82 protein-coding genes and 1 pseudogene are annotated in these 90,261 nt (G+C 66.2%); 41 read left to right on the plus strand and 42 right to left on the minus strand.

Annotated elements, in window-relative coordinates; translation table 11 throughout:
• Window positions 1–177: 177 nt before the first annotated feature.
• Complete coding sequence (locus CHB74_RS13350) at window positions 178–825, minus strand: TetR family transcriptional regulator (RefSeq protein ID WP_179220841.1); 648 nt, start codon at window positions 823–825, stop codon at window positions 178–180.
• 113 nt (window positions 826–938) lie between these two features.
• On the opposite strand from CHB74_RS13350, the gene CHB74_RS13355 reads away from it, so the two are divergent.
• Both CHB74_RS13355 and CHB74_RS13360 read left to right on the plus strand, forming a co-directional pair.
• On the plus strand, window positions 939–3,023 hold the full coding sequence (locus tag CHB74_RS13355; protein ID WP_089220199.1) for a 3-hydroxyacyl-CoA dehydrogenase NAD-binding domain-containing protein: 2,085 nt from the start codon (window positions 939–941) through the stop codon (window positions 3,021–3,023).
• Window positions 3,024–3,036: 13 nt separating this feature from the next.
• Window positions 3,037–4,236 (plus strand): acyl-CoA dehydrogenase family protein, encoded by a 1,200-nt coding sequence (locus tag CHB74_RS13360; RefSeq protein ID WP_089220132.1) that lies wholly within the window; start codon window positions 3,037–3,039, stop codon window positions 4,234–4,236.
• 33 nt (window positions 4,237–4,269) lie between these two features.
• Here the strand turns inward: CHB74_RS13360 and CHB74_RS13365 are convergent, their stop codons facing one another.
• The 5 genes from CHB74_RS13365 to CHB74_RS13385 form a co-directional block, all read right to left on the minus strand.
• A complete protein-coding gene (locus tag CHB74_RS13365; RefSeq protein ID WP_089220133.1) occupies window positions 4,270–5,793 on the minus strand; it encodes a M20/M25/M40 family metallo-hydrolase in 1,524 nt (507 codons plus the stop codon).
• Window positions 5,794–5,882: 89 nt separating this feature from the next.
• Window positions 5,883–7,319 (minus strand): L,D-transpeptidase family protein, encoded by a 1,437-nt coding sequence (locus CHB74_RS13370; protein WP_245842904.1) that lies wholly within the window; start codon window positions 7,317–7,319, stop codon window positions 5,883–5,885.
• A 182-nt stretch (window positions 7,320–7,501) separates the two neighbouring features.
• Window positions 7,502–7,726 (minus strand): hypothetical protein, encoded by a 225-nt coding sequence (locus CHB74_RS13375; protein WP_245842905.1) that lies wholly within the window; start codon window positions 7,724–7,726, stop codon window positions 7,502–7,504.
• A gap of 200 nt (window positions 7,727–7,926) precedes the next feature.
• The gene (locus CHB74_RS13380) at window positions 7,927–8,529 is read right to left on the minus strand and encodes a murein L,D-transpeptidase catalytic domain family protein (protein ID WP_089220136.1); all 603 of its coding nucleotides are present in this window, start codon (window positions 8,527–8,529) and stop codon (window positions 7,927–7,929) included.
• Window positions 8,530–8,751: 222 nt separating this feature from the next.
• Complete coding sequence (locus CHB74_RS13385) at window positions 8,752–8,949, minus strand: hypothetical protein (protein WP_089220137.1); 198 nt, start codon at window positions 8,947–8,949, stop codon at window positions 8,752–8,754.
• A 228-nt stretch (window positions 8,950–9,177) separates the two neighbouring features.
• Between CHB74_RS13385 and CHB74_RS13390 the strand changes: the two genes are divergently transcribed.
• The 7 genes and pseudogenes from CHB74_RS13390 to CHB74_RS22870 all read left to right on the plus strand — a co-directional run.
• Complete coding sequence (locus CHB74_RS13390; RefSeq protein WP_089220138.1) at window positions 9,178–10,995, plus strand: DUF885 domain-containing protein; 1,818 nt, start codon at window positions 9,178–9,180, stop codon at window positions 10,993–10,995.
• A gap of 231 nt (window positions 10,996–11,226) precedes the next feature.
• Entirely contained in the window at window positions 11,227–12,084 is an 858-nt protein-coding gene (locus CHB74_RS13395; RefSeq protein WP_089220139.1) for a cytochrome c oxidase subunit II, read from the plus strand.
• Window positions 12,084–13,829, plus strand: a complete 1,746-nt coding sequence (locus CHB74_RS13400; protein WP_089220140.1) for a cytochrome c oxidase subunit I — start codon at window positions 12,084–12,086, stop codon at window positions 13,827–13,829. Before CHB74_RS13395 ends, CHB74_RS13400 begins: the two co-directional genes overlap by 1 nt.
• Entirely contained in the window at window positions 13,826–14,536 is a 711-nt protein-coding gene (locus CHB74_RS13405; protein ID WP_089220141.1) for a cytochrome c oxidase subunit 3 family protein, read from the plus strand. Before CHB74_RS13400 ends, CHB74_RS13405 begins: the two co-directional genes overlap by 4 nt.
• Before the next feature lie 18 nt (window positions 14,537–14,554).
• A complete protein-coding gene (locus CHB74_RS13410) occupies window positions 14,555–15,247 on the plus strand; it encodes a heme-copper oxidase subunit III family protein (RefSeq protein ID WP_089220142.1) in 693 nt (230 codons plus the stop codon).
• A gap of 14 nt (window positions 15,248–15,261) precedes the next feature.
• Complete coding sequence (locus tag CHB74_RS13415) at window positions 15,262–15,630, plus strand: cytochrome C oxidase subunit IV family protein (protein ID WP_089220200.1); 369 nt, start codon at window positions 15,262–15,264, stop codon at window positions 15,628–15,630.
• A gap of 422 nt (window positions 15,631–16,052) precedes the next feature.
• A pseudogene (locus CHB74_RS22870) lies at window positions 16,053–16,349 on the plus strand (hypothetical protein); the annotation flags it as partial.
• On the opposite strand, the gene cobA reads toward CHB74_RS22870, so the two are convergent.
• The 6 genes from cobA to CHB74_RS13450 all read right to left on the minus strand — a co-directional run bounded on the left by cobA (window position 16,322) and on the right by CHB74_RS13450 (window position 25,301).
• Window positions 16,322–17,110 (minus strand): uroporphyrinogen-III C-methyltransferase, encoded by a 789-nt coding sequence (gene cobA / locus CHB74_RS13425; RefSeq protein WP_089220144.1) that lies wholly within the window; start codon window positions 17,108–17,110, stop codon window positions 16,322–16,324. The pseudogene CHB74_RS22870 and the gene cobA overlap by 28 nt on opposite strands.
• A complete protein-coding gene (locus CHB74_RS13430; RefSeq protein ID WP_089220145.1) occupies window positions 17,097–19,682 on the minus strand; it encodes a nitrate reductase in 2,586 nt (861 codons plus the stop codon). Before CHB74_RS13430 ends, cobA begins: the two co-directional genes overlap by 14 nt.
• The gene (gene nirD, locus CHB74_RS13435) at window positions 19,682–20,023 is read right to left on the minus strand and encodes a nitrite reductase small subunit NirD (RefSeq protein WP_089220146.1); all 342 of its coding nucleotides are present in this window, start codon (window positions 20,021–20,023) and stop codon (window positions 19,682–19,684) included. Before nirD ends, CHB74_RS13430 begins: the two co-directional genes overlap by 1 nt.
• A gap of 6 nt (window positions 20,024–20,029) precedes the next feature.
• Window positions 20,030–22,546 carry a nitrite reductase large subunit NirB gene (gene nirB / locus CHB74_RS13440; RefSeq protein WP_425442281.1) on the minus strand — a complete coding sequence of 839 codons (2,517 nt, stop codon included), beginning with the start codon at window positions 22,544–22,546 and terminating at the stop codon, window positions 20,030–20,032.
• Between the two features lie 244 nt (window positions 22,547–22,790).
• A complete protein-coding gene (locus CHB74_RS13445) occupies window positions 22,791–24,011 on the minus strand; it encodes an alginate export family protein (RefSeq protein WP_425442282.1) in 1,221 nt (406 codons plus the stop codon).
• Between the two features lie 81 nt (window positions 24,012–24,092).
• Window positions 24,093–25,301 carry a nitrate/nitrite transporter gene (locus tag CHB74_RS13450; RefSeq protein WP_089220147.1) on the minus strand — a complete coding sequence of 403 codons (1,209 nt, stop codon included), beginning with the start codon at window positions 25,299–25,301 and terminating at the stop codon, window positions 24,093–24,095.
• A gap of 83 nt (window positions 25,302–25,384) precedes the next feature.
• Between CHB74_RS13450 and CHB74_RS13455 the strand changes: the two genes are divergently transcribed.
• Window positions 25,385–27,079: a bifunctional protein-serine/threonine kinase/phosphatase gene (locus CHB74_RS13455; RefSeq protein WP_089220148.1), complete on the plus strand. Its 1,695-nt coding sequence runs from the start codon at window positions 25,385–25,387 to the stop codon at window positions 27,077–27,079.
• Window positions 27,080–27,321: 242 nt separating this feature from the next.
• Here the strand turns inward: CHB74_RS13455 and CHB74_RS13460 are convergent, their stop codons facing one another.
• The 5 genes from CHB74_RS13460 to CHB74_RS13480 are packed head-to-tail and all read right to left on the minus strand — an operon-like array spanning window position 27,322 to window position 32,624.
• Window positions 27,322–28,533 carry a CmpA/NrtA family ABC transporter substrate-binding protein gene (locus CHB74_RS13460; protein ID WP_089220149.1) on the minus strand — a complete coding sequence of 404 codons (1,212 nt, stop codon included), beginning with the start codon at window positions 28,531–28,533 and terminating at the stop codon, window positions 27,322–27,324.
• Window positions 28,530–29,111, minus strand: a complete 582-nt coding sequence (locus tag CHB74_RS13465) for an ANTAR domain-containing response regulator (RefSeq protein WP_089220150.1) — start codon at window positions 29,109–29,111, stop codon at window positions 28,530–28,532. Before CHB74_RS13465 ends, CHB74_RS13460 begins: the two co-directional genes overlap by 4 nt.
• A gap of 51 nt (window positions 29,112–29,162) precedes the next feature.
• On the minus strand, window positions 29,163–29,621 hold the full coding sequence (locus CHB74_RS13470) for a YaiI/YqxD family protein (RefSeq protein ID WP_089220203.1): 459 nt from the start codon (window positions 29,619–29,621) through the stop codon (window positions 29,163–29,165).
• 5 nt (window positions 29,622–29,626) lie between these two features.
• Window positions 29,627–31,348 (minus strand): DEAD/DEAH box helicase, encoded by a 1,722-nt coding sequence (locus CHB74_RS13475; protein WP_089220151.1) that lies wholly within the window; start codon window positions 31,346–31,348, stop codon window positions 29,627–29,629.
• Between the two features lie 43 nt (window positions 31,349–31,391).
• Window positions 31,392–32,624: a BaiN/RdsA family NAD(P)/FAD-dependent oxidoreductase gene (locus CHB74_RS13480; protein WP_089220152.1), complete on the minus strand. Its 1,233-nt coding sequence runs from the start codon at window positions 32,622–32,624 to the stop codon at window positions 31,392–31,394.
• An 80-nt stretch (window positions 32,625–32,704) separates the two neighbouring features.
• Between CHB74_RS13480 and adhP the strand changes: the two genes are divergently transcribed.
• Entirely contained in the window at window positions 32,705–33,748 is a 1,044-nt protein-coding gene (gene adhP, locus CHB74_RS13485; RefSeq protein ID WP_089220153.1) for an alcohol dehydrogenase AdhP, read from the plus strand.
• A gap of 17 nt (window positions 33,749–33,765) precedes the next feature.
• On the opposite strand, the gene CHB74_RS13490 is transcribed toward adhP, so the two are convergent.
• From CHB74_RS13490 to CHB74_RS13505, 4 genes are all read right to left on the minus strand, one after another.
• On the minus strand, window positions 33,766–34,437 hold the full coding sequence (locus tag CHB74_RS13490) for an ABC transporter ATP-binding protein (RefSeq protein WP_089220154.1): 672 nt from the start codon (window positions 34,435–34,437) through the stop codon (window positions 33,766–33,768).
• Entirely contained in the window at window positions 34,430–35,680 is a 1,251-nt protein-coding gene (locus CHB74_RS13495; RefSeq protein WP_089220155.1) for a lipoprotein-releasing ABC transporter permease subunit, read from the minus strand. The genes CHB74_RS13490 and CHB74_RS13495 overlap by 8 nt, the downstream gene beginning before the upstream one ends.
• Before the next feature lie 121 nt (window positions 35,681–35,801).
• Window positions 35,802–37,118, minus strand: coding sequence for a proline--tRNA ligase (gene proS, locus CHB74_RS13500; protein ID WP_089220156.1), 1,317 nt, complete (start codon window positions 37,116–37,118; stop codon window positions 35,802–35,804).
• A 555-nt stretch (window positions 37,119–37,673) separates the two neighbouring features.
• A complete protein-coding gene (locus CHB74_RS13505; protein WP_342746599.1) occupies window positions 37,674–37,892 on the minus strand; it encodes a DUF4169 family protein in 219 nt (72 codons plus the stop codon).
• 33 nt (window positions 37,893–37,925) lie between these two features.
• Here CHB74_RS13505 and rnc point away from each other — a divergent pair, with 33 nt between their 5' ends.
• Complete coding sequence (gene rnc / locus CHB74_RS13510) at window positions 37,926–38,600, plus strand: ribonuclease III (protein ID WP_089220157.1); 675 nt, start codon at window positions 37,926–37,928, stop codon at window positions 38,598–38,600.
• Window positions 38,597–39,517 carry a GTPase Era gene (gene era, locus CHB74_RS13515; protein ID WP_089220158.1) on the plus strand — a complete coding sequence of 307 codons (921 nt, stop codon included), beginning with the start codon at window positions 38,597–38,599 and terminating at the stop codon, window positions 39,515–39,517. Before rnc ends, era begins: the two co-directional genes overlap by 4 nt.
• 22 nt (window positions 39,518–39,539) lie before the next feature.
• Here the strand turns inward: era and CHB74_RS13520 are convergent, their stop codons facing one another.
• The 6 genes from CHB74_RS13520 to CHB74_RS13545 all read right to left on the minus strand — a co-directional run bounded on the left by CHB74_RS13520 (window position 39,540) and on the right by CHB74_RS13545 (window position 46,230).
• Entirely contained in the window at window positions 39,540–40,298 is a 759-nt protein-coding gene (locus tag CHB74_RS13520) for a hypothetical protein (RefSeq protein WP_089220159.1), read from the minus strand.
• Between the two features lie 101 nt (window positions 40,299–40,399).
• Window positions 40,400–41,599, minus strand: coding sequence for a class I SAM-dependent RNA methyltransferase (locus CHB74_RS13525; protein ID WP_089220160.1), 1,200 nt, complete (start codon window positions 41,597–41,599; stop codon window positions 40,400–40,402).
• Window positions 41,596–42,996 carry an NAD(P)H-hydrate dehydratase gene (locus CHB74_RS13530; RefSeq protein WP_089220161.1) on the minus strand — a complete coding sequence of 467 codons (1,401 nt, stop codon included), beginning with the start codon at window positions 42,994–42,996 and terminating at the stop codon, window positions 41,596–41,598. The genes CHB74_RS13525 and CHB74_RS13530 overlap by 4 nt, the downstream gene beginning before the upstream one ends.
• On the minus strand, window positions 42,977–44,698 hold the full coding sequence (gene ilvD / locus CHB74_RS13535; RefSeq protein ID WP_089220162.1) for a dihydroxy-acid dehydratase: 1,722 nt from the start codon (window positions 44,696–44,698) through the stop codon (window positions 42,977–42,979). The genes CHB74_RS13530 and ilvD overlap by 20 nt, the downstream gene beginning before the upstream one ends.
• Before the next feature lie 36 nt (window positions 44,699–44,734).
• Window positions 44,735–45,481 carry an N-formylglutamate amidohydrolase gene (locus CHB74_RS13540; protein WP_089220163.1) on the minus strand — a complete coding sequence of 249 codons (747 nt, stop codon included), beginning with the start codon at window positions 45,479–45,481 and terminating at the stop codon, window positions 44,735–44,737.
• Window positions 45,478–46,230, minus strand: a complete 753-nt coding sequence (locus tag CHB74_RS13545) for an enoyl-CoA hydratase/isomerase family protein (RefSeq protein ID WP_089220164.1) — start codon at window positions 46,228–46,230, stop codon at window positions 45,478–45,480. The genes CHB74_RS13540 and CHB74_RS13545 overlap by 4 nt, the downstream gene beginning before the upstream one ends.
• Window positions 46,231–46,290: 60 nt before the next feature.
• Here CHB74_RS13545 and CHB74_RS13550 point away from each other — a divergent pair, with 60 nt between their 5' ends.
• Window positions 46,291–48,153 carry a DUF885 domain-containing protein gene (locus tag CHB74_RS13550; RefSeq protein WP_089220165.1) on the plus strand — a complete coding sequence of 621 codons (1,863 nt, stop codon included), beginning with the start codon at window positions 46,291–46,293 and terminating at the stop codon, window positions 48,151–48,153.
• 240 nt (window positions 48,154–48,393) lie between these two features.
• Here the strand turns inward: CHB74_RS13550 and CHB74_RS13555 are convergent, their stop codons facing one another.
• The 3 genes from CHB74_RS13555 to CHB74_RS13565 form a co-directional block, all read right to left on the minus strand.
• On the minus strand, window positions 48,394–49,242 hold the full coding sequence (locus CHB74_RS13555; protein WP_245842920.1) for a 4-(cytidine 5'-diphospho)-2-C-methyl-D-erythritol kinase: 849 nt from the start codon (window positions 49,240–49,242) through the stop codon (window positions 48,394–48,396).
• A complete protein-coding gene (locus CHB74_RS13560) occupies window positions 49,239–50,927 on the minus strand; it encodes a tetratricopeptide repeat protein (RefSeq protein WP_089220166.1) in 1,689 nt (562 codons plus the stop codon). Before CHB74_RS13560 ends, CHB74_RS13555 begins: the two co-directional genes overlap by 4 nt.
• Before the next feature lie 68 nt (window positions 50,928–50,995).
• On the minus strand, window positions 50,996–52,066 hold the full coding sequence (locus CHB74_RS13565) for a PA0069 family radical SAM protein (protein ID WP_089220167.1): 1,071 nt from the start codon (window positions 52,064–52,066) through the stop codon (window positions 50,996–50,998).
• A gap of 102 nt (window positions 52,067–52,168) precedes the next feature.
• Here CHB74_RS13565 and CHB74_RS13570 point away from each other — a divergent pair, with 102 nt between their 5' ends.
• Entirely contained in the window at window positions 52,169–52,756 is a 588-nt protein-coding gene (locus tag CHB74_RS13570; RefSeq protein WP_089220168.1) for a YbjN domain-containing protein, read from the plus strand.
• 3 nt (window positions 52,757–52,759) lie between these two features.
• Here the strand turns inward: CHB74_RS13570 and CHB74_RS13575 are convergent, their stop codons facing one another.
• Window positions 52,760–53,224: a DUF1465 family protein gene (locus CHB74_RS13575; protein ID WP_089220169.1), complete on the minus strand. Its 465-nt coding sequence runs from the start codon at window positions 53,222–53,224 to the stop codon at window positions 52,760–52,762.
• 216 nt (window positions 53,225–53,440) lie between these two features.
• On the opposite strand from CHB74_RS13575, the gene CHB74_RS13580 reads away from it, so the two are divergent.
• The gene (locus CHB74_RS13580) at window positions 53,441–53,905 is read left to right on the plus strand and encodes an Hsp20 family protein (RefSeq protein ID WP_089220170.1); all 465 of its coding nucleotides are present in this window, start codon (window positions 53,441–53,443) and stop codon (window positions 53,903–53,905) included.
• A gap of 85 nt (window positions 53,906–53,990) precedes the next feature.
• Here CHB74_RS13580 and CHB74_RS13585 read toward each other — a convergent pair whose 3' ends face one another.
• Window positions 53,991–54,188: a YdcH family protein gene (locus CHB74_RS13585; protein ID WP_089220171.1), complete on the minus strand. Its 198-nt coding sequence runs from the start codon at window positions 54,186–54,188 to the stop codon at window positions 53,991–53,993.
• A 199-nt stretch (window positions 54,189–54,387) separates the two neighbouring features.
• On the opposite strand from CHB74_RS13585, the gene CHB74_RS13590 reads away from it, so the two are divergent.
• The gene (locus CHB74_RS13590; protein ID WP_089220172.1) at window positions 54,388–54,543 is read left to right on the plus strand and encodes a DUF465 domain-containing protein; all 156 of its coding nucleotides are present in this window, start codon (window positions 54,388–54,390) and stop codon (window positions 54,541–54,543) included.
• Between the two features lie 94 nt (window positions 54,544–54,637).
• Here the strand turns inward: CHB74_RS13590 and CHB74_RS13595 are convergent, their stop codons facing one another.
• The 4 genes from CHB74_RS13595 to CHB74_RS13610 all read right to left on the minus strand — a co-directional run bounded on the left by CHB74_RS13595 (window position 54,638) and on the right by CHB74_RS13610 (window position 57,064).
• Entirely contained in the window at window positions 54,638–55,036 is a 399-nt protein-coding gene (locus CHB74_RS13595; RefSeq protein WP_089220173.1) for a PilZ domain-containing protein, read from the minus strand.
• 109 nt (window positions 55,037–55,145) lie between these two features.
• Window positions 55,146–55,610 (minus strand): RNA polymerase-binding protein DksA, encoded by a 465-nt coding sequence (dksA, locus tag CHB74_RS13600; protein ID WP_089220174.1) that lies wholly within the window; start codon window positions 55,608–55,610, stop codon window positions 55,146–55,148.
• A 337-nt stretch (window positions 55,611–55,947) separates the two neighbouring features.
• Window positions 55,948–56,511, minus strand: coding sequence for a hypothetical protein (locus tag CHB74_RS13605; protein WP_245842907.1), 564 nt, complete (start codon window positions 56,509–56,511; stop codon window positions 55,948–55,950).
• Window positions 56,512–56,620: 109 nt separating this feature from the next.
• Complete coding sequence (locus tag CHB74_RS13610) at window positions 56,621–57,064, minus strand: host attachment family protein (RefSeq protein ID WP_089220176.1); 444 nt, start codon at window positions 57,062–57,064, stop codon at window positions 56,621–56,623.
• A 106-nt stretch (window positions 57,065–57,170) separates the two neighbouring features.
• Between CHB74_RS13610 and serS the strand changes: the two genes are divergently transcribed.
• The 4 genes from serS to CHB74_RS13630 are packed head-to-tail and all read left to right on the plus strand — an operon-like array spanning window position 57,171 to window position 61,437.
• Window positions 57,171–58,451: a serine--tRNA ligase gene (gene serS, locus CHB74_RS13615; RefSeq protein WP_089220177.1), complete on the plus strand. Its 1,281-nt coding sequence runs from the start codon at window positions 57,171–57,173 to the stop codon at window positions 58,449–58,451.
• A 56-nt stretch (window positions 58,452–58,507) separates the two neighbouring features.
• A complete protein-coding gene (gene surE, locus CHB74_RS13620; protein ID WP_089220178.1) occupies window positions 58,508–59,278 on the plus strand; it encodes a 5'/3'-nucleotidase SurE in 771 nt (256 codons plus the stop codon).
• A 48-nt stretch (window positions 59,279–59,326) separates the two neighbouring features.
• Complete coding sequence (locus CHB74_RS13625) at window positions 59,327–60,394, plus strand: M23 family metallopeptidase (RefSeq protein ID WP_089220179.1); 1,068 nt, start codon at window positions 59,327–59,329, stop codon at window positions 60,392–60,394.
• Window positions 60,391–61,437: a potassium channel family protein gene (locus CHB74_RS13630; RefSeq protein ID WP_245842909.1), complete on the plus strand. Its 1,047-nt coding sequence runs from the start codon at window positions 60,391–60,393 to the stop codon at window positions 61,435–61,437. The genes CHB74_RS13625 and CHB74_RS13630 overlap by 4 nt, the downstream gene beginning before the upstream one ends.
• Window positions 61,438–61,473: 36 nt before the next feature.
• Here CHB74_RS13630 and CHB74_RS22040 read toward each other — a convergent pair whose 3' ends face one another.
• Window positions 61,474–61,635 carry a hypothetical protein gene (locus tag CHB74_RS22040; RefSeq protein ID WP_179220842.1) on the minus strand — a complete coding sequence of 54 codons (162 nt, stop codon included), beginning with the start codon at window positions 61,633–61,635 and terminating at the stop codon, window positions 61,474–61,476.
• Between the two features lie 213 nt (window positions 61,636–61,848).
• Here CHB74_RS22040 and rimO point away from each other — a divergent pair, with 213 nt between their 5' ends.
• The 6 genes from rimO (at window position 61,849) to CHB74_RS13660 (ending at window position 69,401) form a co-directional block, all read left to right on the plus strand.
• A complete protein-coding gene (rimO, locus tag CHB74_RS13635) occupies window positions 61,849–63,186 on the plus strand; it encodes a 30S ribosomal protein S12 methylthiotransferase RimO (protein ID WP_089220207.1) in 1,338 nt (445 codons plus the stop codon).
• Window positions 63,187–63,306: 120 nt separating this feature from the next.
• The gene (locus CHB74_RS13640; protein ID WP_089220180.1) at window positions 63,307–64,692 is read left to right on the plus strand and encodes a leucyl aminopeptidase family protein; all 1,386 of its coding nucleotides are present in this window, start codon (window positions 63,307–63,309) and stop codon (window positions 64,690–64,692) included.
• 142 nt (window positions 64,693–64,834) lie between these two features.
• Entirely contained in the window at window positions 64,835–65,167 is a 333-nt protein-coding gene (locus tag CHB74_RS13645; RefSeq protein WP_089220208.1) for a MarR family transcriptional regulator, read from the plus strand.
• A 25-nt stretch (window positions 65,168–65,192) separates the two neighbouring features.
• Entirely contained in the window at window positions 65,193–66,026 is an 834-nt protein-coding gene (locus CHB74_RS13650; RefSeq protein WP_089220181.1) for a C40 family peptidase, read from the plus strand.
• The gene (gene argC / locus CHB74_RS13655; RefSeq protein ID WP_089220182.1) at window positions 66,023–66,958 is read left to right on the plus strand and encodes an N-acetyl-gamma-glutamyl-phosphate reductase; all 936 of its coding nucleotides are present in this window, start codon (window positions 66,023–66,025) and stop codon (window positions 66,956–66,958) included. The genes CHB74_RS13650 and argC overlap by 4 nt, the downstream gene beginning before the upstream one ends.
• A 220-nt stretch (window positions 66,959–67,178) precedes the next feature.
• The gene (locus CHB74_RS13660; protein WP_089220183.1) at window positions 67,179–69,401 is read left to right on the plus strand and encodes a putative bifunctional diguanylate cyclase/phosphodiesterase; all 2,223 of its coding nucleotides are present in this window, start codon (window positions 67,179–67,181) and stop codon (window positions 69,399–69,401) included.
• 35 nt (window positions 69,402–69,436) lie between these two features.
• Here CHB74_RS13660 and CHB74_RS13665 read toward each other — a convergent pair whose 3' ends face one another.
• Complete coding sequence (locus tag CHB74_RS13665; RefSeq protein WP_089220184.1) at window positions 69,437–70,951, minus strand: replicative DNA helicase; 1,515 nt, start codon at window positions 70,949–70,951, stop codon at window positions 69,437–69,439.
• A 141-nt stretch (window positions 70,952–71,092) separates the two neighbouring features.
• On the opposite strand from CHB74_RS13665, the gene CHB74_RS13670 reads away from it, so the two are divergent.
• The 5 genes from CHB74_RS13670 to dcd are packed head-to-tail and all read left to right on the plus strand — an operon-like array spanning window position 71,093 to window position 74,146.
• Window positions 71,093–71,542: a MarR family winged helix-turn-helix transcriptional regulator gene (locus CHB74_RS13670; RefSeq protein ID WP_089220185.1), complete on the plus strand. Its 450-nt coding sequence runs from the start codon at window positions 71,093–71,095 to the stop codon at window positions 71,540–71,542.
• Window positions 71,539–72,582, plus strand: a complete 1,044-nt coding sequence (locus CHB74_RS13675; RefSeq protein ID WP_089220186.1) for an HlyD family secretion protein — start codon at window positions 71,539–71,541, stop codon at window positions 72,580–72,582. The genes CHB74_RS13670 and CHB74_RS13675 overlap by 4 nt, the downstream gene beginning before the upstream one ends.
• Before the next feature lie 54 nt (window positions 72,583–72,636).
• Window positions 72,637–73,119, plus strand: a complete 483-nt coding sequence (locus CHB74_RS13680) for a UPF0262 family protein (protein ID WP_089220187.1) — start codon at window positions 72,637–72,639, stop codon at window positions 73,117–73,119.
• Window positions 73,120–73,127: 8 nt separating this feature from the next.
• Window positions 73,128–73,592 carry a cytidine deaminase gene (locus tag CHB74_RS13685; protein WP_089220188.1) on the plus strand — a complete coding sequence of 155 codons (465 nt, stop codon included), beginning with the start codon at window positions 73,128–73,130 and terminating at the stop codon, window positions 73,590–73,592.
• Window positions 73,592–74,146 (plus strand): dCTP deaminase, encoded by a 555-nt coding sequence (dcd, locus tag CHB74_RS13690; protein ID WP_089220189.1) that lies wholly within the window; start codon window positions 73,592–73,594, stop codon window positions 74,144–74,146. Before CHB74_RS13685 ends, dcd begins: the two co-directional genes overlap by 1 nt.
• Here dcd and CHB74_RS13695 read toward each other — a convergent pair.
• The gene (locus CHB74_RS13695; protein ID WP_245842910.1) at window positions 74,127–75,092 is read right to left on the minus strand and encodes a retroviral-like aspartic protease family protein; all 966 of its coding nucleotides are present in this window, start codon (window positions 75,090–75,092) and stop codon (window positions 74,127–74,129) included. The two genes, dcd and CHB74_RS13695, sit on opposite strands and share 20 nt — an antisense overlap.
• Window positions 75,093–75,248: 156 nt before the next feature.
• On the opposite strand from CHB74_RS13695, the gene CHB74_RS13700 reads away from it, so the two are divergent.
• The 3 genes from CHB74_RS13700 to CHB74_RS13710 all read left to right on the plus strand — a co-directional run bounded on the left by CHB74_RS13700 (window position 75,249) and on the right by CHB74_RS13710 (window position 77,390).
• Window positions 75,249–75,680: a YbaY family lipoprotein gene (locus tag CHB74_RS13700; RefSeq protein ID WP_089220191.1), complete on the plus strand. Its 432-nt coding sequence runs from the start codon at window positions 75,249–75,251 to the stop codon at window positions 75,678–75,680.
• A 72-nt stretch (window positions 75,681–75,752) separates the two neighbouring features.
• Window positions 75,753–76,613 (plus strand): alpha/beta fold hydrolase, encoded by an 861-nt coding sequence (locus tag CHB74_RS13705; RefSeq protein WP_245842911.1) that lies wholly within the window; start codon window positions 75,753–75,755, stop codon window positions 76,611–76,613.
• Between the two features lie 150 nt (window positions 76,614–76,763).
• Window positions 76,764–77,390 carry a PEPxxWA-CTERM sorting domain-containing protein gene (locus tag CHB74_RS13710; RefSeq protein WP_245842912.1) on the plus strand — a complete coding sequence of 209 codons (627 nt, stop codon included), beginning with the start codon at window positions 76,764–76,766 and terminating at the stop codon, window positions 77,388–77,390.
• A gap of 78 nt (window positions 77,391–77,468) precedes the next feature.
• On the opposite strand, the gene CHB74_RS13715 is transcribed toward CHB74_RS13710, so the two are convergent.
• Window positions 77,469–79,718: a ribonuclease R family protein gene (locus CHB74_RS13715; protein ID WP_089220194.1), complete on the minus strand. Its 2,250-nt coding sequence runs from the start codon at window positions 79,716–79,718 to the stop codon at window positions 77,469–77,471.
• A gap of 104 nt (window positions 79,719–79,822) precedes the next feature.
• Between CHB74_RS13715 and CHB74_RS13720 the strand changes: the two genes are divergently transcribed.
• From CHB74_RS13720 to CHB74_RS13740, 5 genes are all read left to right on the plus strand, one after another.
• Entirely contained in the window at window positions 79,823–80,269 is a 447-nt protein-coding gene (locus CHB74_RS13720; protein ID WP_089220195.1) for an acetyltransferase, read from the plus strand.
• A gap of 134 nt (window positions 80,270–80,403) precedes the next feature.
• Window positions 80,404–81,012: an NADPH-dependent FMN reductase gene (locus CHB74_RS13725; protein ID WP_089220210.1), complete on the plus strand. Its 609-nt coding sequence runs from the start codon at window positions 80,404–80,406 to the stop codon at window positions 81,010–81,012.
• Window positions 81,009–81,431, plus strand: a complete 423-nt coding sequence (locus CHB74_RS13730; RefSeq protein ID WP_245842913.1) for an FKBP-type peptidyl-prolyl cis-trans isomerase — start codon at window positions 81,009–81,011, stop codon at window positions 81,429–81,431. The genes CHB74_RS13725 and CHB74_RS13730 overlap by 4 nt, the downstream gene beginning before the upstream one ends.
• Window positions 81,432–81,454: 23 nt before the next feature.
• Window positions 81,455–81,748, plus strand: a complete 294-nt coding sequence (locus CHB74_RS13735) for a putative quinol monooxygenase (RefSeq protein ID WP_089220196.1) — start codon at window positions 81,455–81,457, stop codon at window positions 81,746–81,748.
• Between the two features lie 274 nt (window positions 81,749–82,022).
• Complete coding sequence (locus tag CHB74_RS13740; RefSeq protein ID WP_089220197.1) at window positions 82,023–83,570, plus strand: 2-isopropylmalate synthase; 1,548 nt, start codon at window positions 82,023–82,025, stop codon at window positions 83,568–83,570.
• A 54-nt stretch (window positions 83,571–83,624) separates the two neighbouring features.
• Here CHB74_RS13740 and CHB74_RS13745 read toward each other — a convergent pair whose 3' ends face one another.
• Window positions 83,625–85,208, minus strand: coding sequence for a hypothetical protein (locus CHB74_RS13745; protein ID WP_245842914.1), 1,584 nt, complete (start codon window positions 85,206–85,208; stop codon window positions 83,625–83,627).
• A gap of 128 nt (window positions 85,209–85,336) precedes the next feature.
• Entirely contained in the window at window positions 85,337–85,891 is a 555-nt protein-coding gene (locus CHB74_RS13750; RefSeq protein WP_218821440.1) for a serine O-acetyltransferase, read from the minus strand.
• Window positions 85,892–86,324: 433 nt separating this feature from the next.
• On the opposite strand from CHB74_RS13750, the gene rpoB reads away from it, so the two are divergent.
• Window positions 86,325–90,261: DNA-directed RNA polymerase subunit beta (gene rpoB / locus CHB74_RS13755; protein ID WP_089220198.1), on the plus strand; the 3,937-nt coding region annotated here is incomplete at its 3' end.

The raw sequence follows: 90,261 nt of genomic DNA on the forward strand, positions 1-90,261 counted from the left end.
TCCGACACGCCGATCCGCTCGCCCAACGCTGCCTCCCAAAAGCAGCCTTGAATCAATCCAGAGTCACGCCGTCAAGCTTTGTCCACGACGCCTAGTCAATGTCCGCGATGTCGGCGCATCCTGACAGGCAGGTTTCAGGCAGAAGACATCGACAACGGCCCCGATCCGCCACGCCGCCTAGGCGGCAAAGCCGGCGGCGATGAAATCCAGCACGCGCTCCAGCAGGGCTTCGCGATCACCCGGGTCGCACGCTCCGCCTGACAGGATGGCCAGCCGTTCATAATCCGCATCGCTATTGTGGTGCAGCACACCGAGCGCAAAGTGCAGGCGCCACGCGATCTCGCTTTTCGGCAATTGCGGCATCGCCGCGTGCAGCGCATCGGCGAACCGGCTGAGATGGCCGACATCCTTGCGGATGATGTCGCGCATCTCCGCCGGCCCTTCGCTTCGCGCCCGATTGAGGAAGCGCAGCGCGATCCGGCGCGCCTCGTTCGGCCAGAGGATGGAGGGTTCGATCAGCGCCCGCAGCACCGCCCGAACTTCCGGCTGCGCATCCGTGGTCGCGGCACGCAGCAGCGCGCCACGTTCGCGGTTGAGTTCCGTCGCCCGCGCGCGGAAAATCTCCAGCAGCAACGCGCCCTTCGAGCCATAATGATAATTGATCGCCGCGATATTGGCATCCGCCCGCGCGGTGATGTCGCGCGTCGTCACCGCCTCGAACCCATTGTCGGCGATCAGCTTTTCCGCTGTCAGGAAAAGCCGTTCCTTGACGCCTTCCTGTACACCGCGCCCCTCGCCCGCCTGTTGATGCCCGGAAATGTCCATCCCGCCTCCATCGCCTTGCCGGTTTGACATGGCAACGCCCGTCGTTCAAACACATGTTTCATACGATAGTTTGACTGACAAGCGATAAGCGATTTTCGCGGGAGATGGTGCTGATGAGTGATATGGTGACGATCGCTGTGAACGGGCGGATCGCTGTCGCCTCGATCGACAATCCCCCGGTGAACGCCGCCTCGCATGGCGTGCGCGCGGGCCTGGTGGCGGCTATGGACCGGCTCGAACAGGATGACGCGCTGGACGCGCTGGTCCTGATCTGCGCCGGCAAAAGCTTCGTGTCCGGCGCGGACATCAAGGAATTCGGCAGGCCCCTGCTCGATCCGCAACTGGCCGCGGTGACGACGCGCTTCGAAGGATCGGCCAAGCCGGTGATCGCCGCCATCCATGGCAAGGCGCTGGGCGGCGGGCTCGAAATCGCGCTGGCCTGCCATTATCGCGTCGCGGCGGCGGGATCGGCGGTCGGATTACCCGAAGTGAAGCTGGGCATCATTCCCGGTTGCGGCGGCACGCAGCGCCTGCCGCGCCTCACAGGCCTTGCCCCCGCGCTCGCGATGACGACGGAGGGCAATGAAATGCCGGCCGCCCGCGCGCTGGAACTCGGCCTGCTGGACGAAGTTGCCCAAGGCGATCTGCGCACCGCCGCGATCGTCTTCGCCGAAAAAGTCGTCAGCGAAAAGCGCGGCATCCGTCGCGTGCGCGATCTGCCGATGCCGCCGAAGGACGATGCCCTGATCGCCGAAACCCGCGCCACGCTTGCGCGCAAGAAGCGCGGCCACCTCGCCCCCCAGGCCGCCATCGATGCGATCGAGGCGGCTTATGCACTGCCGTTCGATGAGGCGCTGGACAAGGAATATGCGATCTGCCGCGAACTGCTCGCCGGCCCGCAATCGCGCGCGCTTCGCCATAATTTCGCGTCGGAACGCATCGTCACCAAGATCGCCGGCCTGCCTGCCGGCACCGGCGAGCGGCCGATCGGCAAGGTCGCCGTGGTCGGCCTCGGCGTGATGGGCACCGGGATCGCTATCGCCTTTGCCAATGCCGGCCTGCCGGTGATCACCATCGCACGCAGCGCGGAAAAGCTCGACAAGGGCATGGCGACGATCGCGAAATCCTATGCCGGCCTCGTCAAGCGCGGCACGCTGACGCAGGAGAAGGCAGACGCGCGGATCGCGCTGATCACGCCGACCATCGATCTCGGCACGCTCGCCGACGTCGATCTTGTGGTGGAATCCGCCAGCGAGGAACGCGACGCCAAGATCCGCCTGTTCGCCGAACTGGGCGCGGCGACGCGGCCGGGCACGATCCTCGCCAGCAACACATCCTATATCGACATCGATCTGCTGGCCGATGCCAGCGGCCGCCCGGCGGATGTGTGCGGCATGCACTTCTTCAATCCGGCCAACGTCATGCGCCTTCTGGAAAATGTGGCGACACAGCGCACCGCGCCCGATGTGATCGCCACGATCACCGCCGTCGGCCGCAAGATCGGCAAACTGCCGATCCTGTCCGGCGTATGCGAAGGCTTCATCGTCAACCGCATGCTCGCCAAGCGTTCGCGCGAAGGCTTCTTCATGCTGGAGGAAGGCGCGAAGCCTGCCCAGATCGACAAGGTGCTGACCGGCTTCGGCTTCCCGATGGGGCCTTACGCACTGGGCGACCTCGCCGGCATCGACGTCCAATATGCCGCACGGCAGGCGCGCCTCGCCGGGTTCAGCGAGCGCGAGAAGGCGGCGAACTTCGTCGACCAGCTTTATGCGCAGGGCCGCTATGGCCAGAAAACGGGCGCCGGCTGGTATCGTTATGGCGAGGATCGCAAGCCCCAGCATGATCCAGCGATCGACGCGATGCTGGAAGCCCACGCCCAGGCGCGCGGCATCGCGCCGCGCGTGATCGAGGATCGCGAGATCCTGGAACGCTGCATCTACGCGATGGTCAACGAAGGCGCGAAGATCCTCGACGAAGGGATCGCGACGCGGCCCGACGATATCGACGTCGCGATGATCAACGGCCTTGGCTTCCCCGCGATCACCGGCGGTCCCTTGTGGTGGGCCGGCGAAATCGGGCTGGCCAAGGTGCGCGATGCGATGCTGCGCTATGCCGACATCGCCGGCGCCGAATATTGGACGCCGTCGCCGCTGATCGATCGCCTCGCCGCGTCCGGCAAGACCTTCTACGACGCCTGAAAGGAACCGTCCCTTGGATTTCCAGCAATCGCCCAAGGCCGTTGCGCTGCTCGATCGGCTGCGCGCCTTCATGGCCGAACATGTCTATCCCAACGAGCGGCTTTATTATGATCAGGTCGCGGCGGACCGGTGGGAGATGCCGCCGATTCTGGCCGAGCTGATGGACAAGGCCAAGGCGGCCGGGCTGTGGAACCTGTTTCTCCCCGAGTCCGGCCATGGCGCGGGCCTCACCAATGTCGAATATGCGCCGCTGTGCGAGGAGATGGGCCGCGTCCACTGGTCCAGCCAGATCTTCAACTGCTCGGCGCCCGACACCGGCAATATGGAGACGCTGGAACGCTTCGGCACCGAAGAGCAGAAGGACAAATGGCTGAAGCCACTGCTCGACGGCAGCATCCGTTCGGCCTTCGCGATGACGGAGCCCGCCGTCGCCTCGTCCGATGCGACCAACATCGAATCCTCCATCGTCCGCGATGGCGACGATTATGTGATCAACGGCCGCAAATGGTGGATTTCCGGCGCCGGCGAGGAACGCTGCCGGATCTTCATCTTCATGGGCAAGACCGATTTCGATGCGCCGCGCCACAAGCAGCAATCGATGATCCTCGTCCCCCGCGACACGCCCGGCGTCACCATCCTGCGCCCGATGACGGTGCTCGGCTATGACGATGCCCCGCACGGCCATATGGAAATCGTTTTCGATAATGTCCGCGTTCCGGCCGCGAACATCCTGCTCGGCGAAGGCCGTGGCTTCGAAATCGCGCAGGCGCGGCTCGGGCCGGGCCGCATCCACCACTGCATGCGGCTGATCGGCCTGGCCGAACGCGCGCTGGAACTGTGGTGCAAGCGGCTCAAGGGCCGGGTCGCCTTCGGCAAGCCGCTCGCCGAACAGGGCGTCCAGCTCGATCGGCTGGCGGAAGCGCGCGCGATGATCGATCAGGCTCGCCTGCTCACCCTCCACGCCGCATGGCGCATGGACACGGTGGGCAACAAGGTCGCCAAGGCGGACATCGCGATGATCAAGTTCGTCGCGCCCGACATGGCCGCGCAGGTGATCGACTGGGCGATTCAGGCCCATGGCGCCGCCGGGCTCAGCCAGGATTTCGTGCTTGCCCAATCCTATGTCCACGCCCGCAAGCTGCGCTTCGCCGACGGGCCGGATGAGGTTCATCGCGCGCAGGTCGGCAAGCTCGAACTCGCCAAATATGCCTGAACCGGCGCCCGCCCGTCTTAGGGCGGGCGGCCGTCACCAGGACAATTCGGTCATCAGCGCGGCATAGGTTTCGATACCGTCCCACAGATTCTGCAGCCGCAGATTTTCGTTGGGGGCGTGCTGGCTGTTGTCGTGGTTGACGATCGGCAGGCCGATCACCGTCGCCTTCAGCACATCCTGGAACAGATAGATCGGTACGCTGCCGCCCATCATCGGCAGCGCCAGCGCGGGATAGCCATCCACCCGGCCGGCGGCGGCGAGCACCGCGCGCGATACCGGCAGGCCCATATCGGTGCGCAGCGCGGGATAGCCAGCTTCCCAGTCCAGCCTGATCAGGCGTGGATGCGCCGCGCGCATGGCGGCATCGGGCTCGTCGCGCACGATCGTCCAGCCCTTGCCCGCCACGAAGGCCTCCACCTGCCGGCGAACCTCGTCGGGCGTCTGATCGGGCACGAGCCGAAAATCGATCGAGATTTCGGCATCGACGGGAATGGCATTATTGGCGGCCGCCCCCACCCGGCCCGATCGAATGCCGCGCAGGTTGAGCGCGGGGCGCATCGTGCTTGCGGTCAATCCTTCCGCCCCTTCGCCCGCCCCGATCGCCAGTTCGCGCAGCAGGCCGGGCTCCACCGCAGGCAGCGCGGCGATCGCGGCCTTTTCATCACGGGTCAGCGGCCGAACGCGGTCGGCGAAGCCGGGGATCAGGATAGTGCCGTCCTCCCCGCGCATCTGGGCGATCAGGCCGGCCGCGCGCGCCGCCGGGTTCGGCACCCAATTGCCATAATGGCCGTCATGCACGGGCCGCGCCGGGCCATAGATGGTGGCGTTCAGGCCAAGCGTGCCACGCGCCCCGAAATAGATGGTGCGGCCGCGCGACTGGTGGGCCGGCCCGTCACCGATCAACCACAGATCGGCGGCGAGCAGCCCGGCATTGTCCTTCAATATCTGCGCGAGATGGGGCGAGCCGGCTTCCTCCTCGCCTTCCCAGAACAGCTTGATGTTGACGGCAGGCTTGCGCCCCGCGGCCTTCAGCGCGTCGAACGCGGCCAGAAAGGCGATGATCGACGCCTTGTCGTCGCTCACGCCCCGGCCGAACAGGCGCCATTCGGGATCGAGCGCGACCTTCGCCTGCCTCCAGTCCACCTCGCCAGCGCCCGCCGATAGCGGCCCCGATCGCATGACCGGCACAAACGGGTCCGACGCCCATTCGGACGCCGTGACCGGCTGGCCGTCATAATGGGCGTAAAAGACCACGGTGCGCTTGGCGCCCGGCGTGTCGAGCTGACCGAACACCACTTTCGGCGCGTTCGCTCCGGCGGCCAGCAGGCGGCTGGAAAAGCCACGGGCGCGCAGTTCGCCGACCAGCCAGTCGGCCGTGCGATCCAGCTCCGCCGGCTGTGCCGCCACCGATGGAATGCGCGCGAGATCGACGAGGCGGCCAAGGATTTCCCGTTCATGGGCACGCCGATAGGCGCCGACATCGGACTGCTGCGCAGCCGCCGTGCCCCCGATCGCAACGGAAAGCCCCGCCAGCACCGCAACCGCCACCCTGTGCATCAACCGCCCCCTGCCCGCATCGCCAAAATCGAAGCGTCGTCGTTCTCAGGGATCAGGCCGCCGATCAAGCCCAGGCGCGATCGTTCCGTTCAGCGCACCGCAAATTGCTCCAGCTTGCCTTCGTCGCGGCCATAGGGATCGTCACGGAACGTGATGCCCTTGGCGGTCGGCGCGACGGTGAAATAGGTCAGGTAGACCGGCACCGCTTCGGCCAGCATCACCTGCTGCTCGGGATCATCGGTCTCCGCCTCGACATGCTTGCCGAACAGCCACACCGCCAGCCGGGCCGCATCCTCCACCCGGACGCAGCCGGAACTGAAGCGCCGCTCCTTCTCCCTGAACAGCGCCTTGTCCGGGGTGTCGTGCAGGTAGATGCCGAGATCATTGGGAAACATGAACTTGATGCGGCCCATCGCGTTGCTCTTGCCCGGCAGCTGGCGCACGCGCACCTCCTGCTGCCCGGCCGCGACCGCCGACCAGTCAATCGCCGTTTCCTGCAATACCGACGCCTGCGCCGTCCAGTCGGACAGGGCTTCGTAGCCGAGGCCATCCAGCGTCGCGCCCTGCTCGACGATCTTCGGCGCGATCCGGCGCTGCACCAGATCCTCCGGCACGTTCCAATAAGGATTGACGACCGCATAGCGCATCATGCCCGCCAGCATCGGCGTCTGCTCGGTCGGCTTGCCGACGATCACGCGCATCGTGTCCTTCACCGCGCCATCCTCATACATCCATAGCCGCGCGGCGGCGGCATCGACGATGATGTGGCGCTTGCGCGTCGCGGGCAGAACCCGCGCGCGTTCGAGGTTCAGGCGAATGCGCTCCTCATAATATTGCGGGCTGCGATCGAGCGCGGCGGTGGTGGCATCGCCGACGACGCCATCGGCGCCAAGCCCGTGCGCCGCCTGGAACGCCTTCACCTTCTGCGCCAGCGCCTTATCGAACGCCTCGCCATCCGTCAGGTCGAGCCGCGCGCGCAGCAGGCGCACCCTTTCCCCGCGCGATCCGGGTCGCAGCTTGTCGCCCGGCCCGATCGCGATCAGGGGCAGGCCGCCCCAATTCGTCCGATAATCGGCGAGCTTCGCGCGCAATTCGCCGTAAAACGGGCTCATCCAGCCCATCGCGTCCATATAGGCCGCCAGCGACGGCGCGACCGCGGCTGAGCGCAGGATCGCCACCTCGCTGGCCTTTTCGGGCTGCAATTCGGCATCGAGATACACCATGTCGACGCGCGGCTTGCTCCGCATGTCCCGCACATAGGCCACGAACGCGCGCGACAGGCGCAATTCCATCCGCGCCACGGCGCTGGCCGAACCCTCGCGCGCCGCCGCGACATCTTCCCGCAGGCTTTCGGGATCATAGTCGGACGGGTCCAGCCCATCCACGTCGGCGCTTTCCAGATAGTCGATCAGGCGGTCGGCCTCGGGGCCGATCACCCCGTCATGCACCCAGATCGGCCAGTAATTGCGCGCGCGGTAAAAGGCCTTGTACTTGCCGCCGACCGACGATTTGACGGCGGCAGCCACCTGCGGCCCGGCCGCGATCTGCGCGGAGGCCGGTGCCGGTTGCGCGGCAAACCCAAGCAATAGCGAAATGGCAAGGGCAAGGCAGCCCCGGTTAAGAGGCTGCCAACTTCTGCCGCGGCGGATGTCACCGCAGCGTTCTTGCCCTTTGGCCTGCCCGTAAGCGGGCCATTTCAACGATCCGATCAGCCGCGTTCTCCCGAACGGGGCGGCGGTGCGGGCGGCGGCGGAGGCGGCGGACAGGGCGGCGCAGTGAAGGCGTGATACACGCCATCCGCCGTATAATAGCCGTCGACGATGCCGTCGCCGTCACGGTTCGCAGCCACCGTCCCCGCAATCGCGCCCATGCCCATCGGCGGTGGAGGCGGCGGTGCCGGTTCTTCCGATTTGGCGCATGCGCCAAGCATCATCAGTCCTGCGATAGGAACTGCCACATATATTCTGTTCATACGGGTCTCCCCGGTGGACGAAGCGCCCAAACGCCGCGCTTCATTACGCCGAACGATGCTTGGTTAAGCTTGTTCCGCGCCGGGAACGGCCAGTGTGCCACGCTTCACCTGAAAACAGGGCAAAGCGCGGCAACATGCCGATGATGCAAGGCTTTCGCGCCTCAGCTTTTCCCGGCGTAGATCAGGCTGCCCGGCGGCAGACGACCCATCGCCGTGGCAAGATCCTGGCGCGATACGGCGAGACAGCCGAGGCTGCGGCCGATCCGCCCCTGCCCCGTCGCGATCGCCGGGCTGACATAGCTGGCCGAATGCAGCACGATCGCGCGCGCCTCCGCCTCGTCATTCTCCGGGTCCAGCCCGATCAACCGGCGCGACCGGCCGTGCTGGCCGACATATTCGCTGGCGGTCAGATAAGCGCCCTGCGACGTGGCGTTCGATCCCGGCACGTTGGAAAAGCGTTGCAACCAGCCGGTGTGGCCAGGGTCCGAACCCTTGCCATGGGCCACCAGCATGCTGTTGGTCATGCCGTTGCGCAGGTCGATAATGTGGAAACGCTCTGCTTCCGAACCGGCCCCGAAATCGGCAATGCCGATCACGTCGCGATTGGCGATCACCGCGCGGTGCTGGTTGAGCGCATTCTTGGCGCGTTCCAGTAGCGAGAGGTTGAGCGGCATGGCCGCCTTGGCGACCGTGGTGGGAATGGTGGCGGCAAGCGTCGCCAGCGCCGCGCCGGCGCGTATGAAATTCCGACGATTTACGTTCATCTCGATCCCGAATGCGACCCGCGCACGCCTCTCAGCGGGCGCGTCGTCGGGATTCTGGGTTACCCTGTTGGGGGCGAATTAACGATACAATGGTGTATCGTAGATGAACGGCCGGTATGCCAGATTAACGCGCACGCCGCCAGATGCAGCACGGCGCCACCGGCCCGCGCTGTGCATCCGCAACGCAATCGGCGCCGGCCACGCGGGCCGGCAGCCACATCGTCAAACCCATTCAGTCAGTTCGGGAAGCTTGGCATTCTGCAACGGCAGCGCCGTACCGCAAAATGCGCATTCCGCGCTGTTCCGGCCAACGAACCAATGCATTTTGCCGCAGCCGGGACAGTGGTTCACTTCGTTCGCGCGATAGACGAGGCGATAACCGACGCAATCCAGTTCGGTCCGAGAGAAATGCTTGCTCATGGACGTTCTCCGATGGGTGCCGCTTGGTTTTGCTCCCCCTCTTGAGCTGAAACCGCGACGCTGCGGAACGGCTCGTCGCCGATATAACACGGATAACCGACGGAACCGAACATGTTGGCGTCACGCGATCGCTTGGCGATGGCCTGTGGCGGATGCGCCACGCTCGCTGGAATGGACAGAACAGCCGTCGCCAATTAGCCAACAGTCATCACGAATGAGGAAAAATTGATGGATCGCCGTTCTTTCATGTCCAGCGCCGGTGCCCTGGCCGTCGCCTCCGGCCTGCCCACGGGCGCCATCGCCCAGCCCGCCGGCAGTGGCGATGCGAAGCTCAAGGCGCTGCTCGACGCGATGTTCTACACCCGGCTCGAGGAAAGCCCGGAACAGGCCACCCGCCTCGGCCTCGACAGCGGCGATCGCGCGTCCCTGCGTTCGCGGCTGGACGACGAATCGGCCGCCGCCCGCAGCCGGCAGGAGGCGCGCCGCAAGAGCGAGCTTGCCACGCTCCGCCAGATCGATCGCGCCTCGCTCGGCGCCTCGTCGCAGGTCGATTATGATGTCGTCGCCTATCAGCTCGAACGCGATATCGATGCCAGCGATCGCTTCCATTACGGGCAGTCGGCCGGGCGCATGGCGCCTTATGTGATCAGCCAGCTCACCGGCCCCTATCGCGACGTGCCCGATTTCCTCGATTCGCAGCACCGCGTGGCCAATGCCGCCGATGCCGACGCCTATCTGGCGCGCCTGTCGGCCTTCCCCAAGGCGATCGACGATTGCACCGCGCAGCAGCGCGAAGATGCCGCCAAGGGCGTGTTCGCGCCGGACTATATCCTCGACACCACCCTCAAGCAGCTGGCCGCGCTCCGCGATCAGCCGGCGGCGCAGACCGTGCTCGTCACCTCGTTCGCGGCAAAGCTCAAGGCGGCCAATCTTCCGGCCGATCTCGCCACCCGTGCCGAAGCCATCGTTACCAAGCAGGTTTTCCCCGCGCTCGATCGCCAGCGCCAGCTCGTCACCGATCTTCGCGCCAAGGCCACGCATGATGCCGGCTGCTGGCGCCTGCCCGATGGCGACGCTTATTATGCCGCCGCCGCCGAAGCCGCGACGACGACCAAGCTGAGCGGCGAGGAAATCCACAAGATCGGTCTTGAACAGGTGGCCGAAATCAGCAGCCGGATCGATGCGATCCTCAAGGCGCAGGGCATGACACAGGGCAGTGTCGGCAATCGGCTGGTGGCGCTCAACAAGCGCCCCGATCAGCTTTTCGCCAACACCGATGAAGGCCGCGCCGCGCTGCTCGATCTGCTCAACCAGCAGATCAAGGCGATGTATGCCCGCCTGCCCGAAGCCTTCGCGACGATCCCCAAGGCACCGGTCGAGGTGCGTCGCGTGCCGCCGCACATCCAGGCGGGTGCGCCGGGGGGCTATTATCAGAACGCGTCGCTCGATGGGTCGCGACCGGCCATCTATTACATCAACCTGCGCGACACATTCGATCGCCCGAAATTCGGGCTGGCCACGCTCTCCCATCACGAAGCCGTGCCCGGCCACCATCTGCAGGTGACGCTCGCACTCGAATCGACGGAAATCCCGATGATCCGCCGTCGCGGTTTCTTCAGCGGCTATAGCGAAGGCTGGGCGCTCTATTCGGAACAGCTGGCCGACGAAATGGGCATGTTCGATGGCGATCCGCTCGGCCGCGTCGGCTATCTCCAGTCGCTCCTGTTCCGGGCGACCCGGCTGGTGGTGGATTCGGGTCTCCACGTCAAACGCTGGAGCCGCGAGAAGGCGACCGATCATCTGATCGCCACCACCGGTATCGCCCGTGGCCGCAGCCAGGGCGAAATCGATCGCTACACCGTCTGGCCGGGCCAGGCGTGCAGCTACAAGATCGGCCACACGGTGTGGAACCGCCTGCGCGAGGAAGCCAAGGCCCGGCAGGGTGCTGCGTTCGATCTGAAGCAGTTCCACCAGGTGCTGCTGCTTGGTGCGATGCCGCTCACCGTGCTCGAACAGATCGTCCGCGCCCGCACCGGCGCGGCCTGAACGTCGCGTGCCGGAAATGCGCGCCACGCGTGTTTCCGGCACCGCGCCGCCCACGGACAAACTGTCCCGTTCCGATCCAGCGGAGGCGCACCCGGCCCGGCGTGCTTCCCCCAAGCGCCCGCGATCTATATAAGGGCCTGACAGAGTTGGTTGGCGTCCCGCGTGCCGGGTCGAACCATGTCAGGCTCCCCTCGGCATCCCGGGCGTCCAAAGCCGCAGACGGGATCGAGGATGGCTGTTGCCGTCATCATTGCCCTGCTGGTGCTGGGCTCGATCATATTCCACCTGGTCAGTCCCTGGTGGCAGACCCCGCTTGCGTCCAACTGGGGCTCGATCGATACCGCGCTCCACGTCACCTTGTGGATTTGCGCGATCGCTTTCGTCGCGCTCAACCTGTTTCTCGCCTGGGCAATCTACCGCTACCGCCACCGCCCCGGCATCGTCGCGCATTACGAACCCGAAAATGCGCGGCTGGAAAAGCGGCTGACCTTGTGGACCGGCATCGGCATCGCCGGGATGCTGGCGCCCGGGCTGATCGCCTGGCACGAATATGTCACCGTGCCCGCCAATGCGTCGCTGGTCGAGGCAACGGGCCAGCAATGGCAATGGGGCTTCCGTTTTCCGGGGCGTGACGGGGTGCTCGGTGCCGCCAATGTGCGCCACATCACGCCCGAAAACCCTTTTGGGCTCAGCCCCCGCGACCCGCATGGGCGCGATGACATATTGATCGAAAGCGCGGATGTGCGCCTGCCGGTCGATCGGCCGGTGAAGATGCTGCTGCGTTCGAAGGATGTGCTCCACGATTTCTACGTGCCGCAGTTCCGCGCGAAGATGGATCTCGTCCCCGGCATCGTCACCTATTTCTGGGTCACGCCCACCAAGCGCGGCACCTACGAAATCCTGTGCGCCGAACTGTGCGGCACCGGCCACCATATGATGCGCGGGACGGTCACGGTGGTCAGCGGCGCCGAATTCGATGCCTGGCTGGCCGAACAGCCCACCTACACCGAATTGCTCGCCGATGCGCGCGACCGCGCGACACGGCTGGCCGGCGCGGACATTTCCGCCGTCGCCCCGGAGGGCCGCTGATGGCAACCGTCACCATTGCCGACGATCTGACGCCGCTGCACCACCCCAAGACGTGGATCGGCAAATATGTCTGGAGCCTCGATCACAAGGTGATCGCCATCCAATATTCGCTGACCGCGATCGCGATCGGCCTCGTCGCGCTGGTCCTCTCGGCGCTGATGCGCCTCCAGCTCGGCTTTCCCGGCACGTTCGATTTCATCCAGCCGGAACAATATCTCCAATATGTCACCATGCATGGCATGATCATGGTGGTCTATCTGCTGACGGCGCTGCTGCTCGGCGGGTTCGGCAATTATCTGATCCCGCTGATGGTGGGCGCGCGGGACATGGTATTCCCGTTCGTCAACATGCTGAGCTACTGGGTCTATCTGCTCGCCGTGCTGGTCCTCGTCGCCAGCTTCTTCGTGCCCGGCGGGCCGACCGGCGGCGGCTGGACGCTCTATCCGCCGCAAACCATCACCGAAGGTACGCCCGGCCACCAATATGGCATCGTCCTGATGCTGGTCAGCCTTGCGCTGTTCATCGTCGGCTTCACCATGGGCGGCCTCAATTATGTGACGACCGTGCTCCAGGCGCGGTGCAAGGGCATGACGATGATGCGGATGCCCTGTTCGATCTGGGGCATCTTCGTCGCCTCGATCATGGCGCTGCTCGCCTTTCCGGCGCTGTTCGTCGCCGCGATCATGATGCTGTTCGATCGCCTTGCCGGCACCAGCTTCTTCATGCCGGCGATCGTGTCGATGGGCCAGCAGCTCGGCCATGAAGGCGGCAGCCCGATCCTGTTCCAGCACCTCTTCTGGTTTTTTGGCCATCCGGAAGTCTATATCGTGGCGCTTCCGGCCTTCGGCATCGTTTCCGATCTGATCAGCGTTCACGCGCGGAAGAACATCTTCGGCTACCGGATGATGGTGTGGGCGATCGTGATCATCGGCGCGCTCAGCTTCTTCGTCTGGGCCCATCACATGTATGTTTCGGGCATGAATCCCTATTTCGGTTATTTCTTCGCGACATCCACGCTCGTCATCGCCATCCCGACCGCGATCAAGGTCTATAACTGGCTGCTAACCCTGTGGCGCGGCGACATCCATCTGCGCGTGCCCCTGCTGTTCGCCATCGGCTTCCTCTTCACCTTCATCCATGGCGGGCTGACCGGGCTGTTCCTCGGCAATGTCAGCGTCGATGTGCCGCTGTCCGACACCTTCTTCGTCGTCGGCCATTTCCACATGGTGATGGGCGTTTCGCCGATCCTGGTGATCTTCGGCGCGATCTATCACTGGTTTCCGCTGATCACCGGCCGCATGTGGAACGTCACGCTCGGCAAGCTCCATTTCTGGATCACGCTGCTCGGCGTCTATTCGATCTTCCTGCCGATGCACTATCTCGGCTTCCTTGGCGTGCCGCGCCGTTATTATGCGCTGGGCGAAACGGCGTTCATCCCGGCATCCGCCCATGGTGCCAATGAATCGATCACCATTGCGGCGCTGATCGTCGCGGCCGCGCAGACGATCTTCTTCGCCAACATGATCTGGAGCCTGTTTCGCGGGCCCAGGGCCGGCCACAATCCCTGGGGTGCAGCGTCGCTCGAATGGCAGACGCCCGATGTGCCGCCAGCCCATGGCAATTGGGGGCCACGCCTGCCGGTCGTCTATCGCTGGGCTTATGATTACAGCGTGCCCGGCGCCGCCCGCGACTTCATTCCGCAGAACGAACCGCCGGCCGACGGCGAACGGCACCACCCGACATGAGCGTGATCGGCACCCTCACCGAAAAGCCGTGGCTTACCCCCGGCATCGATGCGGCGGCGATCGACCGGCCGGACAATGATGGCCGCCCCTTCGATCCCGGCATCTTCCTCGGCGTGTTCCTCGGCGTCGTCACCGCCCTCTTCCTGCTGATCGCATCGGCCTATCTGATGCGGATGGGGGTGCATGGCCCACTTGGCCATGGCGCGGGTGATTGGGGCGCGATCACCGAACCGCCACTGCTCTGGGCCAATACCGCCATTCTGGTGCTCAGCAGCCTCGCCTTCCAAGGCGCCGGCATCGCCGCCGGCCGGGGCGCGCGCCGCGCGATGCGGATCACGCTCATCGTGGGCGGCGCGCTCGGCATCGCCTTTCTCGTCGGCCAGGTCGTCCTGTGGCGCGAGCTTCAGGCATCGGGCTATTTTCTGGCGATCCACAGTGGCCTGTGCACGGTTTCCGGCGATCCGCTGGCCCAGCCGGCCGATCTGTTCATCAGCGGCAATCCGGCGATCGCCTTCCTCTATCTTATCATGGCGGTTCACGGCCTGCATATTGTTGGCGGCCTTGTCGCCTGGGGCCGCGCGATCCGGCGGGCGTTCGCTGGAACCGTGCCGGCAGGCCTCGCCCGCAGCGTCACGCTTTGCGCGCGCTACTGGCATTTCCTGCTGCTCGTGTGGCTCGCGATGTTCGGATTGCTGCTGATGACCTGATGGAGGCGGAGCGGACCCATGTCCCAGATGCTGTCGACCAATGCCCAGGCCAAGCCCGCCCCGTCCGGGCAGCGGGACATTGCGGGCGATTGGTCCAGCGATCAGGAGGTGTTCAAGGCAACGCATTGGGGGAAGGCCATGATGTGGATCTTCCTCCTGTCCGATACCTTCATCTTCTCCTGCTTCCTCACCTCCTACATGACGATGCGTTCCTCGGTCACGGAACCGTGGCCCAATGCCAGCGAGGTATTCGCCCTCACCATCGCCGGCCAGGCCATCCCGCTGATCCTGATCGCGATCATGACCTTCGTTCTGATCTCCTCAAGCGGCACGATGGCGATGGCGGTCAATTTCGGCTACCGCCGCGATCGTCGCAAAACCGCGCTGCTGATGCTCGTCACCGCGCTGCTCGGCGCCACTTTCGTCGGCATGCAGGCGTTCGAATGGACCAAGCTGATCCACGAAGGCGTCCGGCCATGGGGCAATCCGATGGGCGCTGCGCAGTTCGGCGCCTCCTTCTTCATGATCACCGGCTTTCACGGGCTTCATGTCTCGGCCGGGGTGATCATGCTCCTCATCATCGCCTCCAAGGTCGCGCGCGGCCATTATGACGCGCGGGGCGATTATTCCGCGGTCGAGATCGCCGGCCTCTACTGGCACTTCGTCGATCTCGTCTGGGTGTTCATCTTCGCATTCTTCTATCTCTGGTGAAGGATCGGGCCGCCATGAACCACGCCCCCCAGGCCACCCGCCACGATATCGCCGGCAACGACGCGCATGCGACGGGCCAGCACCATCCCATCGGCGTCTATCTCAAGGTCTGGGCCTATCTCTTCGTGCTGAGCGCGATGTCCTATCTCGTCGATTATTTCGCGGTGCAGGGCATCATGCGCTGGCTGCTGATCATCACCTTCATGCTGCTGAAGGCCGGGTTGATCGTGGCGATTTTCATGCACATGGCGTGGGAACGGCTTTCGCTGGTCTATGCCATCCTCGTGCCGCCGCTCTGCCTCGCCACGCTCGTCGGCCTGATGCTGATCGAATCCCGCTACACCTTCTGGACACGCATCCTCTTCCTCGATTTCGGGGGCTAAGCGATGAACCGCTGGAGGAAATCGCATGTCCTGGCCGGCCTCTCGCTCGCCATCGCGGCGGCATGGGGGTCGGGCATGTTCGCCAACCGGCTGTTCCAGCCCGTCTATCCCGGCCAGCCAGCCTATGGCCCGGCCGACGTCAGCGATCCGGTCGATCTCGCCACGCTCCAGCGCGATTGGCCGGCGGGGCTGGATAGCCGCGCGGCAAAGGCCCGGCTTGCCGGCTACATGACCAGCGTCGAACGTGGCACCGCGCCCATGCCCGCCATCGCAGCGGAAAGCGCGCGGCCGGCCGCGGCGCCGGTCGATCTCGGCACGCTGCTGGCCGCCGCCAGCGGCGAAAAGGGCAAGGCCACCGCGCGGGTCTGCCTTACCTGCCACACCTTCGAACAAGGCGGCCCCAACCGCACCGGGCCGAACCTTTGGGGCGTTGTCGGCCGCGATATCGGGTCGCATGCGGGCTTTGCCTATTCACCCGCGCTTACCGTCCAGCCCGGCAGCTGGACCTACGCACAGCTCGACGCCTATCTTACGAGCCCCGCGCGCAGCATCCCCGGCAACCGCATGGCCTTTGCCGGCATCCGCAATCCCGCGGACCGCGCCGGACTGCTCGCTTATCTCGGCAGCCTAAGCCCCAGCCCCGCGCCATTCCCGCCACCAAAGGCCATCGCCGCCGGTGGCGAAAGCGGCGTCACAGGGCGCTAGCAATCTCGGCCGTCGCCGCGTCCCTGAGTTCCACGGCCGATCCCGCCACCGCCTCACCGATCAGCAGCAAAGTGGGATCGTCGTCGCTGATCGTCTGCACCAGAAAGGCCAGCGATTTCAGATTGCCCCGGATCAGGCGCTCATTGGGCAGGGACACGTTGACCGCCACCATCACCGGCGTCTCCGCCGCCCGCCCGGCGGCGATCAGCCGCGCGGAAATCTCGCCCGCCGCCGATCGCCCCATATAGACCGCCAACGTCGCGTCTGGCTGGGCCAGCGCCATCCAGTCGAGATCCAGCGCTTCACCGGCGCGGGCATGCGCGGTGACGAAGGTCAGCTTGCGCGCCAGCCCACGCAGGGTGAGCGACGCCTGTCCGCTCGCCGCCGCCGCGCTGGCGGCCGTCACCCCCGGGCAAATCCGCGTCACCACGCCAGCGGCGGCGAGATGCTCGATCTCCTCCGTCGAACGCCCGAACACCGAAGGATCGCCGCCCTTCAGCCGCACCACCCGCTTGCCGGCAAGCGCCGCCGCCAGCAGCAGATCGTTGATGCTCTCCTGCGGCCGGGAATGCCGGCCGGATCGCTTGCCGACGCTGATCCGCTCGGCACCCGCCGGGATCATCGCGATGATGCCGGGCCCGACCAGCGCGTCGTAGAAGATGATATCCGCCGCACCGATCAGCCGTTCGGCCTTGCGCGTCAGCAGGTCGGGATCGCCCGGCCCCGCCCCCACCAGCCACACTTCGCCGGGCGCAATCCGTTCAGGCTGCGACATTCTGCGCCTCCCCTTCCTTGAGTATCCGGGCAATGGCCGGCCGGCACGATCCGCAATTGCTGCCCGCACGCAGCGCGGTGCCAACCGCTTCGACGGTGGTCAGTTGCTGCTCGGCGATCGCGGTCAGGATCGTCCGCGTGCCGACGTCGAAACAGACGCAGACGATCGGCCCGCGATCGGCCTGCGGAACAGCGGGACGGCCGGCCAGCAGAGCCGGCGCCGAAGCCGTCTCTGCTTCGGTCAACTGCGCGATCAGCCAGTCGCGATCCGGCAATTGGCCGTTGCGCGTCATGAACAGGGCGCCCGCCAGCTTGCCGTCCCGCAGCACCGCAATCCGCCGCGTCGCCCGCACCGCATCGAACGCCTCGATCCGCTCGCCCGGCGGCAACAGCTCCTCCACCGCCGCCATATCGCCTTCACCCGCCACTTCGATCAGCACGCCACCCGCCACCGTGACACGGGTCCACCACAGGCAATCCGGTTCGATGCCATGGCCCCCATTCAGGATCAGGAAACCGCGCCATTCGGGGGCAATTCTGGCTATGCCGGCCGGCGTCAGCTTGAAGCCCGGCTGGCCCGACACCGGGTCGACGCCCTGCCCCGGCAGCAGCCCCGTCCGCCCGCCAGCCGACGTGCGATCGGTCCAGTGGATCGGCGCGAAGATTTCGCCACGCCGCTGCCCGTCGTTCAGGCTGACGCGGAAGATGCTCTCCCCCTGCCCGGTCGCCACCCGCGCAAGATCGCCGGCAGCAAGACCCGCCGCCCCCGCATCTTCGGGGTGCATTTCCACCAGCGGCTCGCGCCGGTGCTGCGACAGGCGCGGCGACAGCCCGGTGCGCGTCATCGTGTGCCACTGATCGCGATAGCGCCCGGTGTTCAGGATCATGGGCTGCGCGTCGATCGGCTTCTGCGCCACCGCCACCAGCCGCGCGCGGCCGTCCGGCGTCGCATAGCGGCCGTCGCCAAACAGGCGTGCACCGCCCCATTGGAAGGGTTCGAACGCGTCATAATCGGCGTCGTCGATGGCGGCGAACCGGCCGATGTCGAGCTTGCGCACGCCATCATTCTCGAACGCGGTCAGCGCGGCATGTTCGCGGAATATCGCGGCCGTGTTGGGCCAGGCGAAGGCATCGGCGTAACCCATCCGCTTGCCCACCTCCGCCATCGCCCACCAGTCCGGCCGCGTCTCGCCGGGCAGTGGCAGAAAGCCGCGCTGCCGGCTGATCCGCCGTTCGCTGTTGGTGACGGTGCCGTCCTTCTCGCCCCAGGCGGCCGCCGGCAGGCGGAGATGGGCGAAACGCGCGGTATCGGTATCGGCGATGACGTCGGACACGACGACGAACGGGCATGCCGCCAGCGCCGCGCGCACCTTGCCCGCATCCGGCATCGACACGGCGGGGTTGGTGCCCATGATCCACAACGCCTTAATCCGCCCGTCACCCACGGCGTCGAACAGGTCGACCGCCTTGAGCCCCGGTTTCGCGGCCACCCGATCACTGCGCCAGAAACGCGCGACGCGATCGACATTGTCGGCCGCGAAATCCATGTGCGCGGCAAGGGTTGAGGCCAGACCACCTACCTCGCGCCCGCCCATGGCGTTGGGCTGCCCGGTGATCGAGAATGGCGCCGCGCCCGGCATCCCGATCCGGCCGGTCGCCAGATGCAGGTTGATGATCGCATTGGCCTTGTCCGTTCCCTGCACGGACTGGTTCACCCCCATGCTGAACAGCGTCACCATGCGCGGATACTGCGCGATCAGTTCGTGAAAGCGGTCGAGATCGGCCTGCGCGACATCGCAAATGCCCGCCACATCGGCGCCCAGCCCGTCCCAGAAACCCGGCAGCACGGCGACATTCCGATCCAGATAATCGCGATCCACCAGTCCCGCTTGCCGTGCGAAGGCAAGCGCGCCGTTGAACAAGGCCACGTCGCTACCCGGCCGGATCGCGAGATGCAGGTCGGCGCGCTCGGCGGTTTCCGTCCGTCGCGGATCGATCACCACCAGCTTCGTGCCGCGCTTTTCGCGTGCGGCCTCGATCCGCTGCCAGATCACCGGATGGCACCAGGCCGTGTTCGATCCGACGAGCAGGATCAGGTCCGCCTCGTCGAGATCGTCATAGCAGGCCGGCACCGCATCCTCACCAAAAGCGCGGTTATGCGCGGCCACCGCGCTCGACATGCAAAGCCGTGAATTGGTGTCGATATTGGCCGAGCCGATGAATCCCTTCATCAGCTTGTTGGCGACATAATAATCCTCGATCAGGATCTGCCCCGAAACATAGAAGGCCACGCTGTCCGGCCCATGTTCGGCAATCGCCTCGCCAAACCGGGTGGCGATCAGGTCCAGCGCGCCGTCCCAGCCGATCCGGTCGTCACCCAGCATCGGATGGAGCAGGCGCCCTTCCAGCCCCATCGTCTCGCCCAGATGCGTGCCCTTGGAACATAGCCGTCCGCGATTGGCGGGATGGGCCGGATCGCCGGCGATCGCGACCTTGCGGCCGCCTTCGGCCGTCGCCAGCACGCCACAGCCGACGCCGCAATAGGCGCAGGTGGTGCGGACCGGCGCCACCATCAGGCCGCCGCCGCCAGGGTCGCGGCGCGGCAGATCAGCACGCGCCCGGCATCCACCTTCACCGGCACCGTGGGCGTGCAGCCCTTGTCCGCGCCCTCGGCCTGACCCGTCTTCAACGAAATCGACCAATTGTGCAGCGGGCAGGCGACGCTGTGGCCGTGGATGATGCCCTGGCTCAACGGGCCATGCTTGTGCGGGCAGCGGTTGACGAGGGCGAACACCGCATTGTCGCCCGTGCGGAACACCGCGATCTCCTCGCCGCCCGCCACCGGCACGGTCCGTGAACCGCGCAACGGGATCTGATCGATCGGGCCGATATCCAGCCAGTCTCCGGTGAACATGTCGTCTTACTCCGCTGCGATGGAAGCCAGGGGGCGCACTTCGCCCAGATGCGCATGCAATTGCCGGTCGCCGCCCTCGGCGCGTTCGGCCCAGGGATCGTCCTGGCTGAAGCTTTGCGAATAGAGGAAGCGGGCGGTCAGCGCCTCGCGGCCAACCCCGTCGTCAGCGATGCGCTGGCGGATATATTCAACGCCCACCCGCTCGATCCACGGCGCGGTGCGCTCCAGATAGCGGGCCTCCTCGCGGTAGAGCTGGATGAAGGCGGCGCAATAATCCATCGCCTCCCGCTCGGTGCCGACCTTGCAGAGCAGATCGGTGGCGCGCACCTTGATCCCGCCATTGCCGCCGACATGAAGCTCATAGCCACTGTCGACGCAGACCACGCCGAAATCCTTGATCGTCGCCTCGGCGCAGTTGCGCGGGCACCCGGACACCGCGATCTTGAACTTGTGGGGCATCCACGACCCCCAGGTCATCCGTTCCACCTTGACGCCAAGGCCGGTGGAATCCTGCGTCCCGAAGCGGCACCATTCCGATCCCACGCACGTCTTCACCGTGCGCAGCGCCTTGCCATAAGCGTGGCCGGAAACCATGCCGGCGGCGTTCAGGTCCGCCCACACGGCGGGCAGGTCTTCCTTGCGGATACCGAAGATGTCGATGCGCTGGCCGCCCGTCACCTTCACCATCGGCGCGTCATATTTCTCCACCACATCGGCGATGGCGCGCAGTTCGCGGGGATTGGTCAGCCCGCCCCACATGCGCGGGACCACCGAATAGGTGCCATCCTTCTGGATGTTGGCGTGCATGCGTTCATTGACGAAGCGGCTCTGCTGGTCGTCGACATATTCGCCGGGCCACGCGCAGAGCAGGTAATAATTGAGCGCCGGCCGGCAGGAGGAACACCCGTCGGGCGTCGTCCAGCTCAGCTTCTGCATGACCTCCGGGATCGACTTCATCGCCTGCGCCACGATCTCGCGGCGCACGTCGTCATGGGTGAAGCTGGTGCATTTGCAGACGGTCTTGGTCGCCCGCTCGCCCGAATAATCGTCGCCCAGCGTCACCGCGAGCAGGGTTTCGACCAGCCCGGTGCACGATCCGCAGGAGGCCGATGCCTTGCAACTCGCCCGCACCGCATCCAGCGTGGCGGCACCGCCATCGATGCAGGCCACCACCTGGCCCTTGGACACGCCGTTGCAGCCGCAGATCTCCGCATCGTCGGATAGCGCTGCAACGGCCGCCTTAGGGTCCGCCAGCCCACCTCCGGAGGCGAAGGCCTGGCCGAAGATCAGATTGTCGCGGATGGACGAGATATCCTCGCCCTTTTTCATCAGGTCGAAATACCAGTTGCCGTCGGCGGTATCGCCATAGAGCACCGCGCCGACCACGCGGTCTTCTTTCACCACGACACGCCGATAATGGCCGCGTGCGGCGTCGCGCAGCACGATATCCTCGGCCCCGTCGCCACCCGAAAAATCGCCGGCGGAAAACACGTCGAGCCCGGCCACCTTCAGCTTGGTCGAAGTGACGGAGCCTTCATAGCCGCTGGGTCCCGTGGTCAGCCCGTCCGCAAGCGCGCGGCACATTTCCCACAGGGGTGCGACAAGGCCATAGCACGCGCCGCGATGCTCCACGCATTCGCCCACCGCCAGCACGTCCGCGTCCGACGTCACCATATGATCGTCGACCTGGATGCCGCGCCCGACGGCAAGCCCCGCCGCCTTCGCCAGCGTCACATTGGGGCGGATGCCGACAGCCATCACGACCAGGCTTGCCGGAATGTCGCGCCCGTCCTTCAGGCGCACCCCTTCGACCTTGCCGTCGCCATAGATTTCGGCGGTGTCGGCGCCAGTCAGGATGGTCTGGCCGCGCCCTTCCAGCGCGGTTTTCAGCAACCAGCCCGCCGCCTCGTCCAGCTGGCGCTCCATCAGCGTCGACATCAGGTGGATCACGGTCACGCCCATGCCGCGCAGCGTTAGCCCGTGCGCCGCCTCCAGCCCCAGCAGGCCGCCGCCGATGACGACGGCATGACCGCCATTTTCCGCCGCGCGGAGCATGGCGCCCACATCGTCCATGTCGCGGAACGTCACCACGCCCGGCAGATCCTTGCCCGGCACCGGGATCACGAACGGGTCCGATCCCGTGGCGATCAGCAGCTTGTCATAAGGGACGCAACGGCCCGACGCGCTCGTCACCGTCCGCGCCTGCCGGTCGATCGCGGCCACCGCATCGCCGGCCACCAGTTCGATGCCATTGTCGGCATACCAGGCCTGATCGTTGATCACGATGTCGTCGAAGCACTTTTCGCCGGCCAGCAGCGGCGAAAGCATGATCCGGTTGTAATTCACGCGCGGTTCGGCGCCGAAGATGGTGATGCGAAAGCGGCCCGCATCGCGCGCCAGCACTTCCTCCACCGCGCGGCACCCGGCCATGCCGTTGCCGATCACCACCAGATGCGGCTTGCGCGGTGCCGCGGCCGGGGCCATCGCCCCATCCTCCTGATCCAGCCTGCCCGTAAACTCCATCGCCCCATCTCCGAACACGAAAAAAGCCGCCTTCGACCGGCCCGGTAATCGGGTGATCGAAGGCGGCTTTGCCTCTTAGCCATGCCGGCAGTCCGCCGGCTCGCTACCCTATCCCCGCCTGTGGGGATTCGGGCCTATTTCGCGCGAACGTCCTTGCTCGCTTGGTCGGAACATGCGTGATTCGTTTTGCGATCGCAAGTGTGTTTTGTGCACTGCGGAATAAACCGCATCGGCACGGAGCGGCTCAATAGACCCATTCGATCGACAGCCACGCCTTGCGGGTATCGGTCATGAACGCCTTGGCGTCATAATCAGCATATTTGGCAAGCAAGGTGATCCGGCCGAACCTGGCCGTCGCCTGCAGGTCGATCTCATTGCCATAATGCTGGTCCTGCCGATCGCTGTCGAAACGGTGATAGATGGCCTGCACCGACACCGCATCGGCGCCCGCCAGCCCGGCCCAGCTCTTGCCCACGCTGGCATAAAGATCTCGCACGCCATTGGGCGGCGTGGTCAGGAACTTGTCCGCCCAGCCCTGGAACTTGTGGGCCGTCGCCAATGGCGTCTGGAAACTGGTCAACGCCGCGCCGCCATCCGCCCCCAGCACCTCATAGCCGCCACCGATCCGCCAGCCGGCCATCGTCAGCCCCGCATCGGCCAGCCAGTAATCGGCGGCATAATCATTGGGGTTACGATGCCAGCCGGACTGGCGCGCATAGCTCAGCGCATAATCCAGCTTCACCTTGCTTCCCAGCGGCCGGGCGCCCTGCAATCGGCCGCCATAAGTCTGGCTCGAAAGGCCGAAGCCGGAAACGGCGGCCTCGTCCTGATCGATCAGGAAAGCGAAACCCGACAGCGTTCCGACCGGCGTCTTCCAGCCCAGCATCGCGAAAACATTGTCGCCCGAAATCGCCTGCTGCCGCGCGCCGGCGCCATCCACGCCCCATATCGTGCGCACCGACCAGCTATAGGTCATGTCCGCCTTCAGTTTTGGCGTGATGGCCCATTCCACCCGCGCGGCATCATAGGTCTGCTCGTTCTGCCGCCAGGCAACGCCCCCCACGAAACGCTGGTCGGCCAGGTTGATGCTCTGGCGGCCCAAAGTCGCGGTCAGTCCCTTCAGCCCGCGATATTGCAGTTGCAGCCGGTTGATCTCCACATTCTGCGGATCGGCCACCAACGGGTAAGCCGTCCGCCCGTTGACGCCGCTATTATAATCCTCGTCGATCGCCAGCGTGCCTTCGGCCTCCGCCAGCACGGCCCAGTCGCCGGCGCTCGCTTCCGCACCAGCCCGCACGCGCGCTGTCACGGCATCCGCTTCGCGATCGATACCGTCTTGATCGACATGCTCGTAGCGCAGCCGCGCGTCGATGATCGGCGTCACCTTCACGTCGGCGGCCAGTGCCGGGCCGCAACCTATTCCGCCCGCGATTGCGATCGCTGGCCACACCATCCGCATCTTCATGAAATCCCCCTAAGATTTCGGTCAGATATGCCGGCCGCCAGCAATAACGCGCCACGCTGGCGGCCGTTCCTCATCGCTCGGTCAGATGCGCACGCCCTGGATCGCGGCACCCCAGGTGGTCCGCCATTTGCGCTTGACCGACGACAGCCCCATCAGCGCCACGAGCGCGAGGGCCGCAAAGATCAGGAAACCCGACTGATAAGTCCCGGTCATCTGCTTCGCGAGGCCAAGGCTCGATGCGAGGTAGAAGCCCCCCACCCCGCCGGCCATGCCGACAAGCCCGGTCATCACGCCGATCTCGGCGCGGAAGCGCTGGGGCACAAGCTGGAAGACCGCGCCATTGCCGGTGCCCAGCGCCAGCATCGCCACCACGAACAGGCCAAGCGCGCCCAGCACGCTGGCCGGGCCCGCGCTCACCCCCACCAATGCGGCGGCAGCGACGATATAGACCACCGAAAGCGTACGGATGCCGCCGATCCGATCGGCCAGCGCACCGCCCATCGGGCGGACGAGCGACCCCGCGAACACGCAAGCCGCCGTGCAATAGCCGGCAACCACCGTCGTCAGGCCGAACTGATCGGTAAAGTAGATCGAAAGCGACGCAGCCAGGCCGACGAAGCCGCCGAACGTCACGCCATAGAACAGCATGAACCACCAGGCATCGGCCGATTTCAGCGGCTCCAGATAGGCCCCCAGCGGCTTGGCCGGCGGCGCATCGGGCGCGTCCTTCGCCAGGACCATATAGACGACGAACACGATCACGAGCGGGATGCAGGCCAGCCCCAGCACCGCGTTCCAGCCGAACAGCTTGGCCAGCGTCGGCGCAAACAGCGCGGCGAACACCGTGCCCGAATTGCCCATGCCGGCCAGCCCCATGGCCTTGCCCTGATGCTCCGGCGGATACCAGCGGCTCGCCAGCGGCAGCGCGATGGCGAAGCTCGCCCCCGCAAAGCCCAGCACGATGCCCAGCGCCAGCGTCGCCTCGAAACTATGCACGCCGAAGCTCCACGCCGCGAACAGGCCAAGGATCACGATCACCTGGCTGATCGCGCCGGCCAGTTTCGGCCCGATCCGATCGACGAGCAGGCCGTTGACGACGCGCAGCACCGCGCCGGCCAGCGTCGGCACGGCCACCATCAGGCCCTTTTCGGCCGGCGTCAGCCCCAGATCCTTGGCGATCTCGGGGGCGAGCGGGCCCAGCAGCACCCAGACCATGAAGGCCAGGTCGAAATAAAGGAACGCCGCGATCAGCGTGGGCGTATGCCCCGCCTTCCAAAAGCTGGTCTTCATGTCATTTGCTTCCCCGGATGAGATCGCGGGCTTGCGCTGGCGATCATAGTTGATGGAAAGGACGCACGCAAAAGGGGTGGGGCATGAAGCCGGAAGGCCGACTCGACATTGCCGCAGGCTTCGCGTCGACCACGGGGCGTCGCGAAGATAATCAGGATTTCGGCGCCGTCTGGCTGGGCAATGACGGCGAACGCGCCCGTCATGGCATCGCGGCGGCGGTGGCCGATGGCGTCGGCGGCGCGCGTGGCGGCCGTGTCGCTTCCGAAACCACCGTGCGCGCTTTTCTCGACGCTTATTACGCGCTTCCCGAAACCAATGGCATTGCGGCGGCGGCCAGCAAGGCGCTCGCCAGCGTCAACCAGTGGCTCAACCAGATCGGCCGTACCGATGATGCGCTTGCCGGCTGCGCCACCACCTTCACCGCGCTGGTGCTGCGCGGCCGGCGCGCCACCGCGCTTCATGTCGGCGACAGCCGCGCCTGGCATTTCCGCGACGGCCAGCTGCACCGGCTGACCCAGGATCACACCCTTCCCCAGCCGGATCAGCGACACATCCTCTACCGCGCGGTGGGGATAGAACCGACCGTGCGGCTCGACGTCGCCGTGCAGGATCTGGCGGTTCATGATCGCCTGCTCATCACCAGCGACGGCGTTCACGGCACGCTTTCCGATCGCGCGATCGCCCGACTGCTCGATCAGCGCGGATCGGCGCAGGCCGATGCCGATGCGATCGTCGCGGCCGCTTATGCCGCCGGTTCGCAGGACAATATGACCGCGCTGGTGATCGACGTGGTGGCCTTGCCCGCCATCGAACAGGATATGCTGGCCGCGCTCGCCGCCGCGCTTCCCGTCGGCGCAACGCCGCAAACCGGAGACAGCGTGGATGGCTTCCGGCTCGATCGCCTGATTTCGGACGGCCGCTACACCCGCCTTTTCCTTGCCGAAGACATGGTGGCCGGCGGCGAACTGGTGCTGAAATTCCCCAAGCCCGCTCTGCTTTCCGAAAATGGCGCACGGCTCGCCTTCCTGCGCGAAAGCCTGGTCGGCGCGCGGATCGATGACCCTTATGTCGGCGGTGCCATCGCGATCGCGCCGGAACGGCAGAGCCAGCTCTATATCGCCATGCCTTATCTGCCCGGCGAAACGCTGGAAGAACGCCTTGGCCGCACGCCCGTCACGATCGACCGCGGGGTGCAGATCGCCGCCCAGCTCGCGCGCGGCGTTGCGGCGCTCCACCGGCGCGGCATCGTCCATCGCGACATCAAGCCGGAAAATGTGATCCTGCCCGAAGGCGGCGGGCTGAAGCTGATCGATCTCGGCGTCGCGCGTCTGCCCCGGGTGGAGGAATTCGCGCAGGACGAAATTCCCGGCACCCCCAGCTATATGGCGCCCGAACTCTATGAGGGCGAACGCGGGTCCGAAGCGAGCGACCAGTTCGCGCTCGGCGTCACCATCTACCGGCTGTTCACCGGCAAATATCCGTTCGGCGAGGTCGAAGCATTCAGCCGCCCGCGCTTCGGCCAGCCCGTGCCGCCGTCCCGCTATCGCGCCGACATGCCCGGCTGGCTCGAAGCCACCATCCTCCGCGCGATCGCGGTCGATCCGTCGCGGCGCTTCGGCGATGTGCTCGAACTCGTCCACGCGCTCGAAAGCGGCGCCGCGCATGCCGTCCGTCGCCCCGAAGCGCGCCCGTTGATCGAGCGCAATCCGGTGCTGTTCTGGCAATTGGTATCGCTGGTACTGGCGATCGCGCTGGTTGCGTCCTTCGCAACCCGCTGACCCCCCTCCCCATCTTCCACGCCTCAGCCCCATCGGATCTCCCGCGGACACGAAAAAAGCCGCCTCCGGCCCCCCGTGATGCGGTGGCCGGACAGCGGCTTTGCTGTCGTTCGATGGCGATCCCTCCCAACGTCGGGCGATCACCAATATCGCAGCGCACACTCATTGTGCGCCGCAGCGAGAAAATCACCCGATTCTTGGCCGTCACACAAGTGCAAAATGCAAAATCGTGCGCGCGCCCCTCAGCGCGTCGGCTCGAACCCCGCGATATAGTCGTGGATTTCAGCGGGATCGAATATGCGGCCGTCGAAGAAACGGTCCGGCCCCAGCGTCAATGTCCCGCGATCCGAACCCACGGCCAAAGGCGCCCGCAGCGCCCCTTCCAGCTTCATGCTGGCCCCCGGCATCGGCGTCGGCCCACCGGCCAGCGCACGGCGATAAATGTCCGATCGGAACACATTGGCGGCGGCCGCCTCGGCCGATGCATCGGCCTTGGCCAGGCCCCAGCGCACGAATTGCGAGTAGATCCACAAAGCCTGGCTGCGCCACGGGAAATTGGCGGCTTCGCGGTGGAACAGCAGGAAATCGGGGGATTCGATCGGTTCCTCGCCGCGCGCGATCGGCAATTGGCCGGACAAGGCCTGCGTGATGATCTCCGCCGGCTGGCCGATATGGTGCGGCTGGCTCAACAATTCGGCGAGCGCCGGCCGGTTGGCGGGATCGTCGCACCAGGCCGCCGCGCGATCCAGCGCGCGGAGCAGCCGGTCGACGGTTTCTGGATTCGCCTCCATCCAGTCCTGGCGCAGCGCCAGCACCTTCTCCACCCCGCGCTGCCAGATGTTCGCGCCGATGGCGACGATCTCGCCCAGCCCTTCGGCCACCGCGACGCTGCTCCACGGCTCGCCCGCGATGAAGCCGTCGATCTCGCCCGCGTGCAGCGCCTCCACCATCAGCGACGGCGGCAGTACGCGCAACGTCACGTCGCGGTCGGGGTTCACGCCGGCAAATCCCAGCCAGTAACGCAGCATGATCGCATGGCTGGAAAAGCGGTGGACGATGCCGATCACCGGCTTGCGCCGATGCAGCCCGATCGCCGCGGCAAAGTCATGCGCGGTGGCGGTCGGATCGAGAATGCGGCTGCGCGGCACCGGATCGAGCGCCGCCGCCAGTTCCGACGACAAGGTCAGCGCATTGCCGTTGACGCCCAGCTTGAACGGCGCCGCGATCGCGGCCGGGTGCTGGCTCAACCCCAATGTCACCGCGATGGCGAGCGGGGCGAGCATATGGGCGGCCTGCACCTGGCCATAGACCAGCCGGTCGCGCACATTGGCCCAGCTGGTATCGCGCACCAGGCCAAGATCGATCCCTTCGGCCTCGGCAAAGCCCATGGCCTTGGCCGCGATTAGCACGGCGCTGTCCGTCAAAGGCAGGAAGGCGACGGAGATCGGCGTCATTTCGGCCCTCCCAGCATTTCGGTGGCGGTGATCAGCGCATCGGCCACGTCGGCGATGCGGCGTCCCTGGTTCATCGCCGTCGTCCGCAACAGCGTATAGGCATCGGCTTCGGCCAGCCCGCGCTGTTCCATCAGGATCGCCTTCGCCCTGTCGATCTTCTTGCGATCGGCAAGCGCGGTGCGCGCTTCCTCCAGCTCGGTGCGCAGGCGGGCGAAGGCGTTGAACCGGCGGATAGCGAGATCGAGGATCGGCTTCACCCGATCCTTGCGCAGCCCGTCGACAACATAGGCCGAAACGCCGGCATCGATCGCCGCGCCGATCATGCTCTCATCCGATTGATCGACGAACATCGCGATCGGGCGCGACAAGGCCCGGCTTACCGCCAGCATCTCTTCCAGGCTGTCGCGGCTGGGCGTGCCGAGGTCGATCAGCACCACATCGGGCGCCAGCCGCTCCAGCCTGGCGACGAACGCACCGGTTGGCGGCACGGCGTGGATATCGTCAAAACCGGCTTCGCGCAGGCCTTCCTCAAGGATGGTCGCGCGCAGCCCGCTTTCATCGACAATCGCGATCCGCACATCACCCCCCAGGGAATCGGCGGCACTCCATCAGTGCATCGCGCCTGCCCGTCAAGGCGTCAACCGCGCCGCCTTCACCAATGCCTCGTCGAGCGCCGACAGGAATCGCGATCGATCGGCCTTGGAAAAGGGCGGCGGGCCGCCAATCCCGTCGCCCACCGCGCCCGCACGCAGATCCGCCATGATCGCCCGCGTGGCGACCGCCGCGCCGATCGAACTGGTGGTGAAAGGCTTGCCATTGGGCGCAATCACCATGGCGCCGGCCTTCAGGCAGCGATCGGCGAGGAGGATATCCGCCGTCACCACGATAGTGCGTGGCGCGGCGCGCTCTGCGATCCAGTCGTCCGCCGCGTCGAAGCCTGCGTCCACCACCACCCGCTCGATCAGCGGATGGGCAGGCACGCGCAGATGTGCGTTGCTGACGATCGTTACCGGCACCTCCCGGCGAAAGGCGACCTTGTAGATCTCCTCCTTTACCGGGCAGGCATCGGCGTCGACCAATATGCGGATGCCGCTCACCGCCCCCGGCGCGGCCCCTGCCCCTGCCCCTGGCCCGGTCCAGCCCGGAATGGCTTTGCCTGATGCCGCACAGGCGGCGGGCCGCTGCGCCGGTTATGCCGCGCGGCTTCCCGCGGGGAACCCTGGATCGGTTCGATACGGATACCGTCCTCGGTGTTCGGATCGCCGGCCGTGCGCTTCACCGCCGCCACGAAACGCGACGCGGCGTGGCGGGGAATTTCGAACATCGTCTCGTCGGCGGCGATGCGGATCGCGCCGATATCCTGCTTGGTGATGTGGCCGCGACGGCAGAGCAACGGCAGCAGCCAGCGCGGATCGGCATTGTGCCGGCGGCCGACATCCATGCGGAACCACACCGTATCCTCGAAGCCGGGGCGCGGGCCTTCCGGCCGCTCGCGCGGCTTGGGGCCCTGATCCACCATTTCTTCGGGCGCGGGCAGCTTGGAACGGTGGCTGCGCACCAGCATCGCGGCGATGTCCTCGGGGCTGAGCTCGGCCATCAGCTTGGCGCCGAGCGCGCGATCCTCGTCCTCGATCTCGACCGGCTGGGTCAGCGCGGCGATCAGCCGTTCCTGATCGGCGGCGCGGATCTGTTCGGCGGTCGGCACCGGCACCCATTCCGCCTGGATGCGTGCGCCGCGCAGCATCGACTCCACCCGGCGACGCCGCTGATAGGGGACGATCAGCACCGCCGTCCCCTTCTTGCCGGCGCGGCCGGTGCGCCCCGAACGGTGCTGCAACGCTTCATGGTCGCGCGGCAGCTCGACATGAACGACGAGCGATAGCGACGGCAGGTCGATACCGCGCGCCGCCACGTCGGTCGCCACGCACACCCGCGCACGACGGTCGCGAAGCGCCTGCAGCGCATGGTTGCGCTCGCTCTGGCTATGCTCGCCCGAAAGCGCCACGGCATCGAAGCCGCGCTCGATCAGGCTGGCGTGCAGGTGGCGCACGGCATCGCGGGTCGCGCAGAACAGGATGGCGGTATCCGGCTCGTGCAGGCGCAGCAGGTTCACCACCGCCGCCTCGATATCCGACGGCGCCACAGTCACCGCCTGATAGGTGATGTCGCCATGGCCGCGATCTTCCGTCATGGTCGAAATACGCAGCGCATCGCGTTGATAACGCTTGGCAAGCATCGTGATCGGCTTGGGCATGGTCGCCGAAAACAGCAAGGTGCGCCGGTTCTCGGGCGTCGCATCCAGAATTTCTTCCAGATCCTCGCGGAAGCCCATGTCGAGCATCTCGTCCGCCTCGTCGAGCACGACGACGCGCAGGCCCGACAGATCGAGCGCACCGCGTTCGAGATGATCGCGCAGGCGCCCCGGCGTACCGACGACGATATGCGCACCGTGCGAAAGATTGCGCCGCTCCTTCGACGGATCCATGCCGCCAACGCAGGAAACGATGCGGGCGCCGGCCTTGCCGTAAAGCCACATCAGTTCGCGACTCACCTGCAACGCCAGTTCGCGCGTCGGTGCGATCGCCAGGGCAAGCGGCGCGCCCGGACGGTCCATGCGGCCATCGGCATCCAGCAGCTGCGGAGCGATAGCGAGGCCGAAAGCCACGGTTTTACCCGATCCTGTCTGGGCCGAAACGATCAGATCGCGGCTATCGGCGCCTTCCTCCAGGACGGCGGCTTGAACGGGCGTGGGCGCGGCATAGCCGCGTTCGGAGAGCGCTTCGGCAAGAAGCGCGGGCAATCGACTGAAAGGCATTGTTTGCAGATGGCAGCAATCGCCAGCTTGGCAAGGCTTTTCGCTAAATCGCGTTTCCGGCGGCCCAGCCGCTCGCCCATGCCCATTGGAAATTATACCCGCCAAGCCAGCCGGTTACGTCCACCGCTTCGCCAATCGCATAAAGGCCGGGCACGCGCTTGGCCTCCATGCTTTTTGATGACAGCCCGGCGGTGTCGATCCCGCCCACCGTCACTTCGGCCTTGGCATAGCCTTCGGTGCCATTGGGCTTGAAGCGCCAGTCAGCCAGGCGGCGCTCCGCCGCGTTCAGTGCCTTATCTGTCAGATTGCCGAGTTCGCCGGCCAGTTCCAGCCGCTCGGCCAGCGCCTCCGCCAGCCGATCGGGCAGCTTGCCGCCAAGCGCGCTCCGCACCGTCGCGCGCGGCTTGGCGCGCTTCAACGCCGCCAGCCATGCCTCGCCCTCGGCCGGCAGGAAATCGACGCCGATCTCCTGCCCGTGCCGCCAATAGGATGATATTTGCAGGATCGCCGGGCCGGAAAGGCCCTTGTGGGTGAAGAGCGCCGCCTCGCGAAAGCTCGTCTTTCCACAGCGCGTGATCACTTCGGCCGACACGCCTGACAAGGAACGGAAAAGTGCCTCGTCGCCGCCCAGCGTCAGCGGCACCAGCGCCGGGCGCGGTTCCACCACCTTCAGTCCGAAGTGCCGCGCAAGATCATAGGCATAGCCCGTCGCCCCCATCTTGGGGATCGAAGGTCCGCCGGTTGCGATCACCAGCGCCGGCGCGGCCGCCCGCCGCGCGCCAAAAGATACAAAATAGGCCCCGTCGCGATGCTCGACGCCGGTCACGTCCGCCCCCAGCGCCATCTCGACGCCGCCCATTGCGCATTCCTCCGCCAGCATGGCGACGATCTGCCGGGCCGAACCGTCGCAGAACAGCTGGCCCAGCGTCTTTTCGTGCCAGGCGATGCAATAGCGATCGACCATGCCGATAAAATCATGCTGGCTGTAGCGGCTCATCGCCGATTTCATGAAATGCGGATTGGCGGAGATATAGCGGTCCGGCGCCGCGTGAAGATTGGTGAAATTGCACCGCCCGCCGCCCGAAATCAGGATCTTCTTGCCCGGCTCGTCCGCCCGGTCGATCAGCAGCACGCGCCTTCCGCGCTGCCCGGCCACGGCCGCGCACATCATGCCGGCGGCGCCAGCCCCCAGGATAACAACATCATATTGATCGACAGCAGTCACAGGCGCGCAACCAGATCCATGGCAGAATAGCGAATGCCGCGTCGCCTGCATGATGCGTCGATCGCCGTCAATCGGGCGACGGCCGGTTTCACCTTGCCTGTTCGCCGCGCGCGGCGGCGGTTATGCTGGCTATGTCCAGCACAGAGTTCGTCGCCATGAAGATGAAAGCCGCCATTGCCCGGGCCTTCGGCCAGCCGCTCAGCCTCGAAGAGGTCGATGTCCCCTCTCCTGGCCCCGGCGAGGTGCTGGTGAAGGTGGTCGCCAGCGGCGTCTGCCACACCGATCTCCACGCCATCGACGGCGACTGGCCGGTCAAGCCCACGCTGCCACTGATCCCGGGCCACGAAGGCGTCGGCCATGTCGCCGCCATCGGGCCCGGCGTCACCGGCGTCAAAGAAGGCGATGCGGTCGGCGTGCCATGGCTCCACGATGCGTGCCGCGCTTGCGAATATTGCGAAACCGGCTGGGAAACGCTGTGCGAACGCCAGCACAATACCGGTTACAGCGTGAATGGCGGGTTCGCCGAATATGTCGTCGCCAGCGCCCCCTTTGTCGGCCATTTGCCGAAGGATGTGGATTTCGTCGCGATGGCGCCGATCCTCTGCGCGGGCGTCACCGTCTATAAGGGCCTCAAGGAAACCGAGGCGCGGCCCGGCGAATGGGTCGCGATTTCGGGCATCGGCGGTCTCGGCCATGTCGCCATCCAATATGCCAAGGCCATGGGCCTCAACGTGATCGCGCTCGACGTCGCGGACGACAAGCTCGCCCTTGCCCGCGACATGGGGGCCGATCTCGCGCTCGATGCGCGGTCGAACGATCTGGTGGACCGGGTGGCGAAGGAAACCGGCGGCGGCGCGCATGGCGTGCTCGTCACCGCCGTCTCACCCCCGGCATTCGGCCAGGCGATCGCATGTGCGCGGCGCAAGGGCACCGTCAGCCTGGTCGGATTGCCGCCGGGCGATTTCCCGACGCCGATCTTCGATGTCGTGCTGAAACGCATCACCGTGCGCGGCTCGATCGTCGGCACGCGGCGCGATCTCGCCGAAGCGATCGATTTCGCCGTGCGCGGCAAGGTCAGGGCGCATGTCGCCGCCCGCCCGCTCGATGACGTCAACGCCGTGCTGGACGAACTGCGCGCCGGCAAGGTCGAAGGCCGGATCGCGCTGGTTCCGTAATCCGGCCGGCGGACGTGCTATTCCAGCACGCCGTCATGCAGCCGGACGACGCGATCCATCTTGGCGGCCAGCCGCTCATTATGCGTCGCGACCAGCGCGGCCGAACCTTCGCCACGCACCAGCCGCAGGAATTCGGCCAGCACGATATCGGCCGTCGCCTCGTCCAAATTGCCGGTCGGCTCATCCGCCAGCACCAGCGCCGGCCGGTTGGCCAGCGCGCGGGCGACGGCCACGCGCTGCTGTTCGCCGCCGGAAAGCTTGCTTGGCCGATGATCGAGCCGATGGGCCAGCCCCAGCGCCTCCAGCAAAATGCGGGACCGCGCGATCGCCTCCACGGGCGTCGCACCGTGGATCAGTTGCGGCAGCTCGACATTCTCGATCGCCGAGAAATCGGGCAGCAGGTGGTGGAACTGATAGACGAAGCCCAGCGCGTCGCGGCGGAGCTTCGTCCTGCCATCATTGTCGAGTCGCGCGGCTTCCTGCCCCTGGATGCGGATCGAACCCTCGAACCCGCCTTCCAGCAAGCCCACCGCCTGCAACAGCGTCGACTTGCCCGATCCCGACGGGCCGAGCAGCGCCACGATCTCGCCCGATCCGACATGCAGGTCCACGCCGCGCAGGACGTGGATCACCGCATCGCCCTGGGTGAAGCTGCGCTTCAGGCCCGTGGTCCGCAACACCTCACTCATAACGCAGCACCTGCACCGGATCGGTTTTGGCCGCGCGCCAGGCCGGGATCAGCGTCGCAAGGAAGCTCAGCACCAGCGTCAGCGCGATGATCGCGAAGATTTCGAACGGATTGGCCTTGTAAGGCAGTTCCGTCAGGAAGCGGATCGACGGATCCCACAGATTTTGCCCCGTCACCAGCTGCACGAAATTCACCACCTGCTGCCGGAAGATCGCGGTCACCACGGCGAACAGGATACCCACCAATATCCCGGCCACGCTGATCGACAGGCCGATGGCGATGAAGATTTTCAGGATCGACCGGCTTGTCGCCCCCATGGTCCGCATGATCGCGATATCGCGCGTCTTCGCCCGCACCAGCATGATCAGCGACGACAGGATGTTGAACGCGGCGACCAGCACGATGAAGGCGAGGATGACGAACATCGCCACCCGCTCCACCGCCAGCGCCTCGAACAGCGATGCGTTCATCTGCCGCCAATCGGTGACGACACCCTGCTGGCCGACATTCACCGCCAGCGGCGCCACGATCGCGCCGACGCGATCGGGATCGGCCGTGTCGATCTCCACCATCCCCACCGCGTCGCCCAGCATCAGCAGGGTCTGGGCGTCCTCGATCGGCATCAGCACGAACGCCTTGTCATAATCATAGACACCGACTTCGAAGATGGCGGCCACGGTATAGCTCACGATCCGGGGCACCGTGCCGAACGGCGTCGTCTGCCCCTGCGGGCTGATCAGGCTGATCTGGCCGCCCACCTGCGCGCCCAGCGCCTCGGCCAGCCGCGAACCGATCGCCACGCTGTCGGCACCGGGCACCAGCGCATTCATGTTGCCGGCGACGACATTGCCCTGGATCGTCGGGTTGTTGCGGATGTCCGTCACGCGCATCCCGCGCGCAATCACGCCTTCGACCCGACCGTCATAGCTTGCCATCAGCGGCTGTTCGATCAGCGGGGTGGCGCTCGTCACCCCCGGCGTCGCCTGCGCCTGCGCCACGATCGCCTGCCAGTCCGGCAGCCGCCCGCCATAACCCTGCACGACGGCATGGCCATTGAGGCCGACCACCTTGTCGAACAGCTCCGCGCGGAAGCCGTTCATCACGCTCATCACCGTGATCAGCGCCCATACGCCCAGCGTCACGGCGAACAGGCTGATCCCCGCGACGATGAAGATGAACCCCTCGCCCTTGCCGGGCAGCAGGTAACGCTTGGCAATCGTTCGCTCGAAGCGGGATAGGATCATGCGTGTCGCCCGTCAGCCATGCCCGCCGCCCTCGTCCGAATGGATGTCGGGGCGAGCATTAAGGGATCCCGGCTTTCGCCGGGATGACCAGAGTGTGCGAAACCAGGGTGTGCGAAAGGCGTCAAGCCGTCAGCCGCGCCAGCGCGTCTTCGATGGCAAGCTCCACTTTCTCGCCCGACTTGCGGTTCTTGAGCTCGACGACGCCGCGCTCCAGCCCCTTCGGGCCGATCACCACCTGCCAGGGCAGGCCGATCAGGTCCATCGTCGCGAATTTCGCGCCGCCACGCTCGTCGCGATCGTCATAAAGCACTTCGACGCCGGCGGCGTTGAGCTTGGCATAGAGATCGTCGGCCGCCGCGGTGCACTTGGCATCGTCGGCGCGCATGTTGATGATTCCCACCTTGTAAGGCGCCACCGCCTCCGGCCAGATGATGCCGTTATCGTCGTGGCTGGCCTCGATGATCGCCCCCATCAGGCGCGACACGCCGATGCCATAGCTGCCCATGTGCGGAATCACCTCGCCGCCGTCCGGCCCCTGCACCTTCAGCCCCATCGGTGCCGAATATTTGGTGCCGAAATAGAAGATATGGCCCACTTCCACCCCGCGGGACTGGCGCAGGTCCGCGCCGATCGCGGCCTCGGCCGCCTCGTCGCGCTTCTCGTCGGTGGCGGCATAATCCGCCGTGTAACCCGAAACGATCTTCTGCAGGCCATCGACATCGTCGAAATCGACCGCGGAAAGCTCGGCCGGCTTCTCCCAGTTCGAATGGTAGAAGACCTCGCTCTCGCCGGTCGGCGCCAGCACGATGAACTCGTGGCTCAGATCGCCGCCGATCGGCCCGGTATCGGCCTGCATCGGGATCGCGCGCAGGCCCATGCGGGCATAGGTGTTCAGATAGGCCACGAACATCCGGTTATAGCTGTGGCGCGCGCCGGCTTCGTCCATGTCGAAGCTGTAGGCGTCCTTCATCAGGAATTCGCGGCCACGCATCACGCCGAAACGGGGGCGCACCTCGTCGCGGAACTTCCACTGGATGTTGTAAAGCGTGCGCGGCAGATCGCGATAGCTCTTGGCGGAATCGCGAAAGATCGCGGTGATCACCTCTTCGGCGGTCGGGCCGAACAGGATTTCGCGCTCGTGCCGGTCCTTGATGCGGAGCATCTCCGCGCCATAATCGTCATAGCGGCCCGATTGGCGCCACAGATCGGCCGACTGGATGGTCGGCATAAGAAGCTCGACGGCGCCGGCGCGGTCCTGCTCCTCGCGCACGATCTGTTCGATCTTGCGGAGCACGCGATAGCCCAGCGGCAGCCAGGCATAGATGCCGGCGGCCGTCTGGCGGATCAGCCCCGCGCGGAGCATCAGCTTGTGGCTGACGATCTGGGCGTCAGCGGGCGATTCCTTCATGACGGGAATGAAATGGCGGGAGAGGCGCATGGTTATCCTGATCCGAATGGTCTGGCCCCGGCTCTAAAGATGCGCTGGCGATCCGGCAACAAGGATACTCTGTTGCGGATAAGGCACAGCCCCGTCGCTTTCTCCGGCAAAAGTCCCAAAGCCCGGTGACAGGCCAGGGCTTTGCGCTTACCAATCCCCTTACGAATTACAGGCAAAATGGCCGTGGTTCGGGGAGGACATGTGGTGTCCCGCAGCTCGTTTAAGGGGACGATCTGTGTGAGGGCCCCAGGTCCCCAAGGGGGGTGACGATTTCGTCACGGGCGCCCGGGTTGCTTCGGCAATCCGGGCGTTTCGTTTATGGCCGATGCGGCGGCGTTGAGCGTCGCCCTGCCCGCCCCGCGAACCTTGGCCGCGCCCACGCGTTTCTTTCCCGACAAGGAGACGCACGATGGCCAGCCAACCCCCGATCCCGGAAACGCCGGGCGAATTTCCCGCCGATCCGCCGGTGCCCTCGCCTACCGATCCGATGCCGTCGAAGCCGACCGATCCGGTCAGGCACGGGTGATCCACCGCGCCCGGCCGCGCAATCCGGGTCTATTTGCGCTCGGCGCCGTCCAGTCGGGCCTTCATCCGCGCCTGTTCCGACGCCTCGAGCGCCTTTTGCCCCTTCGTCCGGCCAAATCGCACGCGGTTCTCCGCCGCTCTGGTTTCGGCGTCGGTACGTGCCTTGGCCTTGCGCGCGAGGCGGAGATTGATGACGTCACCCATCGGCCGACCATGCCCTTCCCGGCACGCGAAGTCGATCCCGGGCATGACGCGCGGCCAAGGATAGGTTAGGGGGCCGGGATGAATGCCTCCGACTTTCCCCAATGGATCACATCCACGCTCGGCCATGCGCCGCGTGATCCCGCGCTTTTCCAGCGCGCGCTGACCCATGGCAGCCTCAGCGGCGCCAGCTATGAACGGCTCGAATTTCTGGGCGATCGCGTCCTCGGCCTGATCGCCGCCGCCTGGCTTTACGAACGCTTCCCCGACGAGCCCGAAGGCGCCCTGTCCCGCCGGATCAACACGCTCGTCAGTCGCGAAACCTGTGCGGAGGTCGGGCGTGCGCTCGGCGTGCCCGGCTGGCTCCGGCTCGGCAAGCAGGCGCGCGACGACGGCGCGGTCAACAGCGACAATGTCGTCGGCGATGCGGTGGAGGCGCTGATCGGCGCGCTCTATCTCGAAGCCGGGCACGATGCCGCCACCGCCTTCGTGCGCCGCGTCTGGGCGCCGTTCGTCGATGGCCAGCGCGCCGCCCCCCGCCACCCCAAATCGGCGTTGCAGGAATGGGCCGCCGCCAATCGCTGCCGCCCACCCGTCTACACGCTCGCCGGCCGCACCGGCCCGCACCACGCCCCCCGCTTTACCGTTTCGGTGGAACTGCCCGGCCGCGCCGGCGCCGAGGCCAGCGCCGAAGGCACGTCGAAGCAGGAAGCCGAAACCGCCGCCGCCAAGGCGCTACTGGAGAAATTGTCATGATCGCCCCGCACCCCGAAGGCGGCGCCCCGGAACGCTGCGGCCTGGTCGCCGTGGTCGGCGCGCCCAATGCGGGCAAGTCCACCCTCGTCAACGCGCTCGTCGGCCAGAAGGTCGCGATCGTCAGCCCCAAGGCACAGACGACGCGCGTCCGCCTGATGGGTATCGCGATCGAAGGCGAAAGCCAGATCCTGCTCGTCGATACGCCCGGCATCTTCGAAGCCCGCCGCCGGCTCGATCGGGCGATGGTGGCGGCCGCCTGGGGCGGCGCCGCCGATGCGGACCTGATCGCGCTGGTGATCGATGCCAAGGCCGGCATGAAGGCGAAGATCGAAGGGCTGGTCGAAACCCTGAAGGATCGCCGCGAACCCAAGATCGTGGTCCTCAACAAGGTCGATATCACGCCAAAGGAAAAGCTGCTCGAACTCGCCGTCGGGCTGCAACAGGCGCTGGAGCCGGAAGCGATCTTCATGGTCAGCGCCGGCACGGGTGACGGCATCGCCGATCTCAAGACCCATCTGGCGAAGCGCATGCCCGAAGGCCCGTGGCACTTCCCCGAAGATCAGGTGTCCGACGCGACCGACCGGATGCTCGCCGCCGAAGTGACGCGCGAACAGCTCTATCACCAGCTTCACGCCGAACTGCCTTATGACAGCGCGATCGAGACCGAAAAATATGAGGAGCGCAAGGACGGCACCGTCGCCATCCACCAGCAGATCCTTGTCGCCCGCGAAACGCAGAAAGCGATCGTGCTCGGCAAGCGGGGCGCCCGGCTCAAGGAAATCGGCAGCCGCGCGCGTGAGGAGCTGAGCGAACTGCTCGGCCGCAAGGTCCACCTCTTCCTTCACGTCAAGGTGAAGCCCAATTGGGAGGAAGATCGCAGCCTCTACCGCGAGATCGGGCTCGACTGGGTGGATTGATCCCGCAACCCGGCGAAGGGCGTCAGTAACTGACGCCCTTTTCCGTATATTCGATCCTGATCCGCACCCACACGCCGATCTGCGGTCGCCCGCCGATCCGGGGAGGCAGCACGCGGAACTGCCACGCCGCCTGGCGGACCGCACTCGCGAAACCGGAACCCGCCGGATATTGCCCGATTTCCTGGCAATCCTCGACGCGGAAGCCCTTGGCGGTGCGGCACGCAACCATGCCCCAGCCCACGCGCGGGGCGCTGGACGGCATATAGGCCGCAAGCTCCGCATGGCTCGGCGGGCGATACCAGTCGGCGTTGAACAATGTCTCGCCGTTAAAGCTGCCGACGCCAGTGCCCGATCCGCCGGCCGCGGCACTTGCCTGCGCATCGCCCTCACCCCCCTCGCTCGATCGCGAACGGCGCGGCATCTTGCTGATATCGGCGGCGGCGAACTCCTCGCTGGTCAGCGGCACCACCTTGGCCCAGATGCCGATATCTTTCGACAGCGGCGCCTTTTCGGCCGTCACCTCGGATGGCTTGGGCTGCCGCGTCACCCGCTCGACCCGCTTTTCCTGGGTCGCGGTCTTTTCCACCTCCGCCTTGGGCGCGGGGATCAGTTCCACGACCAGCGGGCCGCCGGGCATGCTCCGCAGAAGCGGCTCGGGGGCGAAACGCAGCAGCAGGAACAGCAGCAGCGCATGGAGCAGAACGACGAACACAAGCGCCGACGCCCGTCGCCCCGATGCGCCCCGCAGATCCGATACCCAGGATGAAAGCGCCAAACGCATCGCAGCGCTGACTACAGCGCGCGCGACGGCCGGGCAACGGGGCCCTGCACGGAAAGCAAGGTCACCCGTCGCAAATCATCTTTGGCGCAGCCGGTTTCCAACTATCGCCGGAATTCGCCGACCAGCTCGACATGGGTCGACCAGCGGAACTGCCCAATCGGCATGATCCGCACCAGTTCATAACCTTCCGCGATCAACTCCTTGGCATCGCGGGCGAAAGTGTGCGGGTTGCAGGACACATAAGCGATACGCGGCACGCCCGAAAGCGCCAGTTCCTGCGCCTGTTCGATCGCACCGGCGCGCGGCGGATCGAGCACCACGGCATCGAAGCGCGACAGATCCTTGGCATCCACCGGCCGACGGAACAGATCGCGATGCTCCACCATTACGGGGCGCCCCGCCCGCGCCGCCGCGCCCTTCAGCGCCATGGCGGGATCGCGGGCGCCTTCGGCCGCATAGACCTTCGCCCGCTCGGCCAGTGGCAATGCAAAGGTGCCGATTCCCGCGAACAGGTCCGCCACGAAGGCCGCATCGCCCACGATCCGGCGCACCTCGGCCAGCAGTGCCGCCTCGCCATCGGCCGTCGCCTGCAGGAATCCGCCGATCGGCAAGGGCACGGCAACCCCGCCCACCGTCGCCGTCGCCGGTCCCGGCTCCCAACGGACCTGCGGCCCGTCGCCCTCGTCGATCGCCAGCCGTGCCAGCTTGTGGGTCTGCGCGAATTCGGTCAGCGCTTCCGCGGCGGCCAGCCCTTCGGCCTCCACCTTCTCCAGCAGAACATCGACGCCCTGGTCGGTCAGCGTCAGTTGAACGCCCGCAGCCCGGCGGTCGCGGACCATGCCGGCCAGCAGCAGGCGCAGCGGCGCGACCAGCGCGAACAATTCGGGCGCCAGCACCTCGCACTGCTTCAGGTCGATGATGCGGTGGCTCTGCCCTTCGTTGAAGCCGAGCACGATGCGCTTGCCCTGCTTTTCGGCCCGCATCGTCGCCCGGCGTCGGGCCAGCGGCGGCGAAAGGTGCGGCAGCCCCATCGGCGGCAACTCCACGCCCTGCGCGCGCAGCGATCCGCTGATCCGGCTGATCACGAAATCGGAATAAGCCTCGTCATCGACATGCTGGAGCTCGCAGCCGCCGCAACGCGGAAAATGGCGGCAGGGCGGCTCCACATGCTGCGGGCCCGGCGTGATGGTGCCATCCTCCGCCACCATGTCGCCCGGCGCGGTCAGCGGCACGTGGCGGCCGCCCGCCGTCACCCCGTCACCCTTGCCGGCAAGACGGACGATCAGTTCGCTCTTGCTCATGCGCACACCGCCAGTGAAGCCGCGAGATGCGCGGGCAGATCATCCGCGATCAACCCCGCGCCCGCGCGTTCCGCCGCATCGCCATGCAGCCACAAGGCCGCCTGCGCGGCCGTAAACGGATCGAGCCCACGGGCGATCATCGCCCCCATGATCCCCGCCAGCACGTCGCCGGTGCCGGCACTGGCCAGCCATGCCGGCGCGGCAGCGGCCACGGCAACCCGCCCATCGGGATGGGCGACCACGCTGTCGGCGCCCTTCAGAACCACCACGGCCCCGCTCCTCGCCGCCGCATCGCGCGCGCGATCGATCTTGCTGCCCGCCGGCTCCCCGAACAGCCGGCGAAATTCGCCTTCATGCGGTGTCAGCACCGCCGGCACGGCAAGGCGGCGAAGATGCGAAAGCCCCCCATCGGCCAGCAGCGCCAGCCCGTCGGCGTCGATCACCAGCGGATGCCCGGCGCCCAGCGCGGCGCGCAACCGGCGGCGCGCGCCGGCATCGCGGCCCAGCCCCGGCCCGATCACCACCGCGCCCGTCCGCGTATCGGCCAGCGCCTCCGCCTCGTCACGGCGGACCAGCGCATGCGGCCCGCCCGAACCTTCGCCGGTCAGCACGACATAGCCGGCACCCGCCCGCTGCGCGGCCATCGCCGCCAGCAGGCTCGCGCCGGGCATCGCGCCGCCGATCACCGTCACCAGCCCGCGCGTATATTTATGATCGGCGGCACCCGGCGCGGCGAGGTGCGGACGCGCCACTTCCCATGCCTTCGCGTGCGCCGCCAGCCCGATATCGGCCACCGCCACGCGCCCGCAGCGGCTGGCCGCCGGCTGCAACAGGTGGGCGGGCTTCAGCGCGCCCAGCGCCACCGTCAGGTCGAAATGCGGCACCGCCGACAGCAAAGCCCCGCTGTCGGTTTCCACCCCGCTCGGCAGGTCGATCGCGATCCGCAGCTTCGCCGCCACTGCCAGCCGCGCCACATGATGCACCAGTTCGTCGTCGAGCGCGCGCGCCAGCCCCGTGCCGAACAGTCCGTCGATCAGCAAGGGCGCGGGCCGCGCGCCGGCAATCGGCTCCACCGGGCCGTCCCACCGCGCGCGCATCACCTTCGCCGCCTCGGTGCGCGGCTCGCCGGCCGTCGCCACGCGGACATGCACGCCGCGTTCGGCCAGATGGCGCGCGACGACATAACCGTCGCCGCCATTATTGCCCGGCCCGCACAGGATCAGCGTGGGCGGCATCGCGGCAAAGCGCCACGCGGCCTCCGCCACGGCCGCGCCCGCTTTCTCCATCAGGTCGATCACGGGCGTGCCAGCGGCGAAGATCGCCTCCTCCGCCGCGCGCGTCTCGGCCGCCGTCAGGATCGGGCGACCGATCACGGGTTCAGATGTCGGCAAAGACATGCGTCTCCGCCTTGGCACCCGGGTGCGTCACCGCGCCCGCCCAGGCCGGGCCGACATTCTGGGCGTAACGCCACAGCGCGCCCGACTGATAGTCGTTCGTCCGGGGCTTCCACGCCTTCCGCCGTTCGGCCAGCACCGCTTCGTCCACCAGCAGGTCGATCGTGCCCGCTTCGGCGTCGATGGAGATCTGATCGCCATTCTCGACCAGCGCGATCGGCCCGCCATCGGCCGCTTCCGGCCCGACATGGCCGATGCAGAAGCCGCGCGTGCCGCCTGAAAAGCGACCATCGGTGATCAGCGCCACCTTTTCGCCCAGCCCCTGCCCGTACAGCGCGGCGGTGGTCGACAGCATTTCGCGCATACCGGGGCCACCCTTGGGGCCTTCGTAGCGGATCACGACGACGCTGCCTTCCTTGATGGCATTGGCCTCGACCGCGGCGAAGGCATCTTCCTCGCGCTCGAACACAACGGCCGTGCCGGTGAACTGCAGCCGCTTCATGCCAGCAACCTTCACGATCGCGCCTTCGGGCGCCAGCGATCCCTTGAGGCCGACGACGCCGCCCGTCGGCGTGATCGGCGTCTTGGCGTCATAGATCACCTTCTGGTCCGGGTTCCACGTCACCTGATCGATATTCTCGCCCAGCGTCTTGCCCGTCACCGTCATGCAATCGAGGTGCAGCAGCCCTTCGCCGGCCAGCGTCTTCATCAGCATGTAAATGCCGCCGGCCTCGTGCATGTCCTTGGCGACATAGCGGCCGCCCGGCTTCAGATCGGCCAGATAGGGCGTCGATTTGAAGATGCCAGCCACGTCGAACAGGTCGAAATCGATGCCGCATTCGTTCGCCATCGCCGGTAAATGGAGCGCGCCATTGGTCGATCCGCCCGTCGCCGCGACGATGCGCGCCGCATTCTCGAACGCCTCGCGCGTGCAGATGTCGCGCGGACGCAGGTTGATCTTCAGCAACTCCATGATCTGCCGCCCAGCGGCGACCGCAATCTCCTCACGGCTCTTATAAGGAGCAGGCGCCATGTTGCTGTTTGGCAATGACAAACCGATCGCCTCGGCAACGCAGGCCATGGTGTTTGCGGTATATTGGCCACCGCAGGCGCCATGGCCCGGGCAGGCCGCCTTCTCAATCGCGGTGACTTCGGACAGCGGGCAGGAACCGGCGGCGAAGCGGCCCACCGCTTCGAAAACGTCGATCACCGTCAGGTCGCGTTCCTGATAGCGCCCCGGCAGGATCGATCCGCCATAGACGAAGATCGACGGCACGTTCAGCCGCAGCATCGCCATCATCATGCCCGGCAGCGACTTATCGCAGCCGGCGAAGGTCACAAGCGCGTCATAGCAATGCCCACGGACCGAAAGCTCCACCGAATCCGCGATCACCTCGCGGCTGACCAGCGAGCTTTTCATGCCTTGATGGCCCATCGCGATGCCGTCGGTCACGGTGATGGTGTTGAAGCGCCGCGGCATGCCGCCGCCCTCGTTCACGCCCTGGCGGCACCAATCCGCCTGCATGTCCAGCGTCGTGTTGCACGGCGCCGAGTCATTGCCGGCCGATGCGATGCCGACGAACGGACGGGCGATCTCCTCCTCGGTCAGGCCCATCGCATAATAATAGCTGCGATGCGGGGCGCTCTCCACACCCACGGAAACATAGCGGCTGGGCAGGCGGGACTTGTCGAACTGATGGGTCATGACGCGCTTCCTTTTTACGCGGGCGTCTTTGGCGCTTTAGGCTCCGTCGCGCAATCCCGTCAGCGTCTCCGCGATCACCGGCGCAAGAATCTTTGCCCACCGGGCCACCCCGGCATCGTCGCCGATCAGGTCCTGCCGCACCTCGATACCCAGATAGGCTATGCCGTTGCCTTCGCCATGGCGGTTCATCGTCGCGTTCAATATCTTGCCCGAATAAGGCTCATTATCCCCTGTCACCACCCCCGCCGCCTCCAACAGCGGGATGGCGATCCGCGCGGCGCGATCGTCCTGATTGTAAAGGATGCCGATCTGCCAGGGCCGGGGCTCGTCCGACGTCGCCAGCTTCGGCGTGAAGCTATGCAGTGAAATTAATAGCTTGGGCGAAATATCCGAGATAATTTCTGAAGTTCGCGCGTGATAAGGCCGCCAGAAACGATCGATCCGCGCCACCCGTCCCGCATGATCCAGATCATTGCCCGGTATGGCGTGGCCATCGCTGGCGATCGGCACCAGATTGGGCTTGTCCTCCTCGCGATTGCAATCGGCCACCAAGCGCGAAACCCCGCCGAAAATGCCCGGACAGTTCAACGCGGCGCACAAGGCCCGCCCCAGCGGATCGACGCCGATATCGATCGCGACGTGCTGGGTCAGGATCGCCGGGTCGATACCCAGATCCACGTCCGCCGGGACATGGTTCGACGCGTGATCCGCGATCAGCAGCAGGCCCGAAGCCGGATCGCCCGCCACTTCGCGCCACGCCTCATGCGTCTCGGGCCCCGTCATGATCCGAACACCGGTGCGCGCCTGGCATGATAAGCGGCGATGCCCTCTCGGAAATCGGCCGAACCGAAACTGTCGTCGAACAAGGCATCGCTCGCCGCATCCGCCGGCCCGTCCGCCCGCGCGATCATCCGCTTCAACGCCGTCAGGCTGGCGGGCGATGTGGCAGCCATGGCCCCGGCCATCCGCTCCGCCTCCACCAGCGCCACCGGCACCACACGCTCCACCAGCCCGATCCGCGCGGCTTCCGCGCCATCCACGGCGTCGAGGCCGAGCAGCAACCGCGCCGCCTGCGCCCGCCCCGTTCGCGCCACCAGCCGCGCAACATCCTGCTGCGGATAGGTGATGCCCAGCTTCGCGGGCGGGATGGCAAAGCGCGCGCTTTCACCGGCCAGAACCACATCGCAGGCCAGCATCAGCGCCACGCCGGCGCCAAAGCAACCGCCGTCCACCGCCGCGATAACCGGCATGGGCAGGCCCGCCAGCGCGTCGAAGGCCTCGCGCATCGCCAGCCTGAACGCCGCGCGCCCGGCCACATCGTCCGCCAGCCCGGCAAGATAGCCAAGGTCGGCACCCGCGCAGAACACGCCTTCGGCCAGCGACTGCACGATCAATGCGCGGGGCCGCGCCGCCGCCACCTCGGCGATCGCGGCCCGCAACACCGCCCAGCCATCGAAGGGAATGGCATTGCGCCGGTCGGGCCGGTCGATCATCAGCCGGCCGATCGGGCCATCGCTCGCATATTGAAACATAAGGCCCAGTTGCCGTGGATCGCCGGCAATGTCACCAGTGGATGTGCAAGGGAGGCGCGGATGGACAACGGGGCGACGCGACGGGAGATGTTGGCACTGGCCGCCGGTGGCCCGCTGGCAGCGACAGGCCTTGCCGCCACATGGCACTCCGCCCCCGCATCGGCCAAGCCACCGCCGCCCTGCCCGATCCGCGCGCCGCTCGATGCGATTGCCGATCGGCTGCTGGCGCACACGCCCGAAACCGCCGTCTACAACGGCATTCCCGATGCGCAGCTCGGCGGCCAGTCCGCCCGCCGGCTCGACGATTATTCCCCCGCCGGCGAAACGGCGTGGCGGGCGGCGCTCGCCCAGGCCGAACGCGATATCGCGCCGATCCGCTGCGGCCCCGAAGACAAGCTAGCCCAGCTTCGCCTCGCCACCGCCTCCGCCATACTCGCCAACGCCAATCGTTCCGCCGCCGTGCCCTATGGCCGGATCAACGCCTTCAATTTTTCGGGCCATGTGCCCTATCTCGTTACCCAGATCGCCGGCCCGCACATCGATACGCCCAATGCCATGCAGGCCCAGCAGGCGCTTTCCAGCCCGCAGGCCGTGGATGCGTGGATCGCCAAGCTCGACAGCTTTCCGGCGGCATTCAAGGGCGTGATCGAAAAGGTCCGCGCCGACGAAGCGGCGGGCTCGGTGCCCCCGGCAACCCTGATCGCGCGGACCCTGCCCGTGCTCGATGCCTTCCTCGCCGGGCCGGAGGACGCGCATCCGCTGATCGTCGCGCTGCGCACCCGCATGGATGCGGCCCGCCTCGACGCGCATCTCCGTGCCAAGGCGGAGGAACGCGCGATCACCGCGCTGCGCAAACGCGCGCGCCCCGCGTTCGAGGCGCTGCGCAAGCAGATGGCGGCGCTGTTGCCGCGCGGACGCGCCGAAGCCGGGCTATGGGCCCAGCCCGATGGCGACAGCCTCTATGCCGCCAATATCCGCGCACTGGGCGATTCCCCCTTGTCGGCGGAAGAGATTCACGCGCTCGGCCTGTCCGAAGTCGCCCGCATCTCGGCGGAGATGGAAGCATTGCTCGCCCGTCGCGATCTCACCCAGGGCAGCATCGGCGCCCGCATGGACGCGCTGGCCCGCGATCCCGCCAATCTGTTCGCCGACAGCGATGAAGGCCGCGCCGAACTTCTCGAATATGTGCGCACGCTCGTCCGCGCGATGGAGAAACGCTATGACGAATTTCTGCCCAGCGCGCTGATCCCGCACCAGCAACTCGAAGTCCGTCGCGTTCCCGTCGCGACCGAGGAAGGCGCGCCCGGCGGCTTTTACGACGGCCCTTCGCTCGATGGCTCGCGCCCCGGCACCTACTGGATCAACCTGCGCGACATGAATGCCGTCGCCCGCTTCCGGCTGCCGACGCTCAGCTATCATGAAGGCGTGCCCGGCCATCACACGCAAAGCTGCATCGCGCTCGGCCTGGGGGAAGCGCCGCTGCTGCTGCGTATCGCCAGTTTCAACGCCTATCAGGAAGGCTGGGGGCTCTATGCCGAACGGCTCGCAGCGGAAATGGGCGCCTACAAGGATGATCCGCTCGGCGATCTGGGCCGCCTGCAGGATGAACTTTTCCGCGCCGTCCGCCTTGTCGTCGATACCGGCATCCACGCGAAACGCTGGAGCCGCGAACAGGGCGTGCAATATATGCGCGACGTCACCGGCGTCGCCGAAAGCCGCGTCGTGGCGGAGGTGGAACGCTATATGGCGTGGCCGGGCCAGGCGCTGGGCTACAAGCTCGGCCAGCTCCGCCTGCTCGACATTCGCGAACGGATGATGAAGGCGAAGGGCAAGAGGTTCAGCCGCCGCGCCTTCCACGGCCTCGTGCTCGGCAATGGCGCCATGCCGCTCGATCTTGTCGAAGGCGAAGCGCTGCGCGACTGAAGAAGCGCGCCGCCAGCACGGGCCAGCCGGAAAAGGCAAAGGGCGGCGATCCACTCGGAACCGCCGCCCTCTAACGGCGGACGACGCCGTGGGGGACGCGTCGGCCGTTTGCGAATGGGCCACCCGAACAGGGGTGTCGATCCGCTTGATTTCGGTTCAGCAAGCCGCGTGCCAGCCTGGCCCCAGCACCGCAGGCCGTAACGTCAGGCGCAAAATAGTCCCATTATGGGACGATAACTGTCAGATGAGTGCCGTAACGAGACGCCACCATTGCGGTTTGCTGGCCGCCACCACCGCCGACGCGGCGTCGCAGGCCGCCCGATCAGCAAACAGCGCGAAGCAGGTCGCGCCCGAACCCGACATGCGCGCCAGCGTCACGCCGGGTTGATCCGCCAGCAGGGCCACCGCCTCCGCAATTTCGGGGACCAGCGCAACGGCGGGCGGTTCCAGATCATTGCGACCGGAAAGCGCCGCCGCCAGCGGATCGCCTTTCGCCAGCGGCCCGCGATCCACGCCATCCCAGCCGCGAAACACCGGCCCGGTGGGGCAGGCAACGCCAGGATTGACCAGCAACAGCGGCGTTCCGGCCAGAGCACCTGCCGCCATCGGCTCCAGCCGGTCGCCACGACCATCGGCCCAGGCCGTCCGGCTGACAAAGCAGGCGGGCACGTCGGCACCCAGTTCCACCGCGATCGCCAATATGCGCCGATCCTTGGCAGGAAGCTGCCATAACCGGGCGAGCGCCCGAAGCGCCGCCGCCGCATCGGCCGATCCGCCGCCGATCCCCGATGCCACCGGCAAATTCTTGTCCAGCGTGATCGCGGCACCGGCCGTCACGCCAAAGCGCGCCCGCAATGCCTCGGCCGCGCGCATCACCAGATTGGTGGCAATGTCCTCGCCCGCCAGCGCACCCGCATAAGGGCCGGTGATCGCCAGGCCCAGCGCCGCCGCCGGCGCCACCGTCAGCCGATCGCCATCGGCGGCAAAGGCGAAGATCGTCTCGATCGCATGATAGCCGTCACCGTTCCGCGCGCGCGCGTGGAGCGCGAGGTTGATCTTCGCATGGCCGATTTCGGTAATGACGGTCAGGGCGCCGCCACCTCGGGCGACCAGCCCATATCGATCTTCGCGGCGATGCGCTCGGCATCCTTGTCCTCGGCATGCACCAGCGCCGCCCGCCAGGCAAAACGCGCCTCCACCCGGCGCCCCGCCGTCCAATAAGCGTCGCCAAGATGTTCGTTCATCGTCGGCTCGCCCGGTTCGCTGGCCACCGCGCGCTCCAGCAGTTCGATCGCCTTGGGCACATTGCCGCGCACATAATGCGTCCACCCGAGCGAATCGGTGATCGCCGCATCTTCCGGCCGCAATTCGCTCGCGCGCTCGATCAGCTTCTGCGCCTCGGCCAGATTTTCGCGCCGCTCAAGCTGGGCATAACCCAGATAGTTCAGCACCACCGGCTCGTCAGGCGCGATCGCCACCGCCTTTTCCAATGCATCGCGCGCCGCCGGCCAGTCGCCCGCTTCGTGCAGCGCGCTGCCCAAAAGCAACAGCAGCGTCCAGCGCGATCCATCGTCCGGCCGCGCCTCGGCCAGCACCAGCGCGTTGCGATAGGCACCCGCCGCATCCGCCGGACGGCCGAGTTCGCTGTAAAGACCCCCCACGCGCGTCCAATCGTTCGGGCGCACATCGGCCCGGCGGGTCATCGCCAACGCCTCGGCCAGCGCCGCGTCCCGGTCGCCCTGCTTGACCAGCAGTTCGAGCCGCTGGCCGCGCGCAGCATCTGCCATCGGATCCTTGGCGCGGATATTGTCCAGCACCGAAAGCGCCGTGCCATAATGCTCCTCAGCGGTCAGCAACTCGCTGGTCACCAGCCAGGTTTCAGCATGCTTGGGCGCCAGGAACGTGCCGAGCCGCGCAAAAGTCAGCGCGATCGGGGTCACGCGTTCGCGATTGATGTCGACGGCGATCCGCGTGAACAATTCGGCGATACCCTCGGGCGCGGTCGACACCGCCGGTGGCAGCGGCTTGCGCTCCTCGATCCGTCGGCGCGCCACCGCAAGCAGCGGCTCGTCGCCGTCAAGCAGGCTTAGCGCGCCCTTGCGATCACCCGCCTTCACCAGCGCCGCCGCCGCCGCGATGCGCAGCCGCAGCGCGCCCCGGCCCGCCGGACCGATCAGCGATTTGACCGCCGCGACGCCTTCGTCGCGCTCGCCCGTCGCCAACAGCAACAATGCGCGATGTTCGGCGGCATAAGCGGCGGCGATCCCGCCCAGCCGGCGCGCATCGCCCAGCGGCTGCAGGGGATCGCCCTTGCCCCGTCCGCGCACGATCCAGGCGCGCAGCACCGGCACGGCGAAAGCGAACACCTCTTCCTTTTCGATCTGGCTGGCGATCCGGTCGGCGCCCGCCCAATCCTTCGCGTCCACCGCCTCGGCCAGCAGCAGCATCCGGCCATCGGGCGGCAATTTGTCCACGGCATCCAGCGTGGTCGCCGCGCGCAGCGCCAGCGCGCGATCGCCCGCCATCATCGCCTGGCGATAGGCACGCGTCGCGATCAGCGGATCGTTCGGCGCCGCCGCCAGCGCCGCGCCATAGCCGGCGGCCGCCGCCTCGGTCTGCCCCGCCACATCGGCGGCACGCGCGCGCACATATTGCTGGATGGCGGATGGCACATCGCGCGACGATGGCGCCGCTGCCAGTGCGGGCGCGCCTGCAATCGCGCCGATCGCGGTGCAGGCGATCAGGACGGCGGCGGTCGGGCGAAGCGGCGTCATGCGGTCCTCGTTACTGCGATTCCATCGCGATCATAGGCCCTCGCCCGCCGATTTCGACCATTTTTAGGTCAGAAAAGGCTCAACTGGTCGCCTTGGGGCGGGCGGAACAGATCGGTCCGCAAATCGATACGCTCGTTCGTCACGCCATATTTGCGGCACGCCAGGCGAAACCGCGTGCGGATCAGGTCCGCCCACACCCCCTGCCCCTTCATCCGGCCATAGAAATCGGGATCATTGTCGCGCCCGCCCCGCAGGTCGCGGATGGTGGCCATCACCTTGCCCGCGCGATCGGGAAAATGCGTGTCGAGCCATGCGCGGAACAGCGGCGCCACTTCATGCGGCAGGCGCACGGGGATGAAGAAGCAGCCCAGCGCGCCGGCATCGGCCGCCGCCTCGACGATATGTTCGATCTCATGATCGGTGATCGCCGGCACCACCGGCGCGATCGACACGAAGGTCGGCACGCCCGCCGCGCGCAGGGCCTTCACCGCCGCCAGCCGCTTTTCAGGCCGTGGCGCCCGTGGCTCCAGCGTCCGCGCGATCGCGGGCGTCAAAGATGTGATCGAAAGCGCGACGGCCACCAGTCCCTTCGCCGCCATCGGCGCCAGCAGGTCCAGATCGCGCAGAACGCGGTCCGATTTGGTGGTGATCGTCAACGGATGATCGCATTCGGCCAGCACCTCGATGATGCCGCGCGTGATCCGCCACTCGCCTTCGATCGGCTGATAGGGATCGGTGTTGGTGCCAAGCGCCATCGGCCGCACGGCATAATTGCGCGCAGCCAGTTCCGCCCGCAGCAGCGCCGCCGCATCGGGCTTGGCGAACAGCCGGGATTCGAAATCCACGCCCGGCGATAGATCGTGGAACGCGTGGCTTGGCCGCGCATAGCAATAGATGCAGCCATGCTCGCAGCCACGATAGGGGTTGATCGACCGATCGAAGCCGATGTCGGGGGATTGGTTGCGGCTGATGATCGTCCGTGGTCGCTCCACCGTCACCGTCGTCCGCAATTTGGGTGGCTCGCCGTCCACCTCGCCTCGCGCGTCAAGCCAGTCGCCATCCGCGTCGCGCGCCGGCAGGTTGAAACGGCCGCTTGCCTGGTTGAGCGTCGCGCCGCGCGATGGAGGTGCCGCACCCATGGGGCCAGTCTAGCGCCAAACAAGAACATATCAAGAACATCTTGACGAACGGCGCAATCCGGCCAAGGAGCGGGAAAATCGGGTTTTTGGGGAAGTATCGCAATGATCGCACGGATTTTGCTGGCAACGGCGGCGGCAACGGCACTGGCTTCGGCCGCCACATCACCGGCAATGGCTGCGGCGCCGAAAGTAGCCGCCAAGACGGCCGAAATCCCCGCGACGCTCGACGGCGGCGATATCGATGGCTTCGTCGCCGCGCTGCAGGACGCCGGCTATCGCGCCAAGCTCAAGATCGACGACGATGGCGATCGCTATATCGAAAGCGCGGCCAGCGGCTCCAGTTTCACCATCCATTTCATCGATTGCGAAGGCGAAGCGGGCTGCAAGTCGGTGCGCTTCCTCGCCTGGTGGCCCAAGCCCGATGCGCTCAACATCGCCACGATGAACGAATGGAACGATGGTTATCGCATGGCCCGCGCCACCATCGATTCCGACAATGATATCGTGCTCGATTATTATCATTCGCTGGTCGGCGGCGTCACGACGGCCAACTTCCTCGACAATTTCGATTGGTGGACGATCCTGGTCGCCGATTTCCGTGGCTTCATGGACGACAAGAAAGCCAGTGCAGATCCGGCCAAGGCCGACGTCAAGGGTGTCAGCACCGCCGACGAAGGCACGTCGGGCTGAGGTTCAGAAGGACTGGTTCAGCCGCTCGAACAGGTCACGCGCCGGGCTGGGCGCCGCGGAGACGCCGCCCAGTTCATGGTCCAGCCGGTCGATCCGGTCATACAGGTCGCGGCTGGCGGCGATCAGCGTGCGCGCGGCAAGCGGCAGTTCGGCGATGACGACGGGATCGCTATCCTGCGCACTGCCCAGCCGGCGGGATGGATCGCGCGCCTGGCTCGGCGTCAGTTCGCCCGCCTCCACCGCGCGGCGGGTGAGCAGCCAGGCGATCACATGCATCAGCCGCGTCGTCACCTTCAGCGACTCGCACGAAAAGCTGACGCGCAGCTCGGGCGACAGCGCATCGCGTTCGGCCCGGCCCGGCTCGTCGAAATAGGCGCGCACCTCATCGGCGAGCAGCATCGCCTCGACATATAGCGAGTCGACCAGGCGCGCCGCAATGCGGCCGTCAATCTCGGGGTGAGCCGGCATTTTTTGCCTATGCCATATTTCGTTACGTCCGCGCAGCCGGAAAGAAGGTGAACGCCGCCAACGCGCCCCGGCGCCGCATCGCGCGAGCCTTGAACCGCATCTCGCCAGACCTATCTCGTCGGGCGTCGGCACCGTTGCCCACAAGGGGGCGGATGCCGGCGGGCCCGGCCATCTGGCGGGTCCGAAAATCCCTCAATGCCACAAAGGATTGAGCCTATGCGTGCTGTGGACTTCGCCCCCCTTCTCCGATCGTCGATCGGCTTCGAAAACATCAATCGGCTGGTCGATTTCGCCACCCGTGGCGATGGCGACGCATACCCCCCCTACAATATCGAAAAGCTCGGCGACGGCGCCTACCGCATCTCGATGGCGGTGGCCGGCTTCAGCCGCGAAGAGCTGGACCTGACCGTGCAGGATAATGTGCTGGTCGTCATCGGCCGCGCCGGCGACACGCCCGAAAATGCCGGCCGCGAATTCCTCCATCGCGGCATCGCCAAGCGCGCGTTCGAGCGCCGCTTCCAGCTTGCCGACACCATCAAGGTCACGGGCGCGGGTTATGAAAACGGCCTGCTCAATATCGATCTCGTGCGCGAGGTGCCCGAACATAAGAAACCGCGCCGCATCGCCATCGATGGCGTCACGCCGGCGGACGCCACCAGCGACACGCGCGACGCCGCCTGACGGCATCACCTGACCAAAAACACCATGCCGGGCGGGCGGACTGCGGTTCGCCAGCCCTTTTTCCTGGTCCTGCCCGATCCCGGTGTCAGGCGATGATGTCGGGGATCAGCTGGTCCTCCAGCTGGGCGATCTCGTCGCGCAGGCGCAGCTTGCGCTTCTTGAGCCGCGCCAAGGCGAGCTGATCGGCGGCCGGATCATCCACCATCGACTCGATCGCCAGGTCGAGATCGCGATGCTCCTGCCGCAGAACCTCGATAAGCCGGCCGATGCCGATCTGATCCATGACTGCGCAACTCCCGCCCGGTTAATCCGCCTTCCGCCAGCGTTATCGGTGAACGCCGCCGCGCTCAAGCGCGAGCCTCGCTTGCGCCGTTCGTCGCATATCGTCCGGCGATCATCGCATCGCCCCGAATGGGGGTTACAAAGCCCTCCGATCGGTGATTAGATTGCCTGCCCAATCGGAACGGGAAAGGAGGATCCTGATGGAGAACACCCATTCGTCCGCATTGATCGCCAAGCATGCGGGGCTCGATGCCCGCATCACCGCGGAGATGAATCGGCCGGCCCCTAACGGTATCTTGATTGCATCTCTCAAGAAGCAAAAATTGAAGCTCAAGGAAGAGCTCGGCAGGGTCTGAACCCTTTTCGCGGAAGGTCGCTGCCCCGAATCACGGGCAGCGACGGCCGCATTTCCCATCACTTAATAAAAAAGACGCTGGCCGAAACGCCCGTCTAGCTCAACGATCGGAATCCGGGCCGGCGCATACGCTCCAGGTCCGCGGTCAAGGTCGTCTGCAGCTTGGGCGTGGCGATCGGCTGGCGCGCCAACCGGGGATCGATCATGTCTTCGAAGGCCACGCCGATCCGCGCGCCCGCCCGCCAGGCGACACGCCCGCGCACGGCCCCGATATTGCGGATATTCACGCTGATCCGTTCGCCTTCCGCGCAATCGCGGTCGCAATCCGCCATCATCCCGCCGGACGAAAGATTGCGTACCCGGAACTGCGCCGGCATTTCGCCGCGATCGAGCAGCACGCCCGTCGCCTGCAGGAACATGCTGTCACGCGGCGCGCGGCGGTGGGCTTCGCCGCCAGCCTCCGCTTCCTCGTCTAGCTCTGTTTTCGTTTCCACGACCGACCCTTGGTTTCTCTTATCGATCGCATCGCCGGCAACGCCGCACGTGCGACGGGGCCAAAAGACCGCGAAAACTTAGAGAAAGGGTTAACGGTGCGGTAGGCCGTTATTCGTCGCGGGAAACTTTTTCCTGCCGCTCGTGGCGCTCCTGCGCCTCCACGGTCATCGTCGCGATCGGGCGGGCTTCCAGCCGGGCCAGCGAGATCGGTTCGCCCGTCACCTCGCAATAGCCATATTCGCCTTCTTCGATCCGGCGCAGTGCGGCGTCGATCTTGGAAATCAGCTTGCGCTGACGGTCGCGCGTCCGCAGTTCGATCGACCAGTCGGTTTCGCTGGAGGCGCGGTCGGTGATGTCGGGTTCGCGCAGCGAGTCCGTCTGCAGGTGAGCCAGCGTGCCCTGCGCTTCCCGCAGGATCGAATCCTTCCAGTCGATCAACTTCCGGCGAAAATACGCCGTCTGTGCTGCATTCATGAACTCTTCGTCGGGGGACGGCCGATAGTCCGCGTCGATCCTGTCGTCCTGATCTGCAATCTTCTTGGAAGTGGGAGTCGAATTCAGCGCCGTCGCCATCACGTTCTCCGCTAACACCCGTGCTTGTCGCAAGGGGCCTTTTGCCGGGGCGCTATAGCCACCCCCGAAACCCCGCACAAGCGCCGGAATCGGCAACGTTTCAGTCCGGTGCAATTGCGCTCCCGGCAATCCGCCGCCGCACCTCTCTTACGGAGGGCGGGGATTAACAGCATCGACGTTGCCGTTTGATGAATTTCGGCTACCCGGCGGCCCGCAATCGGCCCTTCCATCCCGGCTTTGGGGCGGGCTGGCGACGGGCCACGGGCAAGGAAAAAGCCGCGCCCGGCCATCACCGGACGCGGCCTTTTTCGATGGAGCCTTTTTCAGGCTGCGCTTCTTACTGCGCGGCCTCCGGCGCGGCGGCAGCGGCCTGCGCGTCCAGCTGCTCCTTGGTCATCCCGATCACCGGGCCACCCTCGCCAGCAGCGAAGGCGGACAGCGGCAGGCGGACCTGCACATTGCTGGTGTCGACCAGCGCGAACTGGGCGTCGACCGACTTGATCGTGCCGACAGTCCCACCGGCCGGATCCTTCACCGTCGCGCCAGCCACAAGCTGCGCCTTCTTCTTGGCGTCTTCAGCCTGAGCCGCCTCGGCATTGGCCGCGCCGGCCTGGGCGTCGATCTGGTCGCGCGTCAGGGCCAGAACCGGCCCCTTCTCGCCCGTGCCGAACGATGCCACCGGGATCGAAACCTTGCTCTTTTCGGTGGCGAGCACGGCAAGATCGCCCTTCACGGACTCGATCGTGCCGACGACACCGCCTGACGTGTCATAAACGGTCGCACCCGCGGCCAGCTTGGCCGACGTAGAAGCAGCCGCCGGTGCGGCCGCAGTCTGAGCTGCCGCCGGCACCGCAAATAGCGCCAGAGCCGCCGGAGCCACGAACCATCCCTTGAACTTCATCAGAATCATCTCCTTTGCGAATCTTGAACAAACAACGCGAGGAAATGGTGTTGCGGCCATGCCGGGGCGATGAATCGAGCCCAAAAGGCGTTGAGCCGCAACTGCCGCCTCACTCCGTCTCGATTAAGATACGACCTATCGCATTCACCGGATGGCCGGTGAGATCCTTGGGCAGTTCAGCCTTCAGCCGATCCGTCACTTCGCGATGATAACATTTACGCAGCGCGCCCAGCGTGCGGGGCGGCGCCACGACAATCAGGCTGTCATAATCGCCATCCATCGCATGCCGCTTCAGCATCGCGGCCGCGTCGGCCGCGAACCGATCCTCCTCCTGGCGCTGGAAATCCACTTCCTCCATCGCGCTTCGCGCCGATCCGAAGCTCTGGAAGGCGCGCCCCGGCGCGTCGGTCTTGAAGTCCCGGTCATATCGCCCCGGCTGTTCGGCGGCGTTGATCACTTCGAGGTTCGGATAATCCGCGTCCCCCGTATTGCGCAGAAAGAGCATCTTTCGGCCGTCCGCGACAAGGACGACGCTATTGTGCGGAACACGCATGCCTTCCCTCCATTTCCCGCTTCGATCGGTGGTTCGATTCTGACTGTGCAACGCACGGTGCGTTGCGGGGTTGCGCGCTTTGCCACGCTTGGGCCATAGCCGCGCCATGCACGACATCCGCGCCATCCGGGAAAATCCCGCCGCCTTCGATACCGGCCTCGCACGGCGGGGGCTCGAACCGCATTCGGCCGCCATTCTCGCGCTCGACGAAAAGCGCCGGGCGCTCACCACCGAACTGCAGACGATGCAGACGCGCCGTAACGAGGCATCGAAGGCGATCGGCCAGGCCAAGGCCCAGAAGGATGAGGCCACCGCCACCGCGCTGATGGCCGAAGTCGCGCAGATCAAGGAACGGATGCCCGCGGTCGAGGTGGAGGAGCAGGAAGCCGGCGTCGCGCTGGATGCGATCCTCGCCGCGCTCCCCAACATCCCCGCCGACGACGTGCCCGATGGCGTGGACGAAGAACAGAATCAGGAAGTCGCCACCTGGGGCACGCCCAACAGCTTCGCCTTCGAGCCGCGCGAACATGCCGATATCGGCCCCGCGCTCGGCCTCGATTTCGAAAGCGCGGCGGCCATTTCGGGCGCGCGCTTCGCGGTGCTGAAGGGCGGCATCGCCCGCCTCAACCGCGCGCTCGGCCAGTTCATGCTCGACGTGCAGACGCTGGAACATGGCCACACCGAAATCGCGCCGCCGCTGCTGGTGCGCGACGAGGCCGCGTTCGGCACCACCCAATTGCCCAAGTTCCGCGAAGATCTGTTCCAGACGACCGATGGCCGCTGGCTCATCCCGACGGCCGAAGTCAGCCTCACCAATCTGGTCCGCGAACAGATATTGGACGAAGCACAACTGCCGCTGCGCTTCACCGCCCTCACCCCCTGTTTCCGGTCGGAAGCGGGCGCGGCCGGGCGCGATACGCGCGGCATGATCCGCCAGCACCAGTTCGACAAGGTCGAACTCGTCACCATCGCGACGCCCGAACAGTCGGAAGCGGAGCATGAACGGATGGTCGACGCCGCCGAGGCCATTCTGGAACGGCTCGGCCTGCCCTATCGCCGGGTGCTGCTCTGCACCGGCGACATGGGTTTCGCCGCGCGCAAGACCTACGATCTCGAAGTCTGGCTGCCCGGCCAGGGCAAGTATCGCGAGATCAGCAGCGTTTCCAACTGCGGCGATTTCCAGGCGCGGCGCATGAACGCGCGCTTCCGTGCCGCTGGCGAGACCAAGGGCACGCGGCTCGTCCACACGCTCAACGGTTCGGGGCTGGCCGTCGGCCGCACGCTCGTCGCCGTGCTGGAAAATTATCAGGAAGCCGATGGCTCGGTCCGCATTCCTGAAGCACTCCGGCCCTATATGGGCGGCATCGAGAAGCTGACACCGCAATAACCACCCGCCCCGCCGGGCCGGCAACATTCCATTAGTATCCAACCAAGGGGACGGCGATGCGCATCCTGCTCACCAATGATGATGGCATCCACGCCCCCGGGCTCGCCGTGCTCGAAACCATCGCGCGGACGATTTCGGACGACATCACCATCGTCGCCCCGTCGGAAGAAATGTCGGGCGCGGGCCATTCGCTCACGCTCACCCGGCCGGTGCGGCTGCGCAAGCATGGCGAACGGCGCTTCTCGGTCACCGGCACGCCCACCGATTCGGTGATGATGGCGGTTGCCGAAATCATGAAGGACGGGCCGCCCGATCTGGTGCTCTCGGGCGTCAACCGTGGCGCTAATCTGGGCGAGGACGTCACCTATTCGGGCACGGTCTCGGCCGCGATGGAGGGCGCGCTGGCCGGTTTCCGCTCGATCGCGCTCAGCCAGGTCTATGCCCGCGAAGCGATGGGCGATGCCGTGCCTTTTTCCGCCGCCGAGGCCTGGGGCGCCAAGGTGCTTGCGCCGCTGATCGCCGGTCCGTGGACGCCGGGCACGCTCGTCAACGTCAACTTCCCCGCTTTGCCCGCCGATCAGGTGCGGGGCGTGCGCGTCGTCGGCCAGGGCATTCGCGATTATGGCCGGCTGCGCATCGTGAAGGGCACCGATCCGCGCGGCTATAACTATTATTGGTTCGGCCTTGGCGGGGCGGTGCCCACGCCCAAGCATGATACCGATCTGGAAGCGGTGGCCGACGGTTTCGTCTCGGTCACCCCGCTTCATCTCGATCTGACCCACCACGCCTCGCTCGATCGGCTGCGCGAGGCATATCAAGGCATTTAGAAGCAGACGCTATTTTCAGCCGGACGGCAATTTCATACACAGGATTCCATGCCCTTCCGGCCAGCCCCCCGCTACGCCCTGCCGCTCCTGACCGCCGCGTCGCTTTCGGCCTGCGTGGCCCCGCGCGGCGGCTCGCCCGATCCGGTGCCCGCCACGCCGGCCCCGCCTCCCGCCGTGCAGCCGGTGCCGCAACCGCCGGCCGCAGCCCCTTCGCCCTTCGCAGTGAAGCCCGTCACGCCCAACGCCACCGAAAGCCGTGGTGGCACCTACCGGGTGGTCAGCGGCGATACGCTGCGCCGTGTGTCGGACAAGACGGGCGCGGGATCGGAAGCGATCGCGCGGACCAATGATCTGCACCCGCCCTTCCTGATCCGCATCGGCCAGCGGCTGAAGATACCGGCGGGCCGCTGGCATCAGGTCGGCTCGGGCGAAACCGGCATCGCCATCGCGCGGGCTTATGGCGTCGAATGGCAGCGCATCGCCGAACTCAACGCGCTCGAAGAACCCTATATCCTGCGCACCGGCCAGCGACTGCTGCTGCCGTCCACCACCGAAGTCGATCGCATGTCGATGGAAGAACGCGCCGCCGCCTTCGATCTCGATATCGACGATCTCATCACCGGTGGCGAACCGGCGCTGGCCGAAACGGCCCGGCCCGCCAAGCCGGTTTCCACCGCACCGCGCACCACCCCGCTGCCCGCCACCGAAGCCGTGGCCGCCGCCCAGCCCTTTTCCGGCCGCTTCGACTGGCCGTTGCAGGGCAGCATCAAGCGCGGCTTCGGCAGCTTCGGCAGCGGCCGGCGCAACAATGGCGTCAACATCGCGGCCAGCATGGGCGCGCCGGTCATGGCGGCGGCCGATGGCGTCGTGGCCTATGCGGGCAGCGATCTTTCGGCTTATGGTGGGCTGATCCTGATCCGCCACAGCGATACCTGGACGACCGCTTATGCCCATGCATCCGAACTGCTGGTATCGCGCGGCCAGGCCGTGAAGCGCGGGCAGACGATCGCGCGCGCCGGCGCCAGCGGCCATGTCGATGGCCCGCAGCTCCATTTCGAAATCCGCCAGGGGGCCAAGCCCGTCGATCCGCTGGCCCATCTGCCCAAACGCCGTTGAGCCGCCGTCCGCCGATCTTCCAGGTCCCGCGTTTCGCGCCGCTCCGGCGCAAATCGGCCTTGCCGATCTGGTTCTCGCTGCTGCTGCGCGTGCTGTTCGCCCTTGGCCTGATCGCCATCGCGCTGGCGGTCCACTGGTTCGATCGGGGCGGGCTGCAGGACAATATCGACGGGCATGTCAGCTTCACCGACGTGCTCTATTTCACGATGATCACCGTCACCACAGTGGGTTTCGGCGATATCGTGCCGGTGACGGATCGGGCCCGGATGTTCGATACGTTCGTCGTCACGCCGATCCGCCTGTTCGTCTGGCTGATCTTCCTGGGCACGGCCTATGATTTCATCTTCAAGCGCACATGGGAGAAATGGCGGATGAGCCGGATCCAGCGCAATCTGCACGGGCATATCGTGGTGACGGGCTTCGGCACCAGCGGCTCGGAAGCGGTTCGCGAACTGATCGCGCGGGGCACGCTGCCGCACGAAATCGTCGTCATCGACGGCCGCAACGCTGCTATCACCGAGGCCGAGGACATGGGCATTTCGGTGCTCGAAGGCGATTCCACCCGCAATGCGACGCTGGAGGCCGTTCATGTCGAACGCGCCCGCGCGATGATCGTATCGGCCGGGCGAGACGATACCTCTATCCTGATCGTCCTCACCGCCCGCCGGCTGGCGCCCGATCTGCCGATCAGCGTCGTCATCCGATCCGAAGATAATGAAGCGCTCGCCCGCCAGGCCGGCGCCACAACGGTGATCAACCCGGTCAGCTTCTCCGGCCTGCTCCTCGCAGGATCGACCCACGGGCCGCATATCGCCGAATATCTGGCCGATCTCGCCGCCACCGACGGCCGCGTCGCGTTGCGCGAACGGCCCGCGACCACCGATGATATCGGCAAGGCGCTGTCCGAAATCGCCACCGGCCTCGGCGTCCGCGTCTATCGCGACGGCATCCCGCATGGCTTCTGGGAGGGCGAGGCCGGCCGGATCGAGCCGGGCGACATCATCGTCGAAATCGTGCCGGGCCGGGGCCGCAGCCGCAGATAGGCGTTTGAGCCGCAGATAGGCGTTTACGCCCGACAGCTACAGCCGTGCCGCCTCGGCCCCGGCATGCCATTGCGCGATCCGCCGCTCAAGTTCGTCGGCATAGTCCGACAAGGTCTTGATCAGCCCTTCATTATGCGATCGCGCGGCGATCCGCCGGGCACGGTCCGCCTCCTCCCGCATGGCCTCTGGCCCTTCCATTCGATACTCCGAACGCAAAACAACTGACGCCTGATTGCGGCCCGCCTGCCGACAAGGGCAGTGTGGCGCGACCAATCCGCCCGGCGATGAGACGGATTCGCGTGCCGCCAGCCTTTGCCCCGGCCCGGCGACCCACGCAAATCCGCCGATTGCACGCCGATTCCGTCGCCCCCCTCGCAAAATGCGTCGTGATCCACTATGTGGCGCGCGCTCATGGCAACGAAACTCCCCTCCCCGCCGAAAATCGGCATGGTCTCGCTCGGCTGTCCCAAGGCGCTGGTCGACAGCGAACGCATCCTCACCAAGCTGCGTGCGGACGGCTATCAGATGTCCGGCGATTATGACGATGCCGATGTCGTGCTGGTCAACACCTGCGGCTTCCTCGACAGCGCCAAGGAAGAAAGCCTGGAGGCGATTGGCGAGGCGATTGCGGAAAACGGCCGCGTCATCGTCACCGGCTGCATGGGCAATGAGGCGGACGTGATCCGCCAGCGCTTCCCCGACGTGCTCGCCGTCACCGGCCCGCACCAATATGAAGCGGTGGTCGGCGCCGTCCATGACGCCGCGCCCGTGCCGCCTTCGCCCTTCATCAATCTCGTGCCGGAACGCGATCTGAAGCTGACGCCGCGCCACTACAGCTATCTGAAGATTTCAGAAGGCTGCAACCATCGCTGCGCCTTCTGCATCATCCCGTCGATCCGGGGCGATCTCGTCAGCCGCCGGCCCGACGCCATCCTGCGCGAAGCCGAAAAGCTGGTCGAGGCAGGGACGAAGGAGCTGCTGGTCATCAGCCAGGACACGTCGGCCTACGGTGTCGACATCAAGCACCAGCCCCGCCCGTGGAAGGGTGGCGAAGTGCGCGCCCACATGACCGATCTGGCCCGCGAACTGGGCAAGCTGGGTGCATGGGTGCGGCTGCACTATGTCTACCCCTACCCCCATGTCGATCAGGTCATCCCGCTGATGGCCGAAGGGCTGATCCTGCCCTATCTCGACATTCCGTTCCAACATGCCAGCCCCAATGTGCTGAAGGCGATGAAGCGCCCGGCCAACGAGGCCAAGGTGCTCGAACGGCTGAAGGCGTGGCGCGCGATCGCGCCGGATATCGCGGTGCGTTCGTCCTTCGTCGTCGGATTCCCCGGCGAAACGGAAGAAGATTTCCAATATCTGCTCGATTGGCTGGACGAAGCCCAGCTCGATCGCGTCGGCGCCTTCCGCTTCGAGCCTGTGGAGGGGGCCGCCGCCAACGCCCTTCCCAACCCGGTGCCCGAAGAGGTGAAGGAAGAACGCTACGCGCGGATCATGGAAAAGACGGCCGCGATCTCCGCTGCCAAGCAGCAGGCCAAGATCGGCCGCACGCTCGACGTGATCATCGATGCTGTCGATAGCGAAGACGGCGGCGCCACCGGCCGGTCCAAGGCCGATGCGCCCGAAATCGACGGCGAGGTCCATCTGCGCGATGCCGGCCATCTCAAGGCCGGCGATATCGTCCGCGTGCTGATCGAGGACGCCGACGATCATGATCTGTTCGGCGTGGAAACCGAAAACTGACACATCCTGCATGAACCGGCACGCCGCGCGCTCCCCGGGGATACCGGCTGCCGCTCGATCGTTTCGGGTGGCAGGCGCGTTGCGCTTCCACGGCACAGGATCAGGCTTTAGGAACATGGCATGACCGATTTTGCGAGCCTCCTTCAGCCCGATCGCGGCCAGCCGGCGCACCTTGTCCACACCGTGCGCAAGGCCGGGTTTGATGATTGGCTCGCCGGCCAGCCGGAACGCGCGCGCAGCGCCGTCGAAGCCGCCTTGTTCAAGGGCAAGCCCGGTGAATTCGCGCTGCTTCCCGGCGCCAAGCCGGAAGATTGGGCGGTCGCCGTCGGCATGCCCGAAACCGCTGGCCCGTGGGATCTCGCCGGCATCGTCGCGCGCCTGCCCGCCGGCGCCTATCGCCTGGCCGAAGGGGATGCCGGCGCCGCCGCGCTTGGCTGGCTCCTCGCCCACCACCGCTTCGATCGCTATCGCGGCGAACCCGAAGCGATCCCGCAACGCGTGTTGCTGACCGGCGAAGCCGCCCGCATCGACGAAGCGGTGCGCATCGCCGGCGCCGTCGCGCTGGTCCGCGATCTTGTCGACACCCCCGCCGGTGATATGGGCCCGGCCGAATTGGCCCAGGCGGTCGAAGCCGCGGCCAACGCCAACGGCGCAAACTTCACCGTCATCCAGGGCGATGCGCTGGCCCAGGGCTATCCCATGGTCGCCGCCGTCGGCCGCGCCGCCACCCGCGAACGCGGGCCCCGGCTGATCGAGCTGGAATGGGGCGATCCCGCCCATCCGCGCGTCGCCATCGTCGGCAAGGGCGTCTGCTTCGATTCGGGCGGCCTCGATATCAAGCCGTCGTCGGGCATGCTCTTGATGAAGAAGGATATGGGCGGCGCTGCCCATGCCCTCGCGCTGGCGTCGCTGGTCATGCAGGCGCGCCTGCCCGTCCGGCTTCACCTGCTGATCCCGGCGGTCGAAAATGCCATTTCGGCCGATGCCTTCCGCCCCGGCGATATCCTCAAAAGCCGCAAGGGCCTGACCGTCGAAATCGGCAACACCGATGCGGAAGGCAGGCTGATCCTGGGCGATGCACTCGCCCGCGCGGTCGAGCATGAACCGGTGCTGCTGCTTGATTTCGCTACGCTCACCGGCGCGGCACGGGTCGCGCTCGGCCCCGATCTGCCCGCATTGTTCGTCAATGAAGATGCGCTCGCCGACGATCTTCTCGCCGCAGCGACGCGCGTTTCCGATCCGATCTGGCGCCTGCCCTTGTGGGCGGGCTATGCCGACATGCTCAAATCCACCATCGCCGATATCAACAATGCCGGCGAAGGCGGGATGGCGGGCTCGGTCACGGCCGCGCTGTTCCTCCAGAAATTCGTTCCCGTCACAACCGCTTGGGCGCATTTCGATACCTTCGCCTGGCGCCCGACGGCCAAGCCCGGCCGGCCGCGCGGCGGCGATGCGCTCGGCCTGCGCGCCGCATGGGATATGCTGCGGGTGCGCTTTCCGGCCTGATCCGGCCGCCGCACTTTTTTACGCTGCCGTGACGAGGCGATGAAACCACCAGCGCCTTGGCTGGTTGTTGCGGATGTGGGTCAATTTCGCCCCCGCAACCTACGAGGCGAGCCAAGTGCCGGAACGATCGCTCTCGGATTGGATGGACGCTCTGGTGCGCTATGTCCGCTCGGGCAGTCCCGATCTGACCAACCGCCAGATGGCGTTGCTGATGGCCGTGTATCTGATGCCGGGGCCGCACACCGTGCGCGGCCTGGCGCATTTGCTCGGCGTTTCGAAGCCCGTGGTGACACGCGCCTTGAACACGCTTGGCAGCCTCGGCTATCTGCGCCGCGAACGGGACGAGTCCGATCGCCGCAACATCTTCGTTGCACGCACGGACAAGGGAGCGGAATTTCTTGCAAGCTTCGGCAAACTCATCGGGGGTGGCGGCAGGCCATCCGACCCAGCCATCGCCAGCCAGGTCGCGGGCTGAACGCTTCCGCCTGACCGGGCCGAGCGTGCACCTCGATCCGCGAATCTATGCCGTCCGCAAGGACATTGCCGATATCGAGCTCGCCGACCGGGTTTTCGCGCCCCATTATGCGGCCGCCGAAGCGCTTCGCGTCATCGTCCCGTCAGTTGCGTTGCGCGATGGCCCGTCGGCCGATGCGCGCGCGGTGTCGCAACTCGCTTTCGGTGAAGACTTCGCCGTCATCGACAATGAAGGCGGCTGGGCGTGGGGTTATGGCCTGCACGATCATTATGTCGGCTATCTGCCGTTCGCGGCGCTCGGCGAAGCGGCCGAACCCGATCATGTCGTCACCGCCGCTGCGGCTTTGGTCTTTGCCGCTGCCGACATCAAGGCGCCGGTCGTCCGCACGCTCCCCGTCGGCAGCCGGTTCGCGGCCACGGCGGAAGGCGAATTCTTCAAGACCGCCGATGGCTTCGTCCACCGTCGCCACGCAGCCCCGATTGCGGACGTCGCGGCCGATCCCGTCGCCGTCGCCGAACAACTGATCGGCCAGCCCTATCGCTGGGGCGGGCGCGGCGGCGATGGCGTGGACTGCTCCGGCCTCGTCCAGCTCGCGCTCGCCGCGTGCGGCATCGCCGCCCCGCGCGACAGTGATCAGCAGCGCGAACTGGGCAGCGATATCGCGACGGGCGAGGCGCTCCGGCGCGGCGATCTCGTCTTCTTCCCCGGCCATGTCGGTCTGATGGCGGATGCCGAAACGCTGGTCCACGCCAACGCCCATTGGATGGCAGTCGTGCGCGAACCGCTGGCGGATGTCGTGGCGCGCCTGTCGGTCGATCACGAACAGCCGGTCATCGCGCGGCGGAGAATTTTGGCATGACGACGAAGGTTTTCATCGACGGCGCCGCCGGCACCACCGGCCTCGAAATCCGCGAACGGCTGGCCGATCGCAGCGATGTCACGCTGCTCCACATTCCCGATGAACGCCGCAAGGACGCGGCCGCGCGCGCGGAAATGTTGAACGCCGCCGACGCGGTGATCCTCTGCCTGCCCGATGATGCCGCGCGCGAGGCGGTGGCGCTGATCGCCAATCCGGATACCCGCGTGATCGACGCGTCCACCGCACACCGCACCGCGCCGGGCTGGACCTATGGTTTCGCCGAGATCGAACCCGAACGCCGCGCCGAACTGGCGACTGCGAAGCGCGTTTCCAATCCGGGCTGCTACCCCACCGGCTTCCTCGCGCTCGTCCGCCCGCTCGTCCGGGCCGGGCTGCTCGCGGCCGATGCCCCGCTGTCGGTGAACGCCACGTCGGGCTATTCGGGCGGCGGCAAATCGCTGATTGCCGCGTTCGAACAGGCGGACGCGTCCGATGCGACCGACACGGCGTTCCGTATCTACGGCCTCGACCTCGCGCACAAGCATGTGCCCGAAATGCAGGGCCATGCCGGTCTTGCGCATCCGCCGATCTTCCTGCCGGCAGTGGCCCGCACCTATCGCGGCATGCTGGTCGAAGTGCCGGTCCACCCGGTCTGGCTGAAGGGCAGCCTCGCGCAGGTGCGTGACGCACTGGTCGAAGCCTATCGCGGCAGCCCCGTGGTCCGCGTCGATACCGGCGATCATGCGCTGCTCACGCTCGAACAGGCGGCCGGCACCGATCGCCTCGATCTGTTCGCCTTCGGCAACGACAAGACCGGGCAGATCCGCCTCGTCGCCGCGCTGGACAATCTCGGCAAGGGCGCCGGCGGCGCAGCCGTGCAGAACCTCAACCTGATGTGCGGCCTCGGCGAAACGGCCGGCCTGCGCCTCTGACGCGTATTCCTGTCGGAGGGCGGTTCGCGTCCTCCGGCACCGGCGCACGGCGCCCCCCCTTCCCCTTTCCAACCTCCTGAACAGCACCGCCGCTCGGCCCGGCCCGGCAGAAAAAGTCGGCCGATCATTTTGGTCGGACCCGAAACTTTCCTACATCGATAAGGCCGGCCGCTTGCGTATTTTATAAGCGGCCGGCGTGTTGTGGGCGCAGGGGGCTTCAATGTTGATCCGTTTGCTGACGCTGAGCCGTCGCTGGGTCTCGTGGGTCTCGATCATCATCGCCATGTGCGCGCTGGGGGCGTTCATCGCCTGGCATTTCGGCACGCAGATGAACCGCTTCGCCCGCAACGAGCAGGCCAGCCTGATCCAGAACGCCTATGCCCAGTCGGCGATCACGGCGGTCACGCATCTCCGCTCGGCCGCGCAAAGCCCCGATATCATCACCCATCTCGATCGGATCGACGAAGCCGGCGCGCGCGAATGGCTCGATCGCGAATTCGGCAATGTCCAGGCCCGCGCCTTCGGCCACCGCGCCGTGCTCGTCACCAATCGCCAGGGCGTCGTCTATGCCTATCGCCACGGCAGCCCGGTGCTGCGGTCCGAGGCGGAGGCCATTGCCTATCAGGCCGCCGACACGATCGGCGCGGCGCGCAGCGGCGAACGCCACAATCTCCGCGAACGCGATGTCTCGCCCGATGCCTATGGCATCGAAACAGTGGGGCTGGACAAGGCGCTGCGTGCCGATGCCCACCTGCTCAACATCCAGAACGAAGCGACCATCGTCGCCTCGGTCCTCGCCGGCCGGGGCGATCAGGCCTATGTGCTCACCGCCTTCGTCCCCATCGGCAAGCGCCGGCTGGAGATGTTCGACGATGTTCTCGCGCTCGGCGGCCTGCGCGCGGCCCCCCTCGCCGCCTCGACGCCGATCGGCAAGGACAGCCTCATCCTCCACGCCGATGACGGCCAGCCCATCGAACGCCTGATCTGGACGCCCAGCCGCCCCGGCGATGCCCTGCTCTTCGGCGTGCTGCCGGCGATCCTCGTCGTCGCCGCGCTGCTCACCGCCCTGCTCAGCGCATGGTCGATCCGCATGCGCGGCCTGCGCCGCCGCGCCCGGCTCAATGGTAATCGATCCGATTACCTAGCGAACAATGACGAGCTTTCCGGCCTGCCCAACCGGCGCCGCTTCTCGCAACGGCTGAACGAGATCGTCGGCGTCCGCCGCTGCCAGATCGCCTTCATCGACGTCGATGATTTCAAGTCGGTCAACGATACCCTTGGCCATGGCGTGGGCGACGATCTGATCCGCTGGATCGCGGCCCAGCTTACCGAAGAGTTCGTCGAGGCGCATTATCTGGTCGCGCGCATCGGCGGTGATGAATTCGCGATCATCGACGAAAGCCCGGAACGCGATGCCGATACCCTTGGCGGCAAGATCGCCCATCTGATCGGCCGGACCTTCCGGGTCGACAGCCTTGCCTTGTCGCTCAGCCTGTCGGCCGGCATCGCCCAGTCGCCCGAACATGGCCGCGACGCGGTGGAACTGATGCGCCACGCCGATATCGCGCTTTACGACGCGAAGGCCGGCGGCAAGGGCCGCTATGTCGTCTATCGCCCCGATCTGGGCGAAAAGATCGCGGCCGCCAAGGCGCTCGAACATCGCCTCGCCACCGCTGTCCACGACGGCGATTTCGAACTGCACTATCAGCCGATCATCTGCCTCGCCAATGATCAGCCTTCCAGCATGGAGGCGCTGATCCGCCTCAAGTCGGACATGGCCACCACGCCCGACATCTTCATCCCGATCATCGAACGGCTGGGGCTGATGCCCGCGCTCGGCGCATGGATCATCCGTCGCGGGTTCGAGGATTCGCTGCAATGGCCGGGCGTCCACACCGCGATCAACCTGTCGCCGCTTCAGATCCAAAGCCCCGATCTGCTCGACATCATCGATCAGGCGCAGGCCGAATTCGGCGTCGATCCCGGCTCGATCATGTTCGAGATCACCGAAGGCATCCTGCTCAACCGCACCGATAATGTCCGCGCGATCCTGCAGGGGTTGAAGGAACGCGGCTACAAGCTCGCGCTCGACGATTTCGGCACCGGCTATTCGTCGCTATCCTATCTGGGCGATTTCATCATCGACCGGCTCAAGCTCGATCAGAGCTTCCTGCGCGGCGGCCGCATCCTGCTCGAACGCAATTCCACGCTGGTGAAGGGCGTGATCGATATCGGGCGCAATCTGGGTATCGAGGTCGTGGCCGAAGGCGTCGAGGATGCCGGCGACGTTTCCGCGCTCCGCGCCTGGGGGTGCAGCCACGTCCAGGGCTTCTACATCTCCAAGCCGTTGCCGCTGGAAATGGCGGTGGCCAAGCTCCGCCGCATCATGGCGCAGTCCACCAGCCGCGTCGCGGTCGACGCCGGCATCCGCACCTGGATCTGATTGCGAAGCGCGGCGCGGCCCACCCGCGCCGCCGCTCACATCGGCGGCGCGCCGTAACGGTCGTCGGCCAGATCGCTGAACTTGGTGAACTTGCTTTCAAACTTCATCGTCACCGTCGCCGTCGCGCCGTGACGGTTCTTGGCGATCACCAGCTCGGCCAGCCCATGGGCATCGGCCATCCGCTTCTGCCAGATATCGAACGCGCTCACCGCCCCGGCATCGTCGCCGGCCTCGATCGAAGCCTCCTTCGGCTTCTCGAAATTGATGTAATATTCCTCGCGATAGACGAACCAGACGATATCGGCGTCCTGTTCGATCGAGCCCGATTCACGAAGGTCGGAAAGCTGCGGGCGCTTGTTCTCGCGCTGCTCCACCGCACGGCTCAGCTGCGACAGCGCGATCACCGGAACGTGCAGCTCCTTGGCCAGTTGCTTCAGGCCACGGCTGATTTCCGAAATCTCCTGCACGCGGTTGCCGTCGCGCGAATTGCCCGATCCCTGCAGCAGCTGCAGATAGTCGACGATGATCATGTCGATCCCGCGCTGCCGCTTCAGCCGGCGCGCACGGGTGCGCAGCGCGGCAATCGTCAGGCCGGGCGTGTCGTCGATATAGAGCGGCAGGCTCTCCAACTCCGCCGCCGCGCGGGCAAGGTTGCGGAAATCATGGTGGCTGATGTCGCCCATGCGCAGCTTCTGCGAACTGATTTCCGCCTGTTCGGACAGGATACGCGTCGCCAGCTGGTCGGCCGACATTTCGAGGCTGAAAAAGGCCACGCCCGCGCCCACCGATTTCGCGTCGGGTATGCCGTCCTCGCGGTCGCGGATGCGGCGGATCGCCGCGTTGAAAGCGATGTTGGTGGCAAGCGACGTCTTGCCCATGCCCGGACGGCCGGCGAGGATGATAAGGTCAGACCGGTGAAGGCCGCCCATCCGCGCGTTGACGGTATCGAGGCCGGTGGTGATGCCCGAAACATGCCCGCCCGAATTGAGCGCGCGCTCCGCATTTTCCACCGCAACCTTGGTCGCCTGGCCAAAGCTCTTGACGCTGCCGGTCTCGCCGCCCTCTTCCGCCACGCGATACAGCGCCACTTCGGCCGCCTCGATCTGGCTCTTGGGGTCCACCGCCTCGCTGGTGTCGAGCGCGTTTTCCACCATGTGGCGGCCCACGCCGATCAGTTCGCGCAGCAAGGCGAGATCGTAGATTTGCGTCGCGAAATCGCGCGCGCCGATCAGCGCCGCGCCCGATCCGGTCAGCTGCGCCAGATAGCCCGGCCCGCCAAGCTGCTTCATCGCCTCGTCCGCCTCGAACATGGGGCGCAGCGTGACGGGATTGGCCACCATGTTGCGGTCGACCAGCTTCAGGATCGCTTCATAGACGCGGCCGTGCACCGGCTCGTAGAAATGCTCGGCGCGCAGCTTCACCTGCACGTCTTCGCACAGCCGGTTGTCGATCATCAGCGCGCCCAGCAGCGCCGCCTCCGCTTCGACATTGCGGGGCAGTTCGGCGGTGTCAGCGGGATTCGCGGGCATCATTCTGATCGGTTCGGCCATGCGCCTACATCGCTCCCGCGGCCCCGGATTACAAACGGCAATCGCGCGGCGACCGGGGATAAGCCTGTGGACAAGTCATGAATAAAAATGGGGGTGGATTGGCCCCTTGCAATCATCATCATAAGCCATGATAATGTAAGCATGGCTACAATCTCCACCGAAAGCGTCGGCTTTCTGCTGCACGATACGGCGCGGGCGTTCCGCTACCGCTTCGATGCGCGCGCCCGCGATCTCGGTGTGACGCGCCAGCAGTGGCGCGCTCTGTTCCACATCGCGCGCGACGAAGGGCTCAATCAGGCCGAACTGGCCGATCGGCTGGAGGTGGAGCGAATCACGCTCTGCCGGATGGTCGATCGCCTGGCCGAAGCCGGCCTTGTCGAGCGCCGCTCCGATCCCCGCGATCGCCGGGTGTGGCGTCTCCATTTGCTGCCACCCGCCCATGCCATCGTCGACCGGCTGACCCAGATCGGCCTCGACATGGAGCAGGAGGCCATGGCCGCCCTCGGCGACGAGGAAAGAGATCAATTGATTGACAGCTTGAAGCGCCTCCGCGAGGCGCTGCGCGAAGACGGACGGAAACAGGTTGCATGAACGAGATGACATCCATCACCGCGGACGGCGAAGCGGTGCTCGCCTCCCCCCGCCGCCCCTGGTGGCGGCTGCCGCTGATGCTCTCGGTGCCGGTGCTCATCGTGGCGGGCGGCATCTGGTTCTGGGCGACGAGCGGGCGTTCGGTTTCCACCGATAACGCGCAGGTCGGCGCGGACATCATCAGCATCTCGCCCGAAGTCGGCGGCCGCGTCATCGAGGTCGCGGTGCGCGAAAACCAGAAGGTGAAGGCGGGCGACCTGCTCTTCCGCATCGATCCCGAACCCTATCGCATCGCGCTCGCCCAGGCCGAAGCCGCGGTCGGCAATGCCCGCATCTCGATCAACGAGCTGTCGAGCAACTATGTCTCCAAGTCGGCGGACATCGGCGCCTCGGCGTCGGACGTGCAGCTCGCGCGCGAAAATTACTCGCGGCAGAAGGATCTGCTGGACAAGGGCTTCACCACGCGCGCCGCTTATGATGCGGCACGGGCGGCGCTCGCTTCGGCCGAAGCCAAGCGGGCCGTTGCCTCGGCGGATGCCAGCGCGGCGCGCGCCATGCTCGGCACCGGCGCCAGCGGCCTCCACCCGCAGATCGCCTCGGCCATCGCCGCGCGCGACAAGGCGGCGCTCGATCTGCGTCGCACCGAAGTCCGCGCGCCTGCGGATGGCGTCGTCGTCCAGGTCGACAAGCTCCAGCCCGGATCGACCGCCATCGCCACGCTGACCAGCGTCACGCTGGTCGCCGGCGGCCATTATTGGGTCGATGCCAATTTCAAGGAAACCCAGCTCGCCAAGGTCCGTGTCGGCCAGAAGGCGGATGTGGAATTCGATTCGATGGGCGGCCGCGATTGCGCCGCGCATGTCGGCAGCATCGGTTCGGGCACGGGATCGCAATTCTCGATGCTCCCGGCCCAGAATGCCACCGGCAACTGGGTGAAGGTCACCCAGCGCGTCCCCGTCCGCATCGAGCTTGATTGCAAGCCCGATCGGGCGCTCGTCGCCGGATCGAGCGCCAACGTCACCGTCCACGTCGCCGGCTGATCGGCGTCCCCTTTGCGCTTTTCCGGCCGCTCGGATAACAGCGGCCGGAAACCTATGGCCGATCCGCGCATCATCGCCGTCGATCTCGACGACAAGACGATCATCTGGCGCAATGCCGATGTGGAGCAGGAACGTCGGATCGCGATCTTCGATCTGCTTGAAGGCAATCATTTCCAGCCCGAGCGCGAATATCCGCACGGCTATGCCGGCCCCTTCCGCATCGGCCTCCGGGTCGAGGAAGGGCGGCTGGCGATCGACATTTTCAGCGCCGACGAACATCTGCTCGAAACGCTGATCCTGGGGCTCGGCCGCTTCCGCCGGCCGATCAAGGATTATTTCGCGATCTGCGACAGCTATTATCAGGCGATCCGCCAGGCGACGCCGCAGCAGATCGAAACGGTGGACATGGCCCGGCGCGGCATCCACAACGACGCCGCCGAACTGCTCAAGGAACGGCTTCAGGGAAAGATCGACGTGGATTTCGATACGGCGCGCCGTCTGTTCACCCTCATCTGCGTGCTGCACATCCGTGGTTGAGGTGGCGCGTGGCTGAAGTCGATCTCTCCGATGTCGCGGGCGCGATCCTGCTCGATGCCGCGCGCGAGGCCGCGGGCAACGCGCATGCGCCTTATTCGCGCTTCGCCGTTGGCGCCGCGCTCCTGCTCGATGATGGCGCGGTCATTTCCGGCACCAATATGGAAAATGCCAGCTACGGCCTGTCGCTCTGCGCCGAAACCGTGGCGGTCGCGGCCGCCAATGCGGCCGGGCGGCTGCGCGATATCGTCGCGATCGGCATCGTCGGCGGACGCATCCGCCCGACCGGGCTGGACGGGTCCGATCCGGTGCGCCCCTGCGGCCGCTGCCGCCAGATCCTCACCGAAGCCGCCCAGATGGGCGGCCGCGATATCGTCGTCCATTGCGCATCGGCCGATGGCATGCGCATCGAACGCCATCTGTTATCCGAACTCCTGCCTCACGCCTTCGGGCCAGACGATCTGGGAATGAACTGATGTCCATCATGTCCGATAAGTGGATCCGCGAGCGCGCGCTGGCGGACGGGATGATCGAACCCTTTGTCGAAGCCCAGCGGCGCGATGGCTGCATCAGCTATGGCCTGTCCTCCTATGGCTATGACGCGCGCGTCGCCAACGAGTTCAAGATCTTCACCAATGTCGATTCGGCGACGGTGGATCCGAAGGACTTCGCCGCCAACAGCTTCGTCGACCGGCAGACCGATGTCTGCGTCATCCCGCCCAACAGCTTCGTGCTCGCCCGCACGGTCGAATATTTCCGCGTGCCGCGCGACGTGCTGGTGATCTGCCTCGGCAAGTCCACTTATGCGCGCTGCGGCATCATCGTGAACGTCACCCCGCTCGAACCCGGCTGGGAAGGCCATGTGACGCTGGAATTCTCCAACACTACGCCTCTTCCCGCCAAGGTCTATGCGAACGAGGGCGCCTGCCAGTTCCTGTTCCTGCAGGGCAATGAGCCGTGCGAGACGAGCTATGCCGATCGCGCCGGCAAATATATGGGCCAGCGCGGGGTTACGCTCCCCCGCCTGTAACCGCCGGCGGCGGGCTGGTGCGATCCCGGCTCGCCAGCCCGCGCCTGCCCTGCTCGCGCGGCATGAACCGCACCTTCTTGTTGCCGAAGTCCACCGACACGCGCTCGAAGGTGCGCAGCAGGTCCATGCCGAGCAACATCGCGGGCTTCTTTGTCAGCCCGAACATCTTGAACGGATGCGCCTCGGTCCAGGCGATCGACAGCCCTTCCACCCGTAGGCCGCCAACGCGCATCTTGGGCAGCACGCCCATCTCCGCCTCCACCGCGCGGCCGGCAACGTCGATCAGCGTAATCGGCTGGACGCTGCCCTGCTTGCCCTTCCGCGCCAGCTTGCGCCGCAACGCATTGTTGCCGACCGAAATCTGCGCGCCGGAATCGAGGATGACGTTCACCTTCTCGCCATCGATATCGGCGTCGACCAGGATCAGCTGGCCATATTTGCGCCGCGCCTTGACGACGATCGTCCCCGGCTCCGAACGCTCGCGCACCACCTTCGACGGGTAGATCTTCATCTCGCCCGCGATGAAATCCATCTCGACACGCTGGTCGGCCAGCCCGTCGACGCCCAGCAGGCCGGACACGCCGATATGGCGATCGGCCAGCACCGGCGCGCGAACATCGCGCACCTCCTTGCCGCCCACCTGCAACCGATCGATCATCGCCGTGCTGATCTGGCCCGATCCCCCCATGCTGTGCATCGTCGCCGTCTTGCCATCGGGCAGGTCCAGCCGTTCGGAAAGGCTGCGCGCCACCGCCGTCCGGTCCGATCCGGTATCCACCGCGAAGGGATAAGGCCCGCGCCCATTCACGAACACGTTCACCGTCATGCGCTGCGCCGCATCGACCTGCGTCGCCAGCGTCTCGGCATCCTCGGTATCGAGTGCCGGTGTCGCGGCCACGACGGAAGGCGGCATCGGCACCGGCGCCTGAATGGCCGAGGCGGACATGGCGGCCGCCAAAACGCTACCAAGAAGCATCCCCACGAGCTCCCATTAGGTGTAGTAGCCCAATATAACGCAACATGGCCGCCAACAGAAGCGTGACGATGCCGCGCAAAACCGTCATTCTGCCAACCGCCTGGCCCGAACCGGAGGAAAGATGCGATGAAAGCCGCCCTGCCCGTCATGCTGCTGATGCTGGCCACCGCCGGCTGCCAGACATCCAATGCCACCGGCCCGGCGCCCGGACCCGAAGGGAGCGCGTCGATGGTGCGTCTCGAAGGCAATGCCACCTATCGCCAGCGCATCGCGCTGCCGCCCGATGCGGTGCTGATCGTCCGTATTCAGGATGTGTCGCGCATGGACGCGCCCGCGCGGCTGATCGCGGAACAGCGCCTGCCCACCCAGGGCCGGCAGGTGCCGCTGCCCTTCGCGGTGGATTATGATCCGGCCCAGGTCCAGTCAGTCCCGCGCGTCGCGGTCAGCGCGCGGATCGAAGATGGCGCGGGCACGCTGCTGTGGATCACCGACACGCATATCCCGTTGCCGCCGGCGGGTCAGCGGGTCGATCTGCCGCTCGTGCAGGTTTCCCGCTAACGCCAACGCGAACGCTTGCCCCTTTCGCGTTTTTCATGCGACATGCGCGCCGACAAGGATTGGAGGATGCGCATGTCGGCATTTAGCTTTGAGGAAACCAGCCGGATATTGGACGATGCCGGCGGGGCGCTGCATTATCACGAAGCCGGTTCGGGCGAAGTGCTCCTCCTCCTCCACGGCTCCGGCCCCGGCGTCACCGGCTGGGCCAATTTCGGCAACAACCTGCCCTTCTTCGCCAAGAATTTCCGCACGATCATTCTCGATCTTCCGGGCTATGGCAAAAGCACGCCGGTGGAAGGCATGCCGATCCCGTCGGCGGTGGAATCGGTGCTGCGTTTCCTGAACGGCATGGGCATCGAACGCGCCCATATCCTCGGCAACAGCTATGGCGGCATCGTCGGCGGCCATTTCGCCGCGCAGCATCCTGATCGCGTCGGCCGCTACATCACCATCGGCGGCATCGGCGTCAGCCTGCTCAGCGTGTTCCCGGCCGAAGGCCTGACGCGACTGGTCGATTTCATCGAGCAGCCGACCAAGGACCGGCTGATCCAGTGGCTTGAATCCATGGTCTTCGACAAGAAGATCCTGACCGAGGAACTGCTGGAAATGCGCTGGAAATCGGCCACCGATCCGGTGACGATGGCGACCAGCAAGAAGATGTATACGCGGCAGGCGCTCGACATGATCGCCGCCTTCAATCGCGGGCCGGATGCGGTGCAGGGCTTCGCCTACCTGCCCAAGATCCAGGCGCCGACGCTGATCGCCTGGGGCCGCGACGATCGGGTGAACCCGCTCGATGGCGCGCTGGTGCCGACCCGCCTGATCCCCAATGCGGAACTGCACGTGTTCCCTAATTGCGGCCATTGGGCGATGATCGAACGCAAGGCCGAATTCGAAAATGTCGCCTTGGCCTTCCTGACCCGCGACGCCTGATTTTGCCGGCCCGGCTGTTGGTGGATTTTACACTTCCACCCCGCAGCCGGGCCCATTAACTTTCGAAACTCCCGGTTTTCTGCAGTTGGCACGCTCCATGCTTTGATTGGGCCGACCTGTTTGATGTGGGAGGTTGCCTTGTTCAAAGCCTTGACTGTCGCTGCGCTTGCCAGCACCGCCGTGATCGCCCCGGCCCATGCCGCGATCGTGTTCCAGTCCACCTTCGAAAACGTCGCTGGCGGCCCGGGTGCCGGCCAGTATACGTTCGTCCAGGAAGCCGATGGCTGGACGGCCGGTGGCCCGAACAACCCGATCGAGCTGCAGAACAACGTCGCCGGCGCGCCCGCGCCCAACGGCGGCAACGTGTTCGTCGAACTCGATAGCTCGCGCAACAGCTCGATGTCGCGCGTCATCGGCGCCGGCACCTATCAGCTGAGCTTCCTCTATTCGGCGCGTCCGGGCGTGGCCGCCGGCAGCAACGGGATCGAAGTGTTCCTCGATGGCGTCCTGCTCGATCCGCCGGGCACCACCGACGCGGCCGGTGGCAGCACGACCAACTGGGTCAACGTCACCAGCGGCTATTTCACCGTCGATCAGGATACGACGCTGACCTTCGCGGCGGCCGGCGCGTCGGAATCGCTGGGCGGCTATGTCGACAACATCACGCTGTCGGCGGTGCCGGAACCGGCCAGCTGGGCGATGATGATCTCGGGCTTCGGCCTCGTCGGTGGCGCGATGCGCCGCCGCACGGTGCGCACCGCCGTCAGCTTCGCCTGATCGCGCACCCATGAATGGAGCGCCGCTGGCCACCCGGCCGGCGGCGCTTTTTCTTTCAGGTCCGTCCGGCTGCCGCGATCAGCGACGCCGGCCCTGGTGGCGGATATTCGCCGGCCGCCCGCGCCGCCCCATGATCTTGCGATCCTTGCCACCACGCCGAACGGCCAGGTGGTTCGCGCCCTCGGGCAGTTCGAAGCGCAGGCTGCCGCTGATCGGGTTGGCTTCCACCAGCCGCAGCCGGATCTTCATGCCGGGCGTATAGCGTTCGCCGCTTTCCTCGCCCTCCAGCGCCTGCGCGCCCTCGTCATAATGGAAACGCTCGGCGCCCAGCGTCGAAACCGGCACCAGCCCGTCGCCGCCCAGCCCCACCACGGTCGCGAAGAAGCCGAAGCTCTGCACGCCGGTGATCCGCGTATCCATCACATCGCCAACATGCGCGGCCAGATAGGCGGCGACATAGCGGTCGATCGTCTCGCGCTCGGCCTCCATCGCCCGGCGCTCGGCCTGGCTGATCATCGTGCCGATCTGCTCCATCCGCGCCGCATCCTCGGCAGCCAGCCGCGTCGCCTTGGCATCCGGGTCCAGCGCATAGGCCGCCACCAGCGATCGATGGACCAACAGGTCGGCATAACGGCGGATCGGGCTGGTGAAATGCGCATAGCTGCCCAGCGCCAGCCCGAAATGGCCGACATTGCGGGGGGCGTAATAGGCCTGGGTCTGCGTGCGCAGCACCTGTTCCATCACCTGCGGGCGATGTTCGGCATCCGCGTCGATCCGGCCGAGCAACTGGTTGAACGTCGCCGGGCGGATCACCTGCCCCATGGCGAACTCGATGCCGAAGGTCTTCAGATAATCCTTCAGCGCGATCAGCTTCTCGCGGCTCGGCGGCTCGTGCAGGCGATACATCACCTCGGCCTTCCGGGCCTCCAGCGCCTTTGCCGCCGCCACATTGGCCGCGATCATATAATCTTCGATCAAGCGGTGGGCATCCAGTCGCTCGCGCGGCGCGACCGAAAGGATGCGCCCCTTCTCGTCCAGCATCACCCGCCGTTCGGGCAGGTCCAGATCCAGCGGCGCGCGCGCGTCCCGCGCCTTGGACAGCGCCTTCCAGCACGCCCAAAGCGGCTTCAGCGCATCGGCCACCAGCGCGCGCGGAAAAGGCTCGCCCGCCAGCGTCCCGTCGATCGCCGCCTGCGCATCTTCATAAGCGATGTTCGCCGCGATCCGCACCAGTGCGCGGGTGAAGCGCCAGTTAATGAGCTTGCCGTCCTTGCCGATCGTCAGGTGGCAGGCCATCGCCGCGCGGTCCTGCCCGCTTTTCAGCGAACACATGTCCGCGCTCAGCGTCTCGGGCAGCATCGGCACCACGCGATCGGGGAAATAAACGCTGTTGCCCCGCTTGCGCGCTTCCTTGTCCAGCCGGCTGCCGGGGCGAACATAGAAGCTGACATCGGCAATCGCCACGATCGCCCGGAAACCACCCGCATTGGCGGGATCGTCATCGGGCGCGGCCCACACCGCATCGTCATGGTCGCGCGCATCGGCCGGATCGATCGCCACGATCGGCAGGTGGCGCAGGTCCTCCCGCCCTTCGCCCAGGGGCAGCTTGGAAACCCGTTCGGCCTCCTCGATCACCTCTTCGGAAAACAGGTTGGGAATGCCATGCTTGTGGATCGCGATCAGGCTGAAGCTGCGCGGGGCGAACGGATCGCCCAGCTTCTCGCTTACCTTCACCGTCATGCGCGGCGGTCGGCCGGCCTTTTCCGCCAGCACAAGATCGCCTGGCCCGGCGCCGCCGGCGTCGGAAACCGGCCAGTCCCGCTTCTCGCGCTTGTCCACCGGCTTCAGCCACAGCCGGTCGCCCTCGGCATGCAGCACGCCCAGCACCAGTTCCTCGCCGCGCGCCAGCCGCTTCATCGGGTGGGCGATCCAGCCGGCGCCCTTTTCCTCGGTGCGCGCCAGAATGCGATCGCCCGGCCCTAGCGCTGGGCCCTTCCGCCCGCGCTCCATCACGCGCAGCTTCGGCGGCGGCGCATCGGAATGCCACACCTCGGGCACCGCGACCGGCTGGTCGCCATCCACGTCGACGATGCGCAGCACCGTCACCTTGGGCACGCCGCCCATCTTGTGAAAGGCGCGGCCGGGGGCGCTGTCGATCAGCCCTTCGTCGGCCATGTCCTTCAACAGCGCCTTCAGCAGGATCTTGTCCTGCGCCGAAAGGCCGAACGCCTTGGCGATCTCGCGCTTGCCGGCCGGCGTGGGCGATTGGGTGATGAAATCCAGGATTTGCTGGCGGCTGGGAAGGCCGGGGCTTTGGCGACGGGGCATGCCCCCTTCTAGGCGCAGCCGGCCGCCCCGTCATCCCATCCTCGCACCGGCATCGGCAATAGAATGGCTTGACCATCGCGCCACGCCCTGCAAGCCCCGCGGCGATGGCCGTCATCCGCAAATCCCGCGCCCAGGATGGCGCCCGCAATGTCGATATCTGGCGCCAGGCCGTTCGCGCCACGCATGATTTCCTCACCCCGGCCGATTTCACCGCGATCGAGGCGATGGTGGCCCATTTCCTGCCGCACGCCGATCTGTGGGTCGCCGTCGACGCGAACGACAGGCCACTCGCATTCCTCGGCATGTCGGGCGCGCATATCGACGCCCTGTTCGTCGATCCCGCCTGTCGCGGCACCGGCATCGGCCGCGCCCTGATCACGCACGGCGCCGCCATCCACCCGATACTCACCGTCGATGTGAACGAACAGAACGGCCAGGCGATCGGCTTTTACGAACGGCTGGGCTTCGCAGCCTTCGGCCGATCCCCCACGGACGATCAGGGCCGCCCTTATCCCTTGCTCCATATGCGGCGGGCCGCACCGGCCGGCTGATCCGCCGGGCAGAAGTTTGCATTGCGGGCCATGGATGCTGTGGCGGAACAGCCACCGGCCGCCCCTCATCCGTTCGGACGTTGCGAAGCCATCGCCCCCATGGCAAGCGCATCGCCGACACCAAGGAGATACTGATGCCGGATTCGACCGCCAACAAGCCGTTCATCGTCGGGATCGGCGGCACTGCAAGCGCCAATTCCTCGACCGAACAGGCGCTGGCGATCGCCCTCGCCTCGGCCGAACGCGCGGGCGCCGAAGTGAAGCTGTTCGGCGCGGCCACGCTCGCCGCGCTGCCCCATTATATGACGGAAGCCAGCACCGCCTCGAACGAGGGCAAGGAACTGGTGGAAGCCATCCGCCGCGCCGATGGCGTGATCGTCGCCAGCCCCGGCTATCACGGCTCCATCTCGGGCCTGGTCAAGAACGCGATCGATTATCTGGAAGAAACGTCGAAGGATGCGCGCGTCTATCTCGATGGCGTGCCCGTCGGCCTGATCGCCACCGCTTATGGCTGGCAGGCCACCGGCAGCACCCTCGCCACGCTGCGCTCGATCGTCCACGCGCTGCGCGGCTGGCCGACGCCGCTGGGCGCCGCGATCAACAGCTCGGGCGGCATCTTCAAGGGCGGCGTGTGCAGCGATGCCGGCGCCAACAACCAGCTCGAACTGGTCGGCCGTCAGGTGTACGAATTCGCCCGCCTGCGCCGCGTCGATCCCAGCGTCACCGAAACGACCGCCGCGTGAGGGCGCTCTTCGCCGCGCTGGCGCTTGCCGTGGCGCTTCCGGCCGCCCCGGCCCTCGCGGCGAACCCCGCCCCCATGGTCAAGACGGCATCGGGCATCGAATATCAGGTGCTGCGCAAGGCGAAGGGCAAGGCCCTGCGCCCCGCCGCCACCGATCGCGTCCGCGTCAATTATCGCGGCATGCTGGCGGATGGCACCACCTTCGATGCCAGCCGCTATGACGAACCCGTCACCTTCGGCCTCGACGAAGTGATCCCGGGTTGGGCGGAAGGCGTCCAGCTCATGGAAGTCGGTTCGAAATATCGTTTCGTCATCCCCCCGGCACTGGCTTACGGTAGCGCCGGCGCGGGCGGCGTGATTCCGCCGGACGCGACGTTGACCTTCGATATCGAGCTTATCGCCATCAATCCGCAGGATTGATCGCCGAACAGGAGGGAACAGCCATGACAGTCGCAAGGCATTATGTGATGCACGCCGCCGCCGGCCAGGATGCGGTGCTCGAAACCGCGCTTGGCGGCCTTGCCGATGCGGTGCGCAAGCTCGCCGGCTGCGAAGGTGTCGAGCTGCTGCGCGACATCGGCAACGAACGCCGCTTCGTGTTCATCGAAAAATGGGCTTCGGTCGATGCCCACAAGGCGGCAGGCGAACAGCTGCCCAAGGATGCGATCGCCCCGGTGATGGGCGCGCTCGATGGCCCGCCCGACGGCGCCTATCTCGATTATCTCAAGATCGTCTGATCGCATCGCCGGGGCGCGCCGCCACACGCGCCCCGCCATGTTTCCGCAGGCTTTCCGCAACGATCTTGCGCACCGGCAGCGGTTCGGGCTGGACTTTGTTAACCGCCCCGCGTTATGGGCGGAATCATGTTGTCGCCCCGTGGCCTTCTCCTGCTTCGACTTACGCGCCCTTAGGCGCGCGATTTTGCTTGGCCTCTGATGAGGCATCGAGCCACGGCGCCTAAGGGCAAAGCAACCACCCCGAACGACAACCCTGCGACAGGAGCAGGTTCCCGTGCCCAATAGCAATGACACCATTCTGATTTTCGACACCACGTTGCGCGACGGCGAACAATCGCCCGGCTGCTCGATGAACCTGGAAGAAAAGCTCCAGGTCGCCGCCCAGCTCGAAACGCTCGGCGTCGATATCATCGAAGCCGGCTTCGCCATTGCCAGCCAGGGCGATTTCGAAGCGGTCAGCGAAGTCGCGCGCCAGTGCAAGTCGGCCACCGTCGCCAGCCTCGCGCGCGCCGCCACCGCCGATATCGATCGCGCATGGGAAGCCGTGCGCCACGCGGTACGCCCTCGCATCCACACCTTCATCGCCACCTCGCCGCTCCACATGCGGGTCAAGCTCAACAAGAGCCCGGATGAAGTGCTGGAAGCGATCGGCCGCACCGTCGCCCATGCGCGCAACCTCTGCCCCGACGTCGAATGGTCGGCCGAGGATGCGACGCGCACCGAACCCGATTTCCTCGCCCGGGCGATCGAAACCGCCATCGCCGCCGGCGCGCGGACGATCAACCTGCCCGATACCGTCGGCTATGCCACGCCCGAAACCTATGGCGCGATGTTCCGCGACATGATCAACCGGGTGCCCAATGCCGATCAGGCGGTGTTCTCCACCCATTGCCACAACGATCTCGGCCTCGCCGTCGCCAATACGCTGGCAGCGGTGATGTCGGGCGCGCGGCAGGTGGAATCGACGATCAACGGCATCGGCGAACGCGCCGGCAATGCCGCGGTCGAAGAAATCGCCATGGCGCTCAAGGTCCGCCACGATGTGATGCCGGTGCGCACCAACATCGTATCGACCGAAATCACCCGCGCCAGCCGCCTCGTTTCGGGCATCACCGGCTTCCAGGTCCAGCCCAACAAGGCGATCGTCGGCGCCAACGCCTTCGCGCATGAAAGCGGCATCCATCAGGACGGCATGCTCAAGGATTCGTCGACCTACGAGATCATGACGCCCGAAAGCGTCGGCGTCTCGACGTCGAACCTCGTCATGGGCAAGCATTCAGGCCGCGCGGCCTTCCGTTCCAAGCTCGAGGAACTGGGCTACAGCCTCGGCGACAATGCCTTCCAGGACGCGTTCGTCCGCTTCAAGGCGCTCGCCGATGCCAAGAAGGCGGTGTTCGACGAAGATATCGTGGCCCTCGTCGACGACGAAGTGCTGCGCGGGCATGATCGCATCCAGGTCAAGGAAGTGGAGATCCACTGCGGCACCGGGCCGGCCCGCGCGATCCTGACGCTCGAAATCGATGGCGAGGAAAAGACCGCGGCAACGCGCGGCAGCGGCCCGGTCGACGCCCTGTTCGCCGCGATCCGCCAGCTCGTGCCCCACGAAAAGGGCTCGCTGGAACGCTATGAGGTCCACGCCGTCACCGGCGGCACCGATGCACAGGCGGAAGTGTCGGTGCTCCTGTCGGAAGACGGCCGCACGACGCGCGGACGCGGTGCGCACCACGACACCCTCGTCGCGTCGGCGCGCGCTTATGTGAACGCGCTCAACAAGCTGATGGTGAAGCGCGGCCGCGCGCCCGTGGACGCCGCCGCCGGCTGATCGAAAAAAGGGGCGGCCCGTATCCGGCGCCGCCCCGCTTCTCATATCTCGCAGTTAGTTGGCCGCGCGCGCCTCGCCGCCGCCCAATCCCCGCATGAAATCGGAAACCGCGCGCTGTTTCGGCGCGTCGGCCTCGGGTTGGCCCGAATATTCGCTAAGACCCCAGGCGCCGAAATGGCTGATCGGGCCAACCGAATTGTACAGCATCATCGTGTCACCGATCTGCGCCTGCCACCCCTGCATATATTTGAGGTACAGGTCATACATGCGCGGATCGCGGTTGGTGCCAGCGATCAGGGCCGTATCCTTGCTCGTCACATGCTGCCCCGCTTCATAAGCGAGGTAACGCTTGCCATAACGCGCCGCGAGCGTCTTGTTCTCGGCCGCCTTGGCCAGCGCCGCATCGACGTCCGCGCTCATGAAGCGGAACGCGGCATCGAGGTCGGTCTGCGCCACGCGATCACCCGTGAACGTGTCCCCGCCGAAATAAGGCGCGGTCGCCAGCGCGTCGAAATTCTGCGCCGTATCCTTGTAATCCAGCACGACTCGCGCCGACCAGGGATTGGCGTTCTGCGTGGAGATCACGCGCACCAGCCGGTTCGGCGTCGCCTTGAACACATCGGCCCAGATCTTGTGCATCCAGGTCGATTTCTCGGCATACCGGCGCAACATCGCCTCGCCGATATTCCCCGGCGCAAGCCCGGCGGCCATGCCTTCTTCCTTGGCCTGCGTCGTCACGCGAAACGCCCAGTTCCACACCTCATTGCCCATCTCGACATAAACGGTGCGGCCGGGTGCCAGATTGTCGCGGACATAGGTCGCGAACCGGCGCTGGAAATCCTCGTCGGCGTTCCACGGCATTGCGAACCACGGATCGGCGCCTGCCTCATTGGCCAGCGCGACCATCAGTTCGACGGACGCGCCCTGCTTGCTCGCCTGGCTCTGCGTCTCAGGCGTCGGACGGTTCGCCCAATCGATCGGCGCATTGATATTGGTGCTCTGCCAATCCATGAAGCGCAGCAGCTTATAGCCGGTCAGCGAACGAAGATAAGCCGGCGAGAACAAGGCCGTCGGCGACGCCCCCTTCTCCCGGCAGTCGAGGTCGCGGACCGGATCGGCGGGATCGACCTGGCTCAGCGTAACCCATGCCGTATGCGCCTTTGGGCCGTTGGCCGGGGCCCAGTCGAACTCCATGCTGCGCCCGCCATTGGAGGATGCGCGGCCCGCGCCGCCGACGGAAAGGCTGCCGCGCCCCTGCCAGGTGCAGCGAATCCGGGTCGGCTTGTCACCAAAGGCACCCTCGGGCGGCACCAGCGCCAGGTTCCCACGCTCCTCCGGCAGCAGCATCTTGATCCGCCCGGCGCCATCCAACTGCGCGGGATCGAATTTCTGCCAGCCGCGCACCCCCGGCCGCTGGCTCGCCCACCCGGCGCCCTTCGCCAGATTCATCAGCGCGCGATCGGCAGAATAATAATTCGGCTGCGCCAGATTGATGCCAAGGCTCATCGGCGGAACGGGCACGGCCGCTACCGCCTGATCGGCCACGCCGAACATCGCGGGCGCCGCCAGCGCCGCCGCCACCGCGATCGAACCGACACCGGCCGCCATCAGCCCTGCCCGCTTCGGGTGCTTTGCCACATACTGGGTCATCGCTGGCCAATTCGGCACATCGGGCCTCGTGCGCTCACGGGGGCGAATAGTCGCCGGCTTTGCCAAACCATATGCACGCTCTCTCCCGCTGTCAAAATGGCCATAGCCGTTTCTTGTCAGTCCTTTGTGTCAGCATCAACACGCCGCTCGACCGGCCGGGCCGGTATTCCGACGACCACGGTATGCGCTGGCACATCATCCAGCACGACGGCATTGGCGCCGATCACCGCATAATCGCCGATGGTGACGCCGCCCAGTATCTTGGCGCCCGCCCCCACTTCGACCCAGCAACCCAGCCGGGGCACGCCGCGATTTCCGCGCGTGCCCAGCGTCACCTGCTGGAACAACAGGCAATTGGGCCCGATCTCTGCCTTGGGATAGACGACGACGCCATTGGGGTGCGGCAGAAGCAACCCGCCGCCGATCGCGCAGTTGAGCGGGATGTCCGCACCGGTGACAACGCTCCAGAACCGATAGCGCAGCACGGCGATCCGCCTGGCGATGCCGGCAATCGGCCCGCGCTTCGCCGCCGCCGCCTGATAGGCGCGGATGCTCGCCATCAGCGATCGCGACGGCTGCCACGCAAGGGTAGCCTTATGCTCGCGCGACCAATCCGGCTGCCAGCCTTCCCCGCCCCTCACATCACCGCCCTTCACTTCGCGGTCCGCCACCCCGTCCCCTCCCATCGCATCCTGTTCCCCATCGGAACATCGTGCCGCCGTTGCGGTGTTGCCCCAAATCCGGCAATCCTTCCAGCGCCGGAACGCCCCGACCGCAGGATCGGGGCGCGCTTCCCCTTCCACCCGATCCCCACCTGGCACAAACCCCTTTGCGAAATCCTACAGCGGGCCTATATGGGTTGTTCACGGATTTCCCGGCCCTTCAGCCCGTTCCTCGGGGTGCAGGCCGCCTCATCCGCTCCCGGGACACGGCCTGCGTTGCGCACAGGCCGCGACGAATGGGGAGTTAGACGAGGTTCTACCAGACGCAGGCAGTGCGGTTCCGACGGCCCGGACCCGCACTTTTTTTCGTGGAGTCCTTCCACGAATCGGCTGCGATCCGCTGTGAGGCGGTGACTTTTTTGATCGGACGCGAGGATAATTCATGGCGACCCAGGCAGCTTCCGGCCAGGCCCTCATCAACACCGCGAAGAAGCGCATCCGCAAGGTTTTCGGCAACATCCACGAAGTGGTGCAGATGCCGAACCTGATCGAGGTTCAGCGCGAAAGCTACGAACAGTTCCTGCGTTCGCGCCCCGAGGACGGTTACGTCTCGGGCCTGGAAAAGACGCTGCGCTCGGTCTTCCCGATCCGCGATTTCGCCGGCACGGCCGAACTCGATTTCGTGCACTACGAACTCGAATCCCCGAAATATGACGTGGATGAATGCCGCCAGCGCGGCATCACCTATGCGGCGCCGATGCGCGTCACGTTGCGCCTGATCGTGTTCGAGGTGGATCCGGATACGGAAACCCGCTCGGTGCTCGATATCAAGGAGCAGGACGTCTACATGGGCGACATGCCGCTCATGACCGAGAACGGCACCTTCTTCGTCAACGGCACCGAACGCGTCATCGTCTCGCAGATGCACCGTTCGCCGGGCGTGCTGTTCGATCACGATCGCGGCAAGACGCACGCGTCGGGCAAGTATCTCTTCGCCGCCCGCGTCATCCCGTATCGCGGCTCGTGGCTCGATTTCGAATTCGACGCCAAGGACATCGTCAACGTCCGTATCGACCGCAAGCGCAAGCTGCCGGTCACGACGCTTCTCTACGCCCTCGGCCAGAATGGCGAGGAAATCCTCAACCACTTCTACGGCCGCCTCACCTGGGTCCGTGGCGAAGGTGGCTGGAAGGTTCCCTACGTGCCGGAAAACTGGCGCGGTCAGAAGCCGAACTTCGACGTCGTCAACGCCGCGACCGGCGAAGTCGTGTTCCCGGCCGGCACCAAGATCAGCCCGCGTGCCGCCAACAAGGCCGGCAAGGACGGTCTTGAGGTGCTGCTGATCCCGACCGACGAGATCTACGGCAAGTATAGCGCGTTCGATCTGATCGACGAGCAGACCGGCCGTATCTGGATCGAAGCCGGCGACGAAGTGACCCCGGAAAATCTCGACCTGCTCGATCAGGCCGGCCTCGAAAAGCTCGAGCTGCTGGACATCGACCATGTCTCGACCGGTCCGTGGATCCGCAACACGCTCAAGGCCGACAAGGTCGAGGATCGCGATCACGCGCTCAGCGAGATCTATCGCGTCATGCGCCCCGGCGAACCGCCGACGAAGGAAACCGCCGAAGCCCTCTTCGCCGGCCTGTTCTTCGATGGCGAGCGTTACGATCTGTCGGCCGTCGGCCGCGTCAAGCTCAACATGCGCCTCGATCTGGAATGCCCGGATGACGTGACGACGCTGCGCAGCGACGACATCCTCGCCGTGGTCAAGACGCTTGTCGACCTCAAGGACGGCAAGGGCGAAATCGACGACATCGACAATCTCGGCAACCGCCGCGTGCGTTCGGTGGGCGAACTGCTCGAAAACCAGTATCGCGTCGGCCTGCTCCGCATGGAACGCGCCGTGAAGGAACGCATGTCGTCGGTCGACGTGTCGACGGTGATGCCGAACGACCTGATCAACGCCAAGCCGGCCGTGGCGGCCGTCCGCGAATTCTTCGGCTCGTCGCAGCTGTCGCAGTTCATGGACCAGACCAACCCGCTGTCGGAAGTGACGCACAAGCGTCGCGTCTCGGCGCTCGGGCCGGGCGGTCTCACCCGTGAACGCGCGGGCTTCGAAGTCCGCGACGTTCACCCGACGCACTATGGCCGTATCTGCCCGATCGAAACGCCGGAAGGCCCGAACATCGGTCTGATCAACTCGCTCGCGTCGTTCAGCCGCGTCAACAAGTACGGCTTCATCGAAACGCCGTACCGCAAGGTCGTGGACAACAAGGTGACCAACGAGGTCGTCTATCTGTCGGCGATGGAAGAGGCCAAGCACACGATCGCGCAGGCGAACGCGGAGCTGACGGCCGATGGCGGCTTCGTCGAGGAACTGGTGTCCTCGCGTCAGGCCGGTGAATTCCTGATCGCCCCGCGCGATCAGATCACCCTGATGGACGTCAGCCCCAAGCAGCTCGTGTCGGTCGCGGCCTCGCTCATTCCGTTCCTGGAAAACGATGACGCCAACCGCGCGCTCATGGGCTCGAACATGCAGCGTCAGGCCGTGCCGCTCGTCCGTGCCGAGGCGCCGTTCGTCGGCACCGGCATGGAAGAAACCGTGGCGCGCGATTCCGGCGCCGCGATCGGTGCCCGCCGGACAGGCATCGTCGACCAGGTGGACGCGACCCGTATCGTCATCCGCGCGACCGAAGAGGTCGAGGCCGGCAAGTCGGGCGTCGACATCTACACGCTGATGAAGTTCCAGCGCTCCAACCAGTCGACCTGCATCAACCAGCGTCCGCTGGTGAAGGTTGGCGATGTCGTCCAGAAGGGCGACGTGATCGCCGACGGCCCGTCGACCGAGTTCGGCGAGCTGGCGCTGGGCCGCAACGCGCTCGTCGCGTTCATGCCCTGGAACGGCTACAACTATGAAGACTCGATCCTGATCTCCGAACGCATCGTGAAGGACGACGTGTTCACGTCGATCCATATCGACGAGTTCGAGGTCATGGCCCGCGACACCAAGCTCGGGCCGGAGGACATCACCCGCGACATTCCGAACGTCGGTGAAGAAGCGCTGCGCAACCTCGACGAGGCTGGCATCGTTTACATCGGCGCCGAGGTGGAGCCGGGCGACATCCTCGTCGGCAAGATCACGCCGAAGGGCGAAAGCCCGATGACGCCGGAAGAAAAGCTCCTCCGCGCCATCTTCGGCGAAAAGGCGTCGGACGTGCGCGATACCTCGCTCCGCCTGCCGCCGGGCGTTGCCGGCACGATCGTCGACGTGCGCGTGTTCAACCGCCACGGCATCGACAAGGACGAGCGCGCGATGGCGATCGAGCGCGAGGAGATCGATCGTCTGCGCAAGGACGCCGAGGACGAGCGCGGTATTCTCAACCGCGCCACCTTCGCCCGTCTGCGCGACATGCTGCTCGGTCACGTCGCCACCGGCGCCCCCAAGGGCGTCAAGAAGGGCGCGACCATCGACGAGGAAGTTCTGGCGTCGGTCGAACGTCACGAATGGTGGAAGTTCGCCGTTCAGGACGATGCCCGCCAGGCCGATCTGGAAGCCGTGAAAGCGCAGTATGACGACGCCGCCGGCGTCATCAAGGCGCGCTTCGAGGATCGCGTCGAGAAGCTGCAGCGCGGTGACGAGCTGCCGCCGGGCGTGCTCAAGATGGTCAAGGTCTTCGTCGCGGTGAAGCGCAAGCTGCAGCCGGGCGACAAGATGGCCGGCCGTCACGGCAACAAGGGCGTCATCTCGCGCATCCTGCCGGTCGAAGACATGCCGTTCCTGGAGGATGGCACGCCCGTCGATCTCGTGCTCAACCCGCTCGGCGTGCCTTCGCGCATGAACGTCGGTCAGATCTTCGAAACCCATCTCGGCTGGGCCGCCCGCGGTCTTGGCCAGCAGGTTACGGAGGCTCTGGAAGCGTGGCGTGAGGCCAATCCGAACCCCGCTGCCGCCGCTCCGCCGGCTGCCGTGGTGGATCGCCTCAAGACGATCTACGGCGCGCAATATCATGCCGAGATCGAAGCGCGTTCGACGGATCAGATCGTCGAAATGGCCAAGGTGCTGAAGAACGGCGTGCCGATGGCGACGCCGGTGTTCGACGGCGCCCGCGAACAGGATGTTTCCGACATGCTGTCGCTGGCGGGTTACGACACCTCGGGCCAGGTGGAACTTTATGATGGCCGCACCGGCGAGGCGTTCGATCGCCGCGTCACCGTGGGCTACATCTACATGCTCAAGCTCCACCACCTCGTCGACGACAAGATCCACGCGCGTTCGATCGGGCCGTACAGCCTCGTCACCCAGCAGCCGCTGGGCGGCAAGGCGCAGTTCGGCGGCCAGCGCTTCGGGGAAATGGAAGTGTGGGCGCTCCAGGCTT

Origin of the sequence: Edaphosphingomonas laterariae (assembly GCF_900188165.1) — a bacterium.
Lineage (GTDB): Bacteria > Pseudomonadota > Alphaproteobacteria > Sphingomonadales > Sphingomonadaceae > Sphingomonas_E > Sphingomonas_E laterariae.

Coding starts and splice junctions, on each gene's coding strand:
- CHB74_RS13365 (WP_089220133.1), bottom strand. CDS start 5,793: ATGCACAGGGTGGCGGTTGCGGTGCTGGCGGGGCTTTCCGTTGCGATC.
- nirD (WP_089220146.1), bottom strand. CDS start 20,023: ATGTTCACCGGAGACTGGCTGGATATCGGCCCGATCGATCAGATCCCG.
- era (WP_089220158.1), top strand. CDS start 38,597: ATGATCGCCCCGCACCCCGAAGGCGGCGCCCCGGAACGCTGCGGCCTG.
- dksA (WP_089220174.1), bottom strand. CDS start 55,610: ATGGCGACGGCGCTGAATTCGACTCCCACTTCCAAGAAGATTGCAGAT.
- CHB74_RS13545 (WP_089220164.1), bottom strand. CDS start 46,230: ATGTTTCAATATGCGAGCGATGGCCCGATCGGCCGGCTGATGATCGAC.
- CHB74_RS13520 (WP_089220159.1), bottom strand. CDS start 40,298: ATGCGTTTGGCGCTTTCATCCTGGGTATCGGATCTGCGGGGCGCATCG.
- CHB74_RS13400 (WP_089220140.1), top strand. CDS start 12,084: ATGGCAACCGTCACCATTGCCGACGATCTGACGCCGCTGCACCACCCC.
- CHB74_RS13625 (WP_089220179.1), top strand. CDS start 59,327: ATGCCCTTCCGGCCAGCCCCCCGCTACGCCCTGCCGCTCCTGACCGCC.
- surE (WP_089220178.1), top strand. CDS start 58,508: ATGCGCATCCTGCTCACCAATGATGATGGCATCCACGCCCCCGGGCTC.
- CHB74_RS13735 (WP_089220196.1), top strand. CDS start 81,455: ATGACAGTCGCAAGGCATTATGTGATGCACGCCGCCGCCGGCCAGGAT.
- CHB74_RS13675 (WP_089220186.1), top strand. CDS start 71,539: ATGAACGAGATGACATCCATCACCGCGGACGGCGAAGCGGTGCTCGCC.
- rnc (WP_089220157.1), top strand. CDS start 37,926: ATGAATGCCTCCGACTTTCCCCAATGGATCACATCCACGCTCGGCCAT.
- CHB74_RS13715 (WP_089220194.1), bottom strand. CDS start 79,718: ATGCCCCGTCGCCAAAGCCCCGGCCTTCCCAGCCGCCAGCAAATCCTG.
- CHB74_RS22040 (WP_179220842.1), bottom strand. CDS start 61,635: ATGGAAGGGCCAGAGGCCATGCGGGAGGAGGCGGACCGTGCCCGGCGG.
- CHB74_RS13645 (WP_089220208.1), top strand. CDS start 64,835: ATGGACGCTCTGGTGCGCTATGTCCGCTCGGGCAGTCCCGATCTGACC.
- CHB74_RS13415 (WP_089220200.1), top strand. CDS start 15,262: ATGAACCACGCCCCCCAGGCCACCCGCCACGATATCGCCGGCAACGAC.
- CHB74_RS13410 (WP_089220142.1), top strand. CDS start 14,555: ATGTCCCAGATGCTGTCGACCAATGCCCAGGCCAAGCCCGCCCCGTCC.
- CHB74_RS13490 (WP_089220154.1), bottom strand. CDS start 34,437: ATGAGTGAGGTGTTGCGGACCACGGGCCTGAAGCGCAGCTTCACCCAG.
- CHB74_RS13530 (WP_089220161.1), bottom strand. CDS start 42,996: ATGTCTTTGCCGACATCTGAACCCGTGATCGGTCGCCCGATCCTGACG.
- CHB74_RS13455 (WP_089220148.1), top strand. CDS start 25,385: ATGAAGCCGGAAGGCCGACTCGACATTGCCGCAGGCTTCGCGTCGACC.
- CHB74_RS13670 (WP_089220185.1), top strand. CDS start 71,093: ATGGCTACAATCTCCACCGAAAGCGTCGGCTTTCTGCTGCACGATACG.
- CHB74_RS13590 (WP_089220172.1), top strand. CDS start 54,388: ATGGAGAACACCCATTCGTCCGCATTGATCGCCAAGCATGCGGGGCTC.
- CHB74_RS13525 (WP_089220160.1), bottom strand. CDS start 41,599: ATGAGCAAGAGCGAACTGATCGTCCGTCTTGCCGGCAAGGGTGACGGG.
- CHB74_RS13725 (WP_089220210.1), top strand. CDS start 80,404: ATGCCGGATTCGACCGCCAACAAGCCGTTCATCGTCGGGATCGGCGGC.
- CHB74_RS13505 (WP_342746599.1), bottom strand. CDS start 37,892: ATGCCCGGGATCGACTTCGCGTGCCGGGAAGGGCATGGTCGGCCGATG.
- ilvD (WP_089220162.1), bottom strand. CDS start 44,698: ATGACCCATCAGTTCGACAAGTCCCGCCTGCCCAGCCGCTATGTTTCC.
- serS (WP_089220177.1), top strand. CDS start 57,171: ATGCACGACATCCGCGCCATCCGGGAAAATCCCGCCGCCTTCGATACC.
- CHB74_RS13430 (WP_089220145.1), bottom strand. CDS start 19,682: ATGGTGGCGCCGGTCCGCACCACCTGCGCCTATTGCGGCGTCGGCTGT.
- nirB (WP_425442281.1), bottom strand. CDS start 22,546: ATGGAGTTTACGGGCAGGCTGGATCAGGAGGATGGGGCGATGGCCCCG.
- CHB74_RS13585 (WP_089220171.1), bottom strand. CDS start 54,188: ATGGATCAGATCGGCATCGGCCGGCTTATCGAGGTTCTGCGGCAGGAG.
- proS (WP_089220156.1), bottom strand. CDS start 37,118: ATGCGCCTCTCCCGCCATTTCATTCCCGTCATGAAGGAATCGCCCGCT.
- CHB74_RS13495 (WP_089220155.1), bottom strand. CDS start 35,680: ATGATCCTATCCCGCTTCGAGCGAACGATTGCCAAGCGTTACCTGCTG.
- CHB74_RS13575 (WP_089220169.1), bottom strand. CDS start 53,224: ATGCCGGCTCACCCCGAGATTGACGGCCGCATTGCGGCGCGCCTGGTC.
- CHB74_RS13375 (WP_245842905.1), bottom strand. CDS start 7,726: ATGATGCTTGGCGCATGCGCCAAATCGGAAGAACCGGCACCGCCGCCT.
- CHB74_RS13390 (WP_089220138.1), top strand. CDS start 9,178: ATGGATCGCCGTTCTTTCATGTCCAGCGCCGGTGCCCTGGCCGTCGCC.
- CHB74_RS13565 (WP_089220167.1), bottom strand. CDS start 52,066: ATGGGTGCGGCACCTCCATCGCGCGGCGCGACGCTCAACCAGGCAAGC.
- CHB74_RS13720 (WP_089220195.1), top strand. CDS start 79,823: ATGGCCGTCATCCGCAAATCCCGCGCCCAGGATGGCGCCCGCAATGTC.
- CHB74_RS13700 (WP_089220191.1), top strand. CDS start 75,249: ATGAAAGCCGCCCTGCCCGTCATGCTGCTGATGCTGGCCACCGCCGGC.
- CHB74_RS13610 (WP_089220176.1), bottom strand. CDS start 57,064: ATGCGTGTTCCGCACAATAGCGTCGTCCTTGTCGCGGACGGCCGAAAG.
- CHB74_RS13450 (WP_089220147.1), bottom strand. CDS start 25,301: ATGAAGACCAGCTTTTGGAAGGCGGGGCATACGCCCACGCTGATCGCG.
- CHB74_RS13560 (WP_089220166.1), bottom strand. CDS start 50,927: ATGACGCCGCTTCGCCCGACCGCCGCCGTCCTGATCGCCTGCACCGCG.
- CHB74_RS13605 (WP_245842907.1), bottom strand. CDS start 56,511: ATGAAGTTCAAGGGATGGTTCGTGGCTCCGGCGGCTCTGGCGCTATTT.
- CHB74_RS13380 (WP_089220136.1), bottom strand. CDS start 8,529: ATGAACGTAAATCGTCGGAATTTCATACGCGCCGGCGCGGCGCTGGCG.
- CHB74_RS13355 (WP_089220199.1), top strand. CDS start 939: ATGAGTGATATGGTGACGATCGCTGTGAACGGGCGGATCGCTGTCGCC.
- CHB74_RS13395 (WP_089220139.1), top strand. CDS start 11,227: ATGGCTGTTGCCGTCATCATTGCCCTGCTGGTGCTGGGCTCGATCATA.
- CHB74_RS13385 (WP_089220137.1), bottom strand. CDS start 8,949: ATGAGCAAGCATTTCTCTCGGACCGAACTGGATTGCGTCGGTTATCGC.
- CHB74_RS13405 (WP_089220141.1), top strand. CDS start 13,826: ATGAGCGTGATCGGCACCCTCACCGAAAAGCCGTGGCTTACCCCCGGC.
- adhP (WP_089220153.1), top strand. CDS start 32,705: ATGTCCAGCACAGAGTTCGTCGCCATGAAGATGAAAGCCGCCATTGCC.
- CHB74_RS13705 (WP_245842911.1), top strand. CDS start 75,753: ATGTCGGCATTTAGCTTTGAGGAAACCAGCCGGATATTGGACGATGCC.
- CHB74_RS13475 (WP_089220151.1), bottom strand. CDS start 31,348: ATGCCTTTCAGTCGATTGCCCGCGCTTCTTGCCGAAGCGCTCTCCGAA.
- argC (WP_089220182.1), top strand. CDS start 66,023: ATGACGACGAAGGTTTTCATCGACGGCGCCGCCGGCACCACCGGCCTC.
- rimO (WP_089220207.1), top strand. CDS start 61,849: ATGGCAACGAAACTCCCCTCCCCGCCGAAAATCGGCATGGTCTCGCTC.
- CHB74_RS13460 (WP_089220149.1), bottom strand. CDS start 28,533: ATGACGCCGATCTCCGTCGCCTTCCTGCCTTTGACGGACAGCGCCGTG.
- CHB74_RS13695 (WP_245842910.1), bottom strand. CDS start 75,092: ATGTCCGCCTCGGCCATTCAGGCGCCGGTGCCGATGCCGCCTTCCGTC.
- CHB74_RS13570 (WP_089220168.1), top strand. CDS start 52,169: ATGATCGCACGGATTTTGCTGGCAACGGCGGCGGCAACGGCACTGGCT.
- CHB74_RS13665 (WP_089220184.1), bottom strand. CDS start 70,951: ATGGCCGAACCGATCAGAATGATGCCCGCGAATCCCGCTGACACCGCC.
- CHB74_RS13580 (WP_089220170.1), top strand. CDS start 53,441: ATGCGTGCTGTGGACTTCGCCCCCCTTCTCCGATCGTCGATCGGCTTC.
- CHB74_RS13480 (WP_089220152.1), bottom strand. CDS start 32,624: ATGCAGGCGACGCGGCATTCGCTATTCTGCCATGGATCTGGTTGCGCG.
- CHB74_RS13660 (WP_089220183.1), top strand. CDS start 67,179: ATGTTGATCCGTTTGCTGACGCTGAGCCGTCGCTGGGTCTCGTGGGTC.
- CHB74_RS13540 (WP_089220163.1), bottom strand. CDS start 45,481: ATGACGGGGCCCGAGACGCATGAGGCGTGGCGCGAAGTGGCGGGCGAT.
- CHB74_RS13680 (WP_089220187.1), top strand. CDS start 72,637: ATGGCCGATCCGCGCATCATCGCCGTCGATCTCGACGACAAGACGATC.
- dcd (WP_089220189.1), top strand. CDS start 73,592: ATGTCCATCATGTCCGATAAGTGGATCCGCGAGCGCGCGCTGGCGGAC.
- CHB74_RS13640 (WP_089220180.1), top strand. CDS start 63,307: ATGACCGATTTTGCGAGCCTCCTTCAGCCCGATCGCGGCCAGCCGGCG.
- CHB74_RS13350 (WP_179220841.1), bottom strand. CDS start 825: ATGGACATTTCCGGGCATCAACAGGCGGGCGAGGGGCGCGGTGTACAG.
- cobA (WP_089220144.1), bottom strand. CDS start 17,110: ATGTCGCAGCCTGAACGGATTGCGCCCGGCGAAGTGTGGCTGGTGGGG.
- CHB74_RS13445 (WP_425442282.1), bottom strand. CDS start 24,011: ATGAAGATGCGGATGGTGTGGCCAGCGATCGCAATCGCGGGCGGAATA.
- CHB74_RS13550 (WP_089220165.1), top strand. CDS start 46,291: ATGGACAACGGGGCGACGCGACGGGAGATGTTGGCACTGGCCGCCGGT.